Origin of the sequence: Streptosporangium sandarakinum, from assembly GCF_013409935.1 — a bacterium.
GTDB classification, from domain to species: domain Bacteria; phylum Actinomycetota; class Actinomycetes; order Streptosporangiales; family Streptosporangiaceae; genus Streptosporangium; species Streptosporangium nondiastaticum.
The window spans coordinates 1,024,490-1,139,832 of the sequence record NZ_JACCCO010000001.1; the positions used below are offsets into that span (position 1 = coordinate 1,024,490).

Consider the following 115,343-nt stretch of genomic DNA (forward strand, 5'->3'; position numbering starts at 1 on the left):
GCCACCGCGACGACCAGTTCGGGGTGGGCCCGCAGGAACGGCCGGGCGCCGACGTCGCCGGTCGCCATCGCGGCGACCCTCCCGAAGTGCTCCCTCGCGATCAGCACAGGGTTCCTCGGCGCCCCGCCGTAGGCCGCGACGGCCACCGACGCGCCCTGCCGCGCGGCCCGGACCAGCCGCCGCACCGCCTCCGGGCCGACGAACGGCTGGTCCACCAGGGCGATCACGACCCGCTCGGCGTCGTCCGGCAGCGCGGCCAGGCCGGCGCGCAGGGAGGAGCCCATGCCGGTGCGCCACCGGGGATTGCGCACCGTCACCGCCCCGCGCACCTGCGCGGTCGCGGCCCCGAGCACGACGACCACCGGGTGGCAGCCGCCCTCGCGCAGCGTCCGCACCCCGCGGTCGACCAGCCGCTCGCCCCGGAACTCGACCAGCGCCTTGGGCGTGCCGAGCCGCGAGCCCGCCCCAGCGGCCAGCAGCAGCCCGGCGGTGAGCGGCTCGGCGGGCCCGCCCGCCCCGTGGATCCACGGGTCCGGGGGCCCCGAGGCGCCCGAGGTCCCTCGGGTCACCGCCGGACCCCGTCCCCGTGGATGCGCCCGGAGCCGCCGGTGAGCGGCCGCCCCGAACCGCCCCAGCGCAGCTGGACCAGCTCGGCGGCGATGGAGACCGCCGTCTCCTCGGGGGTCCGCGCGCCCAGGTCGAGCCCGATCGGCGAACGCAGCCGCGCCAGCTCGGCCTCCCCCAGCCCGGCCTGCCGCAGCCGCTCCAGGCGGTCCTCGTGGGTACGGCGCGAGCCCATCGCGCCGACGTAGCCGGCCGGGGTGCGCAGCGCGACCTCCAGCAGCGGCACGTCGAAGCGGGGGTCGTGGGTGAGCACGCAGATCGCGGTGCGCTCGTCCACGGTGATCGAGGTCAGGTAGTCATGCGGCCACCTGACCACGACCTCGTCGGCGTCGGGGAAGCGCCTGGCCGTGGCGAAGACCGGCCGGGCGTCGCAGACGACCACGTGGTAACCGAGGAACTTGCCGATCCTGGCCACCGCGGCGGCGAAGTCGATCGCGCCGAAGACCAGCATCCGGGGCGGCGGGGCGAAGGAGTGCACGAAGACCGCCAGGTCGTCGAGCCGCCGCTCGCCGTGCGGGCCGTACCGGCGGATCCCGGTGATCCCCTGGGCGAGCATGCCGCGGGCGTCGTCGTCGACGGCGTCGTCCAGCCGGTCCCCGCCGAGGGAGCCGGAGGCCCGGTCCGGCCAGACGATCCGGCGGGCGCCGGTCCGGCCGGGCCCGGACAGCACGGTCGCCACCGCCACCGGCTCGCGGGCGGACACCGACCCGGCCACCTCCCCCAGCTCGGGGAACGCCTCGCGCGAGACCGGCTCGACGAACACGTCGAGGATGCCCCCGCAGGTCAGACCGGCCGAGAAGGCGTCGTCGTCGCTCACGCCGTACCGCTGCAGGACCGGGACGCCGGAGGCGGCCACCTCGCGGGCCAGCTCGTAGACGGCGCCCTCGACGCAGCCGCCCGAGACGCTGCCCTCGGCCTCCTCGCCGGACACGGCCATGGCGGCGCCCGGCGGGCGGGGCGCGCTGCGGAAGGTGCTCACCACGGTGGCCAGGCCGAACGTCTCACCGGCCGCCCACCACCGCACGATCTGCGACAACACGTCACGCATGAGCCCCTCCCAGGAGCGCGGCCAGTTCCTCGAACGCCGCCAGGCTGTGCCCGGCGACGAAGTCGTCGACGTACGGCAGGGCCGCGCGCATCCCGGCGGTGAGCGGCCGGTAGCCCTCCCGCCCCCGGTGCGGGTTGACCCAGATCACCCGGTGCGCCACCCGCGACAGCCGGGCCATCTGCGCGCCCAGCAGCGAGACGTCGCCGCGTTCCCACCCGTCGGAGGCGATGACCACGGTCGCGCCGCGGGCGTCGTTCAGCGCGAGGAGCCGGCGCAGCTCCTCCCCCAGGCGGGTGCCGCCGCTCCAGTCGGGGACGGCGCGGGACACGGCGTCCATCGCGGCGGCCGGGTCGCGGCGGCGCAGCTCGGCGGTGACGCGGGTGAGGCGGGTGCCGGCGCTGAACACCTCGGTGGCCCCGGGCTCGGTGGCGACGAGGGCGTGGCCGAAGCGCAGCAGCGTGTCGGCGTAGGGGGTCATGGAGCCGCTGACGTCGATCACCAGCACGACCCGGCGGGGCCTGGTGCGGTGGACGCGGCGGCGCAGCCGGGCGGTCTCCCCGCCGCGCCGCAGGGTCTCGCGGATCGTCGCGGCGGGGTCGAGCCGTCCGCGCCGCGACGGCCGGGACCGCCGCGACCTGCGCCGCTCGCGCCCGGCCCGGAGCAGGGCCAGCAGCCGGTGCACCTCGGCCAGCTCGGCAGCGGTCAGCCTGGCCACGTCCCGGTTGCGCAGCACCTCCAGCTCGCTGGCGCCGGCCGGCCGCGCCGCGGACTCGCGCTCGCCGCCGTCGCCGGACTCGCCGGCGAGGGTGGCGACGTGCCGGGTGACGGTCACCGTCGCGGACCGGGCGGGACCCGCCCGCAGGCCCCCGAAGTAGGCCGCGAAGACCCGGTCGTAGCGGGGCAGGTCCTCGGCGGAGGCGCACAGGGTGAGCCGGCCGGCCCAGTAGACGTCCCCCGGCCGGGCGGCGTCCAGGTGGGACAGCGCGCGCAGCAGCCCCTGGGTCCTGGCGTGGTCGGCGGGGACCCCGGCGGCCCGGAGCGTCCGGGCGAAACCGGTCATGACGGCGACCAGGTCGCGGCCGCCCAGGTCGCGGCCGCCCGGATCACGGTCGCCGGGATCGCGGTCGGCCGGATCGCGGTCGTCAGCGGCGGAGGTCATCGAACAGCCCGTTCCCGAGCGCGGCCTCGTGGTCCTCCCGGTGCTTGAGCAGGGCGCCGAGCGTGGCGGCGGCCAGGGCGGGGTCGAGGTCGCGGGCGCCGAGGGTCAGCAGGGCCTCGGTCCAGTCGAGGGTCTCGGCGATTCCCGGCGGCTTGACCAGGTCGGCCCCGCGCAGCCGCCCGGCCGCGCGGGCGACCTGCCGGGCGAGCGTCTCGGAGCAGGCGGGCAGGCGGCGCAGCAGGATCTCGACCTCGCGGTCGAAGGAGGGGTGCTCCAGCCAGTGGTAGAGGCAGCGCCGCTTCAGGGCGTCGTGCACCTCGCGGGTGCGGTTGGAGGTCAGCACGACGACCGGGGGACGCTCGGCGCGGATCGTGCCGAGCTCCGGGACGGAGATCGCGAAATCGGAGAGCACCTCGAGCAGGATCGCCTCGAACTCCACGTCGGCCCGGTCGACCTCGTCGATCAGCAGCACGCTGGGCCAGGTCTCGATCGCCCGCAGCAGCGGCCGGGCGATCAGGAAGCGCCGGTCGTAGACCTCCGTCTCCAGGCGGGCCGGGTCGGCGGCCCCGCCCGCCTCGGCGGCCTTGAGGTGCAGGAGCTGGCGGGCGAAGTCCCAGTCGTAGAGGGCCTGGGGGCCGTCGAGGCCCTCGTAGCACTGCAACCTGATCAGCGGCGCGTCCAGCACGGCGGCCAGGGCCCTGGCCAGCTCGGTCTTGCCGACCCCCGCCGCGCCCTCCAGCAGCAGGGGGCGGCCCATCCGCAGCGCCAGGAAGGCGGCGGTGGCCAGCCCCTCGCCGGCGAGGTACGCCTGCCGGTCGAGCAACCCGGCCAGCTCGCCGGGCGAGCCGAGGTCTGACGCGTCGGTCGTCCGCACCACATCAGGCTACGCCCGCCCACCCGTTTCCAGGGGTTCCGGCGGTGTCCGGTTCCGGCTGATTCAGCGGTACGGCGGGCCCGGCGGACCAGCCGGTCCCGGCGGCGCTCGACGGCTCCCGGATCCGGCGGCCCCATCGGGTGGACCGGGCCCGGCGGCGCTCAGTGAAGCTCGGCGGCGTTCAGCGGCGCTCTTCGGTCTCCCCGCGCTCCCGGATGAGCGCCAGCAGCTCGCGGACCTGCCGTACGGTCCGGTCCTTCTCCGAGCCCTGCAGGCCCATGGCGCCGACGGTCGCGCCGTCGGCGAAGTCGATCTTGGCCCAGGGCTCGCTCTCGACCAGCGTCACCCCCAGGACCTCGGGCCACTCGTAGCGGTGCACCCGCAGCGGGTTGACCACGATGACGCCTTGCTCGTCGGCCTCCACCCGGCACCTCCCCAGCCGGTGCAGCAGCCAGGCGATCACCCCGCCGAGCGCGACCATCGCGATCCGGTCGGCCGGGCCGAACGGCTCGGGGAGCACGAACGCCATCACCAGCGCGCCCAGCATGACCAACCCGGCGAAACCGTAGGCCACGACCCGCCCCTTCTTCGGCCGCCACACGACGGGCAACGCGGGCGCGGGGACGCTCTCGGGGCTCACTGGATGATCACGATCCTTCGGGAAACCGCCGCTCAGAGCGGTTGTGACGGCAATCACGGCACCTGACGAAATCTATCGCACACCCCGGTGGCCCGTGCCCGCGGCTCGGCCGGGCCGCGCCGCGGCGGACCGGCGGGCGTCTGTACGGCACGGGCGGCACGGGCCGCCGGGCCGTGACGGGACCGGCGGGTCGGCCCGCGAACCCCGGGAGCGGGCGGGACGATCCCGGAAGCGGACCCTGGAAGCGGGACTTGGGAGCGGCCCCCGGGAGCGGGCCGGACGATCCCGGAAGCGGACCCTGGGCGCGGGCCCCGGGAGTGGCCGGGACCCGCGGGGTCCCTAGCGGGACGCCTCGCCGGGGGCGAGGTCGCGCAGCAGCAGCGCGGTCTCCAGGGCGGCGACGGTGGCCTCGTAGCCCTTGTCCTCCTTGCTGCCCGGCAGCCCGGCGCGGTCGAGCGCCTGCTGGAGGGTTTCGCAGGTCAGCACGCCGTTGCCGACCGGCGTCCGCTCGTCAAGGGAGATCCGGGTCAGGCCGGAGGTCACCGAGTCGCAGACGTAGTCGAAGTGGGCGGTCTCCCCGCGGATCACCGCCCCGAGGGCGACGACCGCGTCGCAGCGGGCGGCCAGCGCCTGGGCCACGACGGGGATCTCCAGCGACCCGGCCACCCGGACCACCGTCTCGGCGGCGCCGCTGTCCCGGGCGGCCTGGACGGCCCGCTCCACGAGCCGGTCGGTGATCTCCGCGTGCCACCGGGCGGCCACGATGCCGACGGTCAGCCCGGCGGCGTCGGCGGCGTCGGCCGGGGGCCTTCCGGTGCCGCTCACGCGTCCTCCCGCCCGCCGCGGACGCCCGGCGCGGCCGGCACGTCCGACGCGCCCGGCACGGCCGCCGCGTCCCACGTGCCCGGCGTGCCCGGCACGTCCGGTGCGCCGGGCGCGGTCCGCCCGCCGATCTCCCGGGTCATCGCCCCTCCCGGTGGTTCCTGCCCGATGTCGTGGCCGAGGCGGTCGCGCTTGGCCGTGAGGTACCTCTCGTTGTACGGGTTCATCGCCACCGGCATCGGCTCGCGGCCGAGCACCTTGACGCCGTAGCCGTCCATCCCGCGCAGCTTGGCCGGGTTGTTGGTGAGCAGCCGGACCGACTTCACGCCCAGGTCGGAGAGGATCTGACCGGCGTTGGAGAACTCGCGGGCGTCCACCGGCAGCCCGAGCTCCAGGTTGGCGTCCACGGTGTCGCTGCCGGTGTCCTGGAGGCTGTAGGCGCGGAGCTTGGCCAGCAGCCCGATGCCGCGCCCCTCGTGGCCGCGCAGGTACACGACCACCCCGCGGCCCTCCTCGGCGATCATCGACATGGCGTTGTCGAGCTGCACCCCGCAGTCGCAGCGCAGCGAGCCGAGCACGTCGCCGGTCAGGCACTCGGAGTGGGCCCGGACCAGGACGTTCTCGCCGTCCTCCAGGTCGCCGTAGACGAGGGCGAGGTGCTCGCCGCCGTCCAGGGCGCTGGAGTAGCCGTAGGCGCGCCACATCCCGTGGCGGTTCGGCAGCCGGGTCTCGGCGACCCGGTTCACCATCCGCTCGGTCCTGCGGCGGAACTCGGCGAGCTGCTCGATGGAGACCAGCGCCAGGTCGTGCTCGTCGCAGAACTCGCGCAGCTCGGGCAGCCGCTTCATGGTGCCGTCGTCGTTGACGACCTCGGCGAGCGCGCCCGCCGGGGTCAGCCCCGCCAGCCTGGCGAGGTCGACGGCCGCCTCGGTGTGGCCGCGCCGCGCCAGCACGCCGCCCTCGCGGTAGCGCAGCGGGAAGACGTGGCCGGGCCGTACCAGCTCGTAGGGTTCGGTCGCCGAGTCGCACAGGGTGCGGATCGTCTTGGCCCGGTCGGCGGCGGAGATGCCGGTGGTCACGCCGTCGCGGGCGTCCACGCTGATCGTGTAGGCGGTGCGCAGCCGCTCGCGGTTGTCGGCCACCATCAGCGGCAGGCCGAGCCGGTCGAGGGCCTCGCCGGGCATCGACACGCAGATCACGCCGCTGGTGTGGCGGATGGTGAAGGCCAGCAGCGAAGGGGTGGCGCGGGCCGCGGCGAAGATGATGTCACCCTCGTTCTCGCGGTTCTCGTCGTCGACGACCACGACGGGGCGGCCGTCGCGGATGTCGTTGATGGCCCGTTCGATCGGGTCGAGCACGGTCACAGCGCCTCCTCGGGGACGAGTGCCGCCCGGGAGGAGCGGTACTCCTTGAGCCAGTTCAGGAGCCCTGCCAGGACGAGCACGAAGAACACCCCGTACACCGCCCCGGACACGACGAGTCCGGACTTGAAGGCCAGCGGCACGCCGACCAGGTCGACGGCCACCCAGACGATCCAGAAGTCGACCAGCGCCCGCCCCTGCGCCCAGGTGGCGACGGCGCTGCCGACGAAGATGTAGGCGTCGGCGGCGACCAGGTAGTAGCCCTCGGGCGGCGGGACGGCCGCGCCCCAGGACAGCTTGGCGACGTAGAAGACGACGCCCACCGCGATCGTGCCGATCAGCAGGGTCGCGATCATCCCGGCGCGTTCGGCGGGCCGCGCGGGCCGCACGGGCAGGCTCCCGCCGTCGCGGATGCCGCGCGACCAGCGCCACCAGCCGTAGATCGCCAGGCCGCCGAACATGACCTGCTTGAGGGCGTTGCCGGTGATGTGCGCGGTGAGGGAGGCGACGAGCAGCAGCACCGCGCCGGTGAGCTGCACCGGCCAGGTCCACAGCGACCTGCGCATCGCCAGCAGCACCGTGGCCAGGGAGGCGACGTTGCCGACCAGGTCGGTCCAGAGCACCTTCGTGCCGAGGACCTCGAATCCCGCCTGCGCCCAGTTCACGCCCGGCCCCCGGGGACGTATCCGGCGGTCAGCTTCTCCACGTGCTTGGCGATGACGTCGGCCTCCAGGTTCACCGGGTCGCCCGGCCGCTTCGCGCCGAGGGTGGTGAGCCGCAGCGTGGTGGGGATCAGGCTGACGGTGAGGCTCTCGCCGTCCACGCCCGCCACGGTCAGGCTGACGCCGTCCACCGCGATCGAGCCCTTCTCGACCACGTAGCGGTTCAGCTCGGCCGGCAGCGAGATCCTGACGACCTCCCAGTGCTCGCCCGGCTCACGTGACAGCAGCGTGCCGGTGCCGTCGACGTGGCCCTGGACGATGTGGCCGCCCAGGCGCGCGTCGGCGCGGACGGCCCGTTCCAGGTTGACCGGGGAGCCGGGCCGCAGCGCCCCGAGGGAGCTGCGGTCCAGGGTCTCCTTCATCACGTCGGCGGTGAAGACGTCGCCGTCCACCTCCACCACGGTCAGGCAGACGCCGTTGACGGCGATCGAGTCGCCGTGCCGGGCGTCGGCGGTCACGACCGGGCCGCGGACCGACAGCCGCGCCGCGTCCGGCAGCGGCTCGACCGCGGCGATCTCGCCGAGCTCCTCAACGATTCCGGTGAACATCCGCATCTCCTCGAAGGGGTATCGGCCGGGCGGTGAGCCGCAGGTCCGGGCCGGTGGGGGTGACATCCTCGAACTCCAGCCGGTGGGTGCCGGCGATCGTGGCGACGCCGGCCGGTCCGAGCGCGGCGGCCCCCGCGCCCAGCAGCGCGGGCGCGAGGTAGCCGACGACCCGGTCCACCAGGCCCTCGCGCAGGAACGAGCCCGCGAGCGTGGGCCCGCCCTCCAGCAGCACGCCGACGACCTCCCGGCGGCGCAGCTCGGCGAGCAGCTCCGCCAGGTCGAGGCCGTACGGCTCGCGCCGCGGCAGCCGCACCACCTCGGCCCGCCCGGCGATGGCCTTGACCGCGACGGGGTCGGCTTCGGCGGCGACCGCCACCAGGGTGGGCGCCCCGCCGTCCAGGACGCGGGCGCCGGCGGGGGTGCGGGCGGCGGAGTCGACGACCACGCGCAGCGGCTGCCGGGCGGGCGGCCCGCCGGCGGGGCGGGCGGTCAGGAGGGGGTCGTCGGCGAGAACGGTGCCGATGCCCGCCACGACCGCGTCGGCCTCGGCGCGCAGGCGGTGCACGTCGGCGCGGGCCTCGGGGGAGGTGATCCACTGGCTGGTGCCGTCGGCGGCGGCCGAGCGGCCGTCCAGCGTCGCGGCGTACTTCCAGGTGACGTGCGGGCGGCCGAGCCGTACGGAGGTCAGCCACTCGGCGTTGCCGCGCTCGGCCTCGGCGGCGAGGACGCCGGTCTCCACCGTCACCCCGTGCCGCCGCAGGCGTTCGGCGCCGCCGGCGGCCTGCGGGTTGGGGTCGCGCACCGCGACGACGACGCGGGCGACGCCCGCCGCCAGCAGCGCGGCGGAGCAGGGCCCGGTGCGCCCGGTGTGGTCGCAGGGTTCGAGGGTGACGTAGGCGGTGCCGCCCCGGGCGCGCTCGCCGGCGGCGCGCAGCGCGACCACCTCGGCGTGGGGGCCGCCGGCGTGGGCGTGGAACCCCTCCCCCGCCACCCGGCCCGAGGCGTCGAGGACGACGCATCCGACCACGGGGTTGGGGCTGGTGGTGCCGCGTCCGCGCGCGGCGAGCTCGATCGCCCGGCGCATGTGCGCCAGATCAGTCACCCGGGTCTCCTCGTCGCCAGTAGCTTTGCCTGCCACGGCGGCCCCGGGGGAGATCACGACGGCACGCGCGCCGCTCGCGGCGGCGGCCCGCACCGTCATCGGCGGAAGGGTGCCCGAAGACACTCCTCCCGCTCGCGCGCTTCCTCCCATCCGGACTTTAACCGTCGGTCCCGGAATTCCACCGGGTCAACCGGTCGATGGATTCGACCGGGTCGCGGACTGTAACCGCCGGTTCGGAGTTTCACCGACCCCGGAGCACGCTGCTCTTGCCTTTCAAGGAGCGCCTCGCCGAAGGTCGGCGTCCCCGTACATCAGTGTGCCACGCGCGGCAAACCGCATGGAACACCCCTACCGAATGCCGGAACCCCCTCAAAGGCGGCCCGGACGGCTCAGGCGGCCCGCCCGGCCGTCAGGCGCCGCGCCCGGCGGGCGTCGGGGCTGTAGCGCACCGGGGTGGGGACCAGGCCGATGCCGGTCTGCAGCGCCCTCAGGGTGGCGGTGGCCCACAGGTCGCCGAACGGTGTGCCGGGCAGGCCGTACAGCCTGCGTGCCCAGCGCGGCATGGTGGCGAAGGCCAGCACGGTCAGCGCGGGCAGGACCGGTTTGAACGGCAGGAGGTACGGCGGGAGCGGCGCGCTGATGGACTGGGTGATCGACTGGCGCAGCGGGTGCGGCACCTCGGGGGCGAAGTAGAGGCCGGGACGGCGCGCCTCGATGTAGTCGCGCATCTCGCGGACCGAGCCGGGCACGGCGTCCGGGCTGAGGCCGACGACCTCGGCGGCGTGCCGCTGCTCGGCCACGAACCGGTCGGCCTCGGCGTCGCTCAGCCGCACCCCGGCCCGCCGGGCGACCGACAGGTAGGAGTCGACCTCGCCGACGTGGACCCAGGCCAGCGCGTCGGGGTCGTCGAGGCGGTAGCGCTCCCCGGTGTCGGGGTCGAAGGCCCGGAGCCGGGAGTGGATCTTCCTGACCCTGGCCCCGGCCGCGGCGACCTCGGCGGTCGTGCCGTAGGTCCGCACCCGGACGAACTCGGAGGTGCGCAGGAAGCGCGACCACGCCTCGGCCGGGTCCATCAGCGCGGAGTTCTGCGCGACCCCGCGCATCGCCCTGGGGTGCAGGCCCTGCATCAGCAGCGCCCTGAACCCGCCGACCAGCAGGATCGGCTCGCCCATCACGCGCCAGGTCACCGAGCCCGGTCCGAACAGCCCGTGATCCATGCGTCACCTCCCGTCGTGAACGCGTGGGCACCCCCGGGTGACCGGGGGCGACACGTCTCGGGCCTATGACACAAGCATGACAGAACCCCGGCGGGAGCGGACGGGCCGGTCAGGCGTTATCGCCGGCCGGGCCGATCTCACCGGTCAGGCGTTCTCGCCGGCCGGGCCGATCTTGCCGGCGACGGAGCGCAGGACGTCCACCGCGTGGGCCGGGTCGTCGGCGCCGTAGACGGCGTTGCCCGCCACGAAGACGTCCGCGCCCGCCTCGGCGCAGCGCTCGATGGTGTGCTCCGACACGCCCCCGTCCACCTGCAGCCAGAGCCGGCCGCCGTGCGCGTCGATCAGCTCGCGGGACCGGCGGATCTTGGGCAGCACCATGTCGAGGAACCTCTGCCCGCCGAAGCCGGGCTCGACCGTCATGAGCAGCAGCATGTCGATCTCACCGAGCAGGTCCTCGTACGGCTCGACGGGGGTGGCCGGGTTCAGCGCGAGGCCCGCGCGCGCCCCGGCGGCGCGGATCTCGCGCAGGGTGCGGACCGGCGCCTTGGCGGCCTCGGCGTGGATCGTCACGCTGCCCGCGCCCGCCTCGGCGTAGGCCGGGGCCCAGCGGTCCGGGTCCTCGATCATGAGGTGGCAGTCGAGCGGCAGTGAGGTGGCCTTGAGCAGCGACTCCACGACCGGCAGGCCGAGGGTCAGGTTGGGCACGAAGTGGTTGTCCATGACGTCCACGTGCAGCCAGTCGGCGTTGGGAACCGCCGCGGCCGCCTCGGCGAGACGGGCGAAGTCGGCGGACAGGATGCTGGGTGAGATCTGTACGGCCATGATGCGGCCGAGTCTATTGGGCGGCCCCCGCCGGCCCTTCCCCGGCCGCCCCGGTCACCCCGCCGGCCCTCCCGATCACCTGACCGGCTCTCCCCGTCGCCTTTCGCCGCCCTCCATCGCCTCGCCCCCCTTCGCCGCCCGGCGAGCGCCGTTCCCGCGCCGGGCCGCCCCGGACGCCGGACCCCGGAACGTCGTAGATGATCTACGTTCGTGGGTGTTCTAATCTGGAAGCCGATGCCGGAGCCGGTGCTCGTCCCCGCTCCCCGCCGGGCCGCGCGGCTCGCCGGGCGCGCCGGGCTCGCCCTGACCGGCTCCGCCGTCGCGGCCGTGCTGCTCCTCTGCCTGGCGGGTCCCTCGGCCGCGGTGCCCGCCCTCGGCGGTGACGGCCCGCCCTGGTCCTTCTCGGCCGCGCCCGCCGCCACCCCGGTGATCCTGCTGTGCGCCGCGGCGATCGTCGCCGGCGCGCTGGGGACCGGCGCCGGGCTGTACGCGCTGCGCCGGGGCTGGCGTCCCGCGCCGGGCCCGATGCTCGCGGCCTCGGCGGCGGCCGTCCTCGCCCTCGTCCTCGTGCCGCCCGCCGGTTCGACCGACGTGCTCAACTACGCGGTCTACGGGCGCATCGCCGCGCTGGGGCACGACCCGTACGTGACGGCCCCGGCGTGGCTGCACGCCGTGGGCGACCCGGTCGGCGCGTTCGCCCCGACGGCCTGGCGGAACGCCCCGTCGGTGTACGGGCCGGTGGCCACCTGGGCGCAGCAGGCCGCCTCGTGGCTGGGCGGCGCGTCGATGGCCCGCACGGTCTTCGCCTGGAAGGCGATGGCCGGGCTGGCGTTCCTGCTGTCGGCGCTCCTCCTGGACCGGCTGGCCGGGCCTGGCCGCGACCGGCGGGTCCGCGCCCACCTGCTGTGGAGCCTCAACCCGCTGATGCTGTGGCACGTGGTGGCCGGCGGCCACGTCGACGGGCTGGGGGCGCTCCTGCTGCTCGGGGCCTTCCTCGCGGCCCGCCGTGGCGACCTGGGCACCGGTCCGCGCGGCGGCTCGGGCGGCCGGGGCGGAGCGAGCGGCGGTGTGGGCGGCGGCCTGGTGGCGGGCGTGCTGCTCGGCGCGGCGGCCGCCGTCAAGGCGCCGTTCGCGCTGGCCGGGGCCGGGCTGTTCTGGGCGGCACGCCGGTCGCCCGCCACGCTGGCGGCCACGGCCGCCGGGACGCTCGCGGCCCTGGCGGCGGCCTACGCCACGCGGGGCCCGGAGGCGCTGGCGAACGTCGCCGGCAAGGTCGCCTCCCGCGCGCTGGCCGACCCGTGGCGGGTGGTCGCGACGGCGCTCGGCGAGGGGCCGGAGGCCGCCGCGCTGGAGGGGCGGCTCGCCCTCGGCGCGGCCGTCCTGGCCGCCGCGCTGCTGTGCCTCCGGCTGCCCGCCGCGCCGTCCGGGCCACTGGCCGGACCACTGGCCGGACCGCAGGCCGGGCTGCAGGCCGTACGGCCGGCGCTGGCGTGCTGCCTGGGCTGGCTGCTCACCTCGCCGATGCAGCACCCCTGGTACGACGCCCTGCTGTTCCCGCTCCTCGCGCTCATGCCCGCCTGCCGCCTCGACGGGCTGATGCTGGTCCGCGGCGTCGTGACGAGCCTCGTCTACCTGCCCGGCGCCGTGGGGCTGCTCGCGCTCCCGCCCGCCCCGCTCGTCCGCTGGGCCGCCGAGGTCTACCGCCCCTGGGTGGCCCCGCTGGCCTCCGACGTCGTCATCGCCTGCGTCGTGGCGCTGGCCCTGGCCGGGCGGCTGGGCGCCCGGCCGCTGCCGCCGGGTCCCGCGCTCCCCGCCGGAGCGGGACGCGCGGATCAGAGGACGAGCTGAACGTCGTACTCCGCCATCCAGGCGTTGAGCTGCAGCAGTCCCTCCAGCTGCGCCCGGACCCCGCCCGGGGCGCCGCCGGGGCCGGCGGGCCCGGCGAGCGCGTCCCGTGCCTTATCGAAGTCGATCAGCGGTGCGGCGGGGATGTCACGGCGGTCGAGCAGCCGGGCCGCGCGCTCGCGCAACGCCGCGTCGTAGCCGGGGTCCTGCGTGGAGGGGTAGGGGCTCTTGCGGCGCTCCAGGACCGAGCGGGGCAGCACGTCGGCCGTGGCGGCGCGCAGCAGGCTCTTCTCCCGTCCGTCGAAGGTCTTCATCGACCAGGGCGTGTTGAAGACGTACTCCACCAGGCGGTGGTCGCAGAACGGCACCCTGACCTCCAGCCCCACGGCCATGCTCATGCGGTCCTTGCGGTCGAGGAGGACCTGCACGAACCGGGTGAGGTGCAGGTGGCAGATCTCCCGCATGCGCCGCTCCAGGCCGCTCTCGCCCGGCAGGCGCGGCGACTCGGCGAGCGCCTGCCGGTAGCTCTCGGCGCGGTAGGCGGGCAGGTCGAGCTTGCGCAGCAGGGAGTCGTCGAGGAGCGCGGCCAGCCCGCCGAACCGCCCGGCCCCCGGCGTCACCAGCCACGGGAAGGTGTCGGCGGCGACCGTCTCCGGGTCGTGGAACCAGCGGTAGCCGCCGAACACCTCGTCGGCGGACTCCCCGGACAGCGCCACGGTGGAGTGCCGGCGGACCGCCGTGAACAGCAGCAGCAGGGAGGCGTCCATGTCCCCGATGCCGACGGGCAGGTCGCGGGCCCGCAGGACCGCGGCGCGCACGGAGTGGTCCATGAGGTCGGCGGAGTCGAGCGTGATGTCGCTGTGGTCGGGGGCGACGTGCCGTACGACATCGTGGACGTAGGGCGCGTCGGGGGTGTCGCGCATCTCGTCGGGCTGGAAGTTCTCGCTGTAGCCGGCGAAGTCGACGGCGAACGACCGGATGCCGCCCGCGCCGTGCTCCTTCGACGCCTTCGCGGCCAGCGCGGTTATGGCGCTGGAGTCGAGGCCGCCGGACAGCAGGGTGCACAGCGGCACGTCGGAGACGAGCTGGCGCTCGACGATGTCGTCCAGCAGTCCGCGCACGGTCCGGACGGTGGTGTCGAGGTCGTCGGTGTGCTCGCGCGCCTCCAGCCGCCAGTAGCGGCGCCGGGTCAGGCCCCGGCGGCTCACCGTGACGATCTGGCCGGGGCGGACCTCGTGCATGCCCCGGTAGATCGCGTGCTCGGGCGTCTTGACGAGTGAGAGCAGCTCGCGCAGGCCGTCGGCGTCGACCGCCGCCGGGCGGGCGAGCGGGTTGGCGAGGATCGCCTTGGGCTCGGAGCCGAACAGCACGCCCGCCGGGGTCGGCCGGTAGTACAGCGGTTTGACGCCCATCCGGTCGCGGACCAGCAGCAGCTCCTCGCGGCGGATGTCCCAGATCGCGAAGGCGAACATGCCGTTCAGCCGGGTGACGAAGTCGTCGCCCCACTGGAGGTAGGCGCGCAGCACGACCTCGGTGTCGCTGCGGGTGCGGAAGCGGTGGCCGCGGGCGGCGAGCTCGTCGCGCAGCTCGCGGAAGTTGTAGACCTCTCCGCTGTAGGTGATGGCGGCCAGCGGCCGGCCGTCCTCCTCGGCGACCATCGGCTGCCGGCCGCCCTCGATGTCGATCACGGCCAGCCGCCGGTGTCCCAGCGCCACGTGCGGGGCCAGCCAAAGCCCCTCGTCGTCGGGCCCCCGGCAGGCCATGGTGGCGGTCATGGCCAGGGCGGTGCGACCCGCTTGCCCGAGGTCGCGGTCGAAGTCCACCCAACCGGAGATTCCGCACATTTTCCGCACCTCGTCCCGTCGCCGGTCGTCACGCGCCCGGGGCGGCCCGCCGTACCCGCCGCCACGTCGGTGCGGCGGCCGGTGAGCGCCCGCGAACGCGCAAAAGACCATTGGAACCCGGTGAGGCCGTCAGGTCCACAGGGACGCGCCAGCGAGTCCGCGGCGCGGCGGACCCGGCCCGGCCCCCCGCCCCGTCTCCCAGCGTACGGTCACCCGCCCCGGGGACGGCCGCCACGCCCGGCGCGCGGCCGGGCCGCCCGGCGGGCCGGGGAGCGGAAGGCGGTTCGGCGGCCGGGCCGCCCTGCGGGCCGGGGGAAGCGGCTCAGCGGCGGCGCAGCAGGGCCAGGAACATCGCGTCGGTGCCGTGCCGGTGCGGCCAGAACTGGACGTACGGGCCCTCGCCCAGCCCCTCGATCCCGGGGAGGTAGGCGCGGGCGTCGAGGACCTCGACGTCGTCGCGGCGGCGCAGCAGGTCGCCGACCACGGTGGAGGTCTCGGCCAGGTGCGGCGAGCAGGTGACGTAGGCGACGACCCCGCCGGACCGGACGGCCTCCAGGGCCGAGTCCAGCAGCGCGCGCTGCAGCCGTCCCAGCTCGGGCAGGCTGCGCGGGTCGCGCCGCCAGCGGGCCTCCGGCCGGCGGCGCAGCGCGCCCAGGCCGGTGCAGGGGGCGTCGACCATGACCCGGTCGAACGCCCCGGCCCGCCAGGCGGGGACCGTGCCGTCCGCGGTGATCACCACCGCCTCGCGGGTGGCCTGCCGGACCAGCCGGGCGCGGTGGTACTGCAGCTCGGCGGCGAGCAGCCGGGCCCCGCCCCCGAAGCCGACCGGCCCCTCCGGGCCGTCCCCGCCGGCTCCGGCCGCCGTGGCCGCGGGCTCCCCGGCTCCGGCGGCCGTACCGGCTCCGGCGTCGAGGGCGGCCGGGTCGCCGTGCGTGGCGATCGCGTCGAGCAGGCCCGCCTTGCCGCCGGGCCCCGCGCACAGGTCGAGCCAGCGGGTGTCGCGGCCGGGCACCGGGACGCGGGTCAGGGCCAGCGCGACGAGCTGGCTCGCCTCGTCCTGTACGGCGGCGCGCGCCTCGGCCACCGCCGGGACGGAACCGGGGTCTCCCTCGGGGAGGTGGGCGGCGTAGGGGGAGTACGCGGCGGGCCGGGCGCCGGCCAGGAGCAGCTCCTCGACCGACGCGCGGCCGGGACGGGCGACCAGCGTGACGCGGGGGCGCTCGTTGTCGGCGGCCAGCAGCGCGGCCGTCTCGTCGAAGCCGCCGCCCACGGCGTCGCGCAGCGCGGTGACGATCCACCGGGGGTGGCTGTGGGCCACGGCCAGGTGGCCGACCGGGTCGGCCTCCGGGTCGGGGGCCACGATCTCCAGCCACTGCTCGCGCGACCGGGTCGCCACCCTGCGCAGCACCGCGTTGGCGTACTTCGACGCGCCCACGCCGACGCGGAGCCGTACCAGGTCGACGGTGGTGCCCACGGCGGCGTGCGGCGGCACCCGGGTGCCGAGGAGCTGGTGGACGCCGAGGCGCAGGGCGTCGAGCAGCGGCGGGTCCACCTCCTCGGGGGCGCGGTCGCTGCAGGCGGCGATGACCTCGTCGTAGGTGCCGAGGCCGCGCAGGGTGCCGTAGGCCAGCTCGGTGGCCAGGCCGGCGTCGCGCCCGGTCAGGCGGCGTTCCCGCAGCAGCGCGGGCATCAGCAGGTTGGCGTAGGCGTCACGCTCGTCGACGGCGCGCAGCAGGTCGTAGGCGGTGTTGCGCGGCTCGTCGCGCACCGGCCGCCGCGGACGGCCGCCGCCCGCGCCCCGGCCGCCCTGGCCGCCCGAACCTCCGTTCCGGCCGGGACCGTGCCCGCCGCGTCCGCCACCGCGTCCGCCGCCGTGCCCGCCGTTTCCGCCTCGTCCGCCGCCTCCGGTGTTCCCGCCGCGGGACGCGCCGCCGCTCCCCCGGCCGCTCACGACGCGCCGCCCATGAGGTCCTCGTCGCCGGGCCGCACGCCGCGGGCCCACTCCAGGGCGTTCATCACGCGCTTGCCCTGCGGCTGCACCTCGCCCAGCTCGACCGGGCAGGTGGCCGTGCCGACCAGCACGGACCTCTTGGACGCCAGGATCCGGCCGGCGGCCGGGGCGTCCGGGCCGGCGGCCTCGGGGGCGGGCCGCACCGGGCCGAGCTTGAGCCGCTGGCCGCGGAACTCCGTCCACGCGCCGGGGACGGGCGTGCAGGCGCGGATCAGCCGGTCGATCCGCATGGCGGGCGCCGACCAGTCGACCCTGGCGTCGTCCACGGTGATCTTCTTGGTGAAGCTCACCCCCTCGGGGGGCTGCGGGACGGCCTCCAGCGTGCCGTCCTCGATCCCGTCCAGGGTGGCGGCGAGCAGCCCGGCGCCGGACTCGGCGAGCCGGGCGAGCAGGGCGCCGCTGGTGTCGGAGGCGCGGATCTCCTCGGTGAGGACGCCGTAGACCGGGCCGGCGTCCATCTCCTTGACGAGCCGGAAGGTGGTCGCGCCGGTGATCTCGTCGCCGTGCAGGATCGCGTGCTGCACCGGGGCGGCGCCCCGCCAGGCGGGCAGCAGCGAGAAGTGCAGGTTGACCCAGCCGTGGCGCGGGACGTCGAGGGTGTCCTGCGGCAGCAGCGCGCCGTAGGCGACCACCGGGCAGCAGTCGGGGGCGATCCGGCGCAGCCGGTCCAGGAACTCCGGGTCGCCCGCCTTCTGCGGCCGGAGGATCTCGATGCCCGACTCCTCCGCCAGCTCCGCGACGGGGCTCGGGTGGACCTTCCGGCCGCGGCCGGATTGGGCGTCCGGCCGGGTGACGACGGCGGCCACCTCGTGGCGTGAGGAGTCGAGCAGGGCCCGCAGCGAGGGCAGGGCGATGTCCGGGGTACCGGCGAAGACCAGGCGCAAGGTTCCTACAGAGCCTTCCCGTGGGTGGTGTGCGGGGAGAACTTGATCGCGGGCGCGGCCACCCCGTTCCACTCGGCCTCGCGGATCGCCTTCATGGCGAGCTTGCGCTGCTTCGCATCCATCCGGTCGATGAACAGGATGCCGTCGAGGTGGTCGGTCTCGTGCTGGAAGCAGCGGGCCATCAGGTCGGTGCCCTCAAGGGTGACGGGCTCGCCGTGCATGTTGAACCCCTTGGCCACGGCCCGGATCGCCCGAGGCGTGGGGAACGACAGGCCGGGGAAGGACAGGCAGCCCTCCTCGCCCTCGGTGTCCTGGTCGTCGGACAGGTCGAGGTTGGGGTTGATCAGGTGCCCGAGCTGGTCGTCCACGTAGTAGGTGAAGACGCGCAGCCCGACGCCGATCTGGGGGGCGGCCAGGCCGGCCCCGGGGGCGTCCATCATCGTGTCGGTGAGGTCCTTGACGAGCTTGCGCAGCTCCTTGTCGAAGTCCTTCACCGGCTCCGCTGGGGTGCGCAGCACCGGGTCGCCGAAAAGGCGGATCGACTGAATGGCCAACAGGCTCTCCTCACGCTTTTAAGGGGATTCCCCCAAGTCTAAGGGCCCGGACCGGGTCCGCCGGGCCCGTCGGCCCGGCGCCGGTCCGGCCGGGAAAGCGCCGGGCGGAGGCCCGGCGGCGGGGTCGCGTCCCCCGCGGGTCGGACCGGCCGGGCACACACCGGGCCCGCCGTACACGGGGTCTCCCCCGGCCGGGCGGCGGGCGGGTCAGCGCGAGCGGGTCTTCATCGCGGCCTTGCGGGCGGCCTTGGCGACGGCCGGCTCACCGTGCCGGGCGGCCAGCAGGTCGAGTACGGCGAGCGTCTCCGGGTGGCCGGCACGGGCCATCTCCTCGATCACCCGGACCGGGTCCTCGCCGGGTTCGAGCAGGTCGAACTCGCGCGCCACGTCGGCGGCCCGGCCGGGGCAGGTCATCGCGGCGAGGGTGTCGACGGTGAGCCAGGTGCGGTCGGCGAGCGTGAGGGCGGGCGCGGGCAGGTCGCGGATGTGCAGCCAGGAGGCGGCGTAACGCCACATCGCGGGCTCGGCGAGCGCCTCCCGCAGCGGGGCCTCGGCCTCGGGGCCGAGCTCCTCCAGGATGGAGCCGACGGTGGCGCGCTGGGCGGCCGTGCCGGACGCGGCGATCTTGACCAGCTCCCGGGCCGCGGCCTCGGGGGCGCGGGACGCGAGCCACACCGCGACGGCGCTGGGGGCGGCCGAGCGGTCGGTGATCGCCTCGACCAGCTCGGCGGCGTCGAGGCCCGCGAAGACCGCGACCTCGGACGCGGTGGGCGCGTCGTGGCCCTCGCGCAGCAGGTCCTGACGGACGGCCCACATGCCGAGCGGGGTCAGCCGGGGCAGGCCCGCCCCGGATGTCTCGACGAGCCCGCAGTAGCCCAGCAGCTCCAGTGCCGTCTCCAGCTCACCGGGCAGCGCGGCGGCCAGCGCCCGCATCTCCGCCGGGCGGGCCTGGCAGGCCACCTCGTGGGACTGCAGGATGCCCTTGACGAGCGTGGCGCGGGACAGGCCGTCGTGCACGGCGTACATCGTGGCGAGCATCTCGGCCAGGTGGTCGTCGACCACGGCGGAGCCGGTCAGCGACTCGTCGGCGCGGTCCAGGACGTCCATCACCACGCCGTCCCAGAACTCCAGCAGCGCCGCGGGGGGCAGCGAGGCCGACGGCGCCAGCGGGCCGGGCGACGCCACGCCCCGCATGATGCGGATCATGCGGGTGTTGACCGCGACGACCCACAGCAGGTGCAGCCGCGACGGGCCGGGCAGGCCGAGCTCGGCGCAGGGCAGGAACGGGTCGGGCAGCAGGCCCTCGGGCGTCACCTGGCGGGTGCCGGTCCACGCGGCCAGCCGCCGGGCGTCACGCACCAGCGGGACCTCCAGGACGGCGGCGGCCAGCTCCCCGTCGGGGGCGAGCCGGACCGGCGGGAAGCTCAGCGCGTCGGGGCCGCAGCCGGGGCAGTCGCAGTCGCCGCCGTCCGCGGCGACCTCGTCGAGGACGGCGGCACGCGCCTCGCGCGACCCCGATCCCAGCTCCTCCACGAGCCTGCGCAGCTCGCCGAGATCGAAGACGTTGCCGGAGTTCCCGCTCTTTGCCACCCGAGCAACTTACTGCACTCGGGCCCCACGGGTGTACGGCTAACCGATGGCGCGGGAACGCGCCTTGAAAGCGGCCTTGCGGGCGGCCTTGGCGGTCGCCTGGTCCCGCATGGAGCGGCCGAGCAGCTCCAGGACCTCGACGACCTCGGGGTGGTCCACCCGCCACATCTCCTCGATCACGTGGGCCGGCGGGCCGGAGGCCGAGATGTTCTCGGCGAACGCCTCGGGGTCGTCCTCGGCGGCGGAGATGGCCAGGGCGAGCATGTCCACGCTCATCCACAGCGCCTCGTCGGGGGTGAGCGCCGGGGCGGGCAGTCCACGGGCGGAGAGCCAGTGGATGGCGTGCGGGCGCAGCTCGGCCTCGTCCAGACGGCCGCGGACCGCCTCCTCGGCCTCCGGGCCGAGCCGGTCGACGATCGACACCGCGACGCCCCTGACGACCGGCTGCGCGCCGGAGGCCGCGTCGAGCAGCTCGGCGGCGGCCTCCAGCGGGGGCCTGCCGCGCAGCCAGCCCTCGATGTCGGCCTCGGCCATCTCCTCGGGGATGCCCGACAGCAGCTCCTCGATGAGCTCGGGGGCGCCGACGGCGACCATGTCGGCCGCCTCGGGCGCCTCGATGCCGAAGTCACCGTACAGCTTCCGCATGCCCCACACGGCCAGCGGGGTCAGCTCCAGGACCTCCGGGGCCTCGCCGTCGTCCTCGCCGTCGCCGGCGCCGCCGGGGTGGTCGTCCACGTCGGCCTCGGCCAGCCCGCAGTAGGCCAGCCGCCGCACGAGCGCGATGAGGTCCACCGGCCCGTCGTCCAGCAGCCCGACCCCCTCCAGGTGCTCGGCGACCGCGGGCAGCGGCACGGGCTCCTGGAGGCGGTACGCCATGTCGAGCAGGGTGTAGATCTCCTCGTCGAGGGCCGGGTGCCCGGTGACGGCGCCGCCGGTGCCGGAGGTCAGCAGGAAGCCCACGACCGCCGCCCAGACGTCGAGCGGGCCGGGGTCGTCTCCGTCGAAGACGGCGGTGCGCTCGACCCGCACCAGGCCCGCGTGCACCGCGAGGTCCCACAGCAGGGCCGGGTCGGCCACCCCGAGCTGGGCGCGGGCCTCGGCGGCGTCGCGGACCCGCAGCCGCCCCCTGACGGTCGGCGTGCGGCCCCCGGCCAGCATCCACTGGGCCAGCCGCCGGGCGTCGCGCACCAGGGGCACCCGCAGGGCGTCGGAGGCCAGCTCCTCGCGGGGCGCGAGCCGTACCGGCGGGAGCGGCGGGGAGCAGGCGGGGCAGTCGCACGACCCGGCGCCGTGCTCCCCGTCCGGCCCGTCGACCTCGGTCGCCGACGACACCGACACGTCGCCCTGCTCCAGCGAGTCGGCGCCCATGGCGCTGAACAGGCTCTTGGCCATGCCGAACAGGGAGGTGTCGGCGAGCGCCACCGGCATCTCCGGCTCGATCCGGTCGAGGGTGGAGCGCATCCGCGCGGCCATCTTGCCGCCGATCTCCTCGGTCGCGAGCAGGAAGTCGACGAGTGTCCGGGCGGCGGCGACGGTCTCGGCGGCGCTCTCCGGCGGGGCGATGACCTTCCGCGGATAGATGTCGAGCAGCAGTTCCTCGAAAGTGACCGGGGTGAAGTCCCCCAGTTCGTGCACGTTCAGATAGTCGCTCGCGTAGTCGCAGAGCAGCCGGACCTCGTCGACGTCGACGTCGACGTCCCGCGCGCGCCCCCACTCGCGCAGGTCGGCGACGGCCCGATTCACCCATTCGATCGACACAGGGGAAAATTAACGGCTTACCGACGGCACCGCGAATCGGGGAAACACGTCAAATCACATCGAGAGGGTCAATGCACACCCGGACCGGCTCCGGGCTCTTGCGTGCCGAGCGCACCCCGACGGCCCCTTTCAGCGCGGCGGCGAGCGCCGTCCCCGCCGCCCACGAGACCCGCACCATGGCGCGTTCCCGCACCTGGTCGCCCCTGTGCGTCTCGACCGGGACGGGTCCCAGGACCTGCGCCCCGTCCGGCAGCGCCACCTCGCCGAGCATCTCCCTGACCGCCGCCGGCGAGCCGGTGAGGGTCGCCATCCGCACCGCCGGAGGGAAACCCAGTTCTGTCCTGTCGGCCAGTTCCCGCTCGGCGTGGGTGATGGGATCCCAGCGCAGCAGCGCCTGCACGGCCGGCACCGCGGAGTCTGCCATGACGACCAGTTCGGCGCGGGGCCGCAGCAGCGCCGCGGCGTTCATCCAGCGGCGCAGCGTCTCCTCGGCGGCCCGCAGGTCGGGCCGGCCGAGCAGGGCCCAGCCGTCCAGCAGCACGGCGGCGGCGTAGCCCTCCTCGGCCACCGGCTCGGCCCCGGGCGTGGCGACCACCAGCGCCCGGCCTGAGCCGATCGTGGTCAGCACGCCGTCCCGGCCGGAGGTCCGCACCGGGACCGAGGGGAAGGCGCGCCCCAGCTCCTCCGCCGTCCGGCGGACCCCGACGACCTGGGCGCGCACCCGGGACGCGCCGCAGGCCTGGCAGCGCCAGTCGCCGGCGATCCGCCCGCACCAGCGGCAGTACGGCACGGCGTGGCCCGACCGCAGGGCGAGCGGTCCCGAGCAGTGCCCGCAGCGGGCCCGCGCCCGGCAGTTCAGGCAGGCCAGCGCGGGGAGATAGCCGCGCCGCGGGACCTGCACCAGCACCGGGCCGCGCTCCAGGCCGGCCCGCAGGGCCCGCCAGGCGAGGCTGGGCAGCCGGGCGGCCCGCGCCGCCTCGTCCCTGGCCAGCTCCGCGTCCTCGCCGGCCGGCCGTACCCAGGGCGCCCTGGCCCGGACCGTCTGGCGGGCGGCGACGAGAGCGCCGGCCCAGCCGGTGGCCAGCAGCCGGGTGGCCTCGGCGGTACGGGCGTACCCGCCGACGAGCAGGCCGGCGCGGCTCTGGTGGGCGCGCAGCGCCAGCACCTCGCGGGCATGCGGGTACGGCGCGAGCCGCTCGGCGTGCAGGTCGTCGCCGTCGTCCCAGATGACCGCCAGCCCGAGGCCTGCGACCGGGGCGAACGCCGCGCCCCTGGTGCCGACGACGGCGCGCACCCGTCCCCGGGCGACCCGCAGCCACCGGCGGTAGCGCTCGGCGGGCCCCAGGTCGGCGGTGAGGGCGACGTGCTCGCCCGGGCCCAGGACGGCCGTCAGCGCCGCGTCGGCCAGCGCCACGTCCTTGCCGTCGGGCACCACCACCAGCGCCCCCCGGCCGCCGCGGAGGGTCTCCCGTACGGCGACCGCGACGGCGCGGGGCCACTCGGGGCCGTCGGCGGTGACGCCGGGCAGCGCGGTCCACACGGCGCGCGGCGCGCGTCCCTCGGCCAGGGCCGAAAGGAACGCCTCCCCGTCGGGGTAGTCGGCCCAGGGGCCGGGGCCGCCGGGAGCCGGAAGGGAACCGGGGCCGCCGGACGTGTCGTCGCCCGGGGCGGAACCGGCGGGCGTGTCCTCGGAAGCCGGGCCGCCCGCGGCCGGCGCGGAGCCGGGATCACCGGTCGTCTCCCCGGAAGCGGAGCCGAGGTCGCCGGTCGTCTTCCCGGGAGCGTCGCCGGTCGTCTTCCCGGGAGCCGCGCCGGGATCACCGGTCGTCTCCCCGGGAGCTGAGCCGCCCGGAACGGGACCCGAGCCTCCAGGGGCGTCACCGGAGGCGGCACCGCCCGGGGCCGGTACCGGGGCCGTGCCGGGGCCGCCGGGCGTCTCCGGCCGTTCCTCCGCCTCGGCCCGGGCATGGCGTGGAGGCACGGCCAGGCGCAGCACGTCGGCCATGGCCCCGGCGTAACGGTCGGCCACGGCGCGGGCCAGCGCGGCGATCTCGGGGGTGAGCACCGGCTCCGGGGAGACCACCCGCTCCAGGCGGGCCAGCCTGCCCTGGTGCTCGCTGGCCTCGGTCCGCTCCAGCAGGAACCCGTCCACGAGCTTGCCCGCGAAGCGGACGCGGACCCGCACGCCCGGTACCGCCTCGGCGTCCATGGCGGCCGGGACGAGATAGTCGAACGGCCGGTCGAGATGGGGCAACGGGGTGTCCACGGCGACCCTGGCGACCGGCAGCACGGCGGCCGGCTCCGGCACCCCCCTGGCGGTCTCCCCGGCCCGTCGCACGGCACCCGGCGCGGTCTCCCCGGCCCGCCGCACCGCACCCGGCGCGGTCTCCCCGGCCCGCTCCCCGCGCACGGCGTCGAGCGGCAGCAGCGCGCCCTCGTCACAGGAGGGACGGGCGACGGGTGCGGGTCGGGTCTCGGTCACCCACCTGGTCTACCAGACCCGGACGCCCCGCCGGGCACGGGAGAATCACCCCACCCGGCGGCGGGCGCCCGGGCCGCGCCGGCGCCGCGCCACCGGGTGGAAGACGCGTGAAGGCCAGTGGGTCACGCCCGACACGGGGCGCGTCCCGGCGACAATCAGGCGGAAGGGGACCCCTCCCAAGCTCCACCCGAACGCTGCGGAAAGCCGGGACACGCGTGGTGCCCCACTGGCCGCGTCCATGATGACGGCCCGGCCGGGCGTTCCGCATCGGTTGATGTGCCTATACGGAGCTCGTCCCCGGCCGTCCCCAGGTGTCCACTGCCCCGCCCCGAGGCGTCCCCTGGCACCCTGGGCCGGCGGCCGGGTCACCGTACGGTGTCGTCCCCGGAGGCGCGCGCGGGCGGCGGACGGTCGCTCTCAGCCACCCAGGCGGCCACCTGGGTACGGGAGGCCAGTCCACCCTTGGCGAGGATGTTGCGGACGTGGGCGTCCACGGTGCGTTTGGCGATGCCCAGCCGCATGGCGATCTGCGGGTTCGACAGCCCCTCGGTGATCAGCTCGGCCACCTGGAGCTCCCGGGCGCTGAGCGTCCCGGCGACCGCCTGCCTCGTCCGCGCCGGCTGGAGGGCTCCGCAGGCCGGCCGCCAGACGCCGCGCGGCTGCCGCGGCGCGGACGGCCGCACCCGGTGCCCCGCCGGGCGCTCGGAGTGCTCGGCGGGCTCAGGGCGCTCCAAGCGCTTCGGGTGCCCCGGGTGCTCAAGGTGCCCCGGGTACTCGGGGCGCCCCGGATGCTCGGAGTGCCCCGGGTGCTCGGGGCCGAACCGCCGGTAGGGCTCCGGCATCCGGTAGCGGTCCCCCGGCTCGCGCAGCACCACCGACGACTCGACCAGCCCGGCCAGGACCGGCGCCACCCGGTCCGCCCCGAGCGCCGCCGCGCAGGCCCGCTCGGCGCCGGCCAGGCCGAAGGGGCCGGGCAGGGCCGCGAGCAGCGGCCACATCGTTCGCTGCTCGGCGTCGCACAGCCGGTGGCTCCACTGCACGGCCGCCCGCAGGTCCCGGTGGCGCGGCAGCACGCTCCTGCTCACCCCGCCCAGCAGGGTGAACCGGTGGCGCAGCTCCTCCAGAAGGTCCCCGGCCGACATCGAGCGCATCCGGGCGGCGGCCAGCTCGACGGCCAGCGGCAACCCGTCCAGCCGGTCGCAGATCTCGGCGACCGCCGACGCGGCGGCGGCGGTCAGCGCGAAGCCGGGATCGGCGGCCACCGCCCGGTCCTCGAACAGTCGTACGGCGTCCGCGGGCGGCAGCGGCGACAGTCGCAGCACCCGCTCCCCCGGCAGGCCGAGCGGCCTGCGGCTGGTGGCCACCACGGTGACCCCGGGCACGTCGGCCACCAGGGCCCCGGCCAGGCGGGCCGCCTCGCCGAGGACGTGCTCGCAGGTGTCGAGGACGACGAGCATCCGCCTGTCACGCGGCCTCGGGGCCGCCGGAGCCGGGCCTCCGGGAGCCGCGTCCTCGGCGACCGCGTCCCGTGCCGGGAAGGGCGCGTGCCGCCCCAGCGTCGCGGCGACGGCCGCCGCGGGGTCGTCCGTGCCCGACAGCTCGATCCGCCACACCCCGCCGGGGAACAGGCGGCGCAGGCCGCCGGCCAGGCGCAGCGCGGTGCGGGTCTTGCCCACCCCGGCGGGACCGGTGACGGTCAGGAGCCGCGCGCCGGCCAGCAGGCGCGCGCCGTCGGCCAGCTCCCCGGCCCGTCCCACGAAGCTGGACAGATCCACCGGGAGGTTTCCCGGCCGTCGTCTCCCCGGCCGTGCCGTCATCGCCGCACCCCCTCTCCGTCCCCGGTGCTCCGGCTCTCGGCTTCTCCGGTGCTCCGGTGCTCCGGTGCTCCGGTGCTCCGGTGCTCCGGTGCTCCGGTGCTCCGGTGCTCCGGTGCTCCGGTGCTCCGGTGCTCCGGTGCTCCGGTGCTCCGGTGCTCCGGTGCTCCGGTGCTCCGGCGGAACAGAACCTAGCAGCCGGCGCTCACGCGTCCCGGCGGCGCCGGGTCGCCCAGGCCGCGACCTGGGCGCGTGCCGAGAAGCCCAGCTTGGCCAGGATGTGCTCGACGTGCGAGTCGACGGTCCGCTGGACGACCATCAGCCGGTGGGCGATCTGCCGGTTGGTCAGCCCGTCGGCGACCAGTTCGGCCACCTCCCGCTCCCTGCGGGTCAGCGGCGCCCAGTCCCCGGCGTCCCGTACGGCCCCGCCCCGCGCGCCCACCGTGTCTCCGGCGTCCCCGGCCTCCCCGGCGTCCCCTCCGGGTTCCTCGCCCAGCGCGTAGGCGACCGCCTCCGCGAGGCCCATCCCCGCGCCCTCGCGGGCCGCCCGTTCGGCCTCCCGGGGCGGAAGGCCCCTGTCCACCACCTCGGCCCAGCGGGCGCTGTCGGCCGTCATCACCGGGTAGCCCCCCTCCGGCAGTCCCTTGTCGCTCCGGCCGGCCCGCGCCGCGGCGAGCAGCCGCCCCGCCCGGGGCAGGTCGCCGTCGCAGGCCGCGGCGCAGCCCAGCAGCTCCAGGCAGAAGACGATGCCCACCGCGTCCGCCAGCCGCCGCTTGACCCGCAGGGAGTCGCGCGCGTACGCCGCGGCCCGGCCGGCGTCGCCCTCGGCCAGCGCGACCAGGCCCAGGCCGTAGTCGGCGTAGGCGCTCGCCCACTCCTCCCCCAGCTCGGCGCAGATCCGGCGGCACTCCAGGAAGACCTCCCCGGCCCGCGTCGTCTCCCCGCCCCAGGCGAGGCTCGTGCCCAGCTCGATCAGCGCGGGCAGGAACACCTCGGGCACCTCCCCGTCGGGGACGAGCCGCTCGGCCGCCTCGCCCAGCATGCGCTCCGCGCCGCGCGTGTCGCCCTCCAGGAAGGCCACCGTGCCGCTCATCTTGAGATGGACCAGGGGGATCAGGGGGTCTCCGGGCGGGGAGTGCCTGTCGCACTCCTCCAGCAGCGACCGGGCCGGCTCCAGGTCTCCGCGGGCCTCGGCGATGTAGACGAGGGTGAGCGTCCCCCAGGCGCGGGCGTCGTCCCACGGCCCGGGAAGGGCCAGCAGCCGCTCCAGGTGGTGGCGGCCCTCCCGGAGCATCCCGCAGGCCACCCAGAGGTACCACAGCGCGGCGGCCGTCATCAGGCCGATCTCGCGCAGGGCGGCGTCCTCGGCGCACAGGTCCAGGGCCGCCCGCAGGTTGGGCCAGTCCCGCCGGACCCGGATCCACATCCGCAGCTGGTCGCCGTACCGGCCGGCGCGCCGGCCCCGCTGCGCCAGGCCGGCGTAGTACTCCAGGTGGCGGCGGCGCAGCCGTTCCCGGTCGACGCCCCCGGCCGCGACGCCGTACTCGCGGATGATGCCCGGCAGCCGGTAGACGGTGTCCTCCTCCTGCCTGACCGGCACGACGATCGACTTGTCCACCAGCCCCAGCAGTGCCGGGAGCACCCGTTCGGCGGGCAGCTCCCCGTCGGCGCACACCGCCTCGGCCGCGGCCGCGTCGAAGGCGGAGACGAAGACCGGCAGCCGCGCCCACAGCAGCCGCTCGTCGGCGGTGCACAGCTCGTGGCTCCACTCGACGGTGGCCCCGACGGTCGGGTGCCGCCCGCCTGCCGTACGGCCCGCCAGCAGCCAGAGCCGGTCATCGAGGAAGCGCAGGATCAGCCCGAGCGGGATCTCGCGGGCCCGGGCGGCGGCCAGCTCGATGGCCAGCGGGATCCCCTCCAGCCTGACGCAGATCTCGGCGATCCGGGCGGCGTCGGCGTCGGTGGGCGCGTAGCCGGGGTTCGCCGCGGCGACCCGCTGCAGGAACAGCGCGACCGCGTCGTGCCGGGCGAGCGCGGCCAGGGAGGTCCCGGCCCGCGGGCCGGGCAGCGCCATCGGCGGCAGCGCCACGATGTGCTCGCCCGGCACGCCGAGCGGCTGCCTGCTGGTGGCCAGGATCCTCAGCTCGGGGCTGTTCTCCAGCAGGGTCTGCGCCAGCGCCGCGCAGGCGTCCACCAGGTGCTCGCAGGAGTCGAGGACCAGCAGCGCCTGCCGGTCGCCGAGGAGTCCGGCCAGCCCCGGGCCCCCGGGGCCGGCGAGCGTGCCGGTCGGGTCGAGCGCCCGGGCCACGGCCCGCTCCAGATGGCCGGGGTCGCCGACCCCGGCCAGCTCCACGACGTGGACGCCGTCGACGAAGGCCCGGCGCACCCCGGAGGCGGCCTCCACCGCCACCCGCGACTTGCCGACGCCCGCCACACCGGTGACGGTGACCAGCCTCGACGCCTGAAGGAGGCGCCTGATCTGGCGGACCTCCTTCTTGCGCCCCACGAAACCTGTGATCTCCGCGGGCGGTTCGCCCGCCCCCGACCGCCCGTCCACGTTCTCCCCCAAGATCCTTAAAGGAGAAACTACTCCCGCCGGTGACCGGTTCGCGATCAAGGTCGCCGGAACGGCGCAGCCCCCGTGAGCCGTCTCACGGGGGCTGCCGGGCGGATGGTCCGCGGCCCGGTCTACAGGCCGGCGGCGGCGCGCAGGGCGTCGGCCCGGTCGGTGGCCTCCCAGGAGAACTCCGGCCGGCCGAAGTGGCCGTAGGCGGAGGTCGCCGAGTAGATCGGGCGCAGCAGGTCGAGGTCACGGATGATCGCGGCCGGGCGCAGGTCGAAGACCTTGAGCACGGCCTCCTGGATCTTCTCGATCGGCGCCTTCTCGGTGCCGAAGGTCTCGACGAAGACGCCGACCGGGTGCGCCTTGCCGATGGCGTAGGCGACCTGGACCTCGGCGCGGTCGGCCAGACCGGCGGCCACGATGTTCTTGGCGACCCACCGCATGGCGTAGGCGGCCGAGCGGTCCACCTTGGACGGGTCCTTGCCGGAGAAGGCACCGCCGCCGTGGCGGGCCATGCCGCCGTAGGTGTCCACGATGATCTTGCGACCGGTCAGGCCGGCGTCGCCCATGGGGCCGCCGATCTCGAAGCGGCCGGTGGGGTTGACCAGCAGGCGGTAGCCCTCGGTGTCGATGTCCAGGCCGGCGAGCACCGGGTCGACCACGTGCTCCTTGATGTCCGGCGCCAGCATCTCCTTGAGGTCGATCTCGGCCGCGTGCTGCGTGGAGACGACGACGGTGTCGAGGCGGACCGGCTTGTCACCGTCGTACTCGATGGTGACCTGGGTCTTGCCGTCCGGGCGGAGGTAGGGGACGGTGCCGTTCTTGCGGACCTGGGACAGGCGCTCGGACAGGCGGTGGGCGAGAGTGATCGGCAGCGGCATCAGCTCGGGGGTCTCCCGGCAGGCGTAGCCGAACATCAGGCCCTGGTCCCCGGCTCCCTGGCGGTCCAGCTCGTCGCCGGCCTCGCCCTCGCGGGCCTCGTAGGCGTCGTCGACGCCCTGGGCGATGTCGGGCGACTGGGCCCCGATGGACACCGAGACGCCGCAGGAGGCGCCGTCGAAGCCCTTGTGGGAGGCGTCGTAGCCGATGTCGAGGATCTTCTCCCGGATGAGACCGGGGATGTCGACGTAGGTCTCCGTCGTCACCTCTCCGGCGACGTGGACCTGGCCGGTGGTGATCAGCGTCTCGACCGCGACGCGGCTCCTGGGGTCACCCTTGAGCATGGCGTCGAGAATCGCGTCACTGATCTGGTCGGCGATCTTGTCCGGGTGGCCCTCTGTGACCGACTCGGAGGTGAACAGGCGACGGGACAAGTCAGTGGCTCCTCATGCAGCGGCTGCTGGCGTTCAGGGCTCTGGCATCGGCACGACGCCAGTAGCGCTTCGCCGAAGTCTAGCCCCACCTGTGACGGCGCCGCGAAACCATCACGTTCGTATCATCTCGTGTCGGGCCCGGCTCAGCACCTCGTATCGTGCCTCGCGGGCTCATGGCGACGCTGCGCGTCGCGGCTCGGGGGCTCAAGCCCGGCGCCTTCCCTCGTCACTCCGTCGCTCCGCTCCTCCGCTCCTCAGTCCAGACACCGGCGCCCCCTCACAGGCTCATGGCGACGCTGCGCGTCGCGGCTCGGGGGCTCAAGCCCGGCGCCTTCCCTCGCGGCGGGTCAGAGGTCGGGGAGCGGGTCCGGGGGCAGCGTCTCGGGGGCGAAGACCTCGGCGTCCGCGGCGGCGACCACCGCCGCGTACTCCTCCTCGATCTCGAAGACCATGTCGCCCAGCGCGATGGCCGCGCCCACCGAGAACTCGACCGGCCCCAGGCGGGTACGGCGCGCGTGCGTGGCGTACACCGAGGTCGGCATGTTCTGGTCGAAGAACCGGGTGGACAGCACGAAGATCGACCGGCTGGAGACCACGATCAGGAACGTGGCCATCCCCGGAGAGCCCACCGACAGGGCGGGCAGGACGTAGCGGATGTCCTCACCGGGGGGCAGCAGGGCGCGGCACCGGGCCCGGACGGCGGCGGACACCGGCATGGTCGACTCCTCCCCGCCGGACGCGTTCCACGACCTTCCGGACGCAGTATCCGCCGGGAGGGCGGCCCCGGCAAGCACCGGCTGGCGGCCGGTCAGGCCAGGCGTTCGGCGACGAGGTCCCAGACCACGTCGGCGAGGTCCTCCTTGGGGCCGCGGGGCACCTCCGCCCGCTCCCCGTCCGCGCCCAGCACCACGGCCGCGTTGTCCGGGGTGCCGAAGGCCAGGCCCGCGCCCACCTGGTTGACGACGAGCAGGTCGCAGCCCTTGCGGGCGAGCTTGGCCTGGCCGTTGGCCAGGACGTCGTCGGTCTCGGCGGCGAAGCCCACGATGACCCGCGGGTACGGCTTGAGCCCCTCGCGGCGGCGCTCCCCCAGCTCGGCGAGGATGTCGGGGTTCTCGACCAGGTGGACCGGCTCGGGCCCGGCCGAGGTCTTCTTGATCTTCGAGTCGTGTGGCGCGACGGGCCGGAAGTCGGCCACGGCGGCGGCCATGACGACCGCGTCGGCGTTCTCCAGCGCCGCCAGGACGGCCTCGCGCAGCTCCAGGGCCGACTCCACCCGGACCACCGTCGCCCCGGCCGGGTCGGGCAGCGAGACGTTGGCGGCCACCAGGGTGACCTCCGCCCCGCGGGCGACGGCCGTGCGGGCCAGGGCGTACCCCTGCAGGCCCGAGGAGCGGTTGCCGATGAAGCGGACCGGGTCGATGGCCTCGCGGGTGCCGCCGGCGGAGATCACCAGGCGGCGGCCGGCCAGGTCGGCGCCGCGCCCGCGCAGCGCCCGGCGGCAGACCTCGAAGATCTCGCGGGGGTCGGGCAGCCGGCCGCGGCCGGTGTCGGCGCCGGTCAGGCGGCCCACGGCGGGGTCGATGACGATCGCGCCGCGCTCGCGGAGCGTGGCGACGTTGGCCCTGGTCGCCGGGTGCTCCCACATCTCGGTGTGCATCGCGGGGGCGAACACCACCGGGCACCGCGCGGTGAGCAGGGTGTTGGTCAGCAGGTCGCCGGCCAGCCCGTGGGCGGCGCGGGCGAGCACGTCGGCGGTGGCGGGCGCCACCACCACCAGGTCGGCGCCCTGGCCGATCCGGACGTGCGGGACCTCGTGCACCGAGTCCCAGACGTCGGTGGCGACCGGGTTGCCGGACAGCGCGGCCCAGGTGGGCTCGCCGACGAATTTCAGGGCCTCGCGGGTCGGGACGACCCGGACGTCGTGGCCGGACTCGGTGAACAGGCGCAGCAGCTCGCACGCCTTGTAGGCGGCGATGCCCGCGCTGACGCCGAGGACGACGGAGGGGCGGGGCGGCCGGCCCTCCGCGCGCGCCGCGGCGTCCGCGGGGGCGCCGGGCCGGTCGCCGGCCGGATCGCCGATCGGGCCGTCGTCCGGCGCGGCCGGGCGGCCCGCCGTCACGCCCTCGCCAGACGTCATCGGTGCGACTAGCCCTCGATCGGCTCGGCGGTGAGCAGGCCCTCGCTGACCTCGCGCAGCGCGATGGACAGCGGCTTCTCCTGCGCGTGGGTCTCGACCAGCGGGCCGACGTACTCGAGCAGGCCCTCGCCGAGCTGCGAGTAGTAGGCGTTGATCTGCCGCGCCCGCTTCGAGCCGAAGATCACGAGGCTGTACTTGCTGTCGACGATGTCCAGCAGCGCGTCGATCGACGGGTTGGTGATGCCTTCGGAATAGGAGGAGGCGTTGGTAGCCACGTGTGATTTCCCCTAGCTAGGTGAACGGCCGGGGCGCGAGGCCTCGGGAGCATCAGCCATCAAGGCTATCAGCCGGTGGCATACATCCTGGACGGACGTGTTGACAAGGGTCAGGTCGAATTCGCGCTCGGCCGCCATCTCGACGCGGCCGGCCGCGAGGCGCCGCTCGATGACGTCCTCGGGCTCGGTGCCCCTGCCTCGCAGGCGCTTCTCCAGCTCCTCCCAGGTCGGGGGGGCCAGGAAGACCAGGAGGGCCTCGGGCATGGTCGCGCGCACCTGCCGCGCGCCCTGCAGGTCGATCTCCAGTACGGCGGGCACCCCGGCTGCGAGCTTCTCCAGCACCGGGCCGCGCGGCGTGCCGTACCGGTTGCCGGCGAACTCGGCCCACTCCAGCAGTTCGCCGGAGGCGACGAGGCGGTCGAACTCCTCGTCGTCGGCGAAGAAGTACTCCACGCCGTGGGTCTCGCCCGGACGGGGCTTCCTGGTGGTCACCGAGACCGACAGCCACACCTCGGGGTGTGCCCGCCGGAGCTCGGCGACGACCGTGGACTTGCCGACGCCCGACGGCCCCGAGAGGACCGTCAGGCGCCTGCCGGCCGGGCCGGGGAGGACTCGCGCCCGCTCCCGGCCCGCGGCCGAGGAGGTGGAGCCGCCGGACCCGCTTTCAGCGGCTTTCCCCGAGGCAGGGCTTCCGCCCTGCCGCGTCGTTCCGGACACTCCAGACCCCCCGTGATTACATTTCCCGCCGAAGCGGGACGAACATGGTCGTACTTGAACCGAGACTAGCTCTCGGCTCCGCCGAACTCACGCTCGAGTGAAGCCCGCTGGTTGGCACCCAGGCCCCGCACGCGGCGGGACTCGGCGATGCCGAGCCGCTCCATGAGCTGCTTGGCGCGGACCTTGCCCACGCCGGGGAGCGACTCCAGAAGGGCCGAGACCTTCATCTTGCCGATGACGTCGTCAGCCTGCCCGTCTTTGAGCACCTCAGCCAGAGAGATGGCGCCGTGCTTGAGACGGTTCTTAACCTCGGCACGCTCTCGGCGGGCCTTGGCAGCCTTCTCTAGGGCTGCGGCGCGCTGCTCAGGGGTAAGGGGAGGAAGAGCCACGCCGGGTCACCTCGAATTTCCTGTCGATGTACTCGGACGGGAAGGGAAACTAGCTGGTCATGACGTTTCAAGCAACGTCAAGGCCAGTTTCTCCCCTTAGAAAATCTACTTTGTCGCCCTGCGTGATGAGATTGTGACTCGGTGTCGATGAAAGTACGGTCTACGGGGCGTTTTCAGCGACGAAGATCACACTCGCCGATCGCCCGCCGCGGCGCTCCGCCGGAGGGCCGCGGCGATGCCCGCGGCCGCCGCGCCGGGGTCGGCCGAACCGGTGATCGGGCGGCCGATCACGAGCAGGTCCGCCCCGTCGGCGAACGCCTGCTCCGGCGTGGCCACCCGCGCCTGGTCCTGGCTTCCGGAGCCCGCGGGGCGCACCCCGGGGGTGATCAGGGTGATGTCCGGCCCCACCTCCCCGCGCACCGCGGCGACCTCCTGCGGCGAGCAGACGAGCGCCTGGGCCCCCGCCCCGACGGCCATGGCCGCCAGGCGGCGCACCGCGTCGCCGGGCGGGCCGGCGAGGCCGATCCGCTCCAGGTCGGCCTCCGACAGCGACGTGAGCACCGTCACGGCCGCGATCCTCGTGTCCGGAAGGGCCTGTACGGCCTCTGAGATCATCGCGGGGCCGCCCGCGGCGTGGACGGTCAGGATGGCGGGCCTGAGCCGTCCTACGGCCCTTGCAGCGCCGGCGACGGTGTTGGGGATGTCGTGCAGCTTCAGGTCGAGGAAGATGTCGACACCGCTCGCCCCGCGCACCGAGGCGATCACCTCGGGGCCGTAGCGGAGGTAGAGCTCCAGTCCGACCTTGATCGTGCTGACGTGGGGCGTCACCAGGCTCGCCCAGCGGGCCGCGGTCTCCAGGTCGGGCGCGTCCAGGGCTACGGCGATGGGTGCGGGCCTCACAGGGAACTCTCCTCCAGGTCTGTACGGTGCCGGGTCGACGCGCCCGGCGGGCGGTGGGCCAGCCCGACGGCGTCGGCGAGCCGGTTGAACCCCCGGGCCGCCAGCAGCTCCTCCAGCTCGCGCAGGATCCGCATGCAGGCGTAGGGGTCGTGGAACAGGGCGGTGCCCACGGCGACGACGCAGGCGCCCGCCAGGATGAGCTCGAAGGCGTCCCGGCCGGTCAGCACGCCGCCCATGCCGATGATGGGCACGCTGGGCAGCGCGGCGTGCACCTGCCACACGCAGCGTACGGCCAGCGGCCGCACGGCGGGGCCGGACAGCCCCCCGGTGACCGCGGCGAGCGCGGGCCGCATGGTCTCGGTGTCGATGCTCATGCCGAGCGGGTTGTTGATCATCGAGAGGGCGTCGGCGCCGCCGTCCACGCACGCGCGGGCGACGCTGACGATGTCCGGCACGTCCGGGGAGAGCTTGGCCAGCACGGGCACGTCGTAGCGCATCACCGAGCGCACCGAGGCGATCACCTCAGCCGAGGCGGCGCCGTCGCGGGCGAAGACCCGGCCGCGGTCCTCGATGTTGGGGCACGACAGGTTGACCTCCACGGCGGTCACCCCGGGCGCGTCGGTGAGCCTGCGGGCCAGGGCGGTGTACTCGGCCACGGTGCCCCCGCCGATGGAGACCACCGTCCGGACGCTCCGCTGGGCCAGCCAGGGCAGCTCGCGCTCCAGGAAGGCGTCCACGCCCGGCCCCTGGAGCCCGACGGCGTTCAGCATGCCCGAGGGCGTCTCGGCCATCCGGGGCGTCGGACGGCCCGCCCTGGGGGCCATCGTGATCGACCGCGTGGTGAGCGCGCCGATGCGGCCCAGGTCGAAGAACTGCGCCAGCTCGGCGCCCGACGCGGCGCACCCGGCGGCCGTGGTGATCGGGTTGACCAGCTCCACGTGTCCCAGGTACGTGCGCATGTCAACCGGCATGCCGCGATCCCCCACCGGGCGCTCCCAGCGCGTCGAACGGGATCGTTCCGACGTCGTCGAACCGGACGCGCTCGCCCCGGAAGACCGGGCCCTCGACGCACGAGCGGACCATCCGGGTGACGCCGTCGTCCCCGATGACCGGCAGCACGCACGTCATGCACACGCCGATCCCGCACGCCATCCGCTCCTCCACGGCCACCTGGACCGGGATGTCGAACTCGACCGCCACGGCGGTGACGCCGCGCAGCATCGCCATCGGGCCGCACGCGTAGACCGCGTCGGCCCGCACGTCGGCGATCACCCCGGGCAGCACGTCGGTGACCTTGCCGCGCATCCCCACCGAGCCGTCCTCGGTGGTCAGCGTGGTGGTCTCCCCCATCCGGCGGGCGCGCAGCGCGCCGAACACCCGGTCGGCGGAGGCCGCGCCGAGCACGAAGTCGACCCGGCAGCCGCGCCGCTGGAGCGCGTCGGCCAGCGGGAACAGCGCGGCCGAGCCGTGCTCCCCGCCGGCCAGGACGCAGCCCACCGGGTCGCGGGGCAGCGGGAAGGGACGGCCGAGCGGGCCGACCAGGTCGAGCGTGTCGCGGGCCCGGCGCTCGGCCAGCCACTCGGTGCCCGGGCCGCGCACAGTGAAGACGAACTCCACGGTGCCGCCGTAGTCGGGCTTGACGTCGTGGACGAAGAAGACGCGGCGGGTCAGCGACGACGTCCGCGCGCCGCCGACCGCCACCGCCACGAAGTGACCGGGCCGGAAACGCTCGGCGATGCCGGGCGCCACCACGGTCAGCGCATGGTAAGCGTCGACCCGGCGCGTCGTCAGCACCGTGCCGGTCACCTGCACCGGAGTAACAGGCGTCTTCCTCACCTCCGCCTGGGGCGTCGCCCCGCAGATCCGCCGTGCCCGTGGTCCCCTTCGCTCGCCCCCTGTCTCCGCCCTTCCCGGTCATCCCCGCGTTCGGCGGCGCCTACGGCCGCGTCCGGCTCCTCGCTCGCTTCGCGGACGGCTCGTTCTTCACCGGCCGCTCCGCTCGCTCATCCCCGCATCCGCTGGGCGTGCTCCTGGAGGGACCGTACCCCCACGTCGCCGCGGACGATCGCCTGGATGCCCTGCACGGCGGCGGCCAGACCCTGGACGGTCGTGATGCACGGGATGCCCCGCAGCACGGCCGCGGTACGGATCTCGTAGCCGTCCAGCCGCGGCCCGGACTGGCCGGGGCTGCCGAAGGGCGTGTTCACGATGAGGTCCACCTCGCCGTCCAGGATCCGCCGGCCGATGGTCGGTTCACCGTCGGGGCCCGGCCCGTCACTCTGCTTGCGCACGATCTTGGCATGGACGCCGTTGCGGCGCAGCACTTCGGCGGTACCCTCGCTGGCCAGGATCTCGAAGCCGAGATCGGCGAGCGCCTTCACCGGGAAGATCATGGCGCGCTTGTCCCGGTTCGCCACCGATACGAACGCCCGTCCCTTGACCGGCAGCGAGCCGTAGGCGGCGGCCTGCGACTTGGCGAAGGCGATGCCGAAGAACTCGTCGATGCCCATCACCTCGCCGGTGGAGCGCATCTCCGGGCCCAGCACCGTGTCCACCGCGTCGTTCATGCTGCGGATGAACCGGTTGAACGGCAGCACCGCCTCCTTGACCGCGATGGGCGCGTCCAGCGGCAGGGTGCCGCCGTCGCCCTCGGCCGGGAGCATGCCCTCGGCGCGCAGCTCGGCGATCCGCGCCCCCATCATCACCCGGGCCGCCGCCTTGGCCAGCGGCGCCGCGGTGGCCTTGGAGACGAACGGCACCGTACGGCTGGCGCGCGGGTTGGCCTCCAGCACGTACAGGATGTTCGCCGACATGGCGTACTGCACGTTGATCAGGCCGCGCACGCCCACGCCGCGGGCGATGGCCTCGGTGGCCGCGCGGATGCGCTTGATGTCGTGGCTGCCCAGCGTCATCGGCGGCAGCGAGCACGCCGAGTCGCCGGAGTGGATGCCGGCCTCCTCGATGTGCTCCATGACGCCGCCGAGGTAGAGCTCCTCGCCGTCGAACAGGGCGTCCACGTCGATCTCGACGGCCTCGTCGAGGAACTTGTCCACCAGCACCGGGTGGTCGCTGGCGGCCCCGGCCCGGGACATGTAGGTGACCAGCGTCTCGTCGTCGTAGACGATGGCCATGCCGGCGCCGCCGAGGACGTAGGAGGGCCGCACCAGCACCGGGTAGCCGATCTCGGCGGCGATCTCCAGGGCCTCCTGCTCGCCGGTCGCGGTGCCGTGCCGGGGCGCGGGCAGGCCCGCCTCGGCCAGGACCCGGCCGAACGCGCCGCGCTCCTCGGCCAGGTGGATCGACTCCGGCGAGGTGCCGACGATCGGGACTCCGGCGTCCTTGAGCGCCTGCGCCAGGCCCAGCGGGGTCTGGCCGCCGAGCTGGACGATGACGCCCGCGACCGTGCCGCTCTGCTGCTCGGCGTGGACGACCTCCAGGACGTCCTCCAGGGTGAGCGGCTCGAAGTAGAGCCGGTCGGAGGTGTCGTAGTCGGTGGAGACCGTCTCGGGGTTGCAGTTGACCATGACGGTCTCGTAGCCGGCCCTCGACAGCTCGAAGGAGGCGTGCACGCACGCGTAGTCGAACTCGATGCCCTGGCCGATGCGGTTGGGCCCGGAGCCGAGGATGATGACCTTGGGCCGCTCGCCCGGCGGGACCTCGGTCTCCTCGTCGTAGGTGGAGTACAGGTAGGGCGTCCGCGCGGCGAACTCGGCGGCGCAGGTGTCCACCGTGTTGTAGACCGGCCGCACGCCGAGCGCGTGGCGCAGGTCGCGCACCCGCTCCTCGGTCATGTCGCACAGCTCGGCGATCTGCGCGTCGCTGAAGCCGTGCCGCTTGGCCAGGGTCAGCGCCTCCGCGTCGAGCCGCGGGGTCCGGCGCAGCTCGGCGGCGACCTCCTCGATCGCGAAGAGCTGGTCGAGGAACCACGGGTCCACCGAGGTGGCCTCGAACAGCTCCTCGGGCGTCGCCCCGGCCCGGATGGCCTGCTGCATGGTGCGCAGGCGGCCGTCGTGGGGGTCGCGGCAGGCGGCGAGCAGCGCGCCCTTGTCGCCCGGCTCCCCGGCCCAGGTGAAGACCGCGTCCTTCTTCTCCAGGGAGCGCAGCGCCTTCTGCAGGGCCTCGGGGAAGGACCGGCCGATGGCCATGGCCTCGCCGACCGACTTCATGTGGGTCGTCAGCGTCGCGTCGGCCCCGGGGAACTTGTCGAAGGCGAAGCGGGGGACCTTGACCACGATGTAGTCGAGCGAGGGCTCGAACGACGCCGGGGTCTCCCGGGTGATGTCGTTGGGGATCTCGTCCAGGGTGTAGCCGATGGCGAGCTTGGCCGCGATCTTGGCGATCGGGAAGCCGGTGGCCTTCGAGGCCAGCGCGCTGGAGCGGGAGACCCGGGGGTTCATCTCGATGACGACCATGCGGCCGGTGCGCGGGTCGACCGCGAACTGGATGTTGCAGCCGCCGGTGTCCACGCCGACCTCGCGGATGACCGCGATGGCGACGTCGCGCATGTTCTGGTACTCGCGGTCGGTCAGGGTCAGCGCGGGGGCCACGGTGACGCTGTCGCCGGTGTGCACGCCCATCGGGTCGAGATTCTCGATGGAGCAGACGATGACGACGTTGTCGGCCCTGTCGCGCATCACCTCCAGCTCGTACTCCTTCCAGCCGAGGATGGACTCCTCCAGGAGCACCTCGCTGGTCGGGGAGGCGTCGAGGCCGGCCCCGGCGATGCGGCGCAGGCCGTCCTCGTCGTGGGCGAATCCGGAGCCGACGCCGCCCATGGTGAAGGAGGGGCGCACCACCAGCGGGTAGCCCAGCTCCGCCGCGCCGGCCAGGCACTCGTCCATGGTGTGGCAGACGACCGAGCGGGCCGACTCGGCGTTCAGGCCCCGCTCGGCGGCGACCTTGGCGACGATGGCCTTGAACATCTCGCGGTTCTCGCCCGCCTGGATGGCGTCCACGTCGGCGCCGATCAGCTCGACGCCGTACTCCTTGAGCACCCCGGCCTCGTGCAGCGCGATCGCGGTGTTCAGCGCGGTCTGGCCGCCGAGGGTGGGCAGCAGGGCGTCCGGCCGCTCCTTGGCGATGATCTTCTCGACGATCTCCGGGGTGATCGGCTCGACGTAGGTGGCGTCGGCGAACTCCGGGTCCGTCATGATCGTGGCCGGGTTGCTGTTGACGAGGATGACGCGGAAGCCCTCGGCTCGCAGCACGCGGCACGCCTGGGTGCCGGAGTAGTCGAACTCGCAGGCCTGGCCGATCACGATCGGCCCGGAGCCGATCACCATGACCGACCGGATGTCCGTGCGCTTAGGCATCCTTACCACCCTTCGTGTTCATGGTCGCGTTCGCCTGCTCCGCGTTCACGGTCGCGCTCGGCTTCTCGCTCGCCTGCTCCGCGTTCACGGTCGCGCTCGGCTCCTCACTCGCTGCGCGGCCGGCTCCTTCGTCGCCGCCCACTCCGCTCGCTCGTCCCCTCGCCTGCTCCATCAGGTCGCAGAACCGGTCGAACAGCCCCGCGGAGTCGTGCGGGCCGGCCGCCGCCTCGGGGTGGTACTGGACGCTGAAGGCCGGCCGGTCGACGAGCCGCAGCCCCTCGACGCAGTCGTCGTTGAGGTTGACGTGGGTGACCTCCGCCGGGCCGTACGGCGTGTCGAACGGCCCGTCCAGCGGCGCCCGTACGGCGAAGCCGTGGTTGTGCGCGGAGATCTCCACCTTGCCGGTGCTCCGGTCCTGGACCGGCTGGTTGACGCCGCGGTGGCCGTAGCGCAGCTTGTAGGTGCCGAGGCCCAGGGCCCGGCCGAAGATCTGGTTGCCGAAGCAGATGCCGAAGAACGGCCGGCCCGCGGCGAGGACGCCGCGCAGCGCCTCGACGGCGCCGTCGGCGGTGGCCGGGTCGCCGGGGCCGTTGGAGAAGAACACGCCGTCGGGGTCGACGGCGAGGATGTCCTCGGCGGTGCTGGAGGCCGGCAGGACGTGCACCTCGCAGCCGCGCTCGGCCATCCGGTGGGGGGTCATCGCCTTGATCCCGAGGTCCACGGCCGCCACGGTGAAGCGCTTGGCGCCGATCGCCGGCACCACGTACGGCTCGGCGGTGGAGACCTCCTCCGCCAGGTCGGCGCCCTCCATGCCGGGGCTGCGCCGGACCCGCTCCACCAGCTCCTCGACGGGGGCGAGGGCGTCGCCGGAGAAGATCCCGGCGCGCATGGCCCCGCGCTCGCGCAGGTGGCGGGTGAGGGCCCGGGTGCCGGAGATGGCGATGCCGACGACGCCCTGCTCCCGGAGGTAGTCGTCGAGGGAGCGGCGGGCGCGCCAGCTGGAGGTGACGCGGGCGGGCTCGCGGACGACGTAGCCGGCGACCCAGACCCGCGAGGACTCGGGGTCCTCGTCGTTGACGCCGGTGTTGCCGATGTGCGGCGCGGTCATCGCGACGATCTGGCGGTGGTACGAGGGGTCGGTGAGCGTCTCCTGGTAGCCGGTCATCCCGGTGTTGAAGACCATCTCGCCGAAGGTCTCTCCCTCGGCGCCGTAGGGCGCCCCTTGGAAGACGCGGCCGTCTTCCAGCACTAGCACTGCGGTCACTCGAAAACCCCGATCATATCGGTCACTGCTCCGCAAAGTATGAAATATCAGGCATGGTGGTGGAGGGTGCCTCCACGATGTGAGACGCGCCGTTCCGCCCGGCTCCGTCCGCCCGTTCCCCGGGCACGGGCCGGCGGCCAAGCGTCCACGCGTCTCCCCCGGCGCTCCGCGCCCTCCGCGGGCCGGGGCCGGGCGGCCCCGCCGCCCACCGCGCGGGGTGAACCGTACGGCGGGCGGCGGGCCGGGCGTCAGACGAGCTTGCCGTCCAGGACGGTCGGTCTGCCGCGCAGGAGGGTGGCCACGACCCGGCCGGGCAGGGTCCTGCCCTCGTACGGCGTGTTGCGGCTGCGCGAGGCGAAGGCCGAGGGGTCCACCCCGGCGCGCGCCGAGGCGTCGTAGAGCGTGATGTTGGCCGGGGCGCCCGCCTCGACGGGGCGGCCGTGACCGGCCAGGCGGCCGATCCTGGCCGGGGCGTACGACATGCGCTCGGCGACACCCGACCAGTCAAGCAGGCCGGTCTCCACCATGGCCTCGTGAACCACCGACAGCGCCGTCTCCAGCCCGATCATGCCCATCGCCGCGGCGGACCACTCGGTCTCCTTGTCCTCGACCGGGTGCGGGGCGTGGTCGGTGGCGACGCAGTCGATCGTTCCGTCGGCCAGCGCGAGGCGCAGCGCCTCGACGTCGGCGCGGGTGCGCAGCGGCGGGTTGACCTTGTAGATCGGGTTGTAGGCGCCGACCGGGGAGTCCTCGACGAGGTCGTCGGTCAGCAGCAGGTGGTGCGGGGTCACCTCGGCGGTGACGTCCCAGCCCTTGGACTTGGCCCACCGGATGATCTCCACTGAGCCGGCGGTGGAGACGTGGCAGACGTGCAGCCGGGAGCCGACGTGCGCGGCCAGCAGGCAGTCGCGGGCGATGATCGCCTCCTCGGCGACCGCGGGCCAGCCGGTCAGGCCGAGCCTGCCGGAGACCGCGCCCTCGTTCATCTGCGCGCCGGCGGTCAGCCGCGGCTCCTGGGCGTGCTGGGCGATCACTCCGTCGAACGCCTTGACGTACTCCAGGGCGCGGCGCATGAGCACCGCGTCGGAGACGCATTTGCCGTCGTCGGAGAAGACCCGTACCTGCGCCGCGGAGTCGGCCATCGCGCCGAGCTCGGCGAGCCGCTCGCCCTCCAGGCCGACGGTGACGGCGCCGACCGGGCGCACGTCGCAGTGGCCGGCCTCCTGGCCCAGGCGCCAGACCTGCTCGACGACGCCGGCGGTGTCGGCGACCGGGTCGGTGTTGGCCATGGCGTGCACGGCGGTGTAGCCGCCCAGTGCGGCGGCGCGGGTGCCGGTCTCGACGGTCTCGGCGTCCTCCCTGCCCGGCTCGCGCAGGTGGGTGTGCAGGTCGACGAGGCCGGGCAGGGCGATGAGGCCCCGGGCGTCGATCGTCTCGTCGCCGGTCAGCCCCTGGCCGACCTCCTCGACGATCCCGCCGCGGATGAGGATGTCGGCCGGCTCTCCGCCGAGGATCCTCGCTCCCCTGACGACGGTGCTTCGCTGCTCGCTCACTGTCGGATCTCCCCCCCGAGGTCGGCGCCGCCCAGCAGCAGGTACAGGACGGCCATGCGCGTGGTCACCCCGTTGGCGACCTGCTCGACGATCGTCGAGCGCGGTGAGTCGGCCACCTCGGCCGCGATCTCCATGCCCCGGTTCATCGGGCCGGGGTGCATCACGATGGCGTCGTCGTGCATCCTGGCGACGCGGTCGCGGTCGAGGCCGTAGCGGCGGCTGTACTCCCGCTCGGTGGGGAAGAACGCGGCGTTCATCCGCTCGCGCTGGACGCGCAGCATCATCACCACGTCCGACTTGGGCAGCATGGCGTCGAGGTCGTAGGAGACCTCGCAGGGCCAGGAGCCGACGTTCACCGGCAGCAGGGTCGGCGGGGCGACCAGGGTCACCTCGGCGCCGAGCGTGCTCAGCAGCAGCACGTTGGAGCGGGCCACCCGGCTGTGCAGCACGTCGCCGACGATGGTGACCTTCCTGCCGTCCAGCGGGCCCAGGCGGCGGCGCATGGTGAAGGCGTCGAGCAGCGCCTGGGTGGGGTGCTCGTGGGTGCCGTCGCCGGCGTTGACGACGCTGCCGCGGACCCAGCCGGCCAGGCGGTGCGGCGCGCCGGAGGCACTGTGCCGGATGACGACGGCGTCGGCGCCCATCGCCTCCAGGGTCAGCGCGGTGTCCTTGAGCGACTCGCCCTTGGAGACGCTGGAGCCCTTGGCCGAGAAGTTGATCACGTCGGCCGACAGGCGCTTGGCCGCCGCCTCGAAGGAGATGCGGGTCCGGGTGGAGTCCTCGAAGAAGAGGTTCACCACGGTACGGCCGCGCAGCGTCGGCAGCTTCTTGATCGAGCGGTCCGAGATCTTGGCCAGCTCGTCGGCGGTGTCGAGGATGAGCAGGGCGTCGTCGCGGCTCAGGTCGGCCGCGGAGATGAGGTGGCGCTTCACCGTGTCTCCCCCTTCAGCAGCAGGACGGCGTCGCGGCCGTCGTTCTCCTCCAGGTAGACCTTGACGATCTCGGACTTGGAGGTGGGGAGGTTCTTGCCCACGTAGTCGGCGCGGATGGGCAGCTCGCGGTGGCCGCGGTCGACCAGGGCGGCGAGCTGCACGGCCTGCGGGCGGCCCAGGTCGTTGAGCGCGTCGAGCGCGGAGCGGACCGTGCGGCCGGAGAAGAGGACGTCGTCGACGAGGACGACGACCTTGCCGTCGATGCCGTCGGCGGGCAGTTCGGTGCGGCCGAGGGCCCTGGCCGGGCGCAGCCGCAGGTCGTCGCGGTACATCGTGATGTCGAGCGATCCGACCGGCACCGGGCGGCCCTCGAAGCGCCCGATGTGGCCGGCCAGGCGGTGGGCCAGGTGGACGCCCCGGGTGGGGATGCCGAGGAGGACGATGTCCTCGGCGCCCTTGGTGCGTTCGAGGATCTCGTGGGAGATGCGGATCAGGGCGCGGTTGATGTCGGGTCCCTCGAGGACCGCGCGCGCGTCCTGGGCATGCGAAACGGCGTCAGCCAAAAGAACACCACCTTTCCCGCCTCACGGGACGGGTCTTAAAGGGAGTTGACGGCTTCACGGTAGCAGGCGCGCCGCGATGCCTCCCAACCAGCCCCTCCGCACCCCCAACAGTGCTATACCGGTATATAGATCATTTAAAGCCACATTAATCACCATAAGTATCATCAGGCGATAAATCCCCCAGCGGTTCCCGCGTTCCCGGGCACGGCCGGGAACCGGCCCGCGGCGTACCCCTCCTACACCGAATCCTCTTTATAGGCATAAATGGCGTTTCGCCCGTTACATCCCCGGGGACCCCTTCCTTGCCGCCGGCGAACTCCGAGGACAGAGGCGACATGTGCGCGGGGGGCGCGAGAGATGGAGCGATCGTCCGAGGGCCGTCCGCCGGGCGCGGCGGCCGGGCCCGCACCCGGCGACGGTGAGGCGGGGGCCTCCGGCGCCGGGCGCGGCACGCTCGGCCTCCCCGCGGCCGTCTCCCTGGTCGTCGGCAACATCGTGGGCACCGGCGTGTTCCTGCTGCCGGCCGCGCTCGCCGCCTACGGCACCGTCAGCATCCTGGCGATGGCCCTGGTGTCGGTCGGCGCCATCGCCCTGGCCATGGTGTTCGGCAGGCTCGGCGCGCGGGTGCCCGCGGACGGCGGGCCGTACGCCTATGCCAAGGACGCCTTCGGCGAGTTCCCCGGCTTCTGGAACGCCTGGTCGTTCTGGCTCACCGCCTGGATCGGCAACGCCGCGATCGCCGTCGTCTGGGTCAACTACGCCGACTACTTCCTGGGCTGGGACTCCCCCACCGCGCAGACCCTGCTCGCGCTCGCCGCCCTGTGGATCCCCGCGATGGTCAACCTGAGCGGTGTGCGCAACATCGGCACCTTCGCCGTGGTCACCACGGTCCTGAAGTTCATCCCGCTGGTCTTCGTCGCCGTCGCCGGGCTGTTCTTCGTCCGCGCCGCCAACTTCGGCTCCTTCAACGCCACCGGCGGCGGCTGGCTCGCCGCCCTGTCCACCGCGGGCGCGCTCGCCCTGTTCATCTACTCCGGCGTCGAGAGCGTCACCATCGTGGCCGAGCGGATCAGGAACCCGGCCCGCAACGTCGGCCGGGCCAGCGTCTACGGCGTGCTGATCTGCACCGCGATGTACCTGCTCAGCACCATCGCCATCTTCGGGATCATCCCGCAGCGGGCGCTCACCCACTCCAGGGCGCCGTTCGCCGACGCGATCAACACCATGTTCGGTGGCGGCGTCGGGGGCGGCGTCATGGCGGCCTGCGCCGTCGTCTCCGGGATCGGCGCGATCAACGGCTGGACCATGCTGGTGGCCGAGATGCCCATGGCCGCGGCCAGGGACGGGTTGTTCCCCCGCGCCTTCGCCCGGGAGTCGCGGCGCGGCTCCCCGTGGTTCGGCGTCGTCGTGGGCACCGCCCTGACCTCCCTGGTCGTGGTCTACAACTACTTCGGCACCACCAGGGGCTTCGAGAAGATCCTGCTGATCGGCACCTTCACCACCGTCGTCCCCTACTTCTTCTCCGCCGCGGCCCAGCTCTTCTGGCTGGTCACCGGGGCGCGCCGGGTCAGCGGGGCCCGCCTGGGCCGCGACCTGGCCGTCGCCGTCACGGCGCTGCTGTTCGGCTTCTGGATGCTGTACGGCGCCGGCCAGGAGGCCGCCTTCATCGGCTTCCTGATGATGCTCGTGGGTATCCCCGTCTACATCTGGACGAAGGCGAAACGCGGGGAGTACGGCGCCCGTGAGACGGCGCCCGCCCCGCCGTCCGGGCGGCCCGGATGACGACCGCCGGGGAAAACCCGGAAAACCGGGAAGACCACGGAGAACCGGGCCGAAACGCACCCGGGAGCATCGAGGAACACGGAGGATGAAAGAGATGACCTTCCACGTCGACTCCGAGGTGGGCAGGCTCCGCCGGGTCCTGCTGGACCGGCCCGAACTGGCCCTGCGCCGTCTCACCCCCTCCAACAAGGAGGACTTCCTCTTCGACGAGGTGCTGTGGGTGGAGCGCGCGATGGAGGAGCACCGGGAGTTCGAGCACATCCTGCGCGAGCGGGGCGTCACCGTGCACCTGCTGGCCGACCTGCTGCGCGAGACCATCGAGATCCCCGAGGCGCGCAAGTACATCCTCGACAACATCATCGACGAGCGCTACTTCGGGCCGATGGCCGTCGACGCGCTGCGCAACGCGCTCGACTCGATGGAGGCGGCCGACCTGCAGCGCTACCTCGTCGGCGGCATCACCAAGCGCGAGCTGGTGGAGCGGGGCACCGATCCCAAGAGCCTGGCGTTCCACACGCGCGACGCCGACGGGTTCGTCCTGCCGCCGCTGCCCAACCACCTGTTCACCCGCGACACCTCCTGCTGGATCTACGGCGGCGTGTCGATCAACGCCATGCGCAGGAAGGCCCGCCAGCGCGAGACCGTCAACTACCAGGCGGTCTACCGCTACCACCCGATGTTCGCCCCCGGCTACGACCGGCCGGGCGAGGACGGCTACGACGTCTGGATGCCCGGCATGTCCGCGGCGCCCGCCACCATCGAGGGCGGCGACGTCCTGGTCATCGGCCGGGGGGCGGTCCTGGTCGGGATGAGCGAGCGCACCAGGCCGGAGGCGGTGGAGATGCTCGCGCGCAGCCTGTTCGCGCGGGGCGGGGCCGAGCGGATCGTCGCGCTGCACCTGCCGAAGGCCAGGGCGTTCATGCACCTGGACACCGTCATGACGAACGTGGACGTCGGGGTGTTCACCAAGTTCGCCGGTCTCGGCATGCTGCCCTCCTACACGGTCGAGCCCGGCGACACCGAGAAGGAGCTCAAGATCACCGACCACGCCCCCGAGGACATGCACCGGGCCATCGCCCGCGCCATCGGGCTGGACGACATCGAGATCCTCACCCCCACGCAGGACGTCTACGCGGCCGAGCGGGAGCAGTGGGACGACGGCTGCAACATGCTGGCCGTCGAGCCGGGCGTGGTCATCGGCTACGAGCGCAACACCACCACCAACGAGCACCTGAGGGCCAACGGCATCGAGGTGATCACGACCCCGGGCGGCGAACTCGGCCGGGGCCGGGGAGGTCCGCGCTGCATGAGCTGCCCCCTCGAACGCGACGGCATCTGAGGTTCCCGGCGGCCGCCCCGACGCCGCGGCGGGGACGGCGGAGGGACAGGAGAGACGGGACGACATGGCACTCAACCTGCGCAACCGCAGCTTCCTCAAGGAGCTCGACTTCACCCCTGAGGAGCTGGCCTTCCTGGTCCGGCTGTCGGCCGATCTCAAGGCCGCCAAGTACGCCGGCACCGAGACGCCCCGCCTGCGGGGCAGGAACATCGCGCTGATCTTCGAGAAGACCTCCACCCGGACCCGGTGCGCGTTCGAGGTCGCCGCGCACGACCAGGGCGCCCACGCCACCTACCTCGACCCCGCCGGCACGCAGATGGGCCACAAGGAGTCGGTCAGGGACACCGCCCGGGTGCTGGGCAGGATGTTCGACGGCATCGAGTACCGCGGCAGCAGGCAGGCCGACGTCGAGGAGCTCGCCGCCTTCTCCGGCGTGCCGGTCTGGAACGGCCTCACCGACGAGTGGCACCCCACGCAGATGATCGCCGACATGCTCACCATGCGCGAGCACGGCGACCGGCCGCTGCGCGGGCTCTCCTTCGCCTACCTCGGCGACGCCCGCAACAACATGGGCCACTCGCTGCTGGTCACCGGCGCGATGTTCGGCATGGACACGCGGATCGTGGCGCCCCGGGCGCTGTGGCCGGACGCCGAGACGGTCGTCCGGCCCGCCGAGGAGATCGCCGGGCGGACCGGCGCCCGGCTCACCGTCACCGAGGACGTGGCGGAGGGCGTGCGGGGCGTGGACTTCCTCTACACCGACGTGTGGGTGTCCATGGGCGAGCCCGAGGAGGTCTGGGACGAGCGCATCGCGCTGCTCATGCCGTACCAGGTGAACGCGGAGACGGTGCGGGCCACGGGGAACCCCCGGGTGCGGTTCATGCACTGCCTGCCGGCCTTCCACGACCGCGAGACCCGCGTCGGCGCGGAGCTGTACGCCAGGACCGGCCACGAGGCCCTGGAGGTCACCGACGAGGTCTTCGAGTCGCCCCGGTCGATCGTCTTCGACCAGGCGGAGAACCGTCTGCACACCATCAAGGCCATCATGGTGGCCACCCTGGGAGGCTGAGCCGTGCGCGTCCTGGTAGCCCTCGGAGGGAACGCCCTGCTGCGGCGGGGACAGCGGCCCGACGCCGACGTCCAGCGAGAGAACGTCCGCCTCGCCGCGGCGTCGCTGGCGAGGCTGGCCGTCGAGCACGAGCTCATCGTCACCCACGGCAACGGCCCCCAGGTGGGCGTGCTGGCCCTGGAGAGCGCCCACGACCCCAACCTGAGCCGGCCGTACCCGCTGGACACGATCGGCGCCGAGACGCAGGGCATGATCGGCTACTGGCTGCTGCAGGCGCTGCAGAACGCCCTGCCGGGGCGCCAGGTCGCCTCGCTGATCAACCAGACGCTCGTCTCGGCGGTGGACCCCGCCTTCGACGACCCCACCAAGTTCGTCGGCCAGGTCTACGAGAAGGAGGAGGCGGAGAAGCTGGCCGCCGAGTACGGCTGGATCGTCAAGCGGGACGGCGTCCACTGGCGCAGGGTGGTGCCCTCCCCGGCCCCGCAGCGGGTGGTGGAGACCCGGCTGATCCGCCGCCTGGTCCGCGACGGCGTCCTGACGATCTGCGCCGGCGGCGGCGGCGTCCCGGTCATCCGCAACGAGGTCGGCCAGCTCCAGGGGATCGAGGCGGTGGTGGACAAGGACCTGACGGCCTCGGTGCTCGCCGAGGCGCTGGAGGCGGACGTGTTCATGTCGCTGACCGATGTGCCGCGGGTCGCCAGGCACTTCGGCACCCCGCGGCAGGAGGAGATCGGTCACACCACGCCCCACGAGCTTCGCGCCGAGCACTTCCCGGCCGGCTCGATGGGGCCCAAGGTCGAGGCGGTCGCCCGGTTCGTCGAGACGACCGGCGACATGGCGGCGATCGGCAGGCTGGAGGACGCGGCGCTGATCCTGGAGGGGAAGGCCGGCACGATCGTCACGCCCAACGCCACCTGGCCGCTGGCCAGCACGCTGTGACCGCGCGGGACCGGCCGCGGCGGCGCCCGGGGCCGGGCCGTACGGCCCGGCGGCGTTCGGGGCGCCCGGCCGGGGTAGTGCCCTCCGCGAGGGACGAGAGGGACAAGACGGGCGCGGGCCGCGCGCCGTGCGGGACGAGGGGAAGGGGGACCGGATGGTCTCCATGGCGCGCCGGCTGCTGCGCACCAAGCCGGCCGACGAGATCGTCGCCGAGGGCGGCCACGGCGAGGGCGGCGAGCTGCGCCGGACCATGACCATGTGGCAGCTGACCCTCTTCAGCGTCGGCGCCACCCTCGGCACCGGCATCTTCGTCATCCTCGGCCAGGCCGTGCCGAAGGCGGGCCCGGCGGTGGTGATCTCCTTCGTGCTGGCCGCCGTCACCGCGCTGTTCTCCGCGCTGTCCTACGCCGAGCTGGCCGGCACGATCCCGGTCTCCGGTTCGTCCTACTCCTACGCCTACGCGACGATGGGCGAGCTGGTGGCGTGGGTGTGCGGCTGGTGCCTGATGCTGGAGTACGCGGTCTCGGTGGCGGCCGTGGCGGTCGGCTGGGGCGAGTACCTCAACCGCTTCCTCTCGGACCTGGCCGGCACCCGCCTGCCCGACGCCATCACCCACTCCCCCGGCGACCAGGGCGGCGTGCTCAACCTCACCGCGATACTGATCGTGCTGCTGGCCACCTGGCTGCTGCTGCGCGGCGCCTCCGAGAGCGCCACCGCCAACGCCTTCTTCGTGCTCATCAAGATCGCGGTGCTGGCGTTCTTCTGCGTGGTGGCCTTCAGCGCGTTCAACACGGGCGACCTCACGCCGTTCGCCCCGCTGGGCGTGGCCGGCGTCACCGCCGCCGCCTCGCAGGTGTTCTTCTCCTACATCGGCTTCGACGCCGCCTCCACGGCCGGCGAGGAGGCGCGCGACCCCAGGCGCGACCTGCCGCGGGCGATCATCCTGTCCCTCGTCATCGTCACGACCGTCTACGTCGCCGTGGCGCTGTCGGCCGTCGGCGCCATGCACTGGCGGCTGTTCGATCCGAACTCCACCGAGGCCAGCCTCGCCCTGGTCGCCGACCGGGCCACCGGGGCGACCTGGCCGGGGATCATCATCTCCTTCGGCGCGGTCGTCGCCATCGCCAGCGTCGTGCTCACCGTCCTGTACGGCCAGACCCGCATCCTGTTCGCGATGTCGCGCGACGGCCTGATCCCGAAGGTCTTCCAGAGGGTGGACCCGCGCCGCCAGGTCCCGATCGCCAACACCCTCATCGTGGCCCTGTTCGTCTCGGTGCTGGCCGGGTTCGTCCCGCTCGGCCAGCTCGCCGAGGCGACCAGCATCGGCACCCTGTTCGCCTTCGCGATCGTCAACGCGGGCGTTCTCGTGCTGCGCCGGACCCGCCCGGAGCTGCCGCGCAGTTTCCGCACGCCGTTCTTCCCGGTCACCCCGATCCTCGGCGTGATCTTCTGCTTCGTCGTGATGGCCGGGCTCGCGCCCGTCACCTGGCTCGCGTTCGCGGCCTGGATGGCCGTCGGCCTGCTCGCCTACCTCCTGTACGGCTACCGCCACTCCCGTCTCAACCGGAGCGTCCGATGAAGATCGAGCACATCCTCGCCGGGTTCATCCCCGAGACACGGGGCAGGGACGGGCTGGCGCTGGCCGTGCTGCTGGCCAGGCAGGCCGGGGCACGGCTGACCGTCGCCCACGTCCACCCGCCCGCCTGGCCCACGCCGGGCCCCGGGAAGGTCGACGCCGAGTGGCGGGCCTACATCACCGCGCAGGCCGCCCAGGCGCTGCAACAGGCGCGGCTGGCCCTGGCCGACGTGCGGGACGTGCCGATCGACTACGTCCTGGAGGCGGACCGCGGCAGCGGGCGCGGGCTGGTCCGGCTCGCCGGGCGGCTCGGCGCCGACACGGTGGTCATCGGCTCCGCGCCCCGGGGCGCCCGGAGCCGCATCGCGCTGGGCAGCACCGCCGACCAGCTCCTGCACGCCTCCCCGGTGCCCGTCGCCCTGGCCCCGCGCGGGTACGCCGAGGACCACCCGCCCGCGATCCGGCGGCTGGCCGTGGCCTACCGTCGCGGCCCCGCCTCCGACGACGCCGTACGGCCGGCCACGGAGATCGCCGCGGCACTGGGGACTCCGCTGCACCTGATCACCCTGGTCGTGAGCCGGGGGATGCGGGTGAAGGCGGCCGAGCAGACGCTCGACCGGCTGCGTGAGCGGGCCGCCGCCGACCTCCGGGAGGCCGCCCGCGGGTGCGGCGTCGAGGTCACGACGCAGGTGCTGGAGGGCGGGGACGTCGCGGCCGCGCTCGGCGGCGCCGAGTGTGAGGGCGCGCTGCTGGTCTGCGCCTCCAGCACGACCGGCCCGCTGCGCCGGGTCTTCCTCGGCGACACGTCGATGAAGATCATACGCGCGTCGGGGTGCCCGGTGATGATGCTGCCCCGAACCCCGCCGCCGAGGCCCGCCGAACCGGCCGGAAGCACCCGGGGCGCCGTGCCGTCCGACACGGCGACCCATGGGGCCGTATCGCCCATGCGGGACAACTGCGGCCTTTGAGGCGGAACCCACCGGACCGGATTCCGCATCTTTTTTCCAATCAGCTTGACCTTGAGCGCCCACAGCTTTACCGTCACTGTCCGTAACCGCACCTCGCGGCCTTATCGGGTAAACCCTGACGCTCCAGTCACCGAAGGTCCCTGCCCCGCGCACCAACCCAGCGGGTTGGGGCATAAGTTGCGAGGGAGCACAATCAAGTGAAAGCAGTGCATAACAGAGCCGGGGGGCCACACTATGCCGTCTGAGTACGCCAAGTCGCTGGGTGCACGACTCCGTGCCATCCGCACCCAGCAGGGCCTGTCCCTGCACGGAGTCGAAGAGAAGTCCCGTGGGCGCTGGAAGGCGGTCGTGGTCGGCTCCTACGAGCGCGGTGACCGCGCCGTGACGGTCCAGAAGCTTGCCGAGCTGGCTGATTTCTACGGTGTGCCGGTTTCGGAGCTGCTGCCCGGCGGCGCCGCCCCGAGCCCGCTCGGCCCGACGCCGAAGCTTGTCATCGACCTTGAGCGCCTTGCCCAGCTCCCCAAGGAGAAGGCCGGCGCGCTGGCCCGTTACGCCGCCACGATCCAGAGCCAGCGTGGTGACTACAACGGCAAGGTGCTGTCCATCCGCCAGGAGGACCTCCGCTCCCTGGCGGTGATCTACGACAAGTCCCCGGCCGAGCTCACCGAGGAGCTCATCAACTGGGGCGTGCTCGACCCCGAGGCGCGCCGCGCCGTCGAGTCGTTCTGACCCCTTCCGTGGGCGCGCCGCCGGTGGCGCGCCCACGGCAGCGGAGCGCGACACGCCGCCTCTCTGGGAGATCACTCGCATCCCGCCACGGAAGACCTCCGCTGTGGTAGGAAAAGGCAAATACGGCGTTTAGCGAGATGTGGTGAACATGGCACGGAGAGAAGACCGGCATGGTCACTCTCCTCCGTCCCCGAAAAGCCGCCTCGACGTCGTCATGACGGTGCTCGGCTCGACCAAGACACGCGCCTTCCTGCGCCTGCTGACCTCCGTCGGGGCCAGCAGGACCCAGGACACCCTCCGGCTGCTGCCCTTCGTCGTCATGGCCGTGGTCGCCCTGGCCGACCTCGGCTCGGGCCCGGAGACCGGGCTGCTCCCCCTGCTGGCCCTCGGCCCGGCCTTCGCCAGCGTCGCCTGCGGCCTGGGCAGGACGACGGTGGTCGGGATCGTCGCGCTGGCGCTGTGCGTCGCCCTCGGCCTGCACTACCAGGTCCTGTGGAGCTCCCGCACCAACATCACCATGATGGCCATCCTGGGCGTCACCGTGGCCGGTGTGCTGGCCAGCGCCGGCCGGCTCCGCCACGAGCGGCAGCTCGCCGACGTCCGCTCGGTGGCCGAGGCCGCCCAGCGGGTGCTGCTGCGGCCGGTGCCGCGCCGGGCCGGGCCCGAGATCGGCGTGGCCGTCTCTTACACCTCCGCCACCGCCGAGGCGCGGATCGGCGGCGACCTGTACGACGTGGTCACCACCCCGCACGGGGTGCGGATCGTCGTCGGGGACGTGCAGGGCAAGGGCCTGGAGGCCGTGGAGACGGCCGCGGTGGTGCTGGGCGCCTTCCGGGAGGCCGCCCACGACGAGACCGGGCTGCTGGGCGTGGTGACCCGACTGGAGAACGCCCTGAGCAGGGAGCTGTCGGGCGAGCAGTTCGTGACGGCGATCCTCGCCGAGATCACCGGCGACGCCTCCATCACCGTCGTCAACTGCGGTCATCCGCCGCCCATGGTGCTGGGAGCCGACGGCAAGCAGTGGTTCGCCGAACCGCCCGAGGAGGCGCTGCCCCTGGGCATGGGCGCGCTGCGGGTCAGCGAGCCGGCGCCGTACCGCGTCCCCTTCGAGCCCGGGGAGCAGGTGCTCTTCTACACCGACGGGGTCATCGAGGCGCGCAACGGGGCGGGCGACTTCTATCCGCTGGAGGCTCGGGCGCACCTGCTCGGCGGATCGGATCCGCAGCTGGCGCTGGACGCCCTGCGCGCCGACCTGCTGCGGCACGTGGGCCGTCCGCTGGGCGACGACGCCGCGATGCTCCTGCTGCGTCACCGGGCGGACGCCTCGGCCCCCTCGGCGGTCTCCTGAGCGCCGGGCCGGACGCGCGGCGGGAAGGGGTCAGCCGGCCAGCGGGACGCTGCCGGGCAGGGTGGGCTGGACGGGCACGCCGAGCATCTTCTCGACGGTGGTGACGAACCGCTCCGCCTCGGAGATCAGCTCCTCGGCGTCGCGCGCCGACACCACGCGCGTCATGCCGGCCTCGGCCGAGGCGCGCTTGGTGGCGCTCATCTCGAAGTAGGGGGCCCAGTCGGCCAGCCGGGGCTCCGCCTCGGGCAGCAGCTCCCAGGCGCTGCGCAGCCTGCGCCTGCGGCCGTCCATGGGGCGCGGCCGGGCGGCCAGGACGGCGGCGGCGGCACGCAGGGCCGCCAGGTGGGCCGCGACGTAACGGGGGGCGGGGGTCGTCGCGGCGGCGGCCTCCTCCAGGCAGTCGCGCGCATCGGCCAGATGCGCCCGGACCGTGGGCGACAGCCGGGGCCCGCCCGAGTCGCCGGGTCGATGGATCATGCGCTTCAACCTCCTTGGTCGCAAGCGGCTCCCGGCGTTCTCGCCGGTGGTGTCAAGGCTCGCAGACGCCACCGACAAATCCGCCGGGCGGCCGGACGAGGAGCTTCCCCTCTCCCCGTCCGGTTCCGGTGCGCCGGCGCCGCCGTGACGGCGGCGCCGCCGGACGGCCGCCCCTGGACGCGAGCCGCGAGTCTCACGCCTTTACATCGAACATAAATTCGATCATCTGTGCTGTCAAGCACAGCAGCGAACAAAGGTTCGATCCCCCGGAAAGGCGAGAACCCCGGGAGAAGGGGATCTCCCGGGGTTCTCCACCCCCGAACAGGGGCTCGGAGACGGCCGGAGGGCCTGTCCGCGGGGCCGCCGCGCCGGTCGCGACGGGAACGGCGGACGCGCCCCGCGGGGCTACCGCACGAACCTCCCGCGGACATGCACCGGCACCCCGGTGCCGAGCAGCTTGGGCAGCACCGACGCGACGTTCATCGGCAGCCGCACGCAGCCGTGCGAGGCCGGGGCCAGCGGCACCGACAGCGCGCCGTGCAGGGCGATGCCGCCGTTGAAGAAGATCGGGTTGTACAGCTTGCCGAGGTAGGAGGTGTGCCAGCCGCTCCGCCGCCAGGTCGTCCGGTAGTCGCCCGTCGGTGTGCGGGCGTCACCGCAGAACCGCTGGGTCCGGCCGTTCCAGGTGGCCGTCTCGCAGTAGGGGATCCCGCTGCCGGAGGAGATGTGGCTGATCAGCCGCACCCTCCCGCCGACGTACAGGACCATCACCTGCTGGGTGAGGTTCACCTCGACCCGGGTCGCCCGGCCGCCCGGCACGAGCACCCTCGGGGCGCGCGGGGCCTCCAGCGCCCGCCACGTCCTGCTCGCCACGGTGCTGGTCGGCGCGATGCCGTTGACCTTCTGGAAGGCCCACAGCGCGGTCAGGGTGCTCCCGCCGTACCGGCCGTCGACGGTGCCCGGCAGGTAGCCGAGCTGCCGCAGCCGCGTCTGGAGCATCTTGACCTCGGCCCCCTTGGCGCCGAGCCGGAGCGTCCGGCCGGGCGCGGTGAACGCGGGCGCCGCCATCGGGGCCGCGGCCGCTCCGGCCGCGGTGGCCTGGACCGCGGCGGCCGGGAGGGCTCCCGCCGGGGTCCGGGGAGCCGCCGCGGCGTTCGCGAGGCCGGGCGAGGAGACGAGGAGGGCCGCCGCCGCCAGCGCGGCCGCTCCGAGCCGCCGTCGGACTCTCATTCGCGTCATCTCCCTCTTCACTGCGATTTTCGGATCAAGGGACCATAGTGCATCGGCGTCCCGTCCCCGTCACGGGTAAATGAGACGGCATGCGCTGGTCGAACGTTTAGAGTGGCCGCGTGCCAGAAAAGTTGCATCCGAACGTGGAGAAGGTCGCCGCGGTCCTCCGCGAGCACGGCGCCACCGGTGAGATCGTGGTGTTCGAGGAGGCGACCCCGACCGCGGCGACGGCCGCGGCCCGGCTGGGCTGCGAGGTCGGCGCGATCGCCAACAGCCTGGTCTTCGACGCCGACGGCGAGCCGCTCCTGGTGCTCACCAGCGGCGCGCACCGGGTGGACACCGCCCTGGTGGCCCGGACGGTCGGCGCGGCGAAGGTACGGCGCGCGAGCCCCGACTTCGTCCGCGCGGCCACCGGCCAGGTGATCGGCGGGGTGGCCCCGGTCGGCCACCCGGCCCCCCTGCGGACCCTGGTCGACACCTGGCTCGACCGGTACGAGACGGTGTGGGCGGCGGCGGGCCACCCGCACACGGTCTTCCCCACGTCCTTCGCCGAGCTGCTCCGCCTCACCGGGGGCGTCGCGGCCGAGGTGGAGGAGAAGGCCACCGCCGGGTAGGAGTGCCGTACCACCGGGGAGACCACCGGGCGCTCTTTTCCCGGCTCAGTCCGGTTCGGGCGGCATCGTCCCTGCTAGGGTGCGTAAGGTGATCGGACTGCGCAGGGTCGGCCCCGCTGAGTTCACCGCCCGGCTGGACGCGGTCCTCGCCGTCTACACCGCGGCGATGCGCCCGCCCAAGGACCAGGTCCCCGGGCGCAGGACGATCATGGAGAACCACTCCGTCCAGCCCGGATTCTCCTGCGTGTTCGCCGAGGACGCCGCCGGCACGCCGGTGGGCCTCGCCTACGGCTTCCACGGGGTCCCCGGGCAGTGGTGGCACGACGTGGTCATGCGGGCCCTCGCCGACCGGAACGGCGAGGGGAGCGCGCGGGGCTGGCTGGGGGACGCCTTCGACCTCGCCGAGGTCCACGTCCACCCCGACCACCAGGGCAGGGGCATCGGCCGGGCGATGGTCGTCGCGGTGTGCGGCGGCCGGCCGGAGCGCACCGCCGTGCTGTCGACCCGCGACCGGCCCACCACGGCCAGGCACCTCTACCACAGCATGGGCTTCGTCGACCTGCTCACCCGGTTCGTCTTCCCGGGCGGCCACGAGCGCTACGCCATCCTCGGGACGGTGCTCCCCCTCAAGCCGATGGCCGGGCGGCCCGCGGACGCGTGAACCGGGCGGCCCGAGGGCGCGTGAATCCGCCGACCGCACCGTCCGGCTCACGTCCGCGTGCCCGCGACCGGCCCGAGGGCCCCCTGAGGGCCCGGAGCCGCCTCAGGCGGTCAGGGAGGCGGCCTGCGGGGCCGCGGGGGCGCCGGGGACGATGTCGAGCGCCCGGAAGACCTCGCGGGTCGCGCTGGAGCGGTTGAAGGTGATGAAGTGGATGCCCGGCGCGCCCTCGGCGAGGAGCGTCCGGCACAGCTCGACGGCGTGCTCGATGCCCAGGCGGCGCACGGCGGCGGGGTCGTCGGCGATGGCCTCGAACCGCGCCGCGACCTCCGGCGGGAACGGCGCCCCCGACAGCTGCTCGGACCGGGCGATCGTGCTCATCTGGGTGACGGGCATGATGCCCGGGATGATCGGCGTGTCGCAGCCGGCGGCCGCCACCCGGTCGCGCAGCCGGAGATAGTCCTCGGCGCGGAAGAACATCTGGGTGATCGCGTAGTCGGCGCCCGCGCGGCACTTGCGCACGAAGTACTCGGTGTCGGCCTCGACCGTGGCCGACCTGGGGTGCTTGTAGGGGAAGGCGGCCACGCCCACGCAGAAGTCGCCGGCCTGGCGGATCAGCCGGACGAGCTCCTCGGCGTACTGGACGCCCTCGGGGTGGCGCACCCACTCGCCGGTGGGGTCGCCGGGCGGATCGCCCCGCACCGCGAGGATGTTGCGCACGCCCGCGCCGGCGAACCGGCCGACCAGGTGGCGCAGCTCGCGCAGGGAGTGGTTGACCGCGGTGAAATGGGCGACCGGGGTCAGCGTGGTCTCGTGGGCGAGCCGCTCCACGATCTCCACCGTGCGGTCGCGGGTACCGCCGCCCGCGCCGTAGGTCACCGACACGAAGGTGGGGCGCAGCGCCTCCAGCTCCCGGATGACACGCCAGAGCTGGCGCTCGCCCTCGGCGTTCTTCGGCGGGAAGAACTCGAAGGAGAAGGAGCGGTCACCGGCGGCGAGAAGCTCGCGGACGGTGGGCACGCGATCGGGGAGGACGGACGGGCGACCCAAAGCCATGCCCCTAGGGTACTTGGCGCACCGCCGCCCGCCGTACTTGTCGGATGCGCTTCGTGGCGCGTCGCCCTGTTTCCGGTGGCGCGGTCGCGCCGCGTCACCGGATTCGCGGTGGCGATGCCGCCCGCGCGGCCCGGTCCCCGGCGCCTCCCCTGCTCGGGCGGCCTTTCGGGTGTTCCTTCCTCCGGTAACGGTGCGTACGAAACGCCGTAGTGTCCCGCCAATAGGAATCCGTCCGCTTGGACCGATAATGTCTGGGCATGACCACTTCCGCAGCCACGCTCGACATCGTCCGCCTTGAGGTGGATCGCGCCCTCCGGGAGTTCGTCGACCGGCAGCGGCCCCAGGTCAGCGCGCCCGAGGCGGCCCCGCTCATCTCCGCCGCCGAGGACTTCCTCTCCACGGGGAAGCGGCTGCGCCCGGCCTTCTGCTACTGGGGCTGGCGCGGCGCGGGCGGTGGGAACGACCCGGCGTTCTTCAACGCGGCCGCGTCCCTGGAACTCCTCCAGGCGAGCGCGCTGGTCCACGACGACGTGATGGACGCCAGCGACATGCGCCGGGGGATGCCGGCGGCGCACCGCAGGTTCCAGTCACTGCACGAGGACGCCGGCTGGCACGGCTCGGCCGAGCAGTTCGGCCTGGGCGCCGCCATCCTGCTGGGCAACCTGATGCTCATCTGGTCGGGTGAGATGTGGCGGTCCAGCGGGCTGCCGCCGGCCGCCCTGGCCGCGGCCCAGGACGTCCACGACCACATGCGCACCGAGCTGATGTGCGGCCAGTACCTGGACCTGCTGGAGCAGGCCCACGGCGAGGGCACCTTCGACAGCGCGCTGCGGGTCGCCCTGTTCAAGAGCGGGAAGTACTCGGTGGAGCAGCCGCTCAGGCTGGGCCTGGTGCTGGCCACGCGGGGACGCGAGCCGTGGATCGACCGGCTCTGCGAGGAGTACGGCCAGTGCGTGGGCATCGCCTTCCAGCTCCGCGACGACATCCTCGGCGTGTTCGGCGACCCGCTGGAGACCGGCAAGCCGGCCGGCGACGACCTGCGCGAGGGCAAGCGGACCATGCTCATCGCCCGCACCCTCGCCGCGGCCTCCCCCGCCCAGGCCGCCCAGGTGCGCGCCATGCTCGGCGACCCGGCGCTGGACGCGTCCGGGGTGGACCGGCTGCGGCAGATCATCCAGGAGACCGGGGCGCTCGCCGCGTGCGAGCACCTGATCCAGGAGTACCTCGACGACGCCCTGCGCTCGCTGGAGCACGCCCCGATCACCTCGGAGGCCCGCACGGCGCTGGCCGAGCTGGCCGTGGCCGCGACGTCCCGCCGCACCTGACGGCCCGCCCTCGCCGTACGGGCACGCAAGGACCGCCGTACGGGCACGCAAGGACCGCCGTACGGGCCCGGGGCGTGGCGCACGCGGATCAGGGCGCGGCGCGACCGGTCACGGCCGGGCCGTACGGCCGGCTCGGCCGCGTGCGGTCAGCCCCCGGCGGTCAGCCGCCGTCTGAACTCCTCGGCGGCGGCCTTTGGGTCGTCGGCCTCGGTGATGGCCCGTACCACCACGACCCGGCGCACGCCGTACGACATGACCTCGTCGAGGTTGGCGAGGTCGATGCCGCCGATGCCGAACCAGGGCCGGTCGGCCGCGAGGGCCGCGGCGTGCCGGAGCAGGCCGGGGCCCGGGGCGGGCCGCCCGGGTTTGGTGGGCGTCGGCCAGATCGGGCCGCAGCAGAAGTAGTCGACGCCGGGCTCGACGGCCGCGGCGGACGCCTCCTCGGGGGCGTGGGTGGAACGCCCGATGAGGATGTCGTCGCCGAGGATGTCGCGGGCGACCGGCACGGGCAGGTCGTCCTGGCCGAGATGGAGCACGTCGGGCCGGGCCGCGTAGGCGATGTCGGCGCGGTCGTTGACCGCCAGCAGCCGGCCGTGCCGGTCACAGGCGTCGCGGAAGACCTCCAGCAGCGCCAGCTCCTCGCGGGCCTCCAGGCCCTTCTCGCGGAGCTGGACGATGTCGACGCCGCCGCTCAGGGCGGCGTCGAGGAAGTCGGCGAGGTCGCCGCGGTCGCGGCGGCCGTCGGTGCAGAGGTACAGGCGGGCGTCAGAAAGCGAGGGCCTGGGCACGTCTCTTGACCTCGGTGTGGCGGCCCGCGACGATCGCCTCCACCGGCGATCCCGGCAGGCTGTCGTCCGGGGTGAAGAGCCAGCGCAGCGACTCGACGTCGTCGTATCCGGCGTCGAGCAGCACGGTGAGCGTGCCCGGCAGTCCCTTCAGGACGTCGCCGTCGGACAGGAACACGGCCGGGATCTGGGGTTCTCCCCCGCCCCGGCGCACCCCGATGAGCTTGCGGTCCTTGAGGAGTTGCTTGGCGCGGCCGGCACTGAGGCCGAGCCTCCGGGCCACCTCGGTCAGGGTGAGCCACTCGCCCACCAGCTGGTCGGTCTCCCGGTCGATCTGCGCAACAGAAAGCGTCACGAATCCACCACTACCACATCGAGCCTTTCGCCAAACACCGGCGCGGGTCACGCCGCGCAGTCGCGCAACGCTACCGCAGGGTCGGCCAGGCGCTCGACATCGAGGGGACGGCCGCCCTCGATGAGGCGCCTGCCCTGGACCAGGTCGCGGGGCCGGTCGACGGACAGCACCGCGACGAGCCGGTCGCGGTCGTCCACCCAGCAGGCCCCCCACTTCGGATCGGCCCCGGGGTCGCCGCGCATGACCATGCGGCCGCCGTCGTGCCGGCCGGCGTACTGGACCATGTGGCCGAACTGCTCCGACCAGAAGTAGGGCACCGGGTCGTAGACCGCCTCCTCCCCCATCAGGGAGGCCACGGCCACCTCGGGGGCGTTCAGCGCGTTGTCCCAGTGCTCGACCCGCAGGCGGCGGCCGTAGCGGCGCGACCACCAGGCGGCGCAGTCGCCCACGGCGACGACGCCGGGCAGCGAGGTGCGCAGGTGCTCGTCGGTGACGACGCCGTCGTCGAGCCCGATGCCGGAGCCGGCCAGCCACTCGACCGCGGGGCGGACGCCGACACCGGTGACGACCACGTCGGCCTCGACCGCCGAGCCGCCGGCCAGGGTCAGCCCGCCGTGGTCGACTGAGGCGACCGCGGTGCCGAGCCGCAGGTCCACGCCCGCCTGTTCGTACCAGGGGACGGTCCAGGCGCCGACCGGGCCGAGGGCGGCGGCCAGCGGGACGTCGGCGGCCTCGACCACGGTGACCTCGCAGCCGGCCCGGCGCGCGGCGGTGGTCACCTCGGCGCCGATCCAGCCCGCGCCGACGACGGCGACCTTGACCCCCGGCGCGAACAGGGCGCGCAGCCCGAGGGCGTCGTCGATCGTGCGCAGGACGTGCTGCGGGCCGTCGCCGAGCAGCCGGACCGGGCGGGCGCCGGTGGCGATGACCAGCCCGTCGTAGGGCAGTTCGCCCTCGGTGGTCTCCACCACGCCGGGCCGCAGCCCCTTGGCGGCCGCTCCCGGGCGGAAGGAGACCTCCAGGGCGCCGAGATCGGAGTCGACGACCGTGGAGTCGGTGCCGCCGAGCAGGACGGCCTTCGACAAGGGGGGGCGGTCGTACGGCCGGTGCCGCTCCTCCCCGATCAGGGTGATCGTGCCGGCGAACCCTCGGGCCCGTAACGCCTCGACGCTGCGCACGCCGGCCAGGCCGGCGCCAACCACCACGACATGATTCACACCTCATCAGCCTAGGCGTCCGGAGGACCCCCGGCTATCTGCTACGTGCGCTGAAACCGGCATTCAACCCACACGGGGCGCTACACCCGCGTCGGGGCGGCCGGAGGCACCCCTTATGGTGGGGATGTCAAGACGCGCGGGAGCCCGGCACGCACCGGGCTGAGAGGAGGGCCGCGAGACCGCCGAGGAGCGCGGAGCCACGCACCGCGACCGGAACGCCCCGGGTGGGCGCCGCCGGGCGACGCGGGCGGGCCGCGACCGGGCGCGACCGCGAGCGGGCCCTCGACCGCCAGGAACCTGATCCGGGTCATGCCGGCGAAGGGAGCGGGATGGGAATGCCGCAGCGGTTCGACCTCCTGGTCGTCGGCGGAGGGGTGATCGGCCTCTCGGTGGCCTGGCGCGCCGCCAGAGGGGGCCTGCGGGCCGCGGTGATGGACCCGGCCCCCGCCTCAGGCGCCTCGCACGCGGCGGCGGGCATGCTGGCGCCGGTGAGCGAGGTCGCCTACACCGAGGAGCCCCTGCTGCGGCTGGGCCTGGCCTCGCTGGACAGGTGGCCGTCGTTCGCCGCGGAGCTCGCCGCCGACGCCGGCCGCGAGGCGGGCGACCTCGACTACCGCGAAGGCGGCACCCTCGACGTCGCCTTCGGCGCCGACGACATGGCGGCGCTGGAGGAGATCGCCGCGTTCGCCACCGGGCTGGGACTGCCCGCCCGGCGGCTGACCGGCCGCGAGTGCCGCCGCCTGGAGCCGATGCTGGCCCCGTCCGTCCGCGGCGGCATGCTCGCCGAGAGGGACGCCTGGGTGGATCCCAGGAAGGTCACCGCGGCCCTGCTGACGGCCCTGGAGCGCCGGGGCGTCACCCTGCTGCGGACGCGCGCCGCCGCCCTGGAGACGTCCGCCGGGCGGGTCACCGGGGTACGGCCGGCCACCGGCGGGACCGTCGGGGCCGACCGGGTGGTCCTGGCGACCGGGGCGTGGTCCGGGGGGCCCGGCGGCGCGGGCGCGCCCGCCGCGATCGAGGGGCTGCCGCCCGGGATCCTGCCGCCGGTGCGCCCGGTCAAGGGCCAGATCATGCGGCTGCGCTCCCCCGAGCCGATCCTGGGGCGCTGCGTGCGCGGCACGGTCCACGGCTCGCACGTCTACCTCGTCCCGCGCGCGGACGGCGAGCTGGTCGTCGGGGCCACCCAGGAGGAGATGGGCTTCGACACCAGGGTGACGGCCGGCGGGCTGTGGGAGCTGCTGCGCGACGCCCGGGAACTGCTCCCCGGGGTGACGGAGCTGGAGCTCTCCGACGCGGTCGCGGGCCTGCGCCCCGGCACGCCGGACAACCTCCCGGTGATCGGCCCGGCCGGCCCGCCGGGCCTGTGGCTGGCCACCGGCCACCACCGCAACGGGGTGCTGCTCGCCCCGCTGACCGCCGACCTGTGCGCGGGCGACGGCGACCCCGGCCTTCTGAAGATCTGCTCACCCCTCCGCTTCCAGGAGCATCGTTGAACGTGACCATCAACGGCGTCGCACACGAGCTGCCCTCCGGGGCCACCGTCGCCGAGGCCGTGAAGACCCTGACCGAGACCCGGAACGGGGTGGCCGTCGCCGTGAACGGCGAGGTCGTCTCGCGGGGCGCGTGGGACTCCACCGCGCTCGCCGACGCGGACGCGGTCGAGGTGCTCACCGCGGTGCAGGGAGGCTGAGGGACGTGGACGACGACCTGATCATCGGCGGCGAGAAGTTCGCCTCCCGGCTCATCATGGGCACCGGCGGCGCGCCCTCGCTGGAGGTCCTGGACGCCGCGCTGGCCGCCTCGGGCACCGAGCTGACCACGGTGGCGATGCGGCGGCTGGACCCGTCGGCCCGCGGCTCCGTCCTCGACGTGCTGCGCCGGCGCGGCATCAGGGTCCTGCCCAACACCGCCGGCTGCTTCACCGCCCAGGAGGCGGTGCTGACCGCCCGGCTGGCCAGGGAGGCCCTGGAGACGGACTGGGTCAAGCTGGAGGTCATCTCCGACGAGCGCACCCTGCTGCCCGACCCGATCGAGACCTTCGACGCGGCCGAGCGGCTGGTGGCCGACGGGTTCACGGTGCTGCCGTACATCGGGGACGACCCGGCCCTGGCGCGCAGGCTGGAGCAGGCGGGCTGCGCGGCGGTGATGCCGCTCGGCGCGCCGATCGGCTCCGGCCTGGGCATCCGCAACCCGCACAACATCGAGCTGATCGTGGAGGCGGCCGGGGTGCCGGTGATCCTGGACGCCGGGATCGGCACCGCCAGCGACGCGGCCCTGGCGATGGAGCTGGGCTGCGACGCGGTGCTGCTGGCGACCGCGGTGACCCGGGCCCAGCGGCCCGACCTGATGGCGCAGGCCATGCGGTCGGCGGTCGCCGCGGGGCGGGCCGCCCGCCTGGCGGGCCGGATCCCCCGGCGCCGCTACGCGGAGGCGTCCTCGCCCATGACCCCCTGAGCGGGCGGCCGTACGTCTCGTGAGGGGCGCACGGCGGCGGGCGGCACCTCTTCGGGGGCGGGCGGTGCACGCCCTCCCGAGAGCCCTCCCCGGGCCCCGGCCGGGGCCCGGCCGGCCGGGGGCGGATCATCGGCGACGGGCACGGTGACCTGCCCCGCGGATCTCGGAATGCCCTCGGAATCCGCAGAAAACAGTCAACTTCTCGGCATCGGTTTGGAACACCGGCACCCTGCGGACGCCAAAACGCCCGTAAACTCAGCCGGGTGGACACGACGGTTACTGACCCCCTGGTCGGGAGACTCCTCGACGGGCGTTACCGCGTCGAGTCCCGGATCGCCCGAGGCGGGATGGCGACCGTCTACCTGGCCATGGACATCCGGCTCGACCGCACGGTCGCCGTGAAGGTGATGCACCGATCCCTCGCCGAGGACCCCTCCTTCGTCCGGCGGTTCATCGGCGAGGCGAAGTCGGTGGCGAGCCTGTCGCACCCCAACGTGGTGCACGTCTTCGACCAGGGCACCGACGGCGGCAACGTCTACCTGTCGATGGAGTACGTCCCGGGACGCACCCTGCGCGACGTGCTCCGCTCCCGCGGCAGGCTGCCCGCCCGCGAGGCCCTGGAGGTCATCATCCCGGTGCTCGCCGCGCTGGGCGCCGCGCACCAGACGGGGATGATCCACCGCGACGTCAAGCCGGAGAACGTCCTCCTCAGCGACGACGGCCGGATCAAGGTGGTGGACTTCGGTCTGGCCCGCGCGATCGAGGCGACCAACCAGACGCGGACCGGCGTCATGATCGGAACCATCGCCTACATGTCGCCCGAGCAGGTGACGGCGGCGGCCGCCGACGCCCGCAGCGACGTCTACGCGGCCGGGATCATGCTGTTCGAGCTCCTCACCGGCAGCCAGCCGTACGAGGGCGACACCCCGATGTCGGTGGCCTACCGGCACGTTCACGACACCGTGCCGCTGCCGTCCAGCCTGCTGCCCGACATCCCCCCGCAGCTCGACACGCTGGTGGCCAGGGCCACGGCCCGCGACCCCGAGGGCCGTCCGGCGGACGCCACCGCGATGCTGGTCGCCGCGGTGGAGGCGCACCGGGCGCTGCCCATGGACAGCGGCCCGGCGCCGCAGGTCCCGGCCGCCCCGGTACGGCCCGCGGAGCACCCGGGGCCGGCGGGCGCCACCATGGTGCAGCCGGCCGTCAACCACACCCTGGTCCAGCCGCGCGGCGAACTGCTCACCACCCCCGCCGCAGGCCACCCCGGCGCCCCGGCCGGGCCGGAGCCGGGGGCGGCCGCGCGGCGCGGCGGGTCCCGGCGGCCCACGTGGTTCCTGATCACGCTGGCCCTGGTCATGGTGGCCGGGATCGGCCTGACCGGCTGGTGGTTCTCCCAGACCCGCACGATCAAGGTGCCCGACTCGCTGGTGGGCATGAACATCAAGCTGGCCCAGAGCGAGGCCGAACGGCTCGGCTTCACCGTCGTGGTCGGCCAGGCCCAGTACGACGAGAAGGTCCCCAAGGACAACGTCCTGTCGACCGACCCGGCCGGCGGCACCGAGGTCGAGCCGAAGTCGCGGCTCACCCTCATCGCCTCGGCGGGCCCCAAGCGGGTCCCGGTGCCCAACGTCGTCGGCATGGACCAGAACGCGGCCCGGTCGAAGCTCGCCGAGGTCAAGCTGGTCACCGGGAACATCCGGCGGCAGGGCAGCGACACCGTGCCGCGCAACCAGGTCATCCGGACCGTCCCGGCGGTGGGCAACCCCGTCAAGGAGGGCAGCAAGGTCGCCCTGGTGGTCAGCGCGGGCCTGCTCCTGCCGGACGTCAAGGGCATGCCCCGCGACCAGGCCGACGCCACGCTGCGCACCGCGGGCTTCCTGCCGGAGTTCGTCGAGCAGACCGACGCCGCCACCCCCTGCACGGTCATCGCGCAGGACCCCCAGCCCGGGGCCGAGGTGGACAAGGGCGCCGTCGTGCGGATGACCCTCTCCCAGTGCGACAACCCCGGCTGGCACTGGCCGTGGGAGAACGACACCCAGCCCGGCGAGGGCGACGACAAGCAGGTGGTCGTCATCCCCAACGTGATGTTCAAAGAGGTCAAGGCGGCCCGCGACGAGCTGCGCGCCGCGGGGGTGACGGTGAAGATGCGCAAGGGCCTGGGCCGGGGGATGGTGGTGGCGCAGCTCCCGGGGGCCGGCCAGCAGGTCCCGCCGGGCACCGAGGTGACGCTCTGGTTCTGACCGGCGTGCGCTCCGGCCGGTCGTGTGCTCCGACCGGTCGCGCGCTCGGCGGGTCGCGGACCTGACCGGTCGTACGGCTCACGGCCGGTCGCGCGTCACGGCCGGCCGTACGGCTCAGGGCCGGTGGAGCAGGCCGTGCAGGCGGACCCGGGCGAGGCCGCCGTCGGGGAAGACGTCCACCCTGACGTGGGTGGTCACCGGCGCGTCCGCGAGGCGGAAGCGGTGGCGCGTGTCGGGCAGCAGCGGGGTCCTGGGCAGCAGTTCCGTCCAGGTGCGGCCGTCGGCCGTCCCCCGGAGCGACACGGCGGCCGGGGCGTTGAACAGCAGGTTCGTCGTGTCGATCTCGGCGAGCCTGATGACGCCGGGCCCGGCCAGGCGGATCACCAGCCAGTCGTTGCCGCCGTCGCGTCGGCGGGCCGTCTCCCAGCCCTCGGCCTGGTGCCGGGCGAGGCCGGGGGCTATGACGTTGCCGGGCGGGGAGTAGAACCCGTCGGAGCAGCCGGTGACCAGCCCGCCGTTCTCCAGCGCGGCCAGGTCCAGGCCCAGGCCGTCGTAGACCGTCAGATCCGGCCTGGCCTCGCCGTGCACGCGCAGCCGGGCCACGCCGCCGTCGGGGAAGATGTTCAGCCGCACGTGGGTGCGGCGCCGTTCCCCGGTCACCGCGAAGCGGTGCTCGGCGTCCCCGGCGAGTGCGGCGTGTGGGACGATCTCCTCCCATTCGGCGCCGGCCAGCTCCGCCGCGGTGGGGTGGCCGGTGACCTCGGCCGCCTCGACGGAGGCGTGCGCCGGGTGGTTGGCCCTGAACCAGGCGGTGTCGATCACGACGCCGCGGACCACGCCGGGCACGCCGAGGCGGACCACGGCCCAGTCGTGGCCGGGCTCGCGCCGCCGCCGGGTCTCCCAGCCGTCGTAGACCTGGCCCTTGGCGCCGAAGGTGTGCGCCTGGAAGCCGGGCGGGCCGGGCCGGATGAGGTTCTCCCGCTCGGCGAAGGACTCGTCGCTGGCCGCGACGACCGAGCCTCCGTGGGTGCGCAGCGCCAGGTCGGGCAGGGTGGTGAAGTCGTTCACGCCGGGGTCCTTCCGGTGCCGGGACGGGAGGGCGTGCAGGGACGCGCCGCGGACGGCTCCGGCCGGCTCGGCTCGGGCTCGCCGGGTTCCGGGGCGCCGGGGCCGAGTTCGGCCCGTTCCCGGATGCTGGGACCGGGCTCGGCCTGTTCCAGGGGGCCGGGCTCGGCTCGTTCCGGGGCGGGCCGCCGTAGCAGGACCCCGCCGGGCTCGCCGTCGGGCCCGGCGTCCGTGAGGCGGCCGCGCAGCCAGGTGGCGCGGACCGTGCCCCGCAGCGTCCTGCCGTGGTACGGCGTGACCGGGTTGCGGTGGTGCAGCGCGGCGGCGTCCACGGTGTGCTCGGCGTCCGGGTCGAAGGCCACCAGGTCGGCGTCGCGACCCGCCTCGATCGCGCCCTTGCGGGTCAGGCCGGCCAGCGCCGCGGGGCCGGCGGCCATCCACCGGACGACGTGCTCCAGGCCGTATCCGCGCCGCGCCGCCTCGGTCCAGACGACGGACAGACCGAGCTGGAGGGAGGAGACGCCGCCCCAGGCGCGGGCGAAGTCGGGCATCTTCAGATCCGGCGTGGACGGAGAGTGGTCGGAGACGACGCAGCTCAGCACCCCCTCGGCGAGCCCGCGCCAGAGCGCGTCGCGGTTGGCCGCCGAGCGGATCGGCGGGCAGCACTTGAACGCGGTGCCGCCGGGCGGCACCTCCTCGGCGGTCAGCGTCAGGTAGTGCGGGCAGGTCTCGGCGGTGACCCGCACGCCCCGCGCCCGCGCCGCGGCCAGCGGCTCCAGGCACAGCGCCGAGGACACGTGCAGGATGTGGACCCGCGCGCCGGTCTCCCCGGCCAGCGTCACGACCCGCTCGACCGCCCGCCGTTCGGCCTCGCCTGGCCGGGAGCCGAGGAAGTCGGCGTAGCCGGGCCCGGCGGGGTCGGCGAGCAGCGCCGGGTCCTCGGCGTGGACGACCAGCAGGCCGTCGAAGGAGGCGATCTCCGCCATGGCCCGCCGCAGCCCCGCGTCGTCGAGCGGCGGGAACTCCTCCACGCCCGACGGCGACAGGAAGCACTTGAAGCCGAACACGCCGGCCTCGTGCAGTGGCCGGAGGGCGGCGGCGTTCCCGGGGACCGCGCCGCCCCAGAAGCCGACGTCCACCGCGCACCGGCCCCCGGCGGCCCGCCTCTTCACGTCGAGCGCGGCCACGTCCACGGTCGGCGGCAGCGAGTTGAGCGGCATGTCCACGATCGTGGTGACGCCGCCGGCCGCGGCGGCCCGGGTGGCCGACGCGAAGCCCTCCCAGTGGGTCCGGCCGGGCTCGTTGACGTGCACGTGGGTGTCCACCAGACCCGGCAGCAGCGCGACGTCGCCGAGGTCGACCCGTTCGGCGGCGTCCGGGGGCGCGTCGTGGGGGTGCAGGCCGGTGATCCTGCCGTCCCGTACGGCCACCGCCGCCGGGGCCTGGCCGCCGGGCAGCACCACCCGGCGGGACCGGACCACCAGGTCCGGCCTCCGTTCGTCCGCTCCCCGGCTCGTCACGGGCCGTCCTCCGCTTCCGTCAACGGCGCTCCCCGGCTGTTCGCAGGGGCTTTCCGGCTCTCGTCACAGGCGTCCCTCCGGATCTCGCGGGCTCCCGGATCTCGCGAACCCCCGGCCCTCGTGGGCTCCCGGCCCTCGTGGGCTCCCGGCCCTCGTAGGATCCGGGGTCTCGTAGGCTCCCGGCCCTTCTCGACGGCGTTCCCCGGCTCTTGCGGGTCCCCGGCCATGGTCACAGGTGTTCCGCGGTGATCCGGCGCGCGAGGCGCTCCAGCAGCGGGCCCGCCTGCGCCATGCACACCTCCGGGTCGGGTTCGAGGTCGGTGAGGGCGTAGGCGGCCGAGATGCCGGCCGCGGCCAGTTCCTCGTCGTCCAGCGTCCGCCGCCCGCACACCGCGACGACCGGGACCCCCGCCTTGGCCGCCGCCACCGCGACGCCCGCGGGGGCCTTGCCGCGCAGGGTCTGCTCGTCCAGCGCCCCCTCCCCGGTGATCACCAGGCGGGCGCCGGGGAGCCGGTCGTGGAAGCGCAGCAGGTCGAGCAGGTACTCGATGCCGGGCCGCAGGTCCGCCCCGAGGAAGGCCAGCGCGGCGAATCCCACTCCCCCGGCGGCGCCCGCGCCGGGCCGGGCGGCCACGCCCATGGCGCGCACGACGCCGTCGTGCTCGGCGGCGCCGGCCAGGCCGTGGGTGTGCGCGGCGACCGCGGCGAGCCGTACCAGGCCCTTCTCCAGCAGCGCGACGTCCTCGGGGCCGGCGCCCTTCTGCGGGCCGTACACGGCGGCGGCGCCGTGCGGGCCGAGCAGCGGGTTGTCCACGTCGCCGGCGACGATGTACTCCACGCCGCCGGACGGGCCGAGCCCGGACGCCTCGAACCCGGAGGCGTCGATCCTGTCGAGATCGGCCAGGGCCGCGCCGCCCGGGGGCAGCTCCCGTCCGTCCGCGTCCAGGAACCGGACGCCGAGCGCCGTCATCATGCCGGTGCCGCCGTCGGTGCAGGCGCTGCCGCCCAGGCCGAGCACGATCCGCCGCGCGCCGCGCCGTACGGCGTGGGCGATCAGCTCGCCGGTTCCCCGGCTGGTCGCGGTGAGCGCCCGCGGCCCGCCCGGCAGGCGGCGCAGCCCGGACGCCTCGGCCAGCTCGACCACGGCCGTCGGCGTCCCGCCGGCCTCGCGCCAGGCGTAGGCGGCGCGGACCGGCTCCCCGGTGGGCCCGGCGACCTCGGCCTCGACGCGGTCGAACCCGGCGGCGACGGCCGCGTCCACGGTGCCGTCACCGCCGTCGGCCACCGGCACCGCGACCGTGGCGACGTCCGGGCCGAGCCCGGCGGCCACCCGCGCCGCGACCTCGGCCGCGGTCAGCGACCCCTTGAACTTGTCCGGGGCGATGACGACGTGTCCCGACGACTCAGACAACCCTGCTCCCTGGTGTACGGCGGGCCGGCGTGGCCCGCCCGGCGCACCCGGGTGGCACCGGTCCCGGCCCGGTGAGGTGGGCCACCATCATCACATCCCTCCGGAAAGGGGTTTCCAGGGCGTCCCGGCTTTCCGGATGTCCCGGGCTCTCCGGACGTCCCGAGTTCACCGGGCGTCCCGGGCTCTCCGAACGTCCCGAGCTCTCCGGATGCCCCGGGCTCTCCGGACATCACGAGTTCTACGGACACCACAGACACCACGGACGTCATGGACGTGGGGACGGGGACGGGGCCGGAGGCGGGACGCCCCGCTCGCCGGCCAGGCGCACGAGGCGGCGATGGGCCTCGACGCCCGCCCGGCCGAGCTCGTCCTGCGGCGTCGTGCGCAGCTCGTCGTCCGCCACGACCGTCTCGCCGCCCACCAGGAGCCGGGCCAGCGGCGGCTGCCGGGTGCCGAGGACCAGGGCGTGCACCGGGTCGGCGACGGCCCCGGCGAAGGAGTCGATCCGCCACAGCGCGATGTCGGCGAGTTTGCCCGGCTCCAGGGAGCCGAGCTCCGCCTCGCGGCCCAGGTTCCGCGCCCCGCCGAGGGTGGCGACCGAAAGGGCCTGCCGGGCGGTCAGCGCCGCGGGACCGTACCTCGCCCGCTGGAACAGCAGCGCCTGGCGCATCTCCCCGGCCAGCGAGGTCAGCTCGGCCGAGGCGCTGCCGTCCACCCCGAGGCCGACGTTCGCGCCGCGGCGGAGCAGCTCCGAGACCCGGGCGATCCCCGCGCCGAGCCGCCCGTTGGAGCTGGGGCAGTGCGCGGTGCCGGTGCCGGTGCGGGCGAGCCGGCCGATGTCGGCGTCGCTCAGGTGGACGGCGTGGGCGAACCACACGTCCGGGCCGAGCCAGCCGAGCTTCTCCATGTGGTCCACCGGGCGCACGCCGTACCGGGCCAGGCAGTGCTCCTCCTCGTCGAGGGTCTCGGCGAGGTGGGTGTGCAGGCGCACGCCCCTGTCCCTGGCCAGCGCGGCGGACTCGGTCATCAGCTCGGTGCTGACCGAGAACGGCGAGCAGGGCGCGACCGCCACCCGCAGCTTCGAGGAGAAGGAGGGGTCGTGGTGGGCGTCGATCGCCTCGGCGGTCGCGGTGAGGATCGTGTCGAGGTCCTCCACCACCTCGTCCGGGGGCAGGCCGCCGTCGGAGACGCCGCGGTCCATGGAGCCCCGGGCGGGGTGGAAGCGGACGCCGACCGCGCGGGCCGCGTCGATCTCGGCGGCGAGCAGGTCGCCGCGCCCGGCGGGGAAGACGTAGTGGTGGTCCGCGGAGGTGGTGCAGCCGGACAGGGCGAGGTGGGCCAGGCCGGCGCCGGCCGCCCCCCTGACGACCTCGGCGTCCATCGCCGCCCAGACGGGGTAGAGCGCCACCAGCCACTCGAACAGCGTGGTCTCCCGGGCGAACCCCTGGGAAGCCCACTGGTAGAGGTGGTGGTGGGTGTTGACCAGGCCCGGCGTGGCCAGGCAGCCTGTGCCGTCGACACGGCGCGCGCCGGGGAGATCCGGCGCCGGTCCCGGGCCGATCGCCTCGATCCGGTCGCCCCGGACGACGATGTGGCCCGAGGGGATCTCCGGGCCGGTCACCGGGACGAGATAGGCGTTCTCGATCACCAGCGCGCCGCCCGCCCCCGCCCCGGGTGCGGCCCGCGTGCCCGCGGCCTCCCGTTCACCGGAAAGGCCGCCCGCGGAACCACCCGGAAGGCCGCCGGAGGAGCCACCGGGAAGATCCGCGGGGGAACCGTCCGGGAGGTCGCCGGGGAGTCCTGGGCCGGTCACGGGGTCGCCGCCTTCCGCGTGGCGGCGAGCCGTACCGCGTCGAGGATCTTCTCGTAGCCGGTGCACCGGCACAGGTTGCCCGCCAGCGCCTCGCGGATCTGGGCGTCGGTGGGCCGGGGCGTCCGGTTCAGCAGGTCGTGGGCCTGCACGATGAGGCCGGGGGTGCAGAAGCCGCACTGGACGGCGCCGCACTCGGTGAACGCCTCCTGCACCGGGTCGAGCCGACCGTCCCCGGCCAGCCCTTCGACCGTGCGGACCTCGCGACCCTCCGCCTGCCCGGCCGCGACCAGGCAGGCGCAGACGGGCAGGCCGTCGAGGTAGACCGTGCAGGAGCCGCACTCGCCCTGCTCGCAGGCGTTCTTGGAGCCGGGCAGCCCCAGCCGCTCGCGCAGGACGTACAGCAGGCTCTCGCCCTCCCAGACGTCGTCGGCCGTACGGTGCCGGCCGTTGACGGTGAGGCTGACGCGCATCAGCCCTCCTTCCACAGGTCGTGCCAGGCCCAGGCCAGGGTGCGGCGCGCCAGCACGGCGACGGCGTGCCTGCGGTAGGTGGCGGTGCCGCGCACGTCGTCGATGGGTGAGGCGGCCCCGGCGGCCAGTTCGCCGAACCGCCGGGGCAGCCCGGGGTCGAGCCGGCCGGTGTCCCAGTCGAGCTCGGCGGCGAGGAACTCCTCGGCCGCGACCGCCCGGCGCGGGGTGGGGGCGGCCGACCCGATGCCGGTGCCGGCCCGCCGCTCGGCGGGGTGCAGGGCCAGCGCGAACGAGCAGACCGCGATCACCATGGCGTTGCGGGTGCCGACCTTGGAGAAGTACTGCGGGCCGCCCGCCGGGCGCGTCCAGAACGCCCGGATCAGCTCGTCGGGCTCCAGGGCGCTGCGCTTGACACCGAGGTAGAACTCCTCCGCCGGGATCATCCGCACCCCCCGGGCGGCCGACTCGACCTCGATCTCGGCGCCGGCGGCGAGCAGCGGCGGGTGGCCGTCCCCGGCGGGCGAGGCCGCGCCGAGATTGCCGCCCACGGTGCCCCGGTTGCGGATCTGCGGCGAGCCGACCGTGCGGGCGGCCTGCGCCAGCCCTGGCAGCCGGTCCCCCAGCTCGGCGATCAGCCGCGCGTACGTCACGCCCGCGCCGACCCGGAGCCGCCCGTCCTCCTCGGCGCCCCACTCGCCGAGCGCGGCCACCCGGTTCAGGTCGAGCAGCGCGTCGGGCCGGTGGACGTCGAAGTTGAGCTCGACCATCACGTCGGTGCCGCCCTGGACGGGCACGGCCCCGGGCCGCTCCGCCTTGACCTCCAGCGCTTCGGCCCAGGTCGCGGGCCTCAGGAAGTCCACCGTCATTCCCAGGCGAAGCGGGCGTCGGGGGCCGCGTCGTCGAGGACCGTGCCCTCGATCAGCCCGTAGGGGCGGTCGGCGGCGTGGAAGACCTCGCCCGGGTTGTCCAGCCCGAACGGGGTCAGGTCCACCGCGAAGTGGTGCCGGTTGGGCATCGCCAGCCGTACCTCGCAGATTCCGGGGCAGGTCCGGAGCACCAGGTCGCCCATCGCGTAGAGGGTCTGCTGCAGCGAGAGGCTGTACGTCCCGGCGAACGCCTCCAGCAGGCGGCTCCGCACCTCCTCGTACGACTCGCCGAAGCCGTACGGCCGGGGCGGCACGGGCGGGCCGGGCGGCCCGGACGGTTCGGGCGCTCCGGATGATTCGTGCGGCCCGGATGGCTCGGACGTCCCGGATGGCTCGGACGTCCCGGATGGCTCGGACGTCCCGGACGGTTCGGGCGGTTCGGCGGCGGGCCGGAAGCCGTCCGGCAGGTGCCGCCACCGGGCCGAGACCTCGGTGGCCAGGACGCGGTCCCGGGTGGGCGGAAGGGTGGTGTACTCGTCCTGGATGAAGCCGTGGAACTCCGAGCCGGTGGAGTTCAGCACCACCAGGTCCCGCAGGCCCGAGACCACGGTGGAGGCGCCGTCGCGGTCGTGGTGGACCACGCAGGTGCGCACCTCCCGCCCCGAGCGGACGAAGGAGTGCCGCTCGTCCCCGCCGTCCGGCGGGGGGACGCGGTCCCAGAAGTACTCCTCGATCTCCACCCGGGCGTGGTGGATCGAGGGGTGGGCGTCCACGTGGTGGCGGGCCAGCAGCAGCGCGAAGTCCTCGATCTGGTCCACACCGTGTTTCCTGGCGAAGGCGTAGACGACGTTCTTCTGCGTGTCGGTCGGCAGGACCGCGGAGTTGTCCCCGGTCAGGTGCGCGTCGTCCATGGCCCCGGAGAGGGACGTGCGGACGTTGAGGTCCTTGATGTGGTGGACGACGCCGTCCCGGACGACGCGGACCAGGCGGATCTCCGCCTTGCCGTAACGGTTGGGTCCCAGCACGACCGCCATGCCTCGTCTCAGCTCCCTCGGTACGTCGAATAGGCGAACGGGCTCAGCAGCAGGGGGACGTGGTGGTGCTCGGCGGGGTCGGCGACGGTGAAGTCGACCGTCACCTCCGGGTAGAAGGTCACGATCCCCTGGGCGGCGAAGTACTCGCCGGTGGCGAAGACCAGCCGGTGGGCGCCCGTATCGGTCGTCGCCCAGCCGCCGATCCGGCCGTCGGCGCCGGTGACGCCCTCGGCCAGCACCTCCCCGCCGTGCTCCAGCCGTACGGCGACGCCCGTCGCGGGCCGGCCGAGCGAGGCGTCCAGGACGTGGGTGGACAGGCTCACACGCCTCCCTCCCCCGCGTCCGGGCGGGCTCCCGTCGCGGGGCTCCCGTGTCTCCCCGGCCCGGCCGCCCGGTGGATCCCCGTCCCGGGGCGTCCGGCCGTCACGCCGTTCCCTCCGGGTCCTCCAGCAGCCGCGCCACGCGCAGCCGGGCGATCCCGGCCAGTTCGGTCCGCACGACGTCCCGTTCGGTCTCCTCGTCGTTGCGCAGCCGTGCCCGCAGGCGGTCCAGCATCTCCCCGGCGGTCAGGCCGGCGGCGCGGACCAGGTAGATGTGGCCGAAGCGCGCCTCGTAGGCGCGGTTGCCCTCGGCCAGCGCGGCGAGCACGGCGGGGTCCGCCCCCGCCACCCCGGACTGCTCCCGCCGCGACCAGGACGCCTCCCGCCCGCCCGCGCCGGGCGGCACCGGGCCGCCGCCGTCACCTGCCGCATCCCGGCCCGCCGCGCCCGCCCCGTCCGCACCGGGGCCGGTCACACCGGGAGCGCCCGTGCCGGGACCGGTCGCGCCGGACGCGGCTCCGCCGTCGCGGGGCGGTTCGCCGATCCTGGGGTGGGCGGCCAGCGCCGTCAGCACCTCCGGCCAGGGCAGGCCGAGCACGGCCGCCTCGACCGCCGACTCCAGCGCGGCGAGGTCGCGGTAGGGGCGCCGGGCGGCCACCTCCCGGGCGAAGACCGGGGACGCGCAGCACGCCAGCAGCCCGGCCTCGGCCCCGGCGGCCCCGAGCGCGTTGAACCCGGCGGGCCCCGCCGGCGCGGTGGCGTCGATGTTGGGCATGTGAGCAGTACACACAGCGCCGTCGCCCCGGTCCAGCAGCGGGAACTCCCAACCGGGCTAAAGGTTCGTCCCGGATTTTCGTGTCATGCTCCAAAAGACCGACGACGAGCCGGTGGGCCGCGGGGAGGCGTCCCGGCCCCGCGACGGGCTCGCGGATCACGGCGGGCCGGTGGACCGCGACCGCCTCCCGGGTTCCGGGGCCGCCTGTCGGAACGGTGACGAACCGGTCACCTCCGGAGGGCACCCGGGATGTCGCCGGGGAGCGGCCGGGAGACGTCGGACCCAGCGCCTAAACTGACGGCACCATGTCTTCTCTCTCCCTCATCGGCGGACACGTCTCCGTCACCGGCGGCCTGGGCAAGGGCGGCCTGAAGTGCGCCGCCGACATCGGCGCCGAAATGATCCAGGTGTTCGTCACCAACCCGCGCGGCTGGGCGCTCGCCGACGGCGACCCCGCTCAGGACGCCCTGCTGCGCGAGTCGGGCATGTTGTCGTTCATCCACCTTCCCTACCTCGTCAACATGGGCACGCCGAGCGCCGAGACCCTGGAGAAGTCCACCGCCGTCGTCCGGCACGGCCTCCGGCGGGCGTACGCGATCGGCGCCCCCGGCGTGGTGGTCCACACCGGCTCGGCGGTCAGCCAGTCTCGTGACGACGCCATGCGCCAGCTCCACGAGCACCTGCTCCCCCTGCTCGACGAGATCCCCGAGGACGGCCCCGACCTGTTGCTGGAGCCGATGGCCGGGCAGGGCGCGATGCTGTGCGCGACCGTCCAGGACCTGGAGGCCTACCTCGCGGCCCTCGACTGGCATCCCAGGGCGGGCGTCTGCCTCGACACCTGCCACGCCTTCGCCGCGGGCCACGACCTCTCGACCGCCGAGGGGGTCGCCGAGACGCTCGACGCGCTGCACGCGGTCGCCCCCGGGCGGCTCCGGCTGATCCACGCCAACGACTCCAAGGACCCCCACGGGTCGAAGAAGGACCGTCACGAGAACATCGGCGCGGGTCACATCGGCATCGACCCGTTCGCCGTCCTGATGCGCCACCCGGTCGCGGCGGGCATCCCGCTGTGCGTGGAGACCCCGGGCGGCCCGGAGAAGCACCGCGAGGACATCGAGCTGCTGAAGAAGCTCCGCGACGCGCCCGGCGCCTGACACCCGGCGTCTTCGGTACGGCGGGCCGCGGCGCGGGCCCGCCGTACCGCGGGGGGCGGGGGCCGTGACCACCGTGCGAAGGGGTCACCGCGCGAAGGGACCGGCCGGCCCCGCCCGTTCAGCGCAGCCCGGCGGCGCTCAGCGCCAGCGCGACGACGGCCCCGTCGGCCGGGGCCCGCACGTCCCGCCCGGTCAGCTCCCTGAACCTCGCGAACCGGTGCTGGACCGTGTTGCGGTGGCAGTACAGCGCGGCGGCGGTGTCGGCGATCGACCCGGTGCCCGCCAGGTGGGTCCGCACGGTCTCCAGCAGCCGGTCGCGCTCGGCCTCCCCGACGGCGGCCAGCGGGCCCAGCACCCGGCCGGCGAGTTCGGCGGCCAGCTCGGGGCTGTGCGCGGCGAAGACGTCCAGCCAGCGGTCCTCCAGGCGCAGGGGTCCCCCGGCGCCCGGCCGGACGGTCCGGGCCGCCGCCGTGGCCAGCCGTACGGCGTGCGGGACCTTCGCGAGGCCGTCCACCGGCGGCGACACCCCGCAGGGCACCTCCCGCAGGAAGCCCAGCACGGCCTTCTCCGGGTCGGCCGGCCTGGTGGGGAGCTGGACGACGAGCACGTCGCCGGTGGGCGACTCGTGGCGGTGGCCGCGCAGGCCCGCGGCGGCGACCGCGGTGGCGGCGGCGCGCAGCCCGGCGCCCACCACCGGGTCGGCCACCGCCACGGAGAACCGCCCCGCGATGTCGAGGCCGAGCACCCGCCCGGCGTCGCGCACCACGTCGGGATTGCGGCCGTCGTTGTCGAGCAGCCGGGCGAACCACGCGCGCCGCTGGTCCTCGCGCTGCCGTCCCATCTCCAGCACAGCCCGCTGGTAGCCCGCCATCAGGCCGGTGACGTGCCGTTCCACCGCCTCCCAGACCAGATGGGCGCCGCCCAGCAGCTCGGGCAGATCGCCGGGACCGGCCCGATCGATCAGGCTCTGCCACAGCGCCCGCGCGTCCAGTCGGCCCGCGGCCAGCAGGGAAGCCAGCGGCACCCCCTGGCCGGCGCGCCGCTCTCCCAGCCTCTCGGAGTGCGTGACCAGCTCGGGCGGGGTGGTGCCCTCGGCGAGGCGGCGCAGGATGAGCGCGAACCCGATCCGCGCGCCCTCCTCGACCTCCTCGCGCGGCACCAGCCCCTGGTCGTAGGGCGAAAGCGCCATCACCTTGTCGGCCCAGGCCACGATGACCTCCTCCAGGTCGGCGAGGCGGGCGAGGGCGAGCCGGGAGAGCACGGGATTGTTCACATGCACAATTTAGCGACCGGTTCACGCGGTGTATGACCGTTGGCTACCCGTTTGACCTGCCCATACGGTGGGCGGAAACCCAGGCCATCGGAGGGCGGTACCGGCGCTGTGCACCTGACACCCCGTGAGCAGGAACGGCTCACCATCTTCACGGTCGCCGAACTGGCGCGCCGCCGCAGGAGCCGGGGCCGCCGCCTCAACGCCCCCGAGGCGATCGCCCTGATCTGCGACGAGATCCTGGAGCGGGCCTGGGACGGGGAGAGCCTGGAGGAGGTCGTGTCCGCGGCCCGGACCCTCCTGACCGCCGACGACGTGATGGACGGCGTGCCGTCCCTGGTCACGCACGTGCAGGTGGAGGCGCTGTTCCCCAGCGGCACCGCCCTGGTCGCGGTGGACGCGCCGTTCGGCGCCCCAGCCGGGCGGGGACCCGGCTGGGTGGAGACCGGCGAGGGGGCGGTGGAGCTCAATGCCGGGCGCGAGCGGTCCGCGCTGACCGTCCGCAACGAGGGCGACCGCACCGTCTACGTCTCCTCGCACTTCCCGCTGACCGAGGTGAACGCCGCCCTGGTCCTCGACCGGGAGCGGGCCGCGGGGATGCGGCTGGACATCCCGGCGGGGACGGCGACGGCCTTCCCGCCGGGCGAGACCGTGGAGGTTCACATCGTGCGGAGGTCGTCATGAGCCGGGTCACCCGCGGCACCTACAACGCGCTGTACGGCCCGACCGCCGGTGACCGGATCCGGCTGGGCGACACCTGCCTGTGGGTCGAGGTCGAGCACGACGACGTCGTCCACGGCGACGAGCTGCTGGGCGGCTGCGGCAAGACCCTGCGCGACGGCCTGCTGGCCGCCCCGCGCGGCGACCGCGAGTCCGCGCTCGACCTGGTGGTGGCCGGGGTCGTGCTGATGGATCCGGTGCTGGGCGTGCGCAAGACCCACATCGGCGTCAAGGACGGCCGGATCGTGCCGTTCGAGGGCGCGGTCATCGACTCCCACACCGCGATCGTGACGGGCGAGGGGCTGATCGCCACCCCCGGCGTCGTGGACTCGCACGTGCACCTGTCGTCGCCCGAGATCGCCCCGGCGGCGCTGGCCTCCGGCGTCACGACGGTCGTGGGCATGGGCCTGGGCGGGGTGTGGGACGTCGGCTGCAACCCGGCGCACAACCTGCACACGCTGATGAGCGCCTGGCGCGGCACCCCGCTGAACGTCGCGTTCCTGGCCCGGGGTTCCTCCAGCTCCGCGACGCTGCTGGAGGAGGCGGTGCTGGCCGGGGCCGGCGGCTTCAAGATCCATGAGGACTTCGGGGCGACCCCGCGCATCGTGGACACCTGCCTGGGCGTGGCCGAGGGGGCGGACCTGCCGGTGGCGCTGCACTCGGACTCGATGAACGAGTCGGGTTATCTCGCCGACACTGTCGCCGCCACCCGGGGCCGTACGGTGCACGCCTACCACGTCGAGGGCGGCGGCGGCCACCCGGACCTGCTGGAGGTCCTCTCCGAGCCGCACATCCTGGCCTCCTCCACCACGCCGACCATCCCCTACACGGTCAACACGGCCGGCGAGCTCTTCCCGATGACCATGACCGTGCACCGGCAGAACCACCACATCGACAGCGACGTGGAGGTCACGATGAGCCGGCTGCGGGTGCACGGCATCGCCGCCGAGAACGTGCTGCACGACCTGGGCGCGATCAGTATCGTCAACTCCGACTCGATGGGCATGGGCCGGGTCGCCGAGACCGTCCGCCGCACCTGGCAGGTCGCCCACCTGCAGGCGCTGCGCGCCGGTGAGGGCGGCCCCGGCCTGCCGGACGGCCGGGCCGGTAACGAGCGGGCGCTGCGCTACCTGGCCAAGCTGACGCTGAACCCGGCGGTCGCGCACGGCGTGGCCCACGAGGTCGGCACCCTGCTGCCGGGGCGGCTGGCCGACATCGTGCTGTGGCACCCGGCGTGGTTCGGCACCAAGCCCGAACTGGTGCTCAAGGGCGGCTTCGTGGCCCACGGCGTCTCGGGCAGCGGCTCGGGCTCCACCCGGCTGACCCAGCCGCGCTCCTACCGCCCCTACTTCGGCGGGCTCGGCGACGCGCCGAGCCGGCTGTCACGGATCTTCGTCGCCCACGAGGCGCTGGAGTCCGCCGAGGCCCGCGACGCGCTGCCCACCGGCGTGCGGTACGCGGCCGTCCGGCGGTCACGTGGCCTGACCAGGGCCGACATGTGCCGCAACACCGCGACCCCGCGGGTCGAGGTGCCCCGCGAGCCCGGCCCCGTCCTGGTGGACGGCGCCGAGGTGGACCTGGCGCCCGCGACCGAGGTCCCGCTCGCCCGTCTCCATCACTTCGCCTGAAACCCCCTGGTGATCCCCATATGAGTTCCCCGAACGCCCGCGGCGCGGGCATCGCGTCCTTCGTCGGCACCTCCATCGAGTGGTACGACTTCTACATCTACGGCACCGCCTCCGCCCTGGTCTTCGGCAAGCTCTTCTTCCCCGAGGTCAACCCGGCCGCCGGGGTGATGGCCTCCTTCGCCACCTTCTGGGTCGGCTTCCTGGCCCGCCCGCTGGGCGGCGTGATCTTCGGCCACCTCGGCGACCGCATCGGCCGCAAGCGCACCCTGGTGGCCACGCTGCTACTGATGGGCGGCGCGACCACGCTGGTGGGCGTGCTGCCCACCTACGCGACGGCCGGGGTGCTCGCCCCGATCCTGCTGGCCGGGCTGCGCCTGGTGCAGGGCGTCGCGGTCGGCGGCGAGTGGGGCGGCGCGGTGCTGATCGCCGCCGAACACGCCGGGCCGAAGCGGATCTTCTACGCGGCCTTCGCCCAGCAGGGCTCCCCCGCCGGGTCGATCCTCGCCACCGGCGTGTTCGCGCTGGTCAGCCTCCTGCCCGAGGAGAGCTTCATGTCGTACGGGTGGCGCATCCCGTTCCTGGCGTCGGCCGCGCTGCTGGTGATCGGCATGGTCATCCGGCTGCGGGTGGAGGAGTCCCCGGAGTTCGTGCGGATGCGCGAGCAGCGCGAGGTCGCCAAGCTGCCGGTCGTGGAGGTCTTCCGCTCGGCGTGGCCGCTGGTGCTGCTGGGCATCGGCGCCAGCGGCGTCGGCATCGCCTCCGCCTACTTCACCAACACCTTCATCCTGTCGTGGGCCACCACCGATCTGGGCATCACCAAGAGCACCATGCTGAACGTGCTGCTCATCGTGTCGGTCGTGCAGTTCGTCACCCAGCCGCTGGGCGCGGTGCTCGGCCAGCGGATGGGCGCCGCCCGCTACATGCTGATCGCCTTCACGGCGCTGCTCGTCTGCACGCCGATCACGTTCTGGCTGGTGGGCACCGGCGACCCGGTGCTGGCCACGCTCGGCCTGGCGCTGAGCATCGTGTTCGGCGGCTCCTCCTACGCCGCGCTGGCCGGCTTCCTCGCCGAGGCGTTCCCGGCGCGGGTCCGCTACACCGGCATCTCGCTGGCCTACCAGCTCTGCGGCGCGCTGATCGGCGGCACCACCCCGATGATCGCCCAGGCGCTGCTCGGCTGGTCCGGCACGATCTGGACCGTCGTCGCGCAGTACCTCGTCATCATCCTGCTCACCATGGCCTGCGTCGCCGCGCTGCACCGCCGTTCGGCGGCCGCCGTGGAGCCGGTCCCGGCGAGCGTCTGAGAAGAACAAGTCCGAGCACGCCCCCTTCGCGGAAGGGGCGGAGGGAAGGATCGTCATGCGCCTGGACGCCCTGTTCGTCAACGGCCGGTTCGCCACGCTGGACCCCGGCCGGCCCGAGGCCACCCGGCTGGGGGTGTTCGGCGGCCGGGTGGCCGGCCTGGACGAGGAGCTGGACGGGGTCACCGCCGACGTGGTGGTGGACCTCGGCGGCGCCCGGGTGGTGCCGGGCTTCAACGACGCCCACCACCACCTGAGCATGCGCGGGCAGCAACTGCGCCAGCTCGACCTGCGGGCCGGCCGGGTCTCCTCGCTGGAGGAGCTGTACGCCAAGGTCGCCGAGCGGGCGGCCGGCCTGCCGCCGGACGCGTGGGTGCGCGGCGCCGGCTACGACCAGAACAAGCTGGGCGGGCAGCACCCCACCCGCGAGGCCCTCGACCGGGCCGCGGGCGGGCGCCCGGTCTGGCTGCAGCACGTCTCGGCGCACATGGGCGTCGCCAGCACCGCGGCGTTCGCCCTGATGGGGTTCTCCCGGCTGGAGGACGTCCCGGAGGTCCCCGGTGGCACGGTCGGCCGCGACGCGGCGGGCCTGCCGGACGGCCTGCTCACCGAGCAGGCCCAGGACCTCGCCCTCCGGGTGCTGCGGCCGGTCCCCCACGACGACTACGTCGAGGGCATCGCGCTCGCCAGCCGGGTGGCCGCCGCCGAGGGCCTGACCAGCTTCACCGAGCCGGGCGTGGGCCGCGGCCTGGCCGGCAACGGCGCCCGGGACGTGGCCGCCTTCCAGGAGGCCGTACGGCGCGGCCTGCTGTTGCAGCGCGCCACCCTCATGCCGGGCTCGCCCAACCTGCACGAGGTGGGGCCGGACGGGTTCGGGCTGGACCTCGGGATCGGCACCGGGTTCGGGGACGAGCGGCTGCGGATCGGCCCCGTCAAGCTGTTCTCCGACGGCTCGCTGATCGGCAGGACCGCCGCCATGTGCTGCGACTACCAGGGCGAGCCGGGCAACCGGGGGCTGCTGCAGGAGGAGGCCGAGGCACTGCGCGCGTTCGTCCTGCGTGCCCACGCCTCCGGCTGGCAGATCGCCGCGCACGCCATCGGCGATCACGCGGTGGAGGTGATCCTGGACGCCTACGAGGAGGCCCAGGCCGCGCACCCGCGGCCCGGGATCCGCCACCGGATCGAGCACTGCGCGGTCACCAGCGAGGCGCAGGTGGCCAGGATCGCCCGGCTGGGCGTGGTCCCGGTCCCGCAGGCCCGGTTCATCTCCGAGCTGGGCGACGGCATGCTCGCCGCGCTGGGCCCGGAACGCTCGCGCGGCTGCTACCGGCAGCGCTCGTTCCTCGACGCGGGGATCACGCTGCCCGGCAGCTCCGACTGCCCGGTGGCCGACGGCGCGCCGCTGCTCGGCATCCACGACCTCGTCAACCAGCGGACCGCGTCCGGGGCCCCGTTCAACCCGGACGAGGCGCTGACCGTCACGCAGGCGTTGCGCGCCTACACGGTCGGCTCGGCGTACGCGGCGCACGAGGAGCACCGCAAGGGCACCCTCGCCCGGGGCATGCTCGCCGACTTCGCCGTGCTGTCGGACGACCTGCTCGCGGTGCCCGCCGAGCACATCCGCGACCTAACGGTGCTGGCCACCGCGGTGGGTGGCGTCCTGGTCCACGACGCGGCGGGGTTCGCCCGCTGACGCCGTCCCCTCCGGACCGCCGCGCCACCCCCCGTGACGCGGCGGTCCCCCGCCGCCCGCGCCTTTCCCCGCGGCGCGGGTGGTCCCGCGCCGCCGGACAGGTCGCGCCGGTCGGCGGGCCCGAGCGGGACGCCCGTTCCCGCGATCCGGCCGCCCCCGCGGACCGGATCACGGCTTCCCACCGCCAGAGGCGGCGCGGGCGTCCCGTCGCACCGGAGCCGGCCGGGCCCTCCCCCGAGCCCTGGGCCCGGCGCGGGTGGCGCGAGAATCGGCCACCCGGAATCCCGCCGCGTCAGACCACGTCAGGGGCCTTCCAGCCCCTCGTCCCCCCCGCTGACCCGGCGGTTTCGGCTCTCCGGTTGTGAGAACAGTAGAGCGGCGCCCCCGCGGGTGAGCCGGGGTTCACGCGCAGCGCGGTCAGCGGCGCGTAGTTGTCGCCGTACGGAGGGTGCCGGCGCGACGAGCGGCACCCGGGAGGCGACGAACGGTCGCCGGAGACCTCACGAGGCCCGTCCGCACCATGAGACACATGAGTATCGGGGCCCGGGACTCATGATCCGCCGGCCGCGCCGGAGGTCACCGGCCGATCCTGGAACTGGCGGACGAGCCGCTCGCGGACCTGCCGGGTGTGGCGGCGGCTGACCGGCAGGGTCTCCTCGCCCACCTGGAGCACCACCCGGCCGCCGTCGAAGCGCAGCTCGCTGACGTGCCGCGCCGACACCAGCGTGCTGCGGTGGACGCGGATGAAGCCGGAGGCGGCCCAGCGCCGCTCCAGCGCGGCCAGCGACATCCGTACGAGGTAGGCGCCGTCCACGGTGTGCAGCCGGACGTAGTCGCCCTTGGCCTCGGCGAACCGGACGGTCTGCCGGGCGACGAACCTGGTCCGCCCGCCCAGCTCGACCGGGATGACGTCCTCGGCGTGCGGCTCCCCCTGGGGCGACGGCGAGGACGCGGCGGACTCCAGGCGGCGCACGGCCTCGGCCAGCCGGTCGGCCCGCACCGGCTTGAGGAGGTAGTCGACCGCCTCCACCTCGAACGCCTGGAGCGCGCAGTCCTCGTGGGCGGTGACGAACACCAGGCGGGGCGGGTTGGGGAAGGCGCCGATGAGCCGGGCCAGGTCGAAGCCGCCGAGACCGGGCATCCGGACGTCGAGGAACACCCCGTCGAGCCGTTCCCCGGAGCCGACCATCTGCACCATGTCCTGGAGCGCGGTGACCCCGCCCTCGGCGGTGGAGACGCGCTCGATGCGGGGGTCCTGGCGCAGGAGGTGGGCCAGCTCCTCCAGCGCGGGGACCTCGTCGTCGACGGCCAGGACTCGCAGCATGCCCCCACGCTGCTCCGGAACCGCGCTCACCGCAAGAGACATGTCAACTTTAGGTAATGCTATGACTACAAATAGCTATTGGAGGAGAGGGGCTCAGAGGAGGAGCTTGGGGACGCGCAGCCGGACGGTCGTCCCCACGCCCGGCGCGGTCTCCAGGACCAGCCCGTACTCCTCACCGTAGATGCGGCGGAGCCGCACGTCCACGTTGGACAGGCCGATGCCGCCCCCGTCCCTCCGGTCGCCCGGTTCGGCGCCCAGGAGCGTCCTGGCGCGCTCCGGGTCCATCCCGAGGCCGTCGTCTGCCACGCTGATGTGGGCCTCGGGCCCGGCGTCCACGGCCACCACCCGCACCCGCCCCGCGCCGCCGCACAGGGCGGTGCCGTGCTTGATGGCGTTCTCCACCAGCGGCTGCACGCACAGGAACGGGACCGGCACCGACAGCACCTCGGGGGCGACCTCGACGGTGAAGCGGAGCCGGTCGCCGAACCTGGCGTGTTCCAGCTGCAGGTAGCGGTCCACGCAGTGCAGTTCGTCGGCCAGGGTGGTGAGGTCGCCGCCGCTGCGCAGCGCGTACCGGGTGAAGTCGGCGAAGTCGACCAGCAGCTCACGGGCGTGCTCGGGGTCGGTGCGCACGAACGAGGCGATGGTGGTCAGGCAGTTGTAGACGAAGTGCGGGGAGATCTGCGCGCGCAGCGCCCGGGTCTCCGCCTCCGTCGCGCGCCGCCTGGAGGCGTCCAGCTCGGCCAGCTCCAACTGGCCGGAGACCCAGCGGGCCAGCTCGGCGACGGTCCGGGCCAGCGGCTCGCCGGCCTCGGCGCCGTAGGCGGCCAGCGCACCCACCGCCCGGCCGTCCACCGTCAGCGGCGCGACCGCCGCTCCCCGTACGGCGCAGCCCGGCGTGCCGCAGGCCGCGGCGTCCCCCGCCACGGTGAGCGGGCGGCCCGCGGCGAGCGCGGCGCGGGCGTGCCGGACCGCGTGGCCGCGGTGGCAGCCGGCCGGGCCGTCCCAGGCGAGGACCTCCTCGGTGTCGGTCACCGCGACGGCGTCGGCGCCCAGCAGGGCGCGCAGGTGGTGGACGGCCTCGCGGGCGGAGCCGCGGTTCAGGCCGGTCCGCAGCGACGGGGCCGCCCGGGCCGCGACGTGCAGGGTGGCGAAGGTGGCCTCAGCCGCCTCGGTCGCCTCTTCCGGTGGCCCCTGCGGCTTCCGGTGGGCGGCCGCCCACCGGGACAGGACGAACCCGAGGAGCACACTGGCGGCGCACAGGAGCGCCCAGCCGCTGGTCGACATGGCGCAAACCGTAGTCAAACCATTACGGCCCAACACGGGAAAACCCGGATCAGGGCGGGCCTTCGCCTGGTTCCTCCTGATACGAGTAGCGCTGCTCGCTCCAGGGATCGGCGACGTTGTGGTAGCCGCGGTCCTCCCAGAAGCCGCGCCGGTCCTCGACCATGTACTCCACGGCCCGCACCCACTTGACGCTCTTCCACGCGTACAGGTGGGGGACGACCAGCCGGACCGGGAAGCCGCGCTCGGGGGAGAGGGGTGTGCCGTCCAGTTCCAGCGCGAAGATCGTGTGGTCGCGGGTGAAATCGGCCATCCGCACATTGGCGCTGTAGCCGTACTCGGCCCAGATCATCACGTGCCTGGCCTCGGGCGCCGGCGGGGCCAGCTCCATCAGCGTCGTGGCGGCCACCCCGCCCCACTCGTTGCCCATGATCGAGAACTTGGTGACGCAGTGGAAGTCGGCGAGGACCGTGCTGCGGGACAGCTCGGAGAACTGCGGCCAGGTGAACCGGTGCTGCCCGCCGGAGGCCGTCGCCCCCATGACCTGGAACTCCCACGTCGCCGGGCGGAACGTCGGCACCCTGCCGTAGTGGATCACCGGTCGGCCCCGGGGGACGTACTGTCCCGGAGGCAGGCGAGGTTCCTCCCGTGGAGGTTCGGACTGCTCCACCATCATTCCCCTCGCCTTCCCCGACGGCACGGGGTAATCCTGCCACCGCGACTCCGGCGCCGTTCCGGTGCCCCCTCCCGCCGCTCACGGCGCGGGCCGGCCGCCGGGGCACGGGGCGGCGGCTCACTGGGCGGAGCGGCGTGGTTCGCGGGCGGTCGGCGTGGTCGCGGGCGGGCCGCGGTTCGCGGGCCGTCGGCGGCTCATAGGGCGTCGGCGGATCACGGGGTGGACCGGCGCCGGCCGTGCGCTAGTATTGCCCGCGATGCGTACCGCGTTCTGGTTTTGGTATGGCGACGGACCCGTAGGTCGGACCGATCGCCACCGGATGCTGCGCTGACATCCAGGCGAACGAAGGCCCCGGGTCCACCAAGGACCCGGGGCCTTTCGCTTTCCCCGGGGCCCTTCGGAGGATCTCCCGCCGGTCTTCGGCGAACTTCCCCAAGGAGAGACATGGTCATCGTCATGAGCCCCGGCGCGACCCCCTCGGACGTCGAGGCGATCGTGGAGATCATCGGCACGACCGGCGGCGAGGCGTTCGTCAGCCGGGGCGTGAACCGCACGATCATCGGCCTGGTGGGCGACGTCGCCCGGTTCGAGGCCCTCGACCTGCGCGCCATGCCCGGGGTGGCTGACGTGATGCGGGTGAGCACGCCGTACAAGCTGGTCAGCCGGGAGAACCACCCCGAGCGGTCCACGGTCCGGGTCGGCGGCGTGCCCATCGGGCCCGGCACGGTGACCCTCATCGCCGGGCCGTGCGCGGTGGAGACGCCCGAACAGACCCTCCAGGCCGCCGAGATGGCGAAGGCGGCGGGCGCGACCCTGCTGCGGGGCGGCGCCTACAAGCCCCGCACCTCCCCCTACGCCTTCCAGGGCCTCGGTGAGGCGGGCCTGCGCATCCTGGCCGACGTGCGTGAGGAAACGGGCCTGCCGGTGGTGACCGAGGTCGTCGACGCCCACGACGTCGAGCTGGTCGCCTCCTACGCCGACATGCTCCAGGTCGGCACCCGCAACGCGCAGAACTTCGCCCTGCTGCAGGCGGTCGGCGGGTCGGGCAGGCCGGTCATGCTCAAGCGCGGTATGAACGCCACCATCGAGGAGTGGCTGATGGCGGCCGAGTACATCGCCCAGCGCGGCAACCTGGACGTCGTGCTGTGCGAGCGCGGGATCCGCACGTTCGAGACCGCCACCCGCAACACCCTGGACGTCTCGGCCGTGCCGGTCGCCCAGCGCCTGTCGCACCTGCCGGTGATCGTCGATCCGTCCCACTCCGGCGGCCGGCACGACCTGGTGCTCCCTCTCACCCGCGCCGCCGTCGCGGTCGGCGCCGACGGTGTGATCGTCGACGTCCACCCGCACCCGGAGCAGGCACTCTGCGACGGACCCCAGGCGCTGGTGGACGGCGACCTCGCCGAACTGGCCGACGTCATGCGGCGGTTCCCGGCGCTGCTGGGCAAGACGGCCGCCGGCGAGCTGCTGACGCCCGCCTGACACCCGCTCCCGCGCCCCGCCGGACCGGCTCAGTCCTCGATCTTGTACTCCTGGAGGGAGCCGGCGAGCTGTACGGCGAGCTCCTCGGCGTCGAGCCGCCGCTCGATCTGCTTCAGGTCGGCGATCTTCGCGGCGGTCTCGGCCCGGCGGGGCGCCAGGAGGGTGCAGCAGTCCTCGTCGGGGAGCTCGGAGATCTCCAGGGTGCCGATGCGCCGGGCCTCGGCCATGATCTCCGTCTTGTCCAGGCCGATGAGCGGGCGCAGGATCGGCATGTCCACCGCGTCGTCCTGGGCGGTGATGTTCTGCAGGGTCTGCGAGGAGACCTGGCCGAGGGAGTCGCCGGTGATCAGCGCTCCGGCGCGGAGCCGGCGGGCGACCTCCTCGCCCGTCTTGAGCATCAGGCGCCGCTGGGCGATGACCGCCAGGCGGTCCTGCCCGGACGCCTTGATCGACTGCTGGGCCTTGCCGAACGGCACCACCCACAGCCGGGACCTGCCCTGGAACCTGTCCAGCGCCCGCACCAGCGCGTACGCCTTGTAGATCGACTCCGACGTGGTGAACGGGATGCCGGAGAAGTGCAGGAAATCGACCCGCAGGCCGCGGCGCATCATCCGGTAGGCCGCGACGGGCGAGTCGATGCCGCCGGACATCAGGACCAGGCCGCGACCGCTGACGCCGACCGGCAGGCCGCCCTGGCCGGGCAGACCGCCGGTGAAGACGAACACCTCGTCGCGGTCGACCTCGATGGAGACCACCAGGCCGGGGTTCTTCAGGTCGACCGGAAGGCCGTAGATGTCGTTGATCTCCCCGCCGACCGTGCGGTCGAGCTGCATGGACGTCAGCGGGAAGCGCTTGTCGCGGCGACGGGAGCGGACGGCGAAGGAGACGCCGCGCCTGACGTCCTCCCGGTCGGCCAGCAGCTCGATCGCCGCCTTGGTCACCGCGCCGGGGTCCTTCTCCACCCGCCATGCCCGGTGGACCCAGACCAGGCCGGGGACGCAGGCGACCCGCCGGGCCACCTCGTCGGCGACCTCGACGCCGGTGCCGTCCGGCAGGAAGATCGCGATGACGCCGTGTCGCTGGCGCACGTCCAGCTTCAGGCCGAAGCCCTTCAGCGCCGCCTTGATGTTGGACTGAAGCTGCCGCTCGAAAAGCTCGCGGTTGTCCCCCTTGAGGACGACCTCGCCCAATTTGAGCAGCACGCAGGGCTCGCCCAAGGCGGACATGGTCATGGTGCAACCTCCGGTGGCGCTTCGAGGGGAATGTAGGGGCACGGCCAAGTCTGGCGTGGTACCGCGTAAAGGCAATGGCTCGACCTCGCCACTTTAGTCGCCGTCATGACCTACCAGCGCCCGCACGGAGACGGTACGGAGACAGGACAGGGGCGGGCAGGCGGGCGGGACGCGGGCGGGTTCGGGGCCGGGCCGGGGCCGGGGCGGGAACGGCGGTCACCCAGCGGCGGGCACGAAGGGGGCGCGGGCGGCACGAGGCGGCACGGGCGGCGGGCACGGAGGACGCCGGGGGCGCGGGCGGCACGAGGCGGCGGGCCGGATCGGCCGCCCGCACGGCACGGGAAAGCGCCGCGCGGGAGAACCCGGCACGGAAAAAGCGGCGCGGGGATACGCCGCACGAGGACACGAGACACGGCACGCACGCGACAGGTGACGCACGCGACACGAAAGTCCCGGAGCGAAAAGTCCGGCCGAAAGGACCGGGACGGAAATCCCGGTGCGAAGGGCGCGGCGAAGACCCGGCGAGAAAGGCGGGATCCGAAAGTTCGACTTCGAAAGGCGGGCTCCGGGGCGCGGAACGGCCCTGGGGCGCGGAACGGCTCCACGGTGCGGGCGCTCCTTTTCCGCGCGCCCCTCGGGACGGGAGGAAAGGAGCGCCACGACCGTTCAGCGACTCTTCGGCATCGGTGCCGACCGGGGCGGATCAGTCGCCGCCGCCACCGCCACCACCACCGCCACCACCACCGCCGCCACCGCCACCGCCACCGCCACCGCCGCCGACGGTGTTGATGTTGGTGTTGGTGTTGGAGACGTTGGCGCCGCCGCCACCGCCACCACCGCCGCCTCCACCGCCACCACCGCCACCACCGCCACCGCCACCGCCGCCACCGCCACCGCCACCGCCGCCTCCACCGCCTCCGCCACCGCGGCGGGCGAAGCACCTCTCAGGGTTCCTCTTCTGCCAGCAGGGCGTCGCCGCGGAGACGAGGGCGGACGTGGAGGCGGTCTCGACGGTGGTTCCGGCACTGGCCGGCTGGGCGGACATCGTCACGGGGACGGCGAGGGCGGAGGCCAGCAGCGCGCCGGCGGCTATCGCGTTCTTCGTCTTGGTCATCGGAGATCACTCCATGTCGTACGGGGCCGGCCCGGCCGACACCCGGGGCTGAGTGAGACGTGGAATCGGCGCCGAAGACGGCGCCGGAGCGGCACAGAACCGCAAGTCCCACGGTAAGTCGCGGAAAGTCCGGCGCTTATCACACCGAAGCAAAGGCATTGATCCGCACGAATTACCTTTCGATTCAACCCGGAAACCGAGAGAAATCGCTCGGTCACCCTATGTAGTGTCCATTCGGTGGCGGGCTTTCTCCGCGAAGATTCCCCACGATCCCGGGACGCAATGGCCGGGTAGGTCATCACGGCCCGCTCCCACGCCCTGGGGGAAATGATTCCGCCCGGCTTCTGAAGCGGAAAGGCGGGAGTTACCGCCGTTTGGGGAATGGCGATGGCATTGTCCGGCCCGGACGGGCACGTCACTTCGGGGATGGGGACGGCGTTGTCCGGTCGGGACGCGCGTCGCCCGGCGGCTCGGGGACGGATACCGGACGGACGCGTTGTCCGGTCCGGACGCGCGTCGCCCGCGCCGGGACCGCCGTCACCTTCGCGCCGGGACCGCCGCCGCGACGCGGACGCCGTTCACGACGAGGCCCAGGCAGATCAGCGCCACGACGGCCACCACCGTCAGCATGACCGGATAGGAGAGCCACCCCGCCAGGGTGGCCAGCACGGTGGGGAGCAGGAAACCCGAGTAGGCGAGCGCGTAGTAGACGCCGGTCAGGCCGGCCAGGTCGTCCGCACCGGCCATCCGCTGTATCTCCTGCAGCCCGGAGACCATCGCGATGCCGTAGCCGGCTCCCAGGGCGACCGCGGCGGCGGCCGCCAGCCACGGTGACAGCAGCAGCGCGTTCACCGCGCACAGCACCGCGCCGAGGAGCATCACCGCCATCGCCGCCACCGGAGCCCGTCCCGTACGGGCGCCCTCCTCGCCGTGCAGCCTCTTGGCCACCGGCTGCACGGCCACGCCCACTCCCAGGGTCAGCACCGTGAGGCCGGTCGCGTACGCCAGCCCCCAGTGCCCCACGCGGAAGCCGACCAGCTGGGGCATGACCGCGTACGCCAGCCCGGCCGAGCCGAACACCCACGGCGCCATCGGCAGGATCACGAGCCGGAACCGCCTGCGGGCCGGCGCGGGGACGCGCAGGTCGCTCGCGAGGGCCGCGAGGAGATCCCGGGCCGAACCCGTGGCGCGCGGGAGCGGCGGCCGGGTCTCCGGCACCCGCAGGAGCAGCACGGGGATCGCCACGGCGAGGAGAAGGTGGACGACGTACGGGGTCACCATGGGCCACGGCCCCCACTGGGCCAGCGCGCCCGCGACACCCGCGCCGAGCGCGAATCCGGCCGTCTGGCACAGCGCGGCACGGCGCGCGGCGAGCCCGCCGTCGGCCCCGGTCGACAGTTCCTTCACCCAGCTGCTGCCCACCGACATGGCGGTGCCGACCGCGACGCCGGTGATCAGCCGGCCCGCGTAGATGGCCCAGGCGCTCTGGCCGCCGAAGCAGAGCACCAGGCTCGCGACGGCCGAGGCGACGGCGCCGGCCACCAGCACGGGGCGCCGCCCGCGCCGGTCCGAGACGGGCCCGGCGAGCAGGAGACCCGGCACGAGCCCGACGACGTACGCGCCGAGGAAGGCGTCGACGCTGAGCGCGGAGTAGCCGCCCAGCCGGCGGTACATCAGCAGCAGCGGGGTGAACTGGTTGCCGCCCCAGCCGCAGGCGAACATCGCCGCGGCGACGATCCGCCAGGAGTCCGATCGGGGCGCGGCGGCAGGCGACGGGACGGCCTGCTTGGTTTCGAGCATGGGGAAGATCGGACCTTACGCGTCGTTCGTCGGGTACGGCTGAGGCCGTACGGAATGTTGGGTGGCCGAGGCTTCGTCGCTCGCCCGGGACGGCCACGGCGAGCCGTGCGTCGCCGTGAGGTGGCTCAGCAGGGCCGAGGCGAAGGCGGCGTCGTCGCCGTCGCGGAGGTGGCCGAGGAGGGCCTCGTGCTCGTCGGCCAGCAGGGAGAGCCGCTCCGGTCGCGGTCTCAGCGCGGAGATGCTCATGCGCCGCTGCCGGTCGCCGAGGGTGGCGTAGAACCGGTCGGCCAGCCGGTTCCCGGACGCTTCGACGATGCAACGGTGGAACGACTCGTCGGCCTCGGCGAACCGGTCGACGTCGGCGGTCTCGGCGAGGGCGCGCTGGCGTCTCAGCAGCTCCCGCATCCTCTCGTGGTACTCGTCCGGCAGGCCGGTGCGCGCGATGCGCTCCGCCGCGGACCGTTCGAGCGCCAGCCGCAGGTCCAGCACGTCCGCCGCCTCTCCCGGCGGCACCGGCACCACCACCGCGCCGCGCTTGGGGTGAAGCGTCAGCAGTTCCTCCGACGCGAGGCGCAGGAACGCCTCCCGGACGGGCGTCCTGCTCACCCGCACCCGTTCGGCGATCTCCCCCTCGCTGATGAGGCTGCCGCCGGGCAGCTCGCCGGAGAGGATCAACTCCTTGGTCACCGTGTACGCGGTGTGGGCGGCGGAGGGGCGCTTCACGGATTCGGACATACAAGCAGCCTACCGGCATAGATACATGGTTGTATCTATGCCGGTAGGCAAGAGACCCGGCGACTCCCGTCGGCCGGCCCGGCGACTCCCGTCAGCCGAAGAAGACCTCCGCCTCCTCGTAGCGTCCGACCGGCACCGTCTTCAGTTCCTTGGTGGCCTCGCCGAGGCCGGCCCGGACGATGTCGGTGCCCCGGAGCGCCACCATGACGCCGAACTCGCCGTCGTGGACGGCGTCGATGGCCTGCAGGCCGAACCTGGTGGCCAGGACCCGGTCGAAGGCCGTGGGCGTGCCGCCGCGCTGGATGTGGCCGAGCACGGTGGTGCGGGCCTCCTTGCCGGTCCGCTTCTCGATCTCCTTGGCCAGCATCTCGCCGATGCCGCCCAGCCGGACGTGGCCGAACGCGTCGAGCTCACCGGCCTGGAGGGTCATCTGGCCCTCGATCGGGTGGGCGCCCTCGGCGACCACGATGATCGGCGCGTACCGGGTCTGGAAGCGGGACTCGACGTAGGCGCAGACCCGGTCGATGTCGAACGGCTTCTCCGGGATGAGGATGACATTGGCGCCTCCCGCCATGCCCGCGTGCAGGGCGATCCACCCGGCGTGGCGGCCCATCACCTCGCAGATCAGCGCCCTGTGGTGGGACTCGGCGGTGGTGTGCAGCCGGTCGATCGCCTCGACGGCGATGTTGACGGCCGTGTCGAACCCGAAGGTGTAGTCGGTGGCGTTCAGGTCGTTGTCGATGGTCTTCGGCACGCCGACGACCTTGACGCCCTGGTCGAAGAGCTGCTTGGCGACGCCGAGGGTGTCCTCGCCGCCGATGGCGATCAGGGCGTCGACCCCGGCCTCGGCCAGGTTGCCCTTGATCTTCTCGACACCGCCTTCGATCTTGAGGGGGTTGGTCCGGGAGGAGCCCAGGATGGTCCCGCCGCGTGGCAGGATGCCCCGGACCGCCTGGATGTCCAGCGGCACCGTCTCACCTTCGAGCGGGCCGCGCCAGCCGTCGCAGAATCCGACGAACTCGTGTCCGTAGACGCCCACACCCTTGCGCACGACGGCGCGGATCACGGCGTTCAGTCCGGGGCAGTCGCCGCCCCCAGTTAGCACTCCGATACGCATGGCATCCTCCGGTGGTTCCGAAACAAGACAGCCAAACCGAATGGGGTGACACGACCGGCGGGGTCTCCCGCGCCGACCTCACGCATTCTGCCTGCTGAAAGACCAATGGTCTAGACCAAATGGAGGAGACTTCGGCGTTGTCCGCACCTCCCCTGGCCGGTGCGCCGGCGGGCCCGTTCCCGGGTGTCCGCGGCGCCGGGCCGGGCCGGTGCGGTCCGGGAGGAACGAGGGGGTACCTTCCCCCATCCGGGCCGCGCGACACGGGCCCCGCCGCATGATCTGGGCCGGCCCCTATGCCGCTCGGGGACCGGCCCGATCCGGCCGCGGCGCCTCCGGGGACCGGCCGTACGGGCCGCCGCGGACTCCTCCGCCCGTCGCCCGTACGGGCCCCGCCCCGGAGCCCTCCGGCCAGGGTCAGCGCGCGCCGAGGCCCACCGTGGCGAGGTTGTCCTCGGCCGGGTGGCTGCGCCCGGCCGGACCGGCGGCGAAGGCCCGCAGGATGTTCACCGTGCTGCGGCGGACGAACGCCCTGGCCTGCCCGGTGACGCCGTGCCCGCAGCGGGCGCCGCGCAGCGCGCAGACCCAGCGCATCGTGCCGGAGTTGAACACCCCGGCGCCGCTCGGCGCGGTGTAGTAGGCGCTGTGCGCGACCGTGGACCGTCCGCCGCAGTCGACGGGCGAGACCGACAGCACCTCCATGGGGCGGGGCGCGTCCCGGCCGATCCGGTCGGTCTCCACCCCCGCCATGCCGGGGAAGCGGGTGCCGTGCCGTACACCGGTGCCCCGGAAGATCCAGCTCCCCGGGCGGTGGACCACGTAGGCGGCCTCGGCGGGATAGCAGTCGTACATCGGCCCGGTCAGCGAGCTCTCCGGGCGGTGGTCGCGCCACAGGTCGGTGCGGGGGTCCTCGGCGGTGTCCTTGTGGCAGACGACCAGCCGGCCGGGGCCCAGCCGCGTCGCGGCGAACCTGATCCGCCAGTAGACGGCGTTGGCGCCGAGGAAGGCGATGTTGACGCCCCGGTCGCGGGCGGTCTCGACGGCGCGGCGCATGCGCGGCGACCAGTACTCGTCGTGCCCCAGGGAGACCAGGCCCCGGGCGCCGTCGAGGGCGTGCGGGTCCTCGTCCAGGTCCACGCTGGTGAGGTAGGCGAGCGGGACGCCGGTGCGCTCGGCGAGGGCGATGGCGTCGTACTCCATGTCCAGGAACAGCCGGGCACCGGAGGTGTCGTAGGGGCGGTCGAAGCTGACCGCCCGGGAACGCTCCTCGAAACCCCCGGGGCCGACGTAGAGGCTGCGGCCGCCCCAGTAGTTGTACGCCTGCCAGGTGGTGACCGCGTTGACGACCGCCATGCTCCCCCGCGCCGAGGCGGACCTGACGGTGACGGGGACGTAGCGGCCGCCTCCGGTGGCGGCGTCCAGGCGGATCAGGTAGGAACCCGCGGGCCAGCCGGTGGTGTCCACCTCCGGTCCCGGCCTCCAGTGGTCGGCGGTCACCGTGCGGGTCGCGGCGACGACCTTCGGAGCCGACTGCCGGACGCCGGGCAGCCCGGCCACCCGCCACACCCGCCGCGCGCCGGCTCCGCCGTACCAGCCCATCCGGAAGGCCGTGGCGGTGTAGTGGTCGGCCGTGGTCGAGACGTACAACCGGAACCTCTCCCCCGGCAGCACGCTGACCCGGTCGGCGAACCCCTCGATCTCGTGCGCGGCCCCGAGGCGGCGCAGCCGCCAGTGCGGGTCGCCCGGCCTGGCGTTCTCGGCGGCGGTGGCGCCTCCGGCGGCGGCCCCGGCGTCACCGGGGTTCCCCGCGGCGGCGTCCCCGCCTCGGGCGTCACCGGGCGCGGCGGAGCGGGAGCCGGAGGGCGCGAGGGTGCCGGCGGGGTGACGGGCGGCGGCCGCGCACCCGATGACCAGAGCCATGGTCACCAGCAGGGTGACCGCCAGATGCGAGGGCACGCGAGACATGCCCGGCATCATCGCCGCCCGCCGGGCGCCCCGTCCGCGACTTGACCGGCCCTTGGCCCTTCGGCGGCGGAACGCGGACCCGGACGGCCGCCGCGGAGGCGGAACGGGCCCGGTGAGCGGCCCGGACCCCGCGTCCCGGACGGCCGTGGCGGACGGGGCCGGTGTCCCGGACCGCCGCGACGGGCGGGGTGCCGGGCCGGGACCCGGTCAGGACAGCGGCAGGACGCACGAGGGCGTGCCGACGGCGAACACCCCCGCGGCGTCCCCCGGGACGCCGTCCCTCATCGGCAGTACGGCCACGCCCGCGGACCGCTGGTTGGCCACGTACATCCGGTCGCCGGCGACGGCGAAGTGCCGGGGCCACGCGCCGCCGCAGGGCACCTCGGCGACCCGCTCCAGGCCGGGCACGGAGAACACCGCGATCGTGTCGGGGCCCCGGTTGGCGACGTAGACGAAGCGCCCGTCCCCGGACGCCTCCAGGTGCGAGGGATGGTTCTCGCCGTCGGCCGCGCCGGCCGGGACGGCCCGGACCTCCCGCCAGCCGTCGTCGCCGGCGTCGTAGGCGCGGACCGTGCCGTCCAGTTCCCCGGCGACGTACCAGCGGTCCCCCACCCGGGCCATGTGCCGGGGGCCCATGCCCTCGGCCAGCCGTACCGGGCCGCCGGGGTGCGGCGTCACCCGGTCCCCGGCCCGGCCGGGGCCCGGGACCAGGTAGCGGCGGATCTCGTCCGTGCCCAGGTCGGAGACGTACAGCACGCCGTCGGGCCCGAAGACGGACTGGTGGGCGTGGGAGTCCTCGCGGTGCGGGAAGACCTGGGGGGCGGCGAGGGCGCCGGTCTCGTCGATGGGGTACACGCTGACCACGCCGTCGCCGTAGTTGGCCACCGACAGCAGGGTCCCGGAGGGGTCGACGACCAGGTGGCAGGGGGTGTTCCCCTCGCTGGGCCGCCGGTCGGTCTCGGTGAGCGTCCCGTCGGCGGCGCGGGCGAAGACGGCGACCGTGCCGGGCTCCCCCTCGCCCACCGCGTACAGGACCGGCAGCCGGGGGTGGGCGGCGAGGAACGACGGGCTCGGGGCGGGCGTCTCCGCGACCCGGGTGAGTCCGGCCGGCTCCATCAGGGTGATCCCCGGGCCGGTGCCCTCGGTCCCCGGCGTGCCGCCCGGTGTGTAGCCGCCGATGTACGCGATCTCCGCCATCATGCTCCCGCAGCCGTGGAGGCCGGTGCGCGGCCCCCGAACCCTTCCTGACCTTCCCGTGCCGTTCTGGGCCTTCCCGGGCCCTCCCGGGCGCTCCCGGGCCCTCCCGGGTCTTTTCGCCCGTCCCCGCCAGTCTGCGAACCTAGCGCACCCCCTGCCCGTTCCGGGAGGCGCCCCTCCGAGGAGGACCGGGTGACCCGGGAGGCGCGCCGGGACCGGGGGACACCGCGTGCCGTCTTCCCACGAGGGCCCGGTTAATTCGTTGACTCGGTCATATAAATGGTTGATCGTGTCATACATGATTTCGGACATCGACCGCCGTGTGGCGGAGATCCGCGCGTTCAACCGCTTCTACACCGGTGTCATCGGCGTGCTCCACCAGGGCATCCTGAACACCCCCTACTCCCTCACCGAGGTGAGGGTGCTGTTCGAGCTGAACGGCGGAGACCGGATGGAGACCGGCGAGCTGCGGCGGCTGCTCGGTCTCGACGCCGGCTACCTGAGCAGGATCCTCGGGCGGTTCGAGAGCGACGGCCTGGTCACCCGCGAGCGGTCGGCGGCCGACGCGCGGCGGCAGGTGGTCTCGCTGACCGCCGCCGGCCACACCACGTTCGCGGCCCTCGACGAGCGCTCGGCGGCCGAGGTGCGGGGCCTGCTGGAGGGGATCACCGAGGAGGACGCGCGGCGGCTGGTGGCGAGCATGGCGGCCATCCGGGAGGTCCTCGCCCCCGCCCGGCGGGCGGAGCCGTACGTCATCCGCCCGCCGCGCCCCGGCGACCTGGGATGGGTGGTGCACCGGCACGGCGTGCTCTACAGCCAGGAGTACGGCTGGGGCGCCGACTTCGAGGCGCTGGTGGCCAGGATCGTGGCCGACTACGTGGACCACCACGACCCCCGGCGCGAGGCCGGGTGGATCGCCGAGGTGGACGGCGAGCGGGCCGGATGCGTGTTCTGCGTCCGCAAGGACGACGGGACGGCGCTGCTGCGGATGCTGCTGGTCGAGCCGTCCGCCCGGGGGCTGGGGATCGGCGGGCGGCTCGTCGGCGAGTGCGTGGCCTTCGCCCGGGCGACGGGCTACCGGCGCATGGAGCTGTCGACCAGGAGCGTGCTGACCAGTGCCCGGCGGATCTACCGCGCGGCGGGCTTCGAGCCGGTCGAGGAGCGGCGGCTGGATGACCTCGTCGAGGAGACCTGGGCGATGGACCTCTGACGCGCTCCGCCCGGGAGACGCGGCGGAGGCCGAGTCGGGATGGAGGGCGGACGGGTGAGGATGACCGCGAGCCGGGGCGGGCGGGGGCCGGTGCGGTGGAGCCGCCCCCGGCGCGGGGTCGCACGCCGGGCGAAGGCAAAGTTCTCGCAAGGACACGGGTGGGCGTCCTTCAAACCTGGCCGCCCTATCATCAAGATCCGCGTCTGGGGACGCCTGCGGGTCCACAGTGGATCCACGTGACTCCTCCGCTCCCTGAAGAGAGCGGCTTCTCGCTTTCCTCGGCCGAGGCAGGCGACGGACAAGCCCTGCCCGTTTCGAACACAGGAACCACATCAAGGAAGCGACTCCCCTGTCGGATGAACCCGGCAGTGCCCTCACCAGATCCGATGGGTCTCACGCGGACCCCGCGTGAGACTCCCCGCCGCCGCCCCGGGAGGACCGTTGAGCGAAGGACTCGCGTTCGCCGACCCGATCCCCGAGACCCCCGGGGCCGCCACCCGGACGGGCGCGCGACGGGCCCTGGTCTTCCTGGACTCGCCGCCCGCCACACCCGACCGGCCCTTCGACCCCCCGGCCGCCGGACGGCCGGACACCCGCCTGGCGGCGGTGCTGCGCGCCGAGGGCTTCACCGTCGACGCCCGCCCCGGCGAGGGCGCGCGGGCCGACGGCGGCCGGGTGTGGGACTTCCTGCGGTCGGCCGGGGACGGCGACGTGCTGATGATCCGGCTGCCCGGCGGCAACGCCTGGACCTCCGGCCAGCTCGGCTCCATGATCGGCGCGTTCGGCCGGCGGGTCGGCGAGTCGGCGGCGGCGGCCGTGCTGCTGGTCATGGACTTCGGCTGGAGCGCCCTGGACGGCTCGGCCCCGCCGGTCAGGCAGCTCGGCGTGGCCGGGGAGCCCCGCCTGTCCGCGGCGGCGCTCACCCTGGCCCTGCGGTTCGGCGAACCCGCCCACGGCCCCGCCCCCAGCCTGACCGGCGTCCTGGCCGACGGCCTGGCCTCCCTGGCTGCCGACCCGGCGCGCGGCGCGGTCACCGTCGGCGACCTGCACGCCCACGCGCTGCGCCACTACGCCGCCGTCTCCTCCCCCCGCACCCCAATCCTGCTGGCGTACGGCCCCGCCGCGGACGTCCCGCTGACCCGGCCCCGTCTCCCGGCCGCGCCCGCGCCCTCGCCGGTGCACGCCGCCTTCGCCCGCACCCTCACCGTGCTCGGCGACCCCGCTCCCCCGGCCTCGGGCACCGAGATCGTGCGGCGGGTCTACGAGCTGCACCTGAGCGAGCACGCCCGGCAGGTGCTGCGCGGCGCCTCCCTGCTGGAGGAGGGCGAGCCGGTCGAGGAGATCCTCGGCGACGCCGCCGAGCTGCGGCACTGGGGGCTGCTCGGCGAGACGGCCCTGTTCGCCCACCCCGACGTGCGGGCCTTCGGCTACTCCCGGCTGAGCCCGGCGGAGCGGGCGCGGACGTCGGCGCTGCTGCGGCGGTGGCGGGCCGGGCGGCGGGCCGTACAGCCCCGGGCCAGGCTCACCGCCGACCGGTGGACCACCGACGACCAGCTCGGCCACCGGATCTACGCCGAGGCGATCGCCGCGTTCGTCCGCCACCCCGAGACCCGGCCGCCGCTCACCATCGGCGTCAAGGGCCCGTGGGGCGCCGGCAAGACCTCCCTGATGCGGATGATCCAGGACCTCCTGGACCCCGGGGCCGCCGGGGACGGCCCCGCCGAGATCCACCTGCCGGACCCCGGCGGGGCGGGCGACCTGACCAACGCCGAGGTGCTGTCCAGGGCCGGACGGCGGCGGCGCGGCGGCGCGGGCCGGGCCGAACCCGGGGCCCTGCCGGTGCGGCGGGCCGACTGGCGGCCGACGGTGTGGTTCAACCCGTGGATGTACCAGAGCGGGGAGCAGGTCTGGGCCGGGCTGGCTCACGAGATCATCAGCCAGGTCACCCGGCGGCTGCCCCGCACCGAACGGGAACGGTTCTGGCTGGAGCTGAACCTGTCCAGGATCGACCCCGAGGCGGTCCGCCGCCGCGCCTACCAGCTCGCGGTGACCCGGCTGGTGCCGCTCGCCCTCGGCCTGCTCGCCGCCCTGGTCCTCACCGGCGCGCTGCTCGCCGGGGCCGCGCTGCTGCCGGCGTTCGCCGCCCTGCTGTCGAACGCGGCCGCCGCGGTCGGCGCGGCCGGGGCGGTCACCGCCGTCGGGGCGGGAGCCGTACGGCTGGCGAGGTTCTTCGGGGAGTCGGCCGGCAACGCCTTCTGCGACCTGGTCAGCCAGCCGGACCTGTTCGCCCCCGGCTCGGCCGACGGCCCGGCGGGCGAGTTGCTGAGCGGCCCCGGCTACCGGTCCAGGGCGGGTTTCCTGCACCTGGTGCAGACCGACATGCGGCAGGTGCTCGACCTGGTGGCCACCGAGGAGCGGCCCCTGGTGGTGTTCGTCGACGACCTGGACCGGTGCTCGCCGGGAACGGTGGCGCAGGTCATCGAGGCGATCAACCTGTTCCTCGCCGGGGAGTTCCCCAACTGCGTGTTCGTGCTGGCCATGGAGCCGGAGGTGGTGGCCGCGCACGTCGAGGCCGCCTACCGGGAGCTGGCCGAGACGCTGCCGGACGACGGGCGGTCCGGGCTGGGCTGGCGGTTCCTGGAGAAGATCGTGCAGCTGCCGCTGAGCGTGCCGCTGCTGGACGACGCCGACCGGCTGCCGGCCTTCGTCCGGGCGCTGCTGGGCATGCCGGAGGTCACCGACGCCCCGGGGGCGGGTCCCGGTGGGGAGGCCGGGGACCGGCGCTCCGCGGGGAACGGCGGGGCCGAGGACGGGCGACGCGGAGGCGGTCACGGCGAAACCGGCGGTCACGGTGGGATCGACGGGACCGGCGGGTCCAGCGGGACCGTTGAGACCGGAGCCGGGCGCGGGAACGGCTCCGGGCATTCGGCCGGGAACGGGGGCACCGGGAACGCCGAAGACGCGGGCGGGGACGGGGACGGGAACGCCGCCGGGACGCCCTGCCCGGACGTCCCCGGGGCGCGCACGCCGCTCGACGTGCCGCTCGCCGTACCCCGGCCGGGGCCGGTGAGGCCGCCGGACCCGTCGCTGGTGAGCCGTCTGGAGGACGCGATCTGGGCGCTCCGGCCGACGGCCGCGACCCTGGACGAGGCGGCGCGGCGGGCCCAGGAGGAGCTGGGCGTGGACTGCTCGGACGCGATCGGCGGGCTGGCCACGGCGACCCGCGAGGCGGCCGACCGGGTCTTCGACGAGCTCTACAGCGACGAGAACGCCTACCGGGCCATCGAGTTCGTCCTGCCTGCCCTGATGTTCTTCAACCCCCGGGAGATCAAGCGCTACGTCAACGTCTTCCGCTTCTACTCGTTCATCGCCTACCGGCGGACGCTCGCCGGGGCCGCCCCCGCCTCCGACGGGGAGGTCGCCAAACTGGCGGCGCTGACCATCCACTGGCCGCATCTGCTGACCTCCCTGGCCCGGGAGACGGGCGGGACGACCGCGCTGGAGCGGCTGGAGGAGGCCGCGGGCGACGACGCCGCCTGGGAGCGGGCCGTACGCGAGTGCGGGCTGGCGGCGGTCCGCGAGGCGGGACCCCCGGGGCCGTACGGGCCTCCGGGACCGTCCGGGCCGTGGGGACCGCCGGGGACGGACGGCGACGGGGACGTCGCCCACCTGGACCCGCTGCGGAACCTGCTGCGCTTCCCGCACCCCGTCGCCGCCCTGGCCCGCCACCTCCTCTGAACGCCCCGCCTCCCGGGGACGGTCACCGCCGTACGGTCGCCTGCTTGCGGCCCCGGGCGGAGGGTCCCCGCCAGGTGGGGACGTTCCCGGAGCCGCGGCCGGGCTGGCGCAGCGTCTCCTTGCGGGGATCGGCGGCCTGGTCGCGGCGGCGCTTGCGCATGATCAGCCACCCGGCCCCGAGCACGGCGAGCCCGAGGGGCGTTCTGGAGAGCCAGCGGGTCGCCACGAGCTGCAGGATCCTCTTCATCTTCTCCCTCTCTCAGCTAGCCTCCGTCTCCTCTACCCCGGCCCCCGCCCCGCATGCCAGGCGACGGCCTCAGCCGCCGGGCCCGCGGCCATGACGGCTGACCTGCCCGGACCTGCTACTACGGTGAACGGGTGCGCGCAGTCCTCCCCCGACGACCCCGCCCCCGGACCGGAAGCGGCGCGACCGCCTCATGGCGCCGCCGGGCGGCCGTCGCCGTCCCCCCGCTGATGGCCGCCGCCATCGCCGGATGGGGGATCACCGTGCCGTCGCTGTGGCGGGACGAGTCGGTCACCGGCATGGCCGCCCGCATGTCCCTGCCCGAGCTGCGGGCGCTCCTCGCCGACATCGACACCGTCCACGCCCTGTACTACCTGCTCATGCGGCCGTTCGCCGCGCTCGGCGCCTCCGGCCCCGTCGAGCTGGCGCTGCGGCTGCCGTCGCTGCTCGCGTTCGCCGCCGCCGCGTACGGCGTGGCCGTCCTGGGCCGCCGCCTCGCCGGTCCGGCGGCCGGCCTGTGGAGCGGCCTGCTGTACGCCGTCCTGCCGATCATGTCCCGCTACGCCCAGGAGGCGCGCGGCTACGCGCTGGTCAGCGCGGTCGCCGTGCTGGCCACGTGGCTGCTCGTCACGGCGCTGGAGCGGCCGTCACGGCTGCGGTTCGCCGGGTACGGGGCGGCGGTCGCCCTGCTCGGGTGGCTGCACCTGTACGCCCTGCTCCTGCTGGTCGCGCACGCCGTCGCCGTACTCGCCGCCGGACGGGCCGTCCCCGGGACGCGACCGCCGCGGCGCCCCCGGTCCTCTCCCACGTCACACCCGCCGCGAGGGCCGCTGCGGCCGCCATGGCCGTCGTGGCTGCTCGCCGTGGCCGGCGCCGGGGTCGCGCTGGCGCCGCTCGTGGTGGTCGCGGCCGGGCAGCGGGACACCCAGCTGTTCTGGCTGCGCTCCCCCGGCCCGCCGGAGCTGGTGGCCTTCCCGATCGGGGTGGCCGGGAGCGCGGCCGGGGCGGCGGCGGTGTTCGGCCTGGCGGTGTGGGGCGGGTGGTCGGCCCGCCGTACGCCGCTCGTCGCGGCCTGGGCGGTCCTGCCGTTCGCGATCTCGTTCGCCGTGTCGCAGGTGGCGCCGATCTACCATCCCCGGTACGTGCTGGTCGTGGTCCCCGGGATCGCGCTCGCCGCCGGGATCGGCCTGACCCGCCTCGCCGCGATCGCGGGCCGATGGCGGTTCGCGGTCGCCGTGCCCGCCGTCCTGCTCGTCGCCGCGACGGCCCTCCCGGCGCACGAGGCGCTCCGCACGCCGGACAGCCGCCCCGACGACCTGCGGTCCCTGACCGCCGCCCTCGACGCCGAGGTGCGGCCCGGTGACCGGGTGCTCTTCGTGCCGTACCGGTACCGGCTGTTCGTCGCCGTCTACGGCGGGCCGTACGAGCGCCTGGTGGACCTCACCCACGCGCCCGGCCGGTACGAGCCGCGCACCGCTGCCGAGTTCACCGCCGCGGCGGCCGGGGCGAACCGGATCTGGCTGGTCTCGGCGCGGATCGGCAAGGTCTACGCCGCCGACCCGCGCCTGGTGGCGCTGCGGAGCGCCTTCTCCGCCGCCGGGCCGACCCGGCGGTTCGGCTCCATCCGCCTCACGCTCTACCGGCCCCGCGGGGCCGAGCGGCACCGGGCCGGGGTGGAGCGGCGGTCCGGCGGCGCCCGTGACGCCGCCACCTCCACACCCGCGCCGCCCGCCTGACGGACGGCGGCCGGCTCCACGGCCGCGTCGCCGAAGAGCAGGCGAAACCCCATTCCGGACGGGCCCCGGGGCCCCGCTCCGGACGCCCCGTGGGCACGCTCCCATATCCCGGGAGAGCGCTTCCTCCTATCCTTGGCCGATGGAACTAGCGGAGATCCGCACCTACCCCGTCAAGTCCACCGCAGGCATCCTCCGCCCATCCGCCCGAGTCCTCCCCTGGGGCCTGGAAGGCGACCGCCGCTGGGGCGTGGTGGACCCGCTGGGAGAACTGATCTGGGTGGGCGAACACCCCCGCCTCCTCTCGGTCTCGGCCGCCGAGACCCCTGAAGGCGGCCTCCGCCTGTCGGCGAAGGGCATGGGCGAGCTCAGGGTCCCCCCGGCCACCGGCGACACGATCCCGATGGGTTGCTCCAACCTCGACCGGGCCGTGCTCGCCCACGCCGACGCCCATGAATGGTTCACCCGCCTGCTCGGCAGGCCCGCCCGCCTCATCTGGCTGGACGAGCCCGCACGCCGGGCCGGCGCCGGGGAGTACGCCGGCCTCTGGGACGGGCCCCTCCATCTCGTCTCCAGGAGTTCGCTCCGGCGCCTGGACGACTGGATCGCCGAAGGCGCCCTGGAACGCCGGGAGCACCCCCCGGGCCCCCTCGACATCGCCCGCTTCCGGCCCAACGCCGTCATCGACGGCGCGGAACCCTTCGCGGAGGACGCCTGGGCATCGGTCAGCATCGGCGAGATCGACTTCCGCGTCTCGGAGTCGTGCGACCGCTGCGCCGCCACCATCTGGAACCCCACCACTCAGGAGCGCGGCAGGGAACCCCTGAGAACCCTGGCCGAACGCCGCCGCTGGGACGGAAAGACCTGGTTCGGCATCCGCCTGGTGCCCAGGAACGTCGGCGAACTGAGAGTCGGCGACGAAGTCCGGCCAGGCTAGCCGGTCAGGCGCTCCGTGGCCGCCTTCGATGGCCGCCTTCGATGGCGGCCGAACCCCCGGACGGCGCCGCGGCCTAGCCCTTCGAGTCCGGCTTCCAGTCCTGGACGAGGAGGCCGAGCAGCACCTCGTCCAGGAACTCGCCCATCACCCAGGCCGCCGAGCGCAGCACGCCCTCGCGGACGAAGCCGTTGCGCTCGGCGGAGCGCAGCATCGCGGCGTTGTCCGCCAGCGTCTCGATCTGCAGCCGATGCAGGCCGCGCACGGCGAAACCGTAGTGGCACAGCACCGCGACCACGTCGGTGCCGTAGCCCTTGCCACGGGCCGCCGGCCGCAGCCCCAGCCCGATGTGCGCGGACCGGCTGTGGTTGTCGATACCCCACAGCGTCGCGGCGCCGACCAGCGTGCCGCCGTCCAGCTCCACGACCGAGAAGGAGGCGTGCCCCTGCTCCTTGTCGTCCACCGCGAACTGCGAATCCTTCGAGCCGGGCATGATCGGCCGCCACGGCTGGCCCACGGACCGCGAGGTGTTGACCACGTCGTCGTAGAGCTCGGTCTGCAGAATCGGGATGTCGTCCTCGTGCCGGGCCCTGAGCCCGACCTTGTCACCTCTCAGCACGCGAGCTTCCTATCGGACCGGGCCGGTCGGCGGCAAACCGATAAGAACTCCGAACGGAACGGCGCTCCAGCCTCGATCAGGCCGGAGCGCCGGGGACGCGCCGGGTGGATCCGGCGCGGCGAGGCGGACCTAGCGCTGGGCCTCCAGCATCCAGTGGTGCTTCTCCAGGTCCTGGGTGATCTCGATGAGGATGTCCTGGGTCACCGGGTCCGGCTTCTCGGTGGCGGCGACGCGCTCCCGCATCCGGCGGATGATGGACCCGAGGATGTCCGTCATGGCGGCGACGACCTTGCCGTCGTTGATGTAGCCCGCTTCCAGCTGCGGCAGCTCGTTCGTGTTGGCCAGCGTGGACGGCCGGCCGTCGGGGTTGCATCCCAGCGCCACCGCGCGTTCGGCGACGGTGTCGGCGTGCTCCCGGGCGGCCGCGACGATCTCGTCGAGCTGCAGGTGCAGGGAGCGGAAGTTGTGGCCGATCACGTTCCAGTGCGCCTGCTTGCCCACGAGCGAGAGGTTCAGCAGGTCGACGAGCGATCCCTGGAGGGTCTCGCCGATGACCTTCTTGTTCTCGGGAGTGAGCGGGCTGGTGATCGTGGACATGAGATATCTCCCCGTTATCGTCCTATGTCCTTCTATGTCCCAAACGCCCATACCCACCGAACGGCTTCTTATGTTGACAGTGTCACGATGACAGTGTCATTGTTGGAACATGGAGTGGACGATCGGCGAACTGGCCGAGCAGGCGACGGCCCTGCTGGGTCCCACCGCCCAGCTCAGCGGGCGCGTCAGGGACGTGCCCAACGAGCGCCTCATCCGGTGGTACGCCACGATCGGGCTCCTCGACCCGCCCCTGACCCGCCGTGGCCGCGTCGCCCTGTACGGCAGGCGCCACCTGCTCCAACTCGTCGCCGTCAAGCGCCGCCAGGCCGAGGGCCGGACCATCGCCGAGATCCAGGCCGAGCTGGCCGGAGCCACCGACCGGACGCTGGAGGCGATCGCGGACATCCCCGAGCCGCCCGCGGGGTCACCCGCCGGACCGGCCGCCGGGCCACCGGCCGCGCCGCGTGCCGCGCGCCCGCGCTTCTGGGCCACGCCGCCCGCCGCGACCGGAGCCGCGCCCGCCCCTCCCCCGCCGTCCGGCGCACCTCCGAACACTTCCCCGTCATCGGCCGCGCCGCCCGGCGCACCGCCGAACATCCCGCGGTCGCCCACCGGCCGCCCGCCCGCCGCCGTACCCGCCCCTCCCCCGCGACCGGCGGCGCCCGGGGCCGCCGCGCGGTCCCTCCGGCGCGCACCCCGCCAGGCCGGGAGCCGGCCCGCACCACACCCGGAAGCCGGGCCGCCCACCTCCTCACCCGCCGCCGTGGGGCCGCAGTCCCCCGGCACGAAGCCTCAGCCTCCGGACACGCCGGCCACCGTGAGGCCGCAGGCCCCGCCCCCGAGTGGGCCGCCGGCCGTGGCCGTCCACGGCGTACGGCTCGCACCGGGCGTGACGCTGCTGCTCGACGGCGGCCGCGCGCCCTCCCCGGACGACCTCACCGCGATCGGCGCCGCGTCCCGGGCGCTCCTCGCGGTCCTGCGTGAACACGACCTCGTCCCTCCGGAAGGAGAGCAGTGATGATCAGCTCGATAGGAACGCTCAGCCCGGAGGAGTACGCGCCGGTCCCGGACGCCGGGCTGGGCGCGCTCGCCACCGAACGCGGCAACCTGCCGCTGGAGGGCGTGGACGTCACCGCCGCGGTGTCCGGGCTGGTCGCCGGGGTCGAGGTGACCCAGGTCTTCCGCAACCCGCACGACGTGGCGCTGGAGGCCACCTACGTCTTCCCGCTGCCCGACCGGGCCGCCGTCACGGCCTTCCGGATGGAGGCGGACGGCCGGGTCGTCGAGGGGATCCTCAAGGAGCGCGGGCAGGCCAGGGCCGACTACGACCGGGCCCTCGCCGAGGGCAGGCGGGCCGCGATCGCCGAGGAGGACCGGCCCGACGTCTTCACCATCAGGGTCGGCAACATCGTGCCCGGCGAGCGGGTCACCGTACGCCTGACGCTCAGCCAGCCGCTGCCGTACGAGGACGGCGCCGCGACCTTCCGCTTCCCGCTGGTCGTGGCCCCGCGCTACATCCCCGGCGCCCCGCTCGACGGCGAGCGGGCCGGCGACGGCCGGTCACCGGACACCGACGCGGTCCCGGACGCCTCCCGGATCACCCCTCCGGTGCTGCTGCCCGGTTTCCCGGCCCCGGTACGGCTCTCGCTCGCGGTCACCGTCGATCCCGCCGGGCTGGAGCTGCGGGAGATCCGCTCCAGCCTGCACGCGGTCCTCCAGGAGGACGATGAGGAGGGCGTGACGGTCGGCCTGCGACCCGGCGAACGGCTGGACCGCGACTTCGTCCTGCGCCTGGCCTTCGACGCCTCGACCGCCCTGACGCTGGTCCCCGACCAGGCCGGATCGGCCTCCGGAGCGCGCGAAACGTCCGCCGGAGCGGCCGGGACGGGCGACGAAGCGGCCGGACAGGCTCCCGGCACCAGCGAAACGCCTTCCGATACGGCCGAACCGGCCGGGGGGACGTTCACGCTGACCGTCGTGCCCGGCCCCGCGCCCGCCGCGACCGGTTCCAAGGACGTCGTGCTCGTCCTCGACCGCTCGGGCAGCATGGGCGGCTGGAAGATGGTCGCCGCCCGGCGCGCCGCCGCGCGCATCGTCGACACCCTCACCGACGGCGACCGGTTCGCCGTGCTGTCCTTCGACCACATGGTGGAACGGCCGGCCGGGCTGGGCGAGGGACTGGTGGAGGCGACCGACCGCAACCGCTACCGGGCGGTCGAGCACCTGTCCCGGCTGGAGGCGCGCGGCGGCACCGAGATGCTGGCCCCGCTGGAGGAGGCCGTCGCGCTGCTGAACGGCCGCCCGGATCCCATGTCCCCCGGACGTCCCGGAGCGCCCGGGGACCCCGCCCGGACGGCCGGCACCGTGCCCTCCGCCGGTTCCGCGCCCTCCGGCGGCCCCGCCGGTCCGGCCGACCGCGTCCTGGTCCTGGTGACCGACGGCCAGGTCGGCAACGAGGACCAGATCCTGGAGCGGATCGGCGGCGGGCTGGCGGGGACGCGGGTGCACACGGTCGGCATCGACCGCGCGGTCAACGCCGGGTTCCTCGGCAGGCTGGCCGGGCTCGGCGCGGGCCGCTGCGAGCTGGTGGAGTCGGAGGACCGGCTGGACGAGGCGATGGAGCACATCCACCGCAGGATCGCCGCCCCGCTGGTCACCGACCTGTCCCTCGAGGCCGACGGGCTGAGCCTCGTCCCGGACACGACCGGCCGCCTCGGCTCGATCCACCACGGCGTGCCGCTGACCGTCCACGGCCGGTACCTGGGGGACGCGGCCGGAGCGCTGACCGTCCGGGGACTGGACGCCGCCGGGCGGCCGTGGGAGCGCAGGGTCACCGGCGTCCGGGGGAGCAATCCGGCCATGCGGGCGATCTGGGCGCGCGCCCGGCTGCGCGAGCTGGAGGACCGCTACGCCGCCGGGGACCGGTCCCTGGAGGAGGAGATCGTGGCGACCTCCCTCGGGTACGGCGTGCTCTGCCGGTTCACCGCCTTCGTCGCGGTCGACTCCAGGGTCGTCGCCGAGGGCGGCCCGGAGCACCACGTGATCCAGCCGGTGGAACCGCCCTCCGGCTGGGCGGGATCGGGCGGCGCGCCGATGGCGATGATGCAGGCCGCGATGCCCATGATGCCGGTCGCGGCCGCCGGGCCGATGCCGGCGCCCGGCGGCCCGGCCCCGTCCGGCCCTTCCCCGGAGTTCGGCGGCCCCGCCCCGGCCTTCGCGCCCGCCCCGGGCTTCGCCCGCGCGGCGAAGGCGCCGGCCCCGCGGGTGTCCGGTACGGCCCGGCCGTCGGAGACGCTGCGGGTCAGGCTCGGCGAGGAGCTGGAGCGGCTGCGCGCCGCGGAGTCCCTCCCGGCGGCGGCGAAGCTGCGCTACCTGGACGACCTGGGCAGCCGCCTCGCGGCCCTCGCCGCGTATCTGGGCGGCCACACCGGGCTCGCGGCCCTGGCCGAGGAGCTGCAAACCGGCGGCGACCCGGACGCGCTGTGGCGCCGGGCCGTCGAGGTTCTGTCCGCCCTCCGTGACTCCGCCGGATCCGGCGGGCCGGGTGAGCCGGGTGGGACCGGCGGTTCCGGAGGCTCCGGCGAGCCCGGCCGGCGCCGGCCGTTCTGGAAGCGCTGAGCGGACGCGTTCTCCCGATCAGGAGGACGCGTCCCGGCCCGGAAAACGCCGGGCTCCCCGGCTGACCGGTGGGTTACAGTGCCGGGGTGACCAGCCCGATATTTGCGCTTTGCGATGAGTACGTGACCCGCTCGGCGGCCCTCGACCCGGTCGCCGCCGGCATGGACGGCGTGGACGTCCCGTTCGCCCCGGCCACCGACTACAGCCCGGAGGGCCACGCCGCCCGCGCGTCGCTGATGAAGGAGACCCTGTCCAGGCTCTCCTCCCTGGAGCCGCTCGGCGAGGCCGACGTGCGGGCCGCCGCCCACCTGCGGGAACGGCTGGAGGCCGAGCTTGGCCTGCACGAGACCGGCGAGCACCTCCGCGCGGTGTGCGCGCCGTTCGGGCTGGTCTGCGAGCTGTGGGAGAGCACCGACCTGCTGCCGCACCGCACCGAGGATGAATGGCGCGACGTCGCGACGCGGCTCGCGGCCATCCCCCGCATGCTCCAGGGCTGGCAGACGAGCCTCTCCGCCGGTCTGGAACAGGGGCTGCGGGCCGCGCGCCGGCAGGCGCTGGAGGCCGCGGTCCAGGCCGCGCGCTTCGCGGAGGACCGCACGCACGGGTCCCTGGTGGACGCCTACGGCGACGGCCCGCTCCGGGACGAGCTCGCCGAGAGCGCCGCCGCCGCGCACGCGGGCTACGCCGAGGCCGCCCGCTACCTGCGCGAGGAGTACGCGCCCCGGGCGAGCGAGGCCGACGGGGTCGGCGCCGAGCGGTACGCCGTGCACTCGCGCCTCCAGCTCGGCGCCGACATCGACCTGGTCGACGCCTACGAGTGGGGCTGGGCCGAACTGGCCCGCATCGAGGCCGAGCTGGCCGCCGAGGCCGACCGGGTGCGGCCGGGCGCCTCGGTGGAGGAGGCGACCGCGATCCTCAACGAGACCTACTACGTCGAGGGCCGGGACGCCTACCGGGAATGGCTGCAGGAGCGCCACGACCGGGCGATCGAGCGGCTGCACGGCACCCACTTCGACATCGCCGAGCCGCTGCGCCGGGTGGACGTCGTGCTGTCCTTCGACGCCAGCGCGGGCGCGGCCTCCTACATGAGCCCCAGCGAGGACCTGTCCCGGCCTGGTCGAACCAACTGGCCCGTGACCCCGGGGCGGGACCGGTTCGAGGTCTGGAACGAGCTGACCACCGTCTTCCACGAGGGCGTCCCGGGCCACCACCTCCAGATCGGCACCACGCGGGTGGTCGGCGACGGCCTGTCGCGCTTCGGCCTGGCCTCCTGGGTGAGCGGGCACGGCGAGGGCTGGGCGCTGTACGCCGAGCGGCTGGCCGACGAGCTGGGCTGGTTCGACGAACCGGGCACCCGGCTGGGCATGCTGGCCGGGTCTGCCCTGCGGGCGGCCCGGGTCGTCATCGACCTCGGCGTCCACCTGGACCTGCCGCTGCCCGACGGCTCCCGGTGGACCTTCGAGCGGGCGTGCGAGGTGCTGCGGGACCGCGGCCGCTGCGAGCCGCACCGGGTGCACAACGAGGTGGTCCGCTACTTCGGCTGGCCCGCGCAGGCCCCCTCCTACAAGCTCGGCGAGCGTGCCTGGCTGGCCGCCCGCGAGGAGGCCCGGCAGCGGCTGGGCGCCGGCTTCGACCTGCGGCGCTGGCACACCGCGGCGCTGGAGCTGGGCCCGGTGGGCCTGTCGAGCCTCACCGAGGCCCTGCGCCGGATCTGACCGGCGGGCGGACCGGCCCACCACGCCCCGGCGTCACGGACCGGTCCGCCCATGCCCCGCCCGTACGGCCCGTCCCGCCCCGGCGTCACGGGCCGGCCCCTGCCCGTACGGCCCGGCCCGCCTCGCCCGTACGGCCCGGCGTCGCGGACCGGCGGCCGGTCGGGCGGACGGCCGGTCGGGCGGCCGGCCGTCCGCCCGACCGGCCGCCGGTCGGTCGGACGGCCGGCCCGCGGTAAACCCGCGCCGGTCACATGGATTTATTACCTCCGCCCCCAGTGATCCGCGGGGTGGCGGGAATGCTGTCCTCCCGGCCCGAGCGGGCCCTTTCCGAAGATCTTCCGGACGGCGGGACGTCGCCTCCGGTGCCTTAGGGTGGCGAGATGGTGATTCTGGACGGCGGACTGGCCACACATCTGGAGACGCTCGGCGCGGACCTCAAGGACGAGCTCTGGTCGGCGAAACTGCTGGTGGAGGACCCTTCGGTGATCCGGCAGGCGCACCTCGACTACTTCCGCGCCGGAGCCAACGTCGCGATCACGTCGAGTTACCAGGCCAACGTCCCGGCGTTCATGCGCCGCGGGCTGAGCGCCGCCGAGGCCGAGAACCTGATCCTGCTGTCCGTTCGCCTGGCCATACAGGCCCGCGACCAGTACGGCGAGGGCACCGTGGCGGCCAGTGTGGGGCCGTACGGGGCCTCCCTCGCCAACGGCGCCGAGTACACCGGCGAATACGACCTCGACGAGGACGGTCTGGTCGACTGGCACCGGGACCGCTGGCACATCCTCGCCGGCAGCGGCGCCGACCTGATGGCCTGCGAGACCATCCCCTCCTACACGGAGGCCAGGGCGCTGGCCCGGCTGTTCGCCGAGACCCCCCGGATGCGGGGATGGGTGAGCTTCTCCTGCCGGGACGGCGAGCACATCAACGACGGCACCCCGCTCAAGGAGGCCGCCGCGCTGTTCGCCGGCATCCCGCAGGTGATCACCGTCGGCGTGAACTGCACGGCGCCGCGGCACGTCAACAGCCTCATCGGGCAGGTCCAGGGCAAGCCCGTGATCGTCTACCCCAACTCCGGTGAGACCTGGGACCCGGCGGGCCGCCGCTGGCTCGGCCTGGCCGACCCGGTCGAGTTCGGCGCCGCGGCGGCCGAGTGGCACGCCGCCGGCTCGAACTTCATCGGCGGCTGCTGCCGTACCACGCCGGAGCACATCCGCCAGATCCGGCGGCACCTGAGGACCGGCTGAGCGGCGGGCCTTCCCTGGCGCCGGGCTTCCCGGGCGGTTCCGGGGAAGCCGCCCGTCCCTGGCGCAAACAACGGCTAATCGCCACAATAACCCCAACAACACCGCTTCGTACCGCCGGTACGGCGCGGCACCGGCCGGGTCCTCCCGGCCTTCGCGCACGCCCCGATCCCGGGAGACCTCTTGTTCGTCGACATGCCGCTGGCACAGCTGCTGGAGTACCGTCCCGACCGTCACGAGCCCGAGGGGTTCGACGCCTTCTGGGAGCGCACCCTGGCCGAGAGCCGCGCCCACGACCTGGGCGCGGTCTTCACCGAGGTGGAGACCGATCTCGCGCTGGTGCGCGTCTTCGACGTCCGCTACGCGGGTTTCGGCGGGCACGAGATCCGGGGCTGGCTGCTCGCGCCGGCCGCGGCCGAGGGGCCGCTGCCGTGCGTGGTGCAGTACATCGGCTACGGCGGCGGCCGGGGCCTGCCGCACGACTGGCTGACCTGGCCGGCGGCCGGCTGGGCGGTCTTCGTGATGGACTCGCGCGGGCAGGGCGGCGGCTGGCGCGTCGGCGACACCCCCGACCCGGTGGGGGGCACCGGCCCTGAGGTGAGCGGCAAGCTCACCCACGGGGTGCTCGACCCGGACGACTACTACTACCGGCGCCTGTACACCGACGGGGTCCGGGCCGTCGAGGCCGCCCGGACCCACCCCCTGGTGGACCCCTCCCGCGTGGTCGTCTCGGGCGGCAGCCAGGGCGGCGCCATCGCGATGGCGGTCAGCTCGATGGTCCCGGATCTGCTGTTCGCCTTCATCGACGTGCCGTTCATGTCCCACATCCGCCACGCCGCCGTGATCACCGACGAGGACCCCTACGCCGAGCTCGGGCGCTTCCTGAAGGCGCACCGCCACCGCTTCGACCAGGTGTTCGCCACCCTCGACCACTTCGACGGCGTGAACTTCGCGGCCCGCAACACCACCCCGGCGCTCTTCTCGGTGGGGCTGCGCGACGGCGTCACCCCGCCGTCCACGGTGTTCGCGGCCTACAACCACTACGCGGGCCCCAAGGACATCCGGGTGTGGCACTTCAACGGGCACGAGGGCGGCGAGTCCGCCCAGGTGACCGAGCACCTGAGGATGGCGCGGAAGCTGCCGGCCGGCCGCTGAACGCGGCCGGGCCGCCGGTCCGGAGTCCGTACGGGAACCCGGCCCGGAGTCCGTACGGGAAGCCGGCCCGGAGTCCGTACGGGAAGCCGGGCGGGGGCGGCGGTCAGCCGGTGAAGGCGCGGGCCAGCGCGAAGCCGACGGTCGCCGCGCCCAGGCCGGCGGCGACCGAGGCGGCGACGTTGGCGACGGCGAGCGTCCTGGCCCCGCTCTCGGCCAACCGCAGCGTCTCGTAGGAGAACGTCGAGTAGGTCGTCAGCGCGCCGCAGAGGCCGGCGCCGAGCAGCAGTTGCGGGCCGGTGCCCACGATCCCGGACAGCACCGCCCCGGTCAGCGCGCCCAGCATCAGCGAGCCGGCCATGTTGACGACGAGGGTGCCCCAGGGGAAGGTCGTGGCGTGGCGGGCCTGGACGGCGCGGTCGATGAGGTAGCGCAGGGGCGCGCCGAGGGCGCCCCCGAGCAGCACCAGCAGCCAGCTCATCGCGTCCTCCCGTCGGTCCTCGGCCTCTCCGGCCCTTCCCCGGCTCCCCCCGGTCCCCGCGTCCTCTCCGCCTCCCGTGTCCTCCGCGCCTCCGACGGCGCCCGCCGCTCCACCGCTCCGGCACCGACTCCGCTTTCGGCTCCGGCACCGACTCCGGTTTCGCTCCCGGAACCGGCTCCGGACAGAAGCCCGCGGGCGACACGCGACCCGGCGGTCACCGCGATCAGGGCTGCCACGGGGGTGACCGCGAGGTAGGCGAGGGCGACGCCGGGCCGACCGCCGAGCAGCAGGCCCTGGATGTCCACGGAGAAGGTGGAGAAGGTGGTGAACCCGCCCAGCACCCCGGTGCCCAGGAACGGCCGGACCCAGGCCGGGGCCGCCGACGCGGCGGCCAGGACCGCCATGAGGACGCCGATCAGCAGGCAGCCGACCGCGTTGACGCCCAGTGTGGTCCACGGGAAGGAGCCGTCCGGGGTGGGCCACAGCAGGCCGGCACCGTACCGGGCCGTGGCTCCGGCGGCACCGCCGGCGGCGATGAACGCCAGGACGGCGTGGTGCGAGCGGCTCAGCTCGCCCCGCTGGCGTTCGTCGGTGAGATCGACGTCGGAGTCGATGGGCTCGGCGGCCATGACAGCCAGCTTAGGGTCCGCCCGGCGGGCTTCCTCCGCTCCCGGGCCCTCCCCGGCGGCCGTCCGGGGCCGCTCCCGCCACGGCGAGGAGCCACCGGACGGTGGTCCTATTCGTGCCCGGGGTCCTTGGCGTTCTTGGCGGCCTTGGCTGTCTTGGCCGCACGGGCGGCCTCCTTCGCCGCCTCCTTGGCGGCTCGGGCGGCGTCCTTGGCGGCGCGGGCCGCCTCGGCCTTGGCGGTGGCGGCGTACTTGTCGACGTACTCCTGGCCGGAGAGCTCCATCAGCGCGTACATGATCTCGTCGGTGACGGCCCGCAGGACGAGGTGGTCCTCCTCCATCCCGTGGTAACGGGAGAAGTCGAGCGGCTTGCCGAACCTCACCCCCGGGCGGATGCCCAGCTTGGGCAGCGGGCGGCCGGGGGGCATCATCTCGAAGGTGTTGACCATCACCCAGGGGATGACCGGCACGCGGGACTCCAGCGCCAGGCGGGCCACTCCGGTCTTGCCCTTGTAGAGGCGGCCGTCGTGGGTGCGGGTGCCCTCCGGGTAGATCGCGAGCACGTGCCCCTCGGAGAGGATGCGCTTGCCGGTGCGCAGCGCGGCCTCGCTGGCCTTGCCGCCGGAGCGGTCGATCGGGACCGTGCCCACGCCGCTGAAGAACGCCTTGCTG

97 protein-coding genes, 1 pseudogene and 1 riboswitch (2 of these 99 running past the window's edge) are annotated in these 115,343 nt (G+C 74.5%); of the genes and pseudogenes, 31 read left to right on the plus strand and 67 right to left on the minus strand.

All coding sequences use genetic code 11. The annotated features are described in order from the left end of the window. The 12 genes from HDA43_RS04430 to rpe all read right to left on the minus strand — a co-directional run. Positions 1-524, minus strand: the 5' portion of a protein-coding gene (locus HDA43_RS04430) for a nucleotidyltransferase family protein (protein ID WP_179822757.1). The gene continues 70 nt to the left of window position 1, outside the view; the window shows 524 of its 594 coding nt (coding positions 1-524); it begins with the start codon at positions 522-524; the stop codon falls past the left edge of the window. A gap of 41 nt (positions 525-565) precedes the next feature. Then, positions 566-1,672 carry an XdhC family protein gene (locus HDA43_RS04435; protein ID WP_179818432.1) on the minus strand — a complete coding sequence of 369 codons (1,107 nt, stop codon included), beginning with the start codon at positions 1,670-1,672 and terminating at the stop codon, positions 566-568. After that, positions 1,665-2,831 carry a vWA domain-containing protein gene (locus tag HDA43_RS04440; RefSeq protein ID WP_179818433.1) on the minus strand — a complete coding sequence of 389 codons (1,167 nt, stop codon included), beginning with the start codon at positions 2,829-2,831 and terminating at the stop codon, positions 1,665-1,667. The genes HDA43_RS04435 and HDA43_RS04440 overlap by 8 nt, the downstream gene beginning before the upstream one ends. Next, positions 2,815-3,705 (minus strand): AAA family ATPase, encoded by an 891-nt coding sequence (locus HDA43_RS04445; protein ID WP_312872995.1) that lies wholly within the window; start codon positions 3,703-3,705, stop codon positions 2,815-2,817. Before HDA43_RS04445 ends, HDA43_RS04440 begins: the two co-directional genes overlap by 17 nt. Before the next feature lie 181 nt (positions 3,706-3,886). Continuing rightward, a complete protein-coding gene (locus HDA43_RS04450) occupies positions 3,887-4,345 on the minus strand; it encodes a PH domain-containing protein (protein WP_179818435.1) in 459 nt (152 codons plus the stop codon). 339 nt (positions 4,346-4,684) lie between these two features. Continuing rightward, positions 4,685-5,170 (minus strand): 6,7-dimethyl-8-ribityllumazine synthase, encoded by a 486-nt coding sequence (ribH, locus tag HDA43_RS04455; protein WP_179818436.1) that lies wholly within the window; start codon positions 5,168-5,170, stop codon positions 4,685-4,687. Beyond that, positions 5,167-6,531, minus strand: coding sequence for a bifunctional 3,4-dihydroxy-2-butanone-4-phosphate synthase/GTP cyclohydrolase II (locus HDA43_RS04460; protein WP_312872996.1), 1,365 nt, complete (start codon positions 6,529-6,531; stop codon positions 5,167-5,169). Before HDA43_RS04460 ends, ribH begins: the two co-directional genes overlap by 4 nt. Then, positions 6,528-7,193: a nicotinamide mononucleotide transporter family protein gene (locus tag HDA43_RS04465; protein ID WP_179818437.1), complete on the minus strand. Its 666-nt coding sequence runs from the start codon at positions 7,191-7,193 to the stop codon at positions 6,528-6,530. The genes HDA43_RS04460 and HDA43_RS04465 overlap by 4 nt, the downstream gene beginning before the upstream one ends. Beyond that, complete coding sequence (locus HDA43_RS04470) at positions 7,190-7,798, minus strand: riboflavin synthase (protein WP_179818438.1); 609 nt, start codon at positions 7,796-7,798, stop codon at positions 7,190-7,192. The genes HDA43_RS04465 and HDA43_RS04470 overlap by 4 nt, the downstream gene beginning before the upstream one ends. Next, a complete protein-coding gene (gene ribD / locus HDA43_RS04475) occupies positions 7,779-8,999 on the minus strand; it encodes a bifunctional diaminohydroxyphosphoribosylaminopyrimidine deaminase/5-amino-6-(5-phosphoribosylamino)uracil reductase RibD (protein WP_246423905.1) in 1,221 nt (406 codons plus the stop codon). Before ribD ends, HDA43_RS04470 begins: the two co-directional genes overlap by 20 nt. Positions 9,000-9,032: 33 nt before the next feature. Then, positions 9,033-9,163, minus strand: a riboswitch (FMN riboswitch). 126 nt (positions 9,164-9,289) lie between these two features. Further along, positions 9,290-10,117 (minus strand): oxygenase MpaB family protein, encoded by an 828-nt coding sequence (locus HDA43_RS04480; protein WP_179818439.1) that lies wholly within the window; start codon positions 10,115-10,117, stop codon positions 9,290-9,292. A gap of 144 nt (positions 10,118-10,261) precedes the next feature. Further along, positions 10,262-10,939, minus strand: a complete 678-nt coding sequence (gene rpe / locus HDA43_RS04485; protein WP_179818440.1) for a ribulose-phosphate 3-epimerase — start codon at positions 10,937-10,939, stop codon at positions 10,262-10,264. A 210-nt stretch (positions 10,940-11,149) separates the two neighbouring features. On the opposite strand from rpe, the gene mptB reads away from it, so the two are divergent. Continuing rightward, positions 11,150-12,787: a polyprenol phosphomannose-dependent alpha 1,6 mannosyltransferase MptB gene (gene mptB, locus HDA43_RS04490; RefSeq protein WP_179818441.1), complete on the plus strand. Its 1,638-nt coding sequence runs from the start codon at positions 11,150-11,152 to the stop codon at positions 12,785-12,787. Here the strand turns inward: mptB and asnB are convergent. The 23 genes from asnB to pyrR all read right to left on the minus strand — a co-directional run bounded on the left by asnB (position 12,772) and on the right by pyrR (position 43,639). Then, entirely contained in the window at positions 12,772-14,628 is a 1,857-nt protein-coding gene (asnB, locus tag HDA43_RS04495) for an asparagine synthase (glutamine-hydrolyzing) (RefSeq protein WP_179818442.1), read from the minus strand. The two genes, mptB and asnB, sit on opposite strands and share 16 nt — an antisense overlap. Positions 14,629-14,950: 322 nt before the next feature. Next, entirely contained in the window at positions 14,951-16,396 is a 1,446-nt protein-coding gene (locus HDA43_RS04500; protein ID WP_312872997.1) for an RsmB/NOP family class I SAM-dependent RNA methyltransferase, read from the minus strand. Between the two features lie 179 nt (positions 16,397-16,575). Beyond that, the gene (gene fmt / locus HDA43_RS04505) at positions 16,576-17,523 is read right to left on the minus strand and encodes a methionyl-tRNA formyltransferase (RefSeq protein WP_179818444.1); all 948 of its coding nucleotides are present in this window, start codon (positions 17,521-17,523) and stop codon (positions 16,576-16,578) included. Between the two features lie 5 nt (positions 17,524-17,528). Next, positions 17,529-18,077: a peptide deformylase gene (gene def / locus HDA43_RS04510; RefSeq protein WP_179818445.1), complete on the minus strand. Its 549-nt coding sequence runs from the start codon at positions 18,075-18,077 to the stop codon at positions 17,529-17,531. Positions 18,078-18,284: 207 nt separating this feature from the next. Further along, positions 18,285-19,667 (minus strand): amino acid adenylation domain-containing protein, encoded by a 1,383-nt coding sequence (locus HDA43_RS04515; protein WP_179818446.1) that lies wholly within the window; start codon positions 19,665-19,667, stop codon positions 18,285-18,287. A 39-nt stretch (positions 19,668-19,706) separates the two neighbouring features. Next, entirely contained in the window at positions 19,707-21,425 is a 1,719-nt protein-coding gene (locus HDA43_RS04520; RefSeq protein WP_246423906.1) for a hypothetical protein, read from the minus strand. A 49-nt stretch (positions 21,426-21,474) separates the two neighbouring features. Then, complete coding sequence (locus HDA43_RS04525; protein WP_376770453.1) at positions 21,475-23,907, minus strand: primosomal protein N'; 2,433 nt, start codon at positions 23,905-23,907, stop codon at positions 21,475-21,477. Positions 23,908-24,272: 365 nt separating this feature from the next. Next, positions 24,273-25,682: a LuxR C-terminal-related transcriptional regulator gene (locus HDA43_RS34270; protein WP_312872998.1), complete on the minus strand. Its 1,410-nt coding sequence runs from the start codon at positions 25,680-25,682 to the stop codon at positions 24,273-24,275. 244 nt (positions 25,683-25,926) lie between these two features. Then, complete coding sequence (locus HDA43_RS36295; RefSeq protein WP_218911598.1) at positions 25,927-28,227, minus strand: ATP-binding protein; 2,301 nt, start codon at positions 28,225-28,227, stop codon at positions 25,927-25,929. A gap of 182 nt (positions 28,228-28,409) precedes the next feature. Continuing rightward, the gene (metK, locus tag HDA43_RS04540) at positions 28,410-29,597 is read right to left on the minus strand and encodes a methionine adenosyltransferase (RefSeq protein ID WP_179818447.1); all 1,188 of its coding nucleotides are present in this window, start codon (positions 29,595-29,597) and stop codon (positions 28,410-28,412) included. Between the two features lie 347 nt (positions 29,598-29,944). Further along, positions 29,945-30,313 carry a hypothetical protein gene (locus HDA43_RS04545; protein WP_179818448.1) on the minus strand — a complete coding sequence of 123 codons (369 nt, stop codon included), beginning with the start codon at positions 30,311-30,313 and terminating at the stop codon, positions 29,945-29,947. Between the two features lie 92 nt (positions 30,314-30,405). After that, positions 30,406-31,734 carry a bifunctional phosphopantothenoylcysteine decarboxylase/phosphopantothenate--cysteine ligase CoaBC gene (gene coaBC / locus HDA43_RS04550; protein WP_246423907.1) on the minus strand — a complete coding sequence of 443 codons (1,329 nt, stop codon included), beginning with the start codon at positions 31,732-31,734 and terminating at the stop codon, positions 30,406-30,408. An 8-nt stretch (positions 31,735-31,742) separates the two neighbouring features. Then, on the minus strand, positions 31,743-32,009 hold the full coding sequence (rpoZ, locus tag HDA43_RS04555) for a DNA-directed RNA polymerase subunit omega (protein ID WP_179818449.1): 267 nt from the start codon (positions 32,007-32,009) through the stop codon (positions 31,743-31,745). A 12-nt stretch (positions 32,010-32,021) separates the two neighbouring features. Beyond that, complete coding sequence (gene gmk / locus HDA43_RS04560) at positions 32,022-32,594, minus strand: guanylate kinase (RefSeq protein ID WP_179822772.1); 573 nt, start codon at positions 32,592-32,594, stop codon at positions 32,022-32,024. Between the two features lie 197 nt (positions 32,595-32,791). Beyond that, on the minus strand, positions 32,792-33,115 hold the full coding sequence (gene mihF, locus HDA43_RS04565) for an integration host factor, actinobacterial type (protein ID WP_012889515.1): 324 nt from the start codon (positions 33,113-33,115) through the stop codon (positions 32,792-32,794). Between the two features lie 186 nt (positions 33,116-33,301). After that, complete coding sequence (gene pyrF / locus HDA43_RS04570; protein WP_179818450.1) at positions 33,302-34,015, minus strand: orotidine-5'-phosphate decarboxylase; 714 nt, start codon at positions 34,013-34,015, stop codon at positions 33,302-33,304. Beyond that, the gene (locus tag HDA43_RS04575) at positions 34,012-34,986 is read right to left on the minus strand and encodes a dihydroorotate dehydrogenase (RefSeq protein WP_179818451.1); all 975 of its coding nucleotides are present in this window, start codon (positions 34,984-34,986) and stop codon (positions 34,012-34,014) included. The genes pyrF and HDA43_RS04575 overlap by 4 nt, the downstream gene beginning before the upstream one ends. Then, on the minus strand, positions 34,976-35,827 hold the full coding sequence (locus HDA43_RS04580; RefSeq protein ID WP_179818452.1) for a dihydroorotate dehydrogenase electron transfer subunit: 852 nt from the start codon (positions 35,825-35,827) through the stop codon (positions 34,976-34,978). The genes HDA43_RS04575 and HDA43_RS04580 overlap by 11 nt, the downstream gene beginning before the upstream one ends. 191 nt (positions 35,828-36,018) lie before the next feature. Continuing rightward, a complete protein-coding gene (gene carB, locus HDA43_RS04585) occupies positions 36,019-39,327 on the minus strand; it encodes a carbamoyl-phosphate synthase large subunit (RefSeq protein ID WP_179818455.1) in 3,309 nt (1,102 codons plus the stop codon). Continuing rightward, on the minus strand, positions 39,320-40,591 hold the full coding sequence (gene carA, locus HDA43_RS04590; RefSeq protein ID WP_312873000.1) for a glutamine-hydrolyzing carbamoyl-phosphate synthase small subunit: 1,272 nt from the start codon (positions 40,589-40,591) through the stop codon (positions 39,320-39,322). The genes carB and carA overlap by 8 nt, the downstream gene beginning before the upstream one ends. Before the next feature lie 248 nt (positions 40,592-40,839). Next, positions 40,840-42,144 carry a dihydroorotase gene (locus HDA43_RS04595; protein ID WP_179818456.1) on the minus strand — a complete coding sequence of 435 codons (1,305 nt, stop codon included), beginning with the start codon at positions 42,142-42,144 and terminating at the stop codon, positions 40,840-40,842. Beyond that, a complete protein-coding gene (locus HDA43_RS04600) occupies positions 42,141-43,076 on the minus strand; it encodes an aspartate carbamoyltransferase catalytic subunit (protein ID WP_179818457.1) in 936 nt (311 codons plus the stop codon). The genes HDA43_RS04595 and HDA43_RS04600 overlap by 4 nt, the downstream gene beginning before the upstream one ends. Continuing rightward, positions 43,073-43,639 (minus strand): bifunctional pyr operon transcriptional regulator/uracil phosphoribosyltransferase PyrR, encoded by a 567-nt coding sequence (gene pyrR / locus HDA43_RS04605; RefSeq protein ID WP_179818459.1) that lies wholly within the window; start codon positions 43,637-43,639, stop codon positions 43,073-43,075. Before pyrR ends, HDA43_RS04600 begins: the two co-directional genes overlap by 4 nt. 357 nt (positions 43,640-43,996) lie before the next feature. Between pyrR and HDA43_RS04610 the strand changes: the two genes are divergently transcribed. The 8 genes from HDA43_RS04610 to HDA43_RS04645 all read left to right on the plus strand — a co-directional run bounded on the left by HDA43_RS04610 (position 43,997) and on the right by HDA43_RS04645 (position 53,389). After that, complete coding sequence (locus HDA43_RS04610) at positions 43,997-45,421, plus strand: amino acid permease (protein WP_179818461.1); 1,425 nt, start codon at positions 43,997-43,999, stop codon at positions 45,419-45,421. 94 nt (positions 45,422-45,515) lie between these two features. After that, positions 45,516-46,760: an arginine deiminase gene (locus HDA43_RS04615; protein WP_179822775.1), complete on the plus strand. Its 1,245-nt coding sequence runs from the start codon at positions 45,516-45,518 to the stop codon at positions 46,758-46,760. Between the two features lie 64 nt (positions 46,761-46,824). Continuing rightward, positions 46,825-47,829, plus strand: a complete 1,005-nt coding sequence (gene argF, locus HDA43_RS04620; RefSeq protein WP_179818463.1) for an ornithine carbamoyltransferase — start codon at positions 46,825-46,827, stop codon at positions 47,827-47,829. Positions 47,830-47,832: 3 nt separating this feature from the next. Next, entirely contained in the window at positions 47,833-48,768 is a 936-nt protein-coding gene (gene arcC, locus HDA43_RS04625; protein WP_179818464.1) for a carbamate kinase, read from the plus strand. Between the two features lie 154 nt (positions 48,769-48,922). Beyond that, positions 48,923-50,347 (plus strand): amino acid permease, encoded by a 1,425-nt coding sequence (locus HDA43_RS04630; protein ID WP_179818465.1) that lies wholly within the window; start codon positions 48,923-48,925, stop codon positions 50,345-50,347. Continuing rightward, positions 50,344-51,312 (plus strand): universal stress protein, encoded by a 969-nt coding sequence (locus HDA43_RS04635; protein WP_179818467.1) that lies wholly within the window; start codon positions 50,344-50,346, stop codon positions 51,310-51,312. The genes HDA43_RS04630 and HDA43_RS04635 overlap by 4 nt, the downstream gene beginning before the upstream one ends. A 234-nt stretch (positions 51,313-51,546) precedes the next feature. After that, positions 51,547-52,041, plus strand: a complete 495-nt coding sequence (gene bldD / locus HDA43_RS04640) for a transcriptional regulator BldD (protein WP_179818469.1) — start codon at positions 51,547-51,549, stop codon at positions 52,039-52,041. A 148-nt stretch (positions 52,042-52,189) separates the two neighbouring features. After that, positions 52,190-53,389 carry a PP2C family protein-serine/threonine phosphatase gene (locus HDA43_RS04645; protein WP_246423908.1) on the plus strand — a complete coding sequence of 400 codons (1,200 nt, stop codon included), beginning with the start codon at positions 52,190-52,192 and terminating at the stop codon, positions 53,387-53,389. Positions 53,390-53,419: 30 nt separating this feature from the next. On the opposite strand, the gene HDA43_RS04650 is transcribed toward HDA43_RS04645, so the two are convergent. After that, entirely contained in the window at positions 53,420-53,866 is a 447-nt protein-coding gene (locus tag HDA43_RS04650; RefSeq protein ID WP_179818471.1) for an SAV_6107 family HEPN domain-containing protein, read from the minus strand. Positions 53,867-54,271: 405 nt separating this feature from the next. Continuing rightward, positions 54,272-55,096: a L,D-transpeptidase family protein gene (locus HDA43_RS04655; RefSeq protein WP_179818472.1), complete on the minus strand. Its 825-nt coding sequence runs from the start codon at positions 55,094-55,096 to the stop codon at positions 54,272-54,274. Positions 55,097-55,215: 119 nt separating this feature from the next. On the opposite strand from HDA43_RS04655, the gene HDA43_RS04660 reads away from it, so the two are divergent. Continuing rightward, positions 55,216-55,710 (plus strand): YbaK/EbsC family protein, encoded by a 495-nt coding sequence (locus HDA43_RS04660; RefSeq protein WP_179818473.1) that lies wholly within the window; start codon positions 55,216-55,218, stop codon positions 55,708-55,710. Positions 55,711-55,798: 88 nt separating this feature from the next. After that, entirely contained in the window at positions 55,799-56,371 is a 573-nt protein-coding gene (locus tag HDA43_RS04665; protein ID WP_312873001.1) for a GNAT family N-acetyltransferase, read from the plus strand. A 102-nt stretch (positions 56,372-56,473) separates the two neighbouring features. Here the strand turns inward: HDA43_RS04665 and metF are convergent, their stop codons facing one another. Further along, on the minus strand, positions 56,474-57,424 hold the full coding sequence (metF, locus tag HDA43_RS04670; RefSeq protein WP_179818474.1) for a methylenetetrahydrofolate reductase [NAD(P)H]: 951 nt from the start codon (positions 57,422-57,424) through the stop codon (positions 56,474-56,476). Between the two features lie 257 nt (positions 57,425-57,681). On the opposite strand from metF, the gene HDA43_RS04675 reads away from it, so the two are divergent. Beyond that, positions 57,682-58,749 (plus strand): polyprenyl synthetase family protein, encoded by a 1,068-nt coding sequence (locus HDA43_RS04675; RefSeq protein ID WP_179818475.1) that lies wholly within the window; start codon positions 57,682-57,684, stop codon positions 58,747-58,749. 146 nt (positions 58,750-58,895) lie between these two features. Here HDA43_RS04675 and thiE read toward each other — a convergent pair whose 3' ends face one another. Genes thiE through HDA43_RS04690 form a run of 3 tightly spaced genes read right to left on the minus strand, consistent with a single transcriptional unit; the run spans position 58,896 to position 61,094 of the window. Continuing rightward, positions 58,896-59,537: a thiamine phosphate synthase gene (gene thiE / locus HDA43_RS04680; protein WP_179818477.1), complete on the minus strand. Its 642-nt coding sequence runs from the start codon at positions 59,535-59,537 to the stop codon at positions 58,896-58,898. Continuing rightward, positions 59,515-59,889 (minus strand): Rv2175c family DNA-binding protein, encoded by a 375-nt coding sequence (locus HDA43_RS04685; protein WP_179818478.1) that lies wholly within the window; start codon positions 59,887-59,889, stop codon positions 59,515-59,517. The genes thiE and HDA43_RS04685 overlap by 23 nt, the downstream gene beginning before the upstream one ends. 47 nt (positions 59,890-59,936) lie before the next feature. Then, entirely contained in the window at positions 59,937-61,094 is a 1,158-nt protein-coding gene (locus HDA43_RS04690; RefSeq protein ID WP_312873002.1) for an NAD(P)/FAD-dependent oxidoreductase, read from the minus strand. Between the two features lie 347 nt (positions 61,095-61,441). Between HDA43_RS04690 and thiO the strand changes: the two genes are divergently transcribed. The 4 genes from thiO to pknB all read left to right on the plus strand — a co-directional run bounded on the left by thiO (position 61,442) and on the right by pknB (position 65,800). Next, positions 61,442-62,599 carry a glycine oxidase ThiO gene (gene thiO, locus HDA43_RS04695; protein WP_179822783.1) on the plus strand — a complete coding sequence of 386 codons (1,158 nt, stop codon included), beginning with the start codon at positions 61,442-61,444 and terminating at the stop codon, positions 62,597-62,599. Between the two features lie 2 nt (positions 62,600-62,601). Continuing rightward, positions 62,602-62,796 carry a sulfur carrier protein ThiS gene (gene thiS, locus HDA43_RS04700; protein ID WP_376770490.1) on the plus strand — a complete coding sequence of 65 codons (195 nt, stop codon included), beginning with the start codon at positions 62,602-62,604 and terminating at the stop codon, positions 62,794-62,796. A gap of 5 nt (positions 62,797-62,801) precedes the next feature. Next, positions 62,802-63,560, plus strand: a complete 759-nt coding sequence (locus tag HDA43_RS04705; protein ID WP_268246264.1) for a thiazole synthase — start codon at positions 62,802-62,804, stop codon at positions 63,558-63,560. 263 nt (positions 63,561-63,823) lie between these two features. After that, positions 63,824-65,800 (plus strand): Stk1 family PASTA domain-containing Ser/Thr kinase, encoded by a 1,977-nt coding sequence (pknB, locus tag HDA43_RS04710; protein WP_179818482.1) that lies wholly within the window; start codon positions 63,824-63,826, stop codon positions 65,798-65,800. 114 nt (positions 65,801-65,914) lie between these two features. On the opposite strand, the gene alc is transcribed toward pknB, so the two are convergent. From alc to HDA43_RS04755, 9 genes are all read right to left on the minus strand, one after another. Then, complete coding sequence (gene alc, locus HDA43_RS04715) at positions 65,915-66,868, minus strand: allantoicase (protein ID WP_179818484.1); 954 nt, start codon at positions 66,866-66,868, stop codon at positions 65,915-65,917. Beyond that, the gene (gene allB / locus HDA43_RS04720; protein WP_312873005.1) at positions 66,865-68,385 is read right to left on the minus strand and encodes an allantoinase AllB; all 1,521 of its coding nucleotides are present in this window, start codon (positions 68,383-68,385) and stop codon (positions 66,865-66,867) included. Before allB ends, alc begins: the two co-directional genes overlap by 4 nt. Before the next feature lie 229 nt (positions 68,386-68,614). Further along, on the minus strand, positions 68,615-69,796 hold the full coding sequence (locus HDA43_RS04725) for a glycerate kinase (protein ID WP_218911599.1): 1,182 nt from the start codon (positions 69,794-69,796) through the stop codon (positions 68,615-68,617). A gap of 265 nt (positions 69,797-70,061) precedes the next feature. Continuing rightward, positions 70,062-71,444, minus strand: coding sequence for an 8-oxoguanine deaminase (locus tag HDA43_RS04730; protein ID WP_179822789.1), 1,383 nt, complete (start codon positions 71,442-71,444; stop codon positions 70,062-70,064). A 161-nt stretch (positions 71,445-71,605) separates the two neighbouring features. Next, complete coding sequence (locus HDA43_RS04735) at positions 71,606-72,079, minus strand: (2Fe-2S)-binding protein (protein WP_179818485.1); 474 nt, start codon at positions 72,077-72,079, stop codon at positions 71,606-71,608. Continuing rightward, positions 72,079-72,939 (minus strand): FAD binding domain-containing protein, encoded by an 861-nt coding sequence (locus tag HDA43_RS04740; protein ID WP_179818486.1) that lies wholly within the window; start codon positions 72,937-72,939, stop codon positions 72,079-72,081. Before HDA43_RS04740 ends, HDA43_RS04735 begins: the two co-directional genes overlap by 1 nt. A 2-nt stretch (positions 72,940-72,941) precedes the next feature. Continuing rightward, the gene (gene pucL, locus HDA43_RS04745) at positions 72,942-73,979 is read right to left on the minus strand and encodes a factor-independent urate hydroxylase (RefSeq protein WP_179818488.1); all 1,038 of its coding nucleotides are present in this window, start codon (positions 73,977-73,979) and stop codon (positions 72,942-72,944) included. A gap of 8 nt (positions 73,980-73,987) precedes the next feature. Beyond that, complete coding sequence (uraH, locus tag HDA43_RS04750; protein WP_179818492.1) at positions 73,988-74,302, minus strand: hydroxyisourate hydrolase; 315 nt, start codon at positions 74,300-74,302, stop codon at positions 73,988-73,990. Positions 74,303-74,402: 100 nt separating this feature from the next. Further along, on the minus strand, positions 74,403-75,074 hold the full coding sequence (locus HDA43_RS04755; RefSeq protein WP_179818493.1) for a 2-oxo-4-hydroxy-4-carboxy-5-ureidoimidazoline decarboxylase: 672 nt from the start codon (positions 75,072-75,074) through the stop codon (positions 74,403-74,405). A gap of 305 nt (positions 75,075-75,379) precedes the next feature. Between HDA43_RS04755 and HDA43_RS04760 the strand changes: the two genes are divergently transcribed. Next, on the plus strand, positions 75,380-76,228 hold the full coding sequence (locus tag HDA43_RS04760) for a deoxyribonuclease IV (RefSeq protein ID WP_179818495.1): 849 nt from the start codon (positions 75,380-75,382) through the stop codon (positions 76,226-76,228). Between the two features lie 118 nt (positions 76,229-76,346). Here HDA43_RS04760 and HDA43_RS04765 read toward each other — a convergent pair whose 3' ends face one another. After that, positions 76,347-77,501 (minus strand): PucR family transcriptional regulator, encoded by a 1,155-nt coding sequence (locus tag HDA43_RS04765; RefSeq protein ID WP_312873008.1) that lies wholly within the window; start codon positions 77,499-77,501, stop codon positions 76,347-76,349. Positions 77,502-77,609: 108 nt separating this feature from the next. Here HDA43_RS04765 and HDA43_RS35750 point away from each other — a divergent pair, with 108 nt between their 5' ends. The 4 genes from HDA43_RS35750 to HDA43_RS04785 are packed head-to-tail and all read left to right on the plus strand — an operon-like array spanning position 77,610 to position 82,840. Continuing rightward, complete coding sequence (locus HDA43_RS35750) at positions 77,610-78,182, plus strand: urease subunit gamma (protein WP_179818498.1); 573 nt, start codon at positions 77,610-77,612, stop codon at positions 78,180-78,182. Further along, positions 78,179-79,846 carry an urease subunit alpha gene (locus HDA43_RS04775; protein ID WP_179818499.1) on the plus strand — a complete coding sequence of 556 codons (1,668 nt, stop codon included), beginning with the start codon at positions 78,179-78,181 and terminating at the stop codon, positions 79,844-79,846. The genes HDA43_RS35750 and HDA43_RS04775 overlap by 4 nt, the downstream gene beginning before the upstream one ends. A gap of 20 nt (positions 79,847-79,866) precedes the next feature. Further along, positions 79,867-81,150 carry an MFS transporter gene (locus HDA43_RS04780; RefSeq protein ID WP_179818501.1) on the plus strand — a complete coding sequence of 428 codons (1,284 nt, stop codon included), beginning with the start codon at positions 79,867-79,869 and terminating at the stop codon, positions 81,148-81,150. Positions 81,151-81,205: 55 nt separating this feature from the next. Next, entirely contained in the window at positions 81,206-82,840 is a 1,635-nt protein-coding gene (locus HDA43_RS04785; protein WP_179818502.1) for an amidohydrolase, read from the plus strand. A gap of 550 nt (positions 82,841-83,390) precedes the next feature. Here HDA43_RS04785 and HDA43_RS04790 read toward each other — a convergent pair. The 3 genes from HDA43_RS04790 to HDA43_RS04800 form a co-directional block, all read right to left on the minus strand. Beyond that, entirely contained in the window at positions 83,391-84,164 is a 774-nt protein-coding gene (locus HDA43_RS04790; protein WP_179818504.1) for a LytR/AlgR family response regulator transcription factor, read from the minus strand. 93 nt (positions 84,165-84,257) lie between these two features. Then, positions 84,258-85,451: a histidine kinase gene (locus HDA43_RS04795; protein WP_179818505.1), complete on the minus strand. Its 1,194-nt coding sequence runs from the start codon at positions 85,449-85,451 to the stop codon at positions 84,258-84,260. A gap of 49 nt (positions 85,452-85,500) precedes the next feature. Further along, positions 85,501-86,121 carry a molybdopterin-dependent oxidoreductase gene (locus tag HDA43_RS04800; protein ID WP_179822791.1) on the minus strand — a complete coding sequence of 207 codons (621 nt, stop codon included), beginning with the start codon at positions 86,119-86,121 and terminating at the stop codon, positions 85,501-85,503. A 447-nt stretch (positions 86,122-86,568) separates the two neighbouring features. Here HDA43_RS04800 and aroF point away from each other — a divergent pair, with 447 nt between their 5' ends. Then, positions 86,569-87,606: a 3-deoxy-7-phosphoheptulonate synthase gene (gene aroF / locus HDA43_RS04805; protein ID WP_179818507.1), complete on the plus strand. Its 1,038-nt coding sequence runs from the start codon at positions 86,569-86,571 to the stop codon at positions 87,604-87,606. 29 nt (positions 87,607-87,635) lie between these two features. Here aroF and thiI read toward each other — a convergent pair whose 3' ends face one another. From thiI to HDA43_RS04840, 7 genes are all read right to left on the minus strand, one after another. Further along, positions 87,636-88,838, minus strand: coding sequence for a tRNA uracil 4-sulfurtransferase ThiI (thiI, locus tag HDA43_RS04810; RefSeq protein ID WP_179818508.1), 1,203 nt, complete (start codon positions 88,836-88,838; stop codon positions 87,636-87,638). A 666-nt stretch (positions 88,839-89,504) separates the two neighbouring features. Continuing rightward, the gene (locus tag HDA43_RS04815) at positions 89,505-89,762 is read right to left on the minus strand and encodes a hypothetical protein (RefSeq protein ID WP_179818509.1); all 258 of its coding nucleotides are present in this window, start codon (positions 89,760-89,762) and stop codon (positions 89,505-89,507) included. A gap of 727 nt (positions 89,763-90,489) precedes the next feature. After that, the gene (locus tag HDA43_RS04820; protein WP_179818510.1) at positions 90,490-91,752 is read right to left on the minus strand and encodes an MFS transporter; all 1,263 of its coding nucleotides are present in this window, start codon (positions 91,750-91,752) and stop codon (positions 90,490-90,492) included. A gap of 15 nt (positions 91,753-91,767) precedes the next feature. After that, entirely contained in the window at positions 91,768-92,487 is a 720-nt protein-coding gene (locus HDA43_RS04825; RefSeq protein WP_179818511.1) for a GntR family transcriptional regulator, read from the minus strand. Positions 92,488-92,578: 91 nt separating this feature from the next. Next, entirely contained in the window at positions 92,579-93,604 is a 1,026-nt protein-coding gene (locus HDA43_RS04830) for a 6-phosphofructokinase (protein ID WP_179818512.1), read from the minus strand. Between the two features lie 414 nt (positions 93,605-94,018). Further along, positions 94,019-95,566: a N,N-dimethylformamidase beta subunit family domain-containing protein gene (locus tag HDA43_RS04835; RefSeq protein WP_218911602.1), complete on the minus strand. Its 1,548-nt coding sequence runs from the start codon at positions 95,564-95,566 to the stop codon at positions 94,019-94,021. Between the two features lie 207 nt (positions 95,567-95,773). Then, positions 95,774-96,763 (minus strand): lactonase family protein, encoded by a 990-nt coding sequence (locus HDA43_RS04840; protein ID WP_179818513.1) that lies wholly within the window; start codon positions 96,761-96,763, stop codon positions 95,774-95,776. Between the two features lie 298 nt (positions 96,764-97,061). On the opposite strand from HDA43_RS04840, the gene HDA43_RS04845 reads away from it, so the two are divergent. Both HDA43_RS04845 and HDA43_RS04850 read left to right on the plus strand, forming a co-directional pair. Continuing rightward, a complete protein-coding gene (locus tag HDA43_RS04845) occupies positions 97,062-97,973 on the plus strand; it encodes a bifunctional helix-turn-helix transcriptional regulator/GNAT family N-acetyltransferase (RefSeq protein ID WP_179818514.1) in 912 nt (303 codons plus the stop codon). A 441-nt stretch (positions 97,974-98,414) separates the two neighbouring features. Further along, the gene (locus tag HDA43_RS04850; RefSeq protein WP_179818515.1) at positions 98,415-101,711 is read left to right on the plus strand and encodes a P-loop NTPase fold protein; all 3,297 of its coding nucleotides are present in this window, start codon (positions 98,415-98,417) and stop codon (positions 101,709-101,711) included. Between the two features lie 22 nt (positions 101,712-101,733). Here the strand turns inward: HDA43_RS04850 and HDA43_RS04855 are convergent, their stop codons facing one another. Further along, the gene (locus HDA43_RS04855; RefSeq protein ID WP_179818516.1) at positions 101,734-101,958 is read right to left on the minus strand and encodes a DUF6203 family protein; all 225 of its coding nucleotides are present in this window, start codon (positions 101,956-101,958) and stop codon (positions 101,734-101,736) included. Positions 101,959-102,089: 131 nt separating this feature from the next. On the opposite strand from HDA43_RS04855, the gene HDA43_RS04860 reads away from it, so the two are divergent. Further along, positions 102,090-103,691, plus strand: coding sequence for a glycosyltransferase family 39 protein (locus HDA43_RS04860; protein ID WP_179818517.1), 1,602 nt, complete (start codon positions 102,090-102,092; stop codon positions 103,689-103,691). A 139-nt stretch (positions 103,692-103,830) separates the two neighbouring features. Beyond that, on the plus strand, positions 103,831-104,625 hold the full coding sequence (locus tag HDA43_RS04865) for an MOSC domain-containing protein (protein ID WP_179818518.1): 795 nt from the start codon (positions 103,831-103,833) through the stop codon (positions 104,623-104,625). Between the two features lie 73 nt (positions 104,626-104,698). Here HDA43_RS04865 and HDA43_RS04870 read toward each other — a convergent pair whose 3' ends face one another. After that, positions 104,699-105,241, minus strand: a complete 543-nt coding sequence (locus HDA43_RS04870) for a GNAT family N-acetyltransferase (protein ID WP_179818519.1) — start codon at positions 105,239-105,241, stop codon at positions 104,699-104,701. A 129-nt stretch (positions 105,242-105,370) separates the two neighbouring features. Continuing rightward, positions 105,371-105,838 carry a Dps family protein gene (locus HDA43_RS04875; RefSeq protein WP_179818520.1) on the minus strand — a complete coding sequence of 156 codons (468 nt, stop codon included), beginning with the start codon at positions 105,836-105,838 and terminating at the stop codon, positions 105,371-105,373. Between the two features lie 109 nt (positions 105,839-105,947). Between HDA43_RS04875 and HDA43_RS04880 the strand changes: the two genes are divergently transcribed. The 5 genes from HDA43_RS04880 to HDA43_RS04900 all read left to right on the plus strand — a co-directional run bounded on the left by HDA43_RS04880 (position 105,948) and on the right by HDA43_RS04900 (position 113,567). Then, complete coding sequence (locus HDA43_RS04880; protein ID WP_179818521.1) at positions 105,948-106,856, plus strand: MerR family transcriptional regulator; 909 nt, start codon at positions 105,948-105,950, stop codon at positions 106,854-106,856. Then, on the plus strand, positions 106,856-109,456 hold the full coding sequence (locus HDA43_RS04885; protein WP_179818522.1) for a VIT domain-containing protein: 2,601 nt from the start codon (positions 106,856-106,858) through the stop codon (positions 109,454-109,456). Before HDA43_RS04880 ends, HDA43_RS04885 begins: the two co-directional genes overlap by 1 nt. A gap of 122 nt (positions 109,457-109,578) precedes the next feature. Continuing rightward, entirely contained in the window at positions 109,579-111,171 is a 1,593-nt protein-coding gene (locus HDA43_RS04890; RefSeq protein WP_312873013.1) for a DUF885 domain-containing protein, read from the plus strand. A gap of 380 nt (positions 111,172-111,551) precedes the next feature. Beyond that, complete coding sequence (mmuM, locus tag HDA43_RS04895) at positions 111,552-112,415, plus strand: homocysteine S-methyltransferase (protein WP_179818524.1); 864 nt, start codon at positions 111,552-111,554, stop codon at positions 112,413-112,415. Between the two features lie 180 nt (positions 112,416-112,595). After that, complete coding sequence (locus HDA43_RS04900) at positions 112,596-113,567, plus strand: acetylxylan esterase (protein ID WP_179818525.1); 972 nt, start codon at positions 112,596-112,598, stop codon at positions 113,565-113,567. Positions 113,568-113,751: 184 nt separating this feature from the next. On the opposite strand, the pseudogene HDA43_RS04905 reads toward HDA43_RS04900, so the two are convergent. The 3 genes and pseudogenes from HDA43_RS04905 to HDA43_RS04915 all read right to left on the minus strand — a co-directional run. Continuing rightward, positions 113,752-114,045 (minus strand): annotated as a pseudogene (locus tag HDA43_RS04905) (fluoride efflux transporter FluC); the annotation flags it as partial. After that, entirely contained in the window at positions 114,042-114,674 is a 633-nt protein-coding gene (locus HDA43_RS04910; RefSeq protein ID WP_179818527.1) for a fluoride efflux transporter FluC, read from the minus strand. The pseudogene HDA43_RS04905 and the gene HDA43_RS04910, both read right to left, overlap by 4 nt. A gap of 107 nt (positions 114,675-114,781) precedes the next feature. After that, positions 114,782-115,343: the 3' portion of a lysophospholipid acyltransferase family protein gene (locus HDA43_RS04915; protein ID WP_179818528.1), read on the minus strand. The gene runs 224 nt beyond the window's last position; only the last 562 of its 786 coding nucleotides appear in the window; its start codon lies off the right edge, out of view; its stop codon occupies positions 114,782-114,784.

Coding starts and splice junctions, on each gene's coding strand:
- HDA43_RS04610 (WP_179818461.1), top strand. CDS start 43,997: ATGGAGCGATCGTCCGAGGGCCGTCCGCCGGGCGCGGCGGCCGGGCCC.
- HDA43_RS04755 (WP_179818493.1), bottom strand. CDS start 75,074: ATGCCCAACATCGACGCCACCGCGCCGGCGGGGCCCGCCGGGTTCAAC.
- HDA43_RS04615 (WP_179822775.1), top strand. CDS start 45,516: ATGACCTTCCACGTCGACTCCGAGGTGGGCAGGCTCCGCCGGGTCCTG.
- HDA43_RS04635 (WP_179818467.1), top strand. CDS start 50,344: ATGAAGATCGAGCACATCCTCGCCGGGTTCATCCCCGAGACACGGGGC.
- rpe (WP_179818440.1), bottom strand. CDS start 10,939: ATGGCCGTACAGATCTCACCCAGCATCCTGTCCGCCGACTTCGCCCGT.
- HDA43_RS04865 (WP_179818518.1), top strand. CDS start 103,831: ATGGAACTAGCGGAGATCCGCACCTACCCCGTCAAGTCCACCGCAGGC.
- HDA43_RS04735 (WP_179818485.1), bottom strand. CDS start 72,079: ATGCGCGTCAGCCTCACCGTCAACGGCCGGCACCGTACGGCCGACGAC.
- HDA43_RS04855 (WP_179818516.1), bottom strand. CDS start 101,958: ATGAAGAGGATCCTGCAGCTCGTGGCGACCCGCTGGCTCTCCAGAACG.
- mmuM (WP_179818524.1), top strand. CDS start 111,552: ATGGTGATTCTGGACGGCGGACTGGCCACACATCTGGAGACGCTCGGC.
- HDA43_RS04795 (WP_179818505.1), bottom strand. CDS start 85,451: ATGTCGACCAGCGGCTGGGCGCTCCTGTGCGCCGCCAGTGTGCTCCTC.
- thiO (WP_179822783.1), top strand. CDS start 61,442: ATGCCGCAGCGGTTCGACCTCCTGGTCGTCGGCGGAGGGGTGATCGGC.
- HDA43_RS04910 (WP_179818527.1), bottom strand. CDS start 114,674: ATGGCCGCCGAGCCCATCGACTCCGACGTCGATCTCACCGACGAACGC.
- HDA43_RS04440 (WP_179818433.1), bottom strand. CDS start 2,831: ATGACCTCCGCCGCTGACGACCGCGATCCGGCCGACCGCGATCCCGGC.
- HDA43_RS04760 (WP_179818495.1), top strand. CDS start 75,380: ATGTCTTCTCTCTCCCTCATCGGCGGACACGTCTCCGTCACCGGCGGC.
- HDA43_RS04780 (WP_179818501.1), top strand. CDS start 79,867: ATGAGTTCCCCGAACGCCCGCGGCGCGGGCATCGCGTCCTTCGTCGGC.
- HDA43_RS04835 (WP_218911602.1), bottom strand. CDS start 95,566: ATGTCTCGCGTGCCCTCGCATCTGGCGGTCACCCTGCTGGTGACCATG.
- HDA43_RS04885 (WP_179818522.1), top strand. CDS start 106,856: ATGATCAGCTCGATAGGAACGCTCAGCCCGGAGGAGTACGCGCCGGTC.
- HDA43_RS04785 (WP_179818502.1), top strand. CDS start 81,206: ATGCGCCTGGACGCCCTGTTCGTCAACGGCCGGTTCGCCACGCTGGAC.
- HDA43_RS04875 (WP_179818520.1), bottom strand. CDS start 105,838: ATGTCCACGATCACCAGCCCGCTCACTCCCGAGAACAAGAAGGTCATC.
- carB (WP_179818455.1), bottom strand. CDS start 39,327: ATGCCTAAGCGCACGGACATCCGGTCGGTCATGGTGATCGGCTCCGGG.
- HDA43_RS04800 (WP_179822791.1), bottom strand. CDS start 86,121: ATGGTGGAGCAGTCCGAACCTCCACGGGAGGAACCTCGCCTGCCTCCG.
- HDA43_RS04840 (WP_179818513.1), bottom strand. CDS start 96,763: ATGGCGGAGATCGCGTACATCGGCGGCTACACACCGGGCGGCACGCCG.
- ribD (WP_246423905.1), bottom strand. CDS start 8,999: ATGACGGTGCGGGCCGCCGCCGCGAGCGGCGCGCGTGCCGTCGTGATC.
- HDA43_RS04790 (WP_179818504.1), bottom strand. CDS start 84,164: ATGCTGCGAGTCCTGGCCGTCGACGACGAGGTCCCCGCGCTGGAGGAG.
- HDA43_RS04675 (WP_179818475.1), top strand. CDS start 57,682: ATGACCACTTCCGCAGCCACGCTCGACATCGTCCGCCTTGAGGTGGAT.
- thiI (WP_179818508.1), bottom strand. CDS start 88,838: ATGACCATGTCCGCCTTGGGCGAGCCCTGCGTGCTGCTCAAATTGGGC.
- HDA43_RS04820 (WP_179818510.1), bottom strand. CDS start 91,752: ATGCTCGAAACCAAGCAGGCCGTCCCGTCGCCTGCCGCCGCGCCCCGA.
- HDA43_RS04775 (WP_179818499.1), top strand. CDS start 78,179: ATGAGCCGGGTCACCCGCGGCACCTACAACGCGCTGTACGGCCCGACC.
- argF (WP_179818463.1), top strand. CDS start 46,825: ATGGCACTCAACCTGCGCAACCGCAGCTTCCTCAAGGAGCTCGACTTC.
- HDA43_RS04655 (WP_179818472.1), bottom strand. CDS start 55,096: ATGAGAGTCCGACGGCGGCTCGGAGCGGCCGCGCTGGCGGCGGCGGCC.
- bldD (WP_179818469.1), top strand. CDS start 51,547: ATGCCGTCTGAGTACGCCAAGTCGCTGGGTGCACGACTCCGTGCCATC.
- HDA43_RS04830 (WP_179818512.1), bottom strand. CDS start 93,604: ATGCGTATCGGAGTGCTAACTGGGGGCGGCGACTGCCCCGGACTGAAC.
- HDA43_RS04645 (WP_246423908.1), top strand. CDS start 52,190: ATGGCACGGAGAGAAGACCGGCATGGTCACTCTCCTCCGTCCCCGAAA.
- asnB (WP_179818442.1), bottom strand. CDS start 14,628: ATGTGCGGAATCTCCGGTTGGGTGGACTTCGACCGCGACCTCGGGCAA.
- HDA43_RS04545 (WP_179818448.1), bottom strand. CDS start 30,313: ATGCCGGTGTCCGCCGCCGTCCGGGCCCGGTGCCGCGCCCTGCTGCCC.
- pucL (WP_179818488.1), bottom strand. CDS start 73,979: ATGGCGGTCGTGCTGGGACCCAACCGTTACGGCAAGGCGGAGATCCGC.
- metF (WP_179818474.1), bottom strand. CDS start 57,424: ATGGCTTTGGGTCGCCCGTCCGTCCTCCCCGATCGCGTGCCCACCGTC.
- HDA43_RS04825 (WP_179818511.1), bottom strand. CDS start 92,487: ATGTCCGAATCCGTGAAGCGCCCCTCCGCCGCCCACACCGCGTACACG.
- HDA43_RS04435 (WP_179818432.1), bottom strand. CDS start 1,672: ATGCGTGACGTGTTGTCGCAGATCGTGCGGTGGTGGGCGGCCGGTGAG.
- HDA43_RS04575 (WP_179818451.1), bottom strand. CDS start 34,986: ATGCCGGTTGACATGCGCACGTACCTGGGACACGTGGAGCTGGTCAAC.
- HDA43_RS04845 (WP_179818514.1), top strand. CDS start 97,062: ATGATTTCGGACATCGACCGCCGTGTGGCGGAGATCCGCGCGTTCAAC.
- HDA43_RS04880 (WP_179818521.1), top strand. CDS start 105,948: ATGGAGTGGACGATCGGCGAACTGGCCGAGCAGGCGACGGCCCTGCTG.
- aroF (WP_179818507.1), top strand. CDS start 86,569: ATGGTCATCGTCATGAGCCCCGGCGCGACCCCCTCGGACGTCGAGGCG.
- HDA43_RS04650 (WP_179818471.1), bottom strand. CDS start 53,866: ATGATCCATCGACCCGGCGACTCGGGCGGGCCCCGGCTGTCGCCCACG.
- HDA43_RS04480 (WP_179818439.1), bottom strand. CDS start 10,117: ATGGATCACGGGCTGTTCGGACCGGGCTCGGTGACCTGGCGCGTGATG.
- HDA43_RS04630 (WP_179818465.1), top strand. CDS start 48,923: ATGGTCTCCATGGCGCGCCGGCTGCTGCGCACCAAGCCGGCCGACGAG.
- coaBC (WP_246423907.1), bottom strand. CDS start 31,734: ATGACGTCTGGCGAGGGCGTGACGGCGGGCCGCCCGGCCGCGCCGGAC.
- HDA43_RS04470 (WP_179818438.1), bottom strand. CDS start 7,798: ATGTTCACCGGAATCGTTGAGGAGCTCGGCGAGATCGCCGCGGTCGAG.